Consider the following 113684-nt stretch of genomic DNA (forward strand, 5'->3'; position numbering starts at 1 on the left):
CACTGGCCGACCCCGGCCCGCGACCTCTACCTCGACACCTGGCGGGCCCTGGAGAAGCTGCTCGCCGACGGGCGCACGCGCGCCATCGGCGTCTCCAACTTCCAGCCCTCCCACCTGGAGCGGCTGCTCGAGAACGCCTCGGTGGTCCCGGCCGTCAACCAGATCGAACTGCACCCGGCGCTCCAGCAGCGGGAGTTGCGCGCCTTCCACGCCCGCCACGGCATCGTCACCGAAGCCTGGAGCCCGCTCGCCCAGGGCGCCGTCCTCGGCGACGACGCCGTCACAGCGATCGCCGCGCGGCACGGCAGGAGCCCGGCCCAGGTGGTGCTGCGCTGGCACCTCCAGCTCGGCAATGTGGTGATCCCCAAGTCGGTCACCGAGGCCCGCATCCGGGAGAACCTCGACGTCCTCGACTTCGAGCTCGACGCACAGGAGATGGACGCCCTGACCGCGGCCGACCGCGGCCTGCGCACGGGCCCGGACCCCGACACCCTCGACTGAGCGGGGCGCCGCACGGCCCTAACCGAGCGTGTGACCGCCGTTGACCCGTATGCGCTCCCCCGTCACGAAGGCCGCCTGCGGGGAGACGAGGTAGGCCACGGCGGCGGCGACGTCGTCCGGGTCGCCCATCCGTCGCAGCGGGACCTCGGCGGCGTAGGCGACGCGGTCCTCGGCGGGGACGTCGACGTGCCGCTCGACCGGGATCCAGCCAGGGGCGACGGTATTGACCGTGATCCCGTCGGGCCCGAGGGCGCGGGCCCAGCACTCCGTCAGGCTGTGCTGGGCGGCCTTGGCGGCCGTGTACGCCGACATCTCGGGCAGGACGCGTTCGATCACGTCCGAGCCGATCTGGACGATGCGACCGCCGCCTCGCTCCCGCATCCCCGGCAGGACCGCCCGCATCAACAGGGTGGGGCTCTTGACGAAGAAGGTGAGCTGGTCGAGGTGGTCCTGCCAGGTCACTGCCGTCGGATCGAGCAGGGGCTGGGGGCCGGTGGCGTTGACCACGAGCGTGGTGACGGGGCCGAGACCGGCGGCGACGTCCGCGACGAGGTTCGCGACCGCGTCCTCGTCGGTCACGTCGGCGGCGAACGCCTCCGCGGTCCCGCCCGCCGCCCGGATGTCCGCGACGACCGCGCCGGCCGCCTCGGCGCCCGAGCGGTACGCGACGGCCACCGGGTGCCCCTCGGCCGCGAGACGACGGGCGATCACGGCTCCGAGCCCCCGCGAGGCGCCGGTGACCAGGGCTGTACCAGGGGTGGCGGTAGAAAGTGTCATGGCGACAACATATGCGGGCGGTGCCCCGCCGAGGGCAGGGTCTCAGCCCAGAACGAGCGGGATCTTCGCCGCGAGGTCACCCAGCGCGGCCCGCTGCCCGGCGGTCGGCGCCCGGCGTCCGGTGCCGATCAGCAGGGCCTCCGCGTCCGTGAACGACGACGGGAACACGGCTGCGGCGATCGTCTCCAGCGACGCGCGCGCCGTGGCCAGGGTCTCGGCGGGCGGCTGCGGGGCCCCGGAGAGGTGGGCGACGAGGTCGAGATGGTGCAGGGTCCACTCCAGGACGTACGCCGCCAGGTAGTCGCCAACGGTCAGCACCTTGCCCTGCGTGGCGACACGTGCCGCGGGGTCGGCGAGTTGCGCGGCGCGGCCCGCGGCGGACCCCACGTCGTCGAGGTGGAACGTGAGCCACCGCGGTTCGCCGTAGGCGGCGGCCAGCCGGGGGATCAGCGCGTCGAGCGGGTCGTCGCCCGAGGGAGGCGCGGCCAGGAGGTCCCAGTAGGTGGCCGCGTCCGCGGTCGGCTCGGTGTCGGCGGGGGTGACGAGGGTGATGAGGACGTCCTGCGCGTCGATGACCAGATGGCACACGAGGTCGCGGACGAGCCAGCCGGTACAGCCGGACGGCCGCGCGAAGTCCTCGTCGGACAGAGCGGCGACCGCCGTGCGCAAGGCCGACCAGGAGCGCGAGAAGGAGTCCATCGCGGCACCGTAGGCCGGTGGTGACGGCGGAGCAAGCACCACCGAAAGCATGCCTATGGCCGCCCATAACCGCGGCTTATGGGCTCATAGACCGGACCCGCCTGCCAACTAAGGCATGCCTTACTTTAAGATCGGGGGGAGTACCACGCTTTCCTTCGAAGGGAATCTGAACATGCCTCGCCCTCTGCGGGTCGCCATTGTCGGAGCGGGCCCCGCCGGCATCTACGCCGCCGACGCTCTGCTGAAGTCCGCAGTGGCCACCGAACCCGGCGTCTCCATCGACCTGTTCGAGCGCATGCCCGCCCCCTTCGGCCTGATCCGCTACGGCGTGGCGCCCGACCACCCGCGGATCAAGGGCATCGTCACCGCCCTGCACCAGGTCCTCGACAAGCCGCAGATCCGCCTCTTCGGCAACGTCGACTACCCGCGCGACATCGACCTGGACGACCTGCGGAGCTTCTACGACGCGGTCGTCTTCTCGACCGGCGCCACCGCCGACCGCCACCTCGACATCCCGGGCATCGAGCTCGACGGCTCCTACGGCGCCGCGGACTTCGTGTCCTGGTACGACGGCCACCCGGACGTCCCGCGCACCTGGCCGCTGGAGGCGGAGAAGGTCGCCGTCCTCGGCGTCGGCAACGTCGCCCTCGATGTCGCCCGCATCCTCGCCAAGACCGCCGAGGAGCTGCTGCCGACCGAGATCCCGCCGAACGTGCACGAGGGCCTGAAGGCCAACAAGGCGCGCGAGATACACGTGTTCGGCCGCCGGGGTCCCGCGCAGGCGAAGTTCAGCCCCATGGAGCTGCGGGAGCTCGACCACTCCCCCACCATCGAGGTCATCGTCAACCCCGAGGACATCGACTACGACGAGGGCTCGATCGCGACGCGCCGCGCCAACAAGCAGGCCGACATGGTCGCCAAGACCCTGGAGAACTGGGCGATCCGCGACATCGGCGAGCGCCCGCACAAGCTGTTCCTGCACTTCTTCGAGTCGCCCACCGAGATCATCGGCGAGGACGGCAAGGTCACCGGTCTGCGCACCGAGCGCACCGAGCTCGACGGCACCGGCAACGTCAAGGGGACCGGCGCCTTCACCGACTGGGACGTCACCGCCGTCTACCGCGCGGTGGGCTACCTCTCGGACGAGCTGCCCAAGCTGCCCTGGGACGTCGCCACCGGCACCGTGCCCGACGAGGGCGGCCGGGTGATCCAGGAGAACGGTGAGCACCTTCGGTCCACGTACGTCACGGGGTGGATCAGGCGCGGACCGATCGGACTGATCGGCCACACCAAGGGCGACGCCAACGAGACGGTTGCCAACCTGCTGGACGACTTCGGCAACGACCGCCTGCACACCCCGACCAGCCCTGCTCCCGAGGCCGTCGACGCCTTCCTGGGCGAGCGCGGTGTCCGCTACACCACGTGGGACGGCTGGTACCGGCTCGACGCGGCCGAGAAGGCCCTCGGTGAGCCGCAGGCGCGCGAGCGCGTAAAGATCGTCGAGCGCGAGGCGATGCTCGACGCGAGCGGCGCCTGACCGCACGGCGGATGTACGGAAGGGCTCCCGACGCGATAAGCGCCGGGGCCCTTCCGTCTCGGGTCACGCGCGCTCAGCCCGCTTCCTCGAAGGGGGTCACGCGGTGGTACGCCGCACGCGCGTGCAGCAGCCGGCCCGCGGCCGTGCCCACCACCGCGGCGGCCAGCAGGCACGCCATCCAGCCGGGGTCGCGGTGACCTGCCCAGGACAGTTCACCGATCGGCTCGGTGCCGACGATGTTCAGGCACGCCCAGCACAGGAGCGCGGTGCCCGGGGCCGCGGTGAGGCGGCCCCGGGTGCCGAGCAGCCCGGCCAGCAGCGAGAGCAGCAGCAGCGCGAGGCCCGTACGGTCGAGGAAGCCCAGTACGTGCAGGACGCCCACGAGGGCGAACGCGCCCAGGTAGGCGGCGGTCCAGATGAGCGGCGTCGCCCACGGCTCGGGGACCTGCCGGACGCCCCGGCCGATCCGTCTCCACACCACCATCGCTCGCTGTCCTCAGTCGGCGGTCGACTCCGCGCGCTTGGGCAGCTTCCAGTTCGGCCGGGGGAAGTGGCAGGTGTAGCCGTTCGGGTAGCGCTCCAGGTAGTCCTGGTGCTCCGGTTCGGCCTCCCAGAAGTCGCCCAGCGGCGCCACCTCGGTGACGACCTTGCCCGGCCACAGCCCGCTGGCCTCGACGTCCGCGATGGTGTCCGCGGCGACGGCGCGCTGCTGCTCGTCGGCGTAGAAGATGGCCGAGCGGTAGCTGCGGCCGATGTCGTTGCCCTGGCGGTCGCGGGTGGTCGGGTCGTGGATCTGGAAGAAGAACTCCAACTGCTCCCGGTAGCTGGTGACCGCCGGGTCGTAGATGATCTCGATCGCCTCGGCGTGGTCGCCGTGCTGCCGGTACGTGGCGTTCGGTGTGTCGCCGCCGGTGTACCCCACCCGGGTGGAGAGGACGCCCGGCTGCTTGCGGATCAAGTCCTCCATGCCCCAGAAGCAGCCCCCGGCCAGCACAGCCTTCTCGGTTCCCACGGTCATGCGAAACTCCCTGCCCACGTCGTTACGGACGGTCCGTTCTGCTCCCGGGCCGCCGGAGGCTGTAACGCGCGGCGACGTCGGCCGATTCCCGGGCCCGCGCGGCTCACCGGCGGCTGCGGATCAGCAGATACAGGAAGTACGGCGTCCCGATGACGGCCGTCATCACTCCGGCGCCGAGCTGCGCCGGGGCAATCACCGTCCGGCCGAGCAGATCGGAGGCGCCTACCAGGGCCGCCCCGAGCAGCATGGCGACGGGGACGACCCGTACGTGCCGGCGGCCCACCAGGGCGCGGGCCGCGTGCGGCGCGACGAGGCCGACGAAGCCGATCGTGCCGGCGGCGGCCACGGCCGTGGCGCTGAGCAGGACGCTCAGCGCGAGGAAGCCGAGCCGGCCGCGCGCGAGGTCGAGGCCGAGCAGGCGCGGGGTGTCCTCGTCGAGGGAGACCAGGTCGAGTTCCCTGCGCCGGGCGACCGCCACGGCCGTGCCGAGCACCAGCACGGCGGCCACCGGCAGGACGTCGGGGAAGGTGCGCCCGTACGTCGAACCGGACAGCCAGATCAGGGCCTTGGTGGCGCTGAACCGGTCGGTGAGCACGATCAGGAGGCTGATGAGCGCGGTGGCGCCGGTGGCGACGCCGATGCCGACGAGGACGAGCCTGCTCTGCTGGAAACCGCCCTTCGCCGCAAGGCCGAAGACGAGCGCGGAGCTGAGCGCGGCGCCCGCGAGCGCCGCCCCGGCGATGCTCCACGCCCCGGCGCCCGGCGCGGTGGTGACGAGCAGGACGGCGCCGAGCGCGGCGCCGCCCGAGACACCGAGGACGCCGGGTTCCGCGAGCGGGTTGCGGGTCACGGACTGCACGAGCGTGCCGGACAGGGCGAGCGCGGCGCCCGCGCACAGGGCGGCGAGGACGCGGGGCACCCGGGTGTCGAGGACGAAGCTGACGGCCTGTCCTGCCTGTCCGCTCGCCCAGTTGGCGACGTCGCCGAGGAGCAGGGTGCTGTCGCCGACGAGGACCGCCGCGACGCTCACGCCGATCAGGACGGCGCCGAGGACGAGGACGGTGACGGTGAACGCGGCCCGGCTCGGGATGCGCAGGCGCTCCGGGGCCGCGGCGGCGTCGCCGTCGCGCATCCGTACCGCCATGACGACGAGGAAGACGGCGCCGACGACGCTGGTGACGACGCCGGTGGGCACGGTCACCGCGGTCTCGGCGGAGGTGACGGCGCGCAGCAGGACATCGGCGCCGAGCACGAGCGCCGCGCCGACGAGCCCGGCGACGGGGACGCGCAGCCGGTGCCGTACGAGGGGGCGGACGCGGCGCGCGAGGGGGCGGACGAGGGCGGGCGCGCACAGCCCCACGAAGCCGATGGGGCCGGCGAGCGTGACCGAGGCCGCGGACAGCAGCGAGGCGAGGACAACCGCGGTGACCCGGGTGGAGCGGACGGACACGCCCAGGCCGCGCGCCGCTTCGTCGCCGAGGGCGAGGGCGTCGACGCGGCGGGCGAGCAGGACGAGGCCGGTGAGTGCGGCGAGGACGACCGGGCCCATGCGGACGACGCCGTCGAAACCGTTCTGGCTGATGCTGCCCTGGGCCCATTGGTAGAGCCCGTCGGTCTGTTCGGGGAACAGGAGCAGCAGCGCCTCGGTGACGGCGTTGAGTCCGAGGGTCAGGGCGCTGCCCGCGAGGACGAGGCGGACGGTCCCGGCGCCGCGCCCGGCGAGGGTGAGGACGACGGCCGCCGCCGCGAGGCCGCCGAGGAAGGCGACCGAGGAGGAGGCGAGCAGCGGGAGGCTGACGCCGGTGACGGTGAGGACGCCGAGCGCCAGGTACGAGCCGGCGTTGACGGCGAGGGTGTCGGGCGCCGCGAGCACGTTGCGGCTGACGGCCTGGAGGGCGGCGCCGGCCGCGCCGAGCGCGACGCCGACGAGGATCCCGGCGGCCATGCGGGGCAGCCGGGAGGCGACGACCACGGAGGCGTCACCCTCCTCGGCGTGGCCGGTGAGGGCCTTCCACACCTGGCTCGCGCCGACGGACGCGGTCCCCTGGGTGATGTCGACGACGGCGAGGACGGCGACCAGGAGCACGAGCGCGGCCGTCACCGCGAGCGCGCCCGATGAGGACGCGGCCGTGCGGGCGGGCGTGGCGGCGGGGGTTGCGGTGACGGCCATGGCGCTACTTCGTGAGGGCGGTGACGACCGCGTCGACGTACTGCTCCATCGACTTCGGTCCGCCGAACATCCAGATGCCGTCGTGGAGGCGGTGCACCTCGCCGGCCTTGACGAACGGCAGGGACTTCCAGACGGAGTTCCCGGCGAGGTCCTTGGTGAAGACGTCGGTCTCGGACTTGTTGCCGATGTAGGCGAACCGCACGTCCTTGCCGAGGCCGGTGAGGCCTTCCACGTCGGTGGTGGCGAGGCCGTAGTCCTTGTCGCCCTTGAGCTTCCAGGCGTTCTTCAGGCCGAGGGCCTCGTTGACGGCGCCGACCTGGGAACCGGCGGTGTAGGCGCGGACCGAGACCTGGTTGGAGGCGGAGTAGCCGTCGGCGAAGGCGATCTTCGAACCGCCGGCCCCGGCGTCCTTCAACGCCTTGCGGCCCGCCTCGATCTTGGTCTCGTACGACGTCTTGGCGGCCTCGGCCTCGTCCTGCGTACCGGTCGCCTCGGCGATGACGTCGAGGGTCTTGTTCATCTGTCCGAGCTGGTCGGCTCCGTCGGCGGACCTGACCTGGAGGACGGGCGCTATCTTCTTCATCTGCTTGACCGCGGACGCCGACAGGTCGGTCGTGGTGACGATGAGGTCGGGCGTGAGTCCGGCGATGGTGTCCATGCTGGGCTCGCCACGGGTGCCGATGTCCTTGGGCGCGTTCTTCAGCGGGGCGGCGGTGTCCCAGGCCGTGTAGCCCTTGACGTCGGCGACGCCCACGGGGTCGACGCCCAGGGTGACCAGGGACTCGACGACGTTCCACTCGGTGCCGACGACCTTGGTGGCAGGGCGGTCGAGACGCACCGTGCCGCCGCTCGCGTCGGTGAGGGTGATGCGCTCGGAGGCGCTGCCGGCCTTGGGGTCGGCGGGCTCGGAGGTGCCGCAGGCGGACAGGGCGAGGGCTGCCGCGGTGGAGGCGGCCGCGGTGAGGAGGAGGCGTCTCATGACGTGCTGTGGAGCCTTTCGCTTCTGCTGTGGTGACGGCCCGTCGCGCGTGTGCGCGGTCGGCCGGTGAGGGGGTCCGTGTCGACGTCGATGCGGATGCCGTACGTCGCGGAGAGGAGCTCCGGGCGCAGGACGTCCTCGGGCGGTCCGTCGGCGACGATGCGCCCCGCGCACAGCAGGGCGATGCGGTCGGCGACGGACGCGGCCTGGTCGAGGTCGTGCAGGACGACGCCGACGGCGATGCCGTCGTCCGCGAGATCGCGCATGAGGTCGAGGAGTTCGACCTGGTAGCGCAGGTCGAGGTAGGTCGTGGGTTCGTCCAGCAGCAGTACACCGGTCTGCTGGGCGAGGCAGCTCGCGAGCCACACCCGCTGCAACTGGCCGCCGGAGAGCTGGTCGACGCCGCGGTCGGCGAGTTCGGCGACGCCGGTCAGGCCGAGGACGCGGTCCACCACGGCGGCGCCGTCGGGGTCGGTGCGCCCCCAGCGCCCGCGGTAGGGGTAGCGGCCGAACTCCACCACGTCGCGCACGGTCAGTCCGCCCGGTGTCGGGCGCCCTTGGGTCAACAGGGCGACGTGGCGCGCGAACTGACGGGCACTCAGGTCGAAGCCGTCGGCGGCGTCGGTCGTTCCGGGATCGAGCGTCAGGGTGCCCGCGCGGGCGCCCTGGAGTCGGGCGATCGTGCGCAACAGGGTCGATTTGCCGCTGCCGTTGGGGCCGACGAGAGCGGTCACTTCGCCGGGCCGCAGGAGGAGGGCCGCGTCGTGCACGACGTCGACACCGTCGTACGACACGGTCATGTGCGCGGCGGACAGCTCGTGACCGCGCGGACGTGGGGCGCTGCCTGCGCGTTCACCAGATCTCACGAGACGAAGGTTAGCCTAACCTTACCTATCCGGGAACCCGGGCGCTCCCTACCGTGCCGTTCACGCCAATCGACCGCACTTTTCACGCTTCCTCGCAGAGGAAACACTGTGTTAACCCGACGATCACCTTTGCACAGCTAATCTGCTGCTTGACCTATGGTTGACCAATCGTTGGTTCTGCCTTGACGTTCGGATATCCGGGAGGGGGTCGCGTGTTCCGAGGTGGGACAGCCCGCAGGTGGGTGACGCTCGTCGTCGCCGCCGTACTGGCGCTGTCCCTGTTCACCTCCGTGCGCGCGTTCGCTCCCGCACATGAGTACGACCGGACGCCGGTCTCCGCGTCCGGCGAGCACGTCCCGACGGCCGCACCCGCCGGCCACCCGTACCCGCAGGACCCGGCCGAGGCGCTTCGTACCCGGGACCGGCACCGCGCGGGTGCGGGTGGTCTCCACCTCCCCACCCCCGCCCCGCCCACGCCGGCCCTGCGGCCCCCGGCCTTCCCGCCGCCCGCGGTGACCGCGGACGTGTGCGGACGCCCGGGCAGAGCCGTCCCGGACCGCACCGCGGCCACGCTCCAGGTCTTCCGCTGCTGACAGGGACCGACACGTCCCCCACCTGTCCTGTCAGCCCGACGCGCCCCCACGGCGCGCCAGGAGGAATCACCACGTCATGCAGCCCCTCATCGACAACGCCCGCACGTTCGGACAACGCCCTGAGGAGTTCGCCCGGCTCGCCGAGGGCCAGTCCCCCCAGGTTCTGTTCATCACGTGCTCCGACTCCCGGGTCGTGCCGGCCCTGATCACCGGCGCCCGCCCCGGAGAACTCTTCGAACTGCGCACCGCGGGCAACATCGTGCCCGCCCACCCGACCGGTCTGCCCAGCGGGGAGAGCGCCACGATCGAGTACGCCGTCGAGGTGCTCGGTGTCCAGGACATCGTCGTCTGCGGACACTCGCACTGCGGGGCGGTCGGCGCGCTGGTGCGCGGCGACGATCTCGAGGCAGTGCCCGCCGTGCGCGACTGGCTCGCGCACGCCACCGAGCACCCTCCCACCGGGGACCCGGCGGACCCCGCGGTCGCGGCGGCCGTCCAGCACCACGTCCTCGCCCAGTTGTTGCGGCTGCGCTCGTACCCGTGCGTGGAGCGCCGCCTCGCGGACGGCCGGGTGCGCCTGCACGGCTGGTACTACGAGGTCCACACCGGATGTGTCCGTGAACACCGCCCGGACACCGACACGTTCGAGGTCCTGTGAGCACCCTGATGACCAAATACCCGCACCTGAAGGCGGATTTCACCGCCTCTCTTGTCGTCTTCCTCGTCGCGCTCCCGCTCTGCGTGGGCGTGGCCGTGGCCTCCGGCGTCCCGGCCGAGCTGGGTCTCGTCACCGGCATCGTCGGAGGCATCGTCACCGGCCTGATGCGCGGCAGCAGCCTCCAGGTCTCGGGGCCCGCGGCCGGGTTGACCGTGCTCGTGTACGAGGCCGTGGACGAGTTCGGCCTGCCCGTTCTCGGCGTCATCGTCCTCGCGACGGGGCTGCTCCAGATAGGCATGGGCGCCCTGAAGGTGGGCCGTTACTTCCGGGCCATCTCGGTCTCGGTGGTCGAGGGCATGCTGGCCGGTATCGGACTCGTGCTCATCGCGGGCCAGTTGTACTCGGTCCTCGCCGCGAAGGCACCGGAGTCGGGGCTCGACAAGATCGCCGGGCTGCCCGAGGCCGTGGTCGACGCCCTGGACAGCACGACATCGCTCGCCTCGCTGGCGCTGGGCGCCGGCACCGTCGCCGTCCTGGTGCTGTGGAAGCGGCTGCCCGCGCGGGTGCGGGTGGTCCCCGGGCCGCTCGCCGCGATCGGGCTCGCGACGGCCGCCGCGGTCCTTCTCGACGCGCCCGTGGCGACCGTCGAGGTCAACGGTCTGCTCGGCTCGATCCAGCCGCCGTCGATGAGCGCCTTCGGTGAGCTGGCGAGCATCGGCCTGATCGGCACCGTCGTGGCGTTCACGCTCATCGCCTCGGCGGAGTCGCTGTTCAGCGCCGCCGCCGTGGACCGGATGCACGACGGGCCCCGGACCGCGTACGACAAGGAACTGCTGGCGCAGGGCGCGGGCAACGCGGTGTGCGGTGTGCTCGGCGCGCTGCCCATGACGGCGGTGATCGTACGCAGCGCTGCCAACGTGCAGGCGGGCGCCCGCACCAAGGCGTCCCGCGTGCTGCACGGCGTCTGGCTCCTGCTGTTCGCCGCGCTGCTGCCGGGCGTCCTCGCCTACTTCCCGATCCCGGCGCTCGCGGGTGTGCTGGTGCACGCCGGGGCCAAGCTCATCCCGGTCCGCTCACTGCTGAAGCTGTGGCGCGAACACCGCGGCGAGGCCCTGATCCTGGTCGTCACCGCGGTGTCGATCGTCGCGGTCAGCATGTTCGAGGGCGTGCTCGTCGGCGTCGCCCTGTCCGTCGTCAAGACGGCCTGGGACGCCTCGCACGTGAAGCTGGAGGTCATAGACAAGGGCGCGGGTCCGGTCCAGGCGTACCTGTCGGGCAACGCGACGTTCCTGCGGCTGCCGAAGATCCTCGACAGCCTGGAGGCCCTGCCGCAGGACAGGCCCGTCGAACTGCACCTGTCGGGCCTGCACCATCTCGACCACGCGTGCAGGACGGCGCTGGAGAGCTGGGCGGAGCGGCACAGCACCGCCGAGACGGAGCCGGTGAAGGTCACCGCGCTCTGACACCGCCGGCCGGGTCCGACCGCCCTTCCGTGCGGGGCGGTCGGACCTGCGGGCAAGGCAGACCTGTCAGTCGTCGAGCACGGCCGCGACGGCCTCGATCTCGACGAGCTGGTCGGCGTAGCCCAGCACCGTGACGCCCAGCAAGGTGCTCGGCACGTCGTGCTCGCCGAAGGCGTCCCTGACCACTTCCCAGGCCGCCACCAGATCCGGTTGCCGTGTCGACGCGACGAGCACCCGGGTGCTGATGACGTCCCGCAGCTCGGCGCCGGCCGCGTCGAGGGCGGTCCGCAGGTTCTCCACGCACTTGGCCGCCTGGCCCGCGTAGTCACCGACCGCCGCCGTCGAACCGTCCTTCTCCAACGGGCAGGCCCCGGCGAGGAACACGAGCCGGGCGTCGGCCGGCGCCGTGGCCGCGTACGCGTACTCCGCGACATCGGACAGGGCGTCGGAGCGGATGAGGGTGACGGCGCGGACCATGGGCCGGGGCATCCCTTCTGGCGGCGGGTACGGAGCGACGGGGCTGAGCCCGCTCATGCTGTCACATCAGGGCTGTGTGGGCAGGGCCGCGCAGGTGGAGGTGGCGGGCTCACCGGCGAGGCGGTCGGTGAGCCAGGTGACGGCGGTGCCCTGGTCGGTGAGGAGCGGGGCGAAGTGGTTCAGCAGGGCGCGCCCCACGTCGGGCAGGCGCACCGGCTTGTACGTGACCTGCGCGCCGCGCCCGCACCAGTCGACGGCCAACTGGCGCGCCTGGCCGTGCGGGACGAGGTTGTCGCTGACGCCGGTGGCGACCCGGACCGGGCTCGCCGGCTTCATCGTGCCGATGCGCTGGTCGGCGAGGAACGCCTGGAGGCGGGGTTCGGCCTGGATGATCTCGGCGAGGCTCTTGCCGTCGGTGGTCCAGGACGAGCTGCGCGCCGAGTTGTAGGCGAGGATGGTGTCGCCGACGCACATCGTCGAGAGGTCCTTCAGGGCGGCGCGGCCCTTGTCGCTGAGGTGGGCCTCGGCGATCGGCCGCAGCTCGGGGTCGGACTGGAGGAATCCGTTGAGGGACCAGCCGAGCGCGCCCGCGAGATCGGTGCCGTCGATGCCCTTCGTCGTCTCGGTCAGGTCGGCGGGCGGCGCCCCCGCGTACGTACCGGAGAGGGTGATGTCGGGCGCGTACTCCGGTTGGAGCTCGGCGGCGGCAGCGGTGGCGCCGCCGCCCTGGCTGTAGCCGAAGAGGCCGACGCGCGAGTCGGCGGTCACCGTCGCCCCGTCGAGCGCGCGGGCGGCGCGGACGGCGTCGAGCACGGCGTGCGCCTCGTCGAGCCGGTTGACGTAGGTGTGCAGGCGGTCGGTCGCGCCCAGGCCGATGTAGTCGGTGACGACGACCGCGACGCCCTTGGCGAGGAGCCGGTAGATGGCCAGATCCTCGTAACCGACCGACACCGTCTGCCCGTTGAGGCGCAGCGGGTGCTCCAGGCCGAGCGAGGCGGCGCACTGGTCGCCCTGGCCCATGGTGCCGGGGGCGAGCGCCACCAGCGGGCGGGGACCCTCGCCGCGCCACTTCGCCGCGGGCTCGATGTAGGCGCCGGTGACCGCGGCGGGGCCACCGGTCGAGTCGGTCGTCCGGTACATGATGCGGGTGGCGGTGCCGGGCAGCGGCCCGTGCAGCGTGGGCAGGCTCAGCGCCAGCGGCAGCGGTTCGCTGCGGATCAAGGCGCCGTTGGCGGCGGGCAGTTCGGCGGGCGGGTTGTAGAAGGCGGGGATCGTGACGCCGCGCGAGACCTCGTTCTGCGTGCCGGACTGTGCGGCGGCGGGTACGGCTTGCGCGCCCAGGCAGGCGGCGGTGACGACGGCCGCGGCCAGCAGGCGGGTGGATGCGGGCATGGCAAACCTCCTGAGTTCAGGCGGAGCGGGGCTCCGGACCTGACGGCGGACGGCCCGAGGCGAGCAGGCCGACGAGGCGTGCGGCCGGTCGTCCCCACCGGCCCCACGCGTCGCCGGGACGCTATCGAGCAACTCGTTACCGCGGGTAGCACCCAGGAGGTTACGGTTCAGTAACTTACGGTCGGGGCAGCCCTGTCCGGCCGCTCACGCGTTGACGTCGAACGGCACGCCGGACGGCAGCGCGGCGGCGAGATGACTGGCGAAGCTCGCGTCCTTCAGGCCGAAGTTGGCGCTGCCGAAGTCGTAGGCGCTCAACTTCTCGCGCAGACCGGCCGGATAGCCGTTCCAGCCGACCAGGGCCGGGAACTGCCAGGTCCCGCGGTGGTTCTCCGGCGGTTCGTCGCCCGAGGTCGCCGGCCGGAAGCAGTGGGTGCTGATGCCGTCCTTGTGATAGACGACCTTGGGGTGGGTGCCGTCCCAGCGGATCTGCTCGCGCGGGTAGATGTGGAAGCCGCCGTGGGCGGAGGTGGCGACGTAGGCGGCCTGGCCGTCGTGGATCCAGACGACGACGTGCTCCCAGTCGTGGCGGTGTCCGCCGAGTCCGCTGCCGGCCACCGCCTGGTCCTTCTCGAAGTAGAGGCCGTACAGCACGGCGCACCAGCCGTTGTTGCACTTGGAGCGCGCGTAGCCGTTGGTGTTGGCGAGGTCGGAGGCGTCACGGCACTGCCCGTTGAGCGCGCCGCTCGGCTGAAGGCCGCCGTTGACGGTTCCGTCGGGGCCGATGGCGGGCGTCGGGTAGCAGCCGTCGGTGTCGTAGTCGTACGCGGGCTGGTACGTCTGCTCGGTCGCGTCGGCGGCAGCAGGCAGGGCGCCGGGGGGCGCGGCGAGCGCGCTGCCCGCGAAGCCGATGACGAGGGCGAGGGCGCCGCCGGTGGCGAGGGCGGCTCTGCGGAGGGCTCTGCTGGGATTCACTGGGGTCTCCTGCGTCACTGTGGGGGCATGACAGTGATGTCATGCCCCCGACAGCACCGGGCGACGCGTTCCCTCAACTCACCTGAACGGGCGGTGAACTGACGGTGCGACGGGCCGCTCGCGCCCGGCTCTCACTTCAGGCCGTGTGCAGGGTCAGGCCGTAGCGGCCCAGGATCTCGTTGATGGGCTGGTACCAGGTCTCGCCGCCGCTGGAGCAGTTGCCCCAGCCGCCCGAGGTGACGCCCTGGGCCTGGTCGCCGCTGATGAACGAGCCGCCCGAGTCGCCGGGTTCGGCGCACACGCTCGTCTTGGTCATCTGGTGGACGGCGCCCTGGCTGTAGTTGACGGTCTCGTTCTTGGCGAGGACGGTGCCGCAGTGCCAGTGCGAGGTGGAGCCCGACCGGCAGATGGAGGCGCCGACCGGGGCCTCGGCCGAACCGCGTACGAGCTGGTCGGAGATGGTGCCCCAGCCGAGCACGACCGGGACCGTCCACCAGCCGCTGCCGACGTTGACCCACGCGTAGTCGTTGTCGGGGAACGAGGAGCCCTGGAAGTTGCCGATGTAGGAGCCGTCCCAGCCGCTGACCCCCTGCCCGGCGCCGCCGCAGTGCCCGGCCGTGACGAAGCCGCCGTGGACGGAGAAGCCTATGGAGCAGCGGACGTTGCCGGTGTAGTAGGGGTCCCCGCCGACCGTGCCCGCGGCGAGGGTGGTGGGGGCGTGCTGCGTGGTGCGCACCGTCAGCGGGGCCGCTGCGCGGGCGCGGGCGAGGAAGCCCTTGACATCGTTGTCGGACTGTCGGTCGGCGAGCACCTCGACGACCACCCGGTTGGACTTCCAGTCGACGCGCCAACTGCTCACGCCGGCCGGTGCGTGGAGTGCGTCGACCCGCTTCTTGGCCGCGTCGAGCTGGGCGGCGCTGCGATCGGCGAGGCGGACCTTCGCGCCGGTGGCCCGTACGTCCGCGGCCTTGTCGCGGTCGGTCACGGCGACGGTCAGCGTCCGGCTCCGCGGGCTGTACCAGGATCCGGCGTAGGCGGATCCGGCCGCTCGCCGGGCCTTCTTCTCGGTGGCGGTCGCCTGCTTCTCGGCGGCGATCCGGGCCTCGGCCTGCGCGGCGGTGAGGCCGAAGTCACGCTGCATCGCGCTGAGGAGTCCCTCGGAGGCGGCGGCGCGTTCGGTCCGCGGGGTGTCCGCGCCGGCCGCCTGGGCCGGGAGGAATCCGGCGGTGGCGCAGGCGCCGGTGACCAGCAGCGCGGTCAGGACGGCACGGACAGGTCTGGTACGTCGCATGGATCAGCCCTTCGTCGTTCCCGTGTGGGGGTGGAACAGGATGGGACAGGCATGGGACAGCGGTGGATCGGCACAGCTGGGAGCGCTCCCCCGAGGTGCCGTGGAGGAGCCTAGCGAGGGATCATGAACAGGTCCATGCCAATGGAGGGGTGCAATCCGGCTGCGTGGCGCGGACGTTGCTGTCGGCGGCCGTGCTCACAGCCTGGCGCGCAGCGCGCGGGCCAGGTCGTCGGCCTGGTCGGCGGTCACCTGGTCCGCCTCGGGGCGGCTCCGCAACGCGAAGACGCCGGGCCCGCGCCAGGGCGCGGGCAGGTCGTCGGCGCGCGGCACGCTGTGGAAGTGGACGTGCGCGGACCCCTCGGCCTCCGCGAACGGGACGACGTACGTCCTGGCGCATCCGGTCACCTCGCGCAGCGCCCGGGAGAGGCGGACCTGCCACTCCACAGCGTGGCGGCCTCCTCGCCGGTGAGGTCGTGCACGGCGGTGACATGGCGTCGCGGCACCAGCACCAACACCAGCACCAGCCGGCCGGGCAGTGCGGTGCCCAAGGCGTGGGTGGTGCGCCAGTGCGGGTCGGCGGCGATGCGCTCGCGCGGCGGCAGCGTGTCGAAGCGGGCTTCGGCGCGGCAGGCGTAGCAGGCGGCGCGGCCGGGGCCGGGTGCGTGGATGGCCTCTGGTGTCATGGGCCCACGCTCCGGCACGCGCCCCCTCCACGAAACGCCCGAGTCACTCGGCGGGCAGCTCCAGGACCTCCCGGACGGTGCGCACGACCCCGTTCTCGGTGTGCGGCGGGGCCAGGTGGCGGGCGCGGCGGCGCACGTCCGGGTGGGCGTTTGCCATGGCGTAGGACCAGTCGGCGGCGTCCAGCATCTCCAGGTCGTTGAGGTAGTCGCCGAACACCATGGTCTGGGCGGCGGTGATGCCGAGGGCGGCCTGGAGGCGGCGGACCGCCGCGCCCTTGTCGGCGGTGCGGTTCATGACGTCGACCCAGTGCGCGCTGGAGACGACGACCTGGTGGGAGTCGGTGAGGGGGCCGAGGGCGGGGGCCGTGGTCTCCTCGGCGCGGCCGAAGTCGAACAGGGCCACCTTGAGCACGTCGTCCTCGACGGCGGTGGCGTCCTCGACGATCTCGTGGCGGTGGTAGTACTTGCGCACCTCCGCCAGGAACGCCTCGTCGGAGCGCTCCACGTACGCGGACCGCTTGCCGCAGACGACGGCGCCCGCGTCCACGCCCTCCTCCGTGAGGCGGCGGACCTCCTTGACGATCCAGGGGGCGACGGCGGGGTCCATCGGGTCGGAGCTGATCTCGGCTCCGCCGCGGACGACGTAGGTGCCGTTCTCCGCGATGTACACCATGCCGCCGTCGTCCACGGCGGCGAACTGGTCGGCGAGCGTCGCGTACTGCCGGCCGCTGGCGGGGCAGAAGACGATGCCGCGCCGGTTCAGCTCGGCCAGCAGCGGCCACAGGGAGTCCGGGATGCGTCCGTCGGCGTCCAGGAGGGTGCCGTCCATGTCGGTGACGACGAGGCGGATGTCGGGGCGGTGGTGCGTGATCAAAGGCGTTCCTCAGTACGGGTGTCCTCCAGTTTAGTGAGCGCTCCGGGCCGGTGATCGTGTGAGCCCCTTGATCGAACGGGACGGCGCGGCCTACGGTGCCGCCACCGGATCAGCGGCGGACGACCAGGTCAGGAGTGCTCGGTGGATCGACTCACGGTGGACGGCGCCGTACTGCGCCACGACGACTTCGGCCCGCCGCACGGGGTCGTGGTCGTCCTGGTGCACGGGCATCCGTTCGACCGCACGCTGTGGCGCCCTCAGGCCGAGGCGCTGGCCGCGGCCGGGTACCGGGTGCTGACGCCCGATCTCCGGGGCTACGGGGCGAGCGACGTCACCCCGGGCAGCGTCCCGCTGTCCCGCTTCGCCGACGACGTCGCCGCCCTCCTCGATCACCTGGACATCGGGCGCGCGGTGATCGGCGGCGTGTCCATGGGCGGGCAGATCGCCATGGAGTTCCATCTGCGCCACCCGGGGCGCACCCGTGCCCTGGTCCTGTCGGACACCTCGGCGCCGGCCGAGACCGCCGAGGGCAGGGCGGCGCGCAACCGGATGGCCGACCGGCTGCTCGCCGAGGGCATGGACGGGTACGCCGACGAGGTCATCGACAAGATGCTGGCCGCCTACAACGTGGCGGCGCTGCCCGAGGTAGCCGAGCGCGTCCTCGCCATGATGCGGGCGACCGATCCGCGGGGTGCGGCGGCCGCGCTGCGCGGGCGGGCCGAGCGGCCCGACTACCGGGACAGCCTCGCCGCGGCCCGGGTGCCCGCGCTCGTCGTGGTCGGCGCCGACGACGTGTACACGCCGGTCGCCGAGGCGGAGGCGATCGCCGGGCTCGTCCCGGACGCGACCCTCGCCGTGATCGAGAAGGCCGGGCACCTGCCGGGCGCCGAGCGGCCCGAGCGCTTCAACGCCGTGCTGCTCGACTTCCTCCGCGCCCACTGCCCGACGCCGAGCCCGTAGGCACGGCCGGTGAACCGCTCCGCGGCCGACCGGCTGCTCGACGTGCTCGGCGCGTTCGACCAGCACCACCCGGCCCTGACCCTCACCGAGATCGCCCACCGGGCCGACCTGCCGCTGCCCACCGCGCACCGGCTCGTCGGCGTGCTGTCCCGGTGGGGCGCCCTCGAACGCGACGACACCGGCCGCTACCACGTGGGGCTGCGGCTCTGGGAGCTCGCCGCGCTCGCCCCGCGCGGGCTCGGGCTGCGCCAGGCCGCGCTGCCGTTCCTGGAGGACCTGTACGAGGCGACCCACGAGAACGTGCATCTCGCCGTCCGCGACGGCCTCGAGGTCGTCTACATAGAGCGTCTGTCGGGCCGGTCGGCGGTCGGTGTGCACTCGCGGGTCGGCGCGCGCTGGCCGCTGCACGCCACGGGGGTGGGCCTGGTGCTGCTCGCCCACGGGGGCCCGGAGCTCCAGGAGCGGTACCACGCCGGGGAGTTGGCCGCGTTCACCCCGTACACCGTCACCGATCCGGACCGGCTGCGGCGGGTCCTGGCCGACGTGCGGCGGGGCGGCGTCGCGGTGAGCGACCGGCAGATCACCGAGGACGCGCTGTCCGTGGCGGCGCCGGTGCGCGGGCCACGCGGCGACGTCGTCGCGGCGGTCTCCGTCGTCGTCCCGGTCACCGGTCCGCGGACGCCCGCCCTGATCCCGGCCGTCCAGGTGGCCGGACGCGGCATCTCCCGGGCGCTCGGCTGGCACCCCGCCCCACCCCCGGCTTCCGCCTGACGGAAGGGACGTTGTGGGCTGTGACGCCGGTCACCACTCTGGTGGGCGACGCGCGGCGACGGTGCCGCGCGCGATGACAGGAGGGACGCCTGCCATGACCGGACACCCGAACCACTCGGCCTTCGCCCGCGAGCAGTGGTACGTGGCCGCGTGGAGCGCGGAGGTCGGCCGCGAACTGCTCGGCCGCACCGTGCTCGGCGAGCCGATCGCCCTGTACCGCACCGAGGCGGGCGAGCCGGTCGCCCTCGCCGACCGGTGCGTGCACCGCCGGTTCCCGCTCTCCGCCGGTGGCCTCGACGGTGACCGGGTGGTGTGCGGCTATCACGGCTTCACCTACGACACGACCGGTACGTGCGTGTACGTGCCCGGGCAGAAGCGGATCCCCCGGACGGCGAGGGTGAGTTCGTACCCCGTCGCGGAGGTCGACGCGATGGTGTGGGTGTGGCTCGGCGACCCGGCGGCGGCCGACGCCACCACGATCCCGCGCGCCCCGCATCTCGCCGAGGACGGCTGGGTCACCGTGCGCGGCATGGAACCGATCGACGCCGACTACATGCTGCTCGTCGACAATCTGATGGACCTCTCGCACGAGACGTATCTGCACGGCGGCTACATCGGGACGCCGGAGGTCGCCGAGACCCCGATCACCACGGAGGTCGACGAGGACGCCGGGATCGTCCGGGTCTCGCGGCACATGCGGGACGCCGAATGCCCGCCGTTCTACGCCCGGTCCACCGGGATCGAGGGGCGGATCCAGCGCCTCCAGGACATCGAGTACCACGCCCCGTGCCTGTACCTGCTGCACAGCCGCATCAGCCCGGCAGGCGCCGACACCCCGCAGTTCCGTACGGAGATCACGTACGCCATCACACCGTCCGCCCCCGGCAAGGTCTACGACTTCTGGGCCGTCTCCCGGGACTTCGCGGTGGACGACGACGAGGTCACCACGTTCCTGCGGGACTTCAACCACAAGGTCGTCATGCAGGACGTGGACGCCCTCAATCTGCTGCAACGCACCCTGGACACCGAGCCCGCCGGTTACCAGGAGCTGAGCATCAACATCGACACCGGCGGCCTCGCCGCGCGCCGCATCCTCGGGAAGCTGGCCGCCGGATGAGCGGCCAGGTCTTCCGCGTCGAGTGGCTGCCCGGCACCGACCTGCTCAGCGGCCGGTGCCACTGCGGCGCGCTCCACACCTGCCAGGACCCGGTCGCGATGTGGGAATGGATGCTCGCCCACCCCGACCACCCCACCACGGAAGAGGACCGCGCCTCGTGACCGATCCGCTCGACCCGCTCACCCTCGTCGTCGCCGACCGCCGCGAGGAGGCCGCCGACGTCGTCTCCCTCGTCCTGCGCCACCCGGACGGCGCACCCCTGCCCGGGTGGGAGCCGGGCGCCCACGTCGACCTGCTCCTGGCCGACGGCCTCGAACGGCAGTACTCGCTGTGCGGCGGCGATGCCCACGCGTGGCGCATCGCCGTGCTGCGCGAGCCCGGCGGCCGGGGCGGCTCGGCCCACGTGCACGACGTGCTGCGGCCCGGCGCGCGGGTGTCGGTACGCGGCCCGCGCAACCACTTCCGGCTCGAACCCGCGCCCGCCTACCGGTTCGTGGCGGGCGGCATCGGCATCACCCCGATCCTGCCGATGCTGACCGTGGAGGCGCCGTGGTCCCTCTTCTACGGGGGACGGTCCCGGCGCTCGAAGGCGTTCGCCGGGGAGCTGGCGGCCCGGTACCCGGCCGAGCGGCTCCACCTGTGCGAGGGGCCGCTCGATCTGGTCTCCCACCTCGCCGGTCTGCGCCCCGGTGAACTCGTCTACGCCTGCGGGCCCGAGTCGCTGCTGTCGGCGGTCGAGGCGCTGGTGCCGGCCGAGGCGCTGCGCACCGAGCGGTTCACGCCGACGGTCGCGGAGACGGCCGGGGACCGGCCGTTCGAGGTCGAACTGGCCAGGTCGGGGCGGACGGTGACGGTACCGGCGGACCGGACGATCCTCGCCGCGTTGCGGGACGCGGGCATCGAGGTCCTGTACTCCTGCGCCGAGGGGACCTGCGGCACCTGCGAGACCGATGTGCTGGGAGGCGAGATCGACCACCGCGACAGCGTGCTGAGCCCGCAGGAGAAGGCCGCAGGCGAGACGCTGATGGTGTGCGTGTCCCGCGCGAAGGGACCGCGTCTCACGCTGGACCTGTGACGGCGACCGGCACCGGCGCCTTCGCCCGCTCGGCCCGGCGCAGCAGCGTCGCCGCGGTCAGCCCACCGGCCAGCACGGCCGCCGCGCCCACGAGTTGGCCGGTCTCCAGGGCGGAGCCGAACGCCCGCGTCACCGTGTGGCGTTCGGCGGCCGAGTCCGTGGCGGCGAGCGCCGCGGGGAGCGAGGCCGCGGTCACCGGGACCAGCGCGGAGAAGCGGGCGCTGAGCACGGCGCCGAGCACGGCGACGCCCAGGCCGCTGCCGAACTCGGTGACGGTGCCCTCGATGCCCGCTCCCGCGCCCGCCTTCTCGCGGGGGATGGCGCCGAGGACGGCTACGGCCATCGCCGGGTTAGCGAACGCGCAGCCCACGCCCATCAGGACGAGGCCGACGAGCAGTCCCCCGTACCCGTCCACGACGCGTCCGGCGAGGGCGACCGCGGCCAGTCCGCAGGCCAGCAGCGTCATGCCGAGGGCGACGCTCCCCGGGATGCCGAGCCGGGCGCCGTACCGGGTGGAGACGCCGGTGAAGTTGAGCAGGACGACGGTCAGGGCGAACGGGGCGGTGCGCAGGCCCGCCTCCAACGGGCCGTAGCCGAGCACGAACTGGAGCTGCTGCGTCAGCAGGAACAGGGCGCCTCCGCTGCCGAACGTGATGAGCAGGGCCCCGAACACGGCGCCCGTGAAGGTGCGGTCGCGGAAGAAGCTCATGTCCAGCATGGGGTGCGGGAAGCGGCGCTCCCAGAGGACGAAGGCGGCCAGCGCGCAGGCTCCGAGGGCGGCGCCCAGCAGGACGTGGGAGGAGGTCCAGCCGTGGTCGGGGCCGGAGACGACGGCGTAGACGAGCGCGGTCATGGCGACCGTCGAGAGCAGGGAGCCGGGCAGGTCCGGCCGGTGCCCGTGTTCGGCCCGGCTCTCCGGCACGAGCCGGGCGACGGCGCACAGGCCGATGACGACCACGGGCAGGTTGACCAGGAAGAGGGCGCCCCACCAGAAGTGGTCGAGGAGGACGCCGCCGACGAGGGGGCCCGCGGCGAAGCCGAGGGCGTTGACCGCGGCCCAGATGCCGATGGCGCGGACGCGTTCGTCGTCGTCGAAGGTCTGGACGGCGACGGCGAGCGTGGTGGTCAGGAGCAGGGCGCCGCCGACGCCCATGCCGGCGCGAGCGGCGGTCAACTGGGCCGCGCTCTGGGCGAGTCCGGCCGCCAGTGATCCCGCGCCGAAGACGGCGAGGCCCGCCAGCAGCAGCCGCTTGCGGCCGTAGCGGTCGGCGGCGGCGCCCGCGGTGAGCAGGAGCCCGGCCTGTACGAGGACGTAGGCGTTGATGATCCACTGGATGTCGGCCGTGGTCGCGCCGAGGTCGTCGGTGAGGGTGGGGACGGCGACGTTCAGGATCGTGTTGTCGAGGATGACGACGAGTTGCGCGAGGCAGATCACGCCGAGGACGAGCCAGCGGCGCGGGTCCCGGGGCGCGGCGGACGCGAGGGCGGTCGGCGGCTCGGCGGCGGGCGTCGCCGTCATGCGGGCTCCTTCGGGGCAGGCGCGGACCACAACGGGGACACCCCGCCGGTTAGTTAGGTAAGCCTAACCCGATGGGGTGCCCCCGGCGCCACCGCCCTTCTACAGCGCGCGGTGCATGATGTGCAGTCCGACCCGGCCGTGGCGCGGGTGGTCGTAGGCGTCCGGCACGGTGCCGAGGATCGTGAAGCCCAGCGATCTCCACAGCCCGACCGCCGGGTTGGTCTCCACCACGGCGTTGAAGACCATCGCGCGGTAGCCGTCCGCCTTGGCCTCGGCCAGGACGTGTGCGGCCAGGGCGCGGCCGTGGCCGCGCCCGCCGTGGGCCGGGTCCACCATGAACCCGGCGTTGGCGACGGCCGCCGCCGGGCCGCCGTAGTTGGCCTTGACGTACGCGGTGGCGACGATCTCCCCCGCGTCGTCCTCGACGACGAACACCCGCTTCCCGGGGCCGGTCCACAGCGCGCGGGCGTCGGGTTCGCTGGTCTCCGGGTCCCAGGTGTACGTCTCGCCGGCGCGGACGATCCGCTGCCAGAACGGCCAGATCCGGGACCAGTCCTCGTCCCGGGCGTCTCTGATCCTCATGGGTCCGAGTCTGGCACGGGGGTGCGTCGGCATCGCCGGTGACCATGGCGGGGCCCCGGCTGATCGCGGCGGACCGGGGCCGCGTAGGGTCCCCCTTTGTCCCGAACCACCAGGTGGCACGAGGTCGCGCGGAGCGCGCGGGCCCCGGCGCCGCCGAAGAGCAGGAGCCTCGCACCGTGCCCGCACCGTCCACCGCCCCGGCGCCCATCTACGACCGTCTCGTCGACGAGCAGGGCGATGTCCTCGCCGACGTACGCGAAGCGGCGCAGCTCACCGAGCGCACCGCGGAGGACGTCCTCGACTTCGCCCTCCCGCAAGGCGCGCCGCCGGCCGGCTGAGCGCCGCGCGGCCCCGTGCCGCTCCGTGGTCCCGTCTTTCCCGGGTCATGACGTGCGTGCACGCCTATTGACGCAAATTCGAACTCGTCGGTAGCTTCAACTGTCAGCGCTGAAGTCCCCTGTCTCATACGGAACTTGGCCTTGCGCCGAGCGGGTTTCGAAGGAGCAACAGATGGAGTTCCGCGCGTTCAGGAAGCACCTCGCGGCCGTGGCCGTGACAGCCGCGGTGGCCGGTATCGGCCTCACCGCCCCGGCCCAGGCCGCACCGCAGCCCCTCCCCTACGTCGCCCTCGGCGACAGCTACAGCGCCGCGTCGGGTGTCCTCCCCCTGGACCCGTCCGCGAACCTGCTGTGCGCCCGCTCCACGGCGAACTACCCGCACGTCCTCGCGGCCCGCACCGGCGCGACCCTGAAGGACGTGACCTGCGGCGGAGCCCAGACGAAGGACTTCGCCTCGGCGCAGTACCCCGGCGTCCCGCCCCAGTTGGACGCGCTCGGCGCGGACACCCGCCTCGTGACCATGACGATCGGCGGCAACGACAACAACACGTTCATCAACACGGTCCTGGCCTGCGCGACGGCCGGGATCGCCACCGCGGGGCAGGGGCATCCGTGTTCGTCCCTGTACGGGTCCAAGTTCACCGACGAGATCGACGGCAAGACCTACCCGGCGGTGAAGGCCGCGCTCCAGGCTGCCAGGAACAAGGCGCCGCAGGCCCGCGTCGCGATCCTCGGCTACCCCTGGATCATGCCGGCCAAGGCGCAGGCCGGCTGCTTCGCGAAGATGCCGATCGCGTCCGGCGACGTACCGTACGTGCGCGACATCCAGACCCACCTCAACAGCGCGGTGCGGCGGGCCGCGGAGGAGACCGGGGCGACGTACGTCGATCTGTCCGCGGCGTCCGAGGGGCACGACGCGTGTCAGGCGAGCGGCGCGCGCTGGGTGGAGCCCGCGCTGTTCGGCACGAACTTCGTGCCGGTGCACCCGAACGCGCGCGGCGAGGCGGCGATGGCCGACCTCACGATCGGCGCGCTCGGCCTCGGCTGACCGCACCGCCAAACGGTCCGGGCACGACATCGGCCTCGGGGAAGCGCGCCGACGGCTCGTGGAGGAGACCGCTGTCCCTGCCGCGTAGATGACGGTCGAAGAAGGCGGTCGTGTACGCCCGCTGGGCCGCGACCGCCCGGGCCGTCGGCACGGTGCCGACCCAGCCGGTCAGCGTCTTCCGGTCCAGGCCGACGTGGCGGGCGATCTGCGGGAGCAGGCTCGCCGCGTCGGTGAACGTCGCGTGCCGGGAGCCGGTGAGGGTCACGTCGAGGCGGGGGCCTGTGCTGTGCCGCCACAGTTCCCGCCAGGAGGGCACGGTGGTGCGGTCGTTCCCGTCGCCGCCCATGAGGAGGACCGGGCGGTCCGTGCCCTCGGCGGCCACGGTGGAGAGGTTCCCCTCGTCGTGATCGTCCTGCACGTACGCGAGGACGCCGTCGAGGTCGGCGGCGGCGGCGAGGCGGCGGTCGTCGTGCAGCGCCTGGAGGGCGCCGAAGCCGCCGGCGGACTGGCCGAACGCGGCGATCGGCGCCGGGTCGAGACGGCCCTCGTCGAAGGCGCGCGTCACGGTGTCGACGACGAAGCGGAGGTCGGCGACCCGGACCGCCGCGGTCTTCTCCAGGAGCGCCGTCACCGCGGCGGGCCCGCCCTCCTGGGCCGCGGCGAACTCCTGCGGCAGCCGGCTCGTGACGACGCGGCCGTCGGGGAACTCGACGGCCGACACGTCGTAGGGATGGTCGACCGCGATCACCACGTAGCCCCGGGAGGCGAGTTCGTCGGTGAGGGTGGTGCCCAGGGTGCGCGGGTCCAGGACGCCCGGCGAGTACAGCACCACCGGGCGCGGCGCCCGGCGGTCCAGGGGCGCGCCGATGTGGGCGAAGGTGCGGGTGGCGGCCCAGTCGACGCGGCCCGCGGGCAGCCCCGCGAAGTTGTTGAGCCCGTCGAAAACCGCCGCCTCCCCCGCCGTCATCTGCGCGGCGCGGCGGTACCCGGCCACGGAACGCGCCGGATAGCGCACGTCCACCAGCAACTCCCGTACGGGGGCCGCCGTCCAGGGGTCGCGCCGGTCGTGGTCCACCAGGCGCAGCTTGGTGGTTCCGACGGGGTACGGGCCCGTCGGCGCGGGCAGCCGCAGCCGTGCGCGGCCGGCCGAGGGGGCCGTCCGCGTGGCGGCCGACGCGGAGGTCGCGCCGAGCGCCGACAGGGCGACGGCGACCGCGCCCATGGTGAGTACGGAGCGGCGGGCCGGGCCGGTGGTCGCGGTGAACTCGTGATCGTCCATGGCCCAAGGCTTGCCGGTGCCGGGTACGCGGCACCATACGGCAGACCCACCGGGCGGCCGGGGGGTGTCCCCAGTGACTTTCGGGGGTCCGGAGATATGGGCGCCGAACCGGCGCGCCCCTGAACGGCGCATTCCGACAGGGGGCGGGGCCGTCGCCCGCCCTACCGTGAGGCGTCGGGACAGGATCGATCAGCGGCAGGGTGGAGGCCTCGTGGGCGGCGAGCGCGGGAGACGGCACCGCTGGGTCGCGGGCGCGGTCGCGGTCGGCCTCCTCGGAGCGGGGGCGGGCGCCTGCGCCGTGTCCGACGGCGGCGGAGCCCCGCGGACCGGGCCCCTGTCGGCGTCGGAGGTTCGCTCGGCGGCGGACGGTTTCCTCGGCGCCTGGGCCGAGGGCGACAGCGGCGCGGCGGCGAGCCGCACGGACGACCCTCGGGCGGCAGGCGCCGCCCTGCGTGCGTACAAGGCACGCGCCCGGCTCACGGCGCGGCAGGTACGGCCCGGGGCACCGCACGGCGCGCGGGTGCCGTTCTCGGTGCGGGCCGAGTTCGCGTACGAGGGTGCCCGCGCGCCGCTGTCCTACCGGGGTGCGCTCACCGTGGTGCGCCGGGACGGGGACGGGAAGGCCGTCGTGCGCTGGGAGCCCCAGGTGCTGCACCCGGCGCTCGGGCAGGGGAAGCGGTTCGTGGTGCGGCGGGCGGGGGCCGCGCCGGTCCGCGCGGTCGACCGGCGGGGCCGGGCGCTGGACACGCGGGCGCTGCCCTCGCTCGGCCCGGTCGTGGACGGTCTGCGGCGGGCGTACGGGACGGCGGCGGGCGGCAGGCCGGGCGTCGAACTGCGCCTCGTGCCGCGCGCGGGGGCCGGGTCGCAGGCGGCGCCGCCGAGCGGCACAGCGGTGCTCTCCGTCCCCGAGGGCGCGCCCGGGCGGCTGCGGACCACGCTCGACGCACGCGTGCAGGAAGTGGCCGAGCGGGAGGCAGCGCGGCGCACGGACGCCTCGATCGTGGTGCTCAGGCCGTCGACCGGGGAGATCCTTGCGGTCGCCAACTCCCGCGGCGACGGCCCGGACACGGCGCTGGAGGGGCGGCTCGCGCCCGGTTCGACCATGAAGATGATCACGGCGTCGCTGCTCCTGGAGAAGAAGCTGGCCGACCCGGACAAGCCCCATCCGTGTCCGAGGACGGCCTCGTACGGCGGCTGGCGGTTCCACAACGTCGATGACTTCGCCATCGACGGCGGCACGTTCCGGGCGAGTTTCGCGGCGTCCTGCAACACCGCTTTCATCACGCAGGCGGGCAAGCTCGCCGACGACGACCTGTCCCGGCAGGCGCGGGACGTCTTCGGGATCGGCGCGGGCTGGTCGGTCGGTGTCGCGGCGTTCGACGGGGCGGTGCCGGTCGAGCACGCCGCGTCCAAAGCGGCGTCGCTGATCGGCCAGGGGGCGGTGCGGATGAACCCCCTGACCATGGCGTCGGTCGTCTCGACGGCCCGGACGGGGCGGTTCAGGCAGCCGTATCTCGTCGCGCCGTCCGTCGATCACCGCAGGCTCGCCACGGCGCGGCGGCCCCTGGACCCCGACGCGCACGAGAAGTTGCGGGATCTGCTGCGCACGACGGCGACGTCCGGTTCGGCGGCCGGTGCCATGGCGGGGCTGTCCGGGGACATCGGGGCGAAGACCGGTTCCGCCGAGGTCGCCGGGCAGGAGCGGAGCAACGGCTGGTTCGCGGCCTGGCACGGCGACCTCGCCGCGGCCGCCGTGATGCGGCGGGGCGGCCGGGGCGGGGAGTCGTCGGGCCCGCTGGTGGCGGCGGTGCTCGAAGCGGTCGGGGAGCGGTAGGGGCTTCAGGCCAGGGCGGCGAGTTCCGTTCCGGCGAGGAGAAAGCCGCCCACGCCGAAGTCGGCGGTGCTGTCGTAGGTGATGGGCTGGCTCGACTCGGGGCGGTCCCCGACCTTCTGCACATAGCCGAGGAAGCCGTCGGGGTGCACGGCCGTGGTGACGAGCCCGTTCCAGGCGCGGGCCGCGACGGGGAGCAGCGCGGCCCGGTCGACGAGTCCGGCGCGGATCGCGTACGCGGTGCCGTACAGGAAGAAGCTGGTGCCGCTCGTCTCGGGGCCCGGCAGATGGGCGGGGTCGGCGAGGTTCACGTTCCAGAACCCGTCGGGGCGCTGGACGGCGGCGACCGCCTTGACCAGGCGGGTCAGCGTGGCCCGGTACTCGGCGGTGTCGGGGTGCGTGGCCGGCAGCGCCTTCAGGGTCTTGACGTGGCCCCCCGCGACCCAGCCGTTGCCGCGCGACCACAGGACCGGCTTCCCGGAGGGCGCGACGATCCCGCCGGGCAGGAAGCGTTTGTCGCGGTACCACAGGCCGGTGGAGTCGTCGAGGAGCCCGGGCCCGCCCTCCGTGTGCTTGGTGTGGGTGTACAGGCGGTGCAGCTTGCGCGCGTACGCGGGATCGGCGCGCAGGACGCCGAGGCGGGCGAAGGGCGGCATGGCCATGTGCAGGGCGTCGTCCCACCACCAGTCGTCGTTCTTGTCGGGCTGGTCGGTGTAGGTCATGCGGCGCAGGTTCGCTTCGAGTGCGGTGAGCTTGGCCTCCTCGGGCTCGGCCGCGTACAGGTCGAGGTAGGCCTGGGCGGCGCACTGGTTGTCGGCGTGGCGGGTGGTGACGCCGCCGTTGAGCGCGTAGGCGTGGGCCTCGGCCCAGTTGCGCGCATAGGTGAGGTAGCGGGTGTCGCCGGTCAGGCGGCGCAGGGCGAGCAGGCCGCTGAAGAAGGTGGCGCGGGCCCAGAGGTTGTCGCCGGGGTCGGTGTGGGCGCCGATCCAGTGGTCGGCGACGCGGCGCAGCACCGCGATGATCTCGGCGCGGGGCGGCAGCGCGGTCGCGGGGCGGGGGGCGGCGTGGGCGAGGGGGGTGAGCGCGGTCGTCGCCGTGAGGGCGGCGCCGCAGGCGAGGAAGTGGCGTCTGCGCATGGGGGCCTTCTCTCGGGAGGCAGCGGGGAGATTCACGTCCATGAACGCTGCGTATCGATATGAACCACCGCAGGAGCAGTAAAGGACTAGGCCATGCTCACGTCAAGGGCCGCGTTCGCATCCTCGTATGCTCGGGGGCACGAACGACGGATCGATCTTGGAGCGACTCAGGTGACCCAGGTGGCACGACGGCCGGGCCCGACCCGGGCGTGGGACCGTTTCGTGGCGTCCGACCCGGGGCTGCTGCGGCTGATGGCCGGGCTGCGGACGGTCACCGCGATCGGCCTGGCGCTCGCCGTGCTCGGCCTCGCCGGAACCGACGTCACGCACATGGTCGCGGGCGCGATGGCGGCGATGGTCGCCACGTTCGCGATCCGCGAGAAGACGGTGCGCGGACAGGCGGTCACCCTCGCGCTCGGTCTCCCGGTGGCGCTCACCGCGATGGCGCTCGGCGCCCTGCTGCACAGCCGGGTCGTCGCCGGTGACCTGTTCTTCATCGCGCTGATCTTCGGCGCGGTTTACAGTCGCAGATTCGGCGACCGGGGCACCGCTCTCGGACTCATCGGGTTCCAGGTCTACTTCGTGTCCCTGTTCGTGAACGCGACGGTGGAGCAACTGCCGCGCCTCTTCGCCACGTTGGCGGTCGCCTTCGCGTGCAGCGCGGTGGCCCGCTTCCTGCTCGTGCCGGAGACACCGCAGCGGGTCCTCGGGCGGCTGCGCGAGGCGTTCCGGGCGCGGCTCGCCCAACTGGTCACCGCGCAGACCCGGCTCCTCGACGCCCCTCCCGAAGAACTCGACGACGTCCTGGACGACCTGCGCCGGCACACGGCGCGGCTGCACGAGTCGGCGCTGATGATCCAGGCCCGCCTGGAGGACGGCACCCGGGACGAGGCCACGGCCGCGCTGATCCAGCGCCGCGTCGCGGATGCCGAGGTCTCCGCCGAGCGCCTCGGCATGCTGCTCCTGAACGCCCGCAGCGCGGAGCGCGCCGACACGCTGACGCTGCATCTGCCGGGTGCGCCGGTACCGGCCGCGGGCGCGCTGCTGCCCCGCGAGGACGAGGCGACCGCCACGCTCCGCCGCGACCTGGGCGCCCTGCACCTGATGGTGGCGCGCCCCGCCGACGCCAACCGGGGCACCGCCGTCGCCCACGTCCGCAACCGGCTGCTCGGCTACCGCGACGAGGAGCGCATGCCGCCCGGCGCCACGCTCGCCGCGCAGGACGTGTTCCGCGGCATCGGTGAGGCGGCCCGCGCCGTGATGGGCCTGCGGCTCGCGCTCGACGGGCCGCAGGACGAGTCCGACGACTCCCCCGCCACGACCCGCTCGCGTGAGGAGTTCGACGCGGAGGACGTGTCGATAACGGCGGAGAAGGAGGCGCCCGCCGAGGAGGAGAGCGACGAGCCGCGCGGACTGCGGCGGCCCACCACCCGCGCCGCGTTCCAGGTCGCCGTCGGCTCGGCGCTCGCCATCGTCGGCGGCGAGTTCCTGTCCACCCAGCGCTGGTACTGGGCGGTGCTGACCTGCTGGGTCGTCTTCCTCAACACGGCGTCCACCGGCGAGATCGTCGTCAAGGGCTACCGCCGGCTCCTCGGGACGGTGCTCGGCGTCGTCGCGGGTGTGGTGCTGGCCGGGGCGGTGGGCCACCACACCTGGCTCGCGTTCGCCCTCGTCCTGCTCTGCGTCTTCGCGATGTTCTTCACCGCCCCGCTGTCGTACGCGCTCATGTCGTTCTTCGTGACGGCGATGCTGGGCCTGCTGTACACACTCCTGAACACCTACAGCCTCGACGTGCTCGTCCTGCGCATCGAGGAGACGGCCCTCGGCGCGGCATGCGGCATCATCGCGGCGATCCTGGTGCTGCCCGTGCGGACCGACAGCCGCACCGACGAACTGCTCGCCACCGTCCTGGAGCGGCTCGGCGAGGTCGTGGCGGACGCGGTGGCGCAGCTCAGCGGCGGCCCCGCGGCCGACCTCCTGGACAAGGCCAGGGACCTGGACACCGCCCTCGACGATCTGCGGGCCTCCACCCGGCCGCTGACGCATCCGATCACGCCGCTGCGCGAGCGGCGCCAGACCGTCCGCTACCTCGTGGCGCTCCTGGAGACGTCGGCCTACCACGCCCGCTCCCTGGCGGCGACGGCCGAACTGGTGCCGTACAGCAAGCGGGTGGGCGCCGACCCGCGCCTGGGGCGGGCGGCCCGGCGCATCGCCCACAACATCGACGTGCTCGTCGCGCACGTGACCGAGACGGACACGACGGGCAGCGTCGAGTCGGGGGCGAGCATCGCCGCGATGCTGGAGACGGACGGCCTCGGCGTCCCGGCCGCGCACACCGTCACGTTCCGCGTCCTGCGCCATCTGCAACGCCTCGACGAAGGCATCGCGGGTCTGGCCAGGCCGCTGGACGTGCCGGTGGGCCCGCGCACGTAGGAGCGGTTACTGCCCGGCCCACCGCTCGATGGTCGCGGTGGCCGCGGCCCGCTCGTCGGCGGGGAGCGCGGAGATACGGGCGCCGTGGTTGGAGTTCGGCACGACGTACTTGTAGGAGTCGCGCTTGCCGGGCGTGAACTGCTCGGCGCTCCACGGATCGTTCTGCCCGTACACGAACAGCATCCGTCGCGACTCGGTACGCACCCACTTGTCGACGCCCTTGACGACGGCACCGTCGTAGCCCGTGCGCATCTCGGCGGGCAGCACCGAGTTCGGCTGGTAGATGTCCGGGTAGTGCCGTACGCCCTTGAGATTCTTGAACGCGAGGTCGGCCCAGCCGAGCTGGGCGGCGGCCTGGCGATAGTAGGGGCCCGACCCGTTGGCGCCGAGCGTGGAGTCCTCGTAGACGGACAGGCCGTGGTCGAGCGACCACTGGTACAGGGCGTCGTCGGAGACGGTGCGGGCGTCGGGCACGGTGGGGCAGTCGGCGATCGTGCCGGACTGCCAGAAGTTCCAGACCTGGTCGAGGACGGCGAACTCGTACGCGCGGTCGGTGGTGCCGAGCGTATTGGTGAAGGTGTAGCCGGCGTCCTTCGCCGTCTTCTCGAACTTCGGCAGGAGCGTGTCGCGCCGTACGAGCATCTCGCGCTGGACGGCGGCGAGCGCGTCGCGGCACTCCTTCGTACCGACCGTCCGGAAGAAGCGGTCGTACGTGCTGTCGTCGTTGTTGTTCGCGTCGTTCGGGGCGACGTAGGCGACGACGCCGTCGTAGTCCCGCGGGTAGAAGCGGTAGTGGTACGTGGCGGTCATGCCGCCCTTGCTGCCGCCGGTGGCGAGCCACTTCGAGGTCTTCTCGTACAGCGGTCGCACGGCCCGGACGATGGCGTGCTCGTCGGCGGCCTCCTGCTGGACGGTCATCTTCCGCCACGGGGTGGCGCCGGCCGGGACGGACGGGCCGAAGAAGCGGTGCTCGACGCTGAGCTGGTTGGCGTCGAGCAGCGTGGTGGGCTCGCGGGTGGACGAGGACAGGCCGTAGCCGCCGGTGTAGAAGACGACCGGCTTGGCCGCCGACTTGTGCCAGAGCGTGAAGCGCTGCCGGAAGGTGCCCGCCCGGGGCCTGTCGTGGTCGATCGGCTGCGTGATCGACAGGGAGTAGAGGGGGAAGCCCTCCTTGTCGGTGACGCCGGTGACGGTGACGCCGGGTATCGCGCGCAGTCGGTCCTCGAAGTCCGCGGACGAGACGGAGGCGGTGGCCGGTGCCGCGGTGGCGGCGAGGGCCCCCGCCGTGAGGGCGGCGGACAACAGCAGTGTGGGCAGGGTGCGCAGACGCACGGGGTCTCCCGGTTCGGTCGATCGGTGAGGTGGATCACTGATGCGGTGACCGAGACCCTAACCCGGTCCGCCCGTCGGGGAGTTGGGCCGGTGCTCTGCTTTCGTGCCAAAAGCCGGGGCCCCCGCCTGTGCGGCGGGGGCCCCGGCTTCGGGTGGGCCGATCAGAGCTGGCCGGACTCGGCAATCGTGATCTTGGCCGAGGTGGCGCCGCTGCGGGAGCCGAGGGCCTCGATCTTCTTCACGAGCTCCATGCTCGACTCGTCCGCGACCTCGCCGAAGACGACGTGCTTGCCGTCGAGCCAGTCGGTGACGATGGTCGTGATGAAGAACTGCGAGCCGTTGGTGTTCGGCCCCGCGTTGGCCATGGAGAGCAGGCCCGGCTTGGTGTGCTTGAGCTGGAAGTTCTCGTCGGCGAACTTCTCGCCGTAGATGCTCTTGCCGCCCGTGCCGTTACCGGCGGTGAAGTCGCCGCCCTGGAGCATGAACTGCGGGATGACACGGTGGAAGGAGGAACCGGCGTAGCCGAAGCCCTTCTCGCCCGTGCACAGCGCGCGGAAGTTCTCCGCGGTCTTCGGGACGACGTCCTCGAAGAGGTTGAACGTGATCCGCCCGGCGGGCTCGTCGTTGATCGTGATGTCGAAGTAGGTCTTGATTGCCATGCCGCAATCCTTGCATCACGCCCCACGGATCGCCGACTCGGCCCGACGACACGGCCATGTCAGTACGTTCTGTGACGATACTCTTCCGGAACGCGACGGAACCGGCACGAGAAAGGCCCCGCCGCCTCACAGGGGGGGAGAGGAGGCGGCGGGGCCACAGGCTCGAGCGCCCGGGGGGGGTGGGCTGCTTGAGCTGCTCTGCCTTGCTGGTGCCCGGGATCGGCCGGAGCATGCACGGCTCATGCCGACTTTCTTTCCGTGACTTTCCGTGACGGCCGCCTACGGGAGGAAGCGCGGGCGGAAGACAGGGGCGGAAGCCGGACGACGATGGCTGAAACCTTTCGGCGACAGGCGTGCCGAGACGCCCCGGGACACGGGGCGACCGGCGCGCGCGGCCCGCCGGACGCCCGGACCGCACCCCCTCGGGGAAACGAGTCCCACGCGGCGGCTCAGGGCGCGCCACGGAGGCCAGCGCCCTTCCCTGCTGGTGAGCGGGGCCGGGTGGAGCGGACCGCTCGGCGGAGGCGGACGACACCCGGCGGCTTCGGCGACTCGTGACGGCCCCGCGGACGGGCGTGCGGCCCCCCGCGCCTGTGGCAAGATCCACCGATCAGCCACTAACATGCTCCGGCCGAACGACGGCGAGTTCGCGACGAAGTCGCCGGCCGGGCCAACTGCCCGGCTTGTCCGGTCTTCTCGGCGCGCGGCATGACTAGCATGAACGTTCATACCGTCCGGAAGATCGGCGTCCCCTTCGGCGTCCTCTGACCGGATCTGCCGCCGGCCCGGCCGGTCGGCTCGTCGCTTCCCGCACTCAAGGACCGAGGGACCCGCGGAATGTCAGTGCCTGCACCTCCCCGCCCGCACGCGACGGCCAGGACGGGGCGCTCCTCGCTCGGCGCGGCACTCGCCGTGCTCGTGGTGGCCGCCGCCGCCGCGGGCGCCGCGGCGGCCCTCGCCCCGTCGGCGGCCCGCACCTGGGCGGTGTGGACGGCCGCGACCGCCTGGGTCTGCCTGGCCGCGGCCGTCGTGACGGGCGCCGTCCTGCTCGGCCGCGCCCGGCGCGAGGCCGCCCGCGCCCGGCAGGAGCTGGCCCAGGCCCAGGGCCGGTTGACGCACCAGGCGGCGGAAGCAGCCCAGTTGGTGAACGTGACGCTGCCCGGCGTCGTGCGGCAGCTCCGGGAGACCGCGAGCACCGGCCCGACGACGGTGCCGTCCGACCCCCAACTGCGCCGTCTGCTGGACGAGTTCACCGCGGCCGTCGAGACGTCCGTACGGGAGGCCGTGCACGCCGCGGCCGAGCGCGACGCGGCCCGGGGCGAACTGGAGCGCGCGGGCGTCGAGTTGGAGCGCCTCACGGCGGAGACGTTCCCCGCCGCGGTGGCGCGGCTGCGGGAGGGTTCGTCCGCCGACACCGTCCTCGCCGAGCTGGACTGGCCGCAGAACCCGCTGCTGCGCGTTCCGGCCGAGGGGTTCCTGCGGGAACTCGCGCGCAGCGAGCGGCGCGCCGCCGCCGCCCAGGCCGCCTCGGCGAAGGCGCTCAGCCGGGTCCAGGCCAAGGCGGTGAGCATGCTGGCCGACCTGCGCGGCATGCAGGAGCGGCACGGCGAGGAGGTCTTCGGCGATCTGCTGCGCCTGGACCACTCGACCTCCCAGCTCGGCCTGATGACCGACCGTCTCGCCCTGCTCATGGGCGGCCGCTCCAGCCGCGCCTGGAACAAGCCGATCGTCATGGAGAGCGTCCTGCGCGGCGCCGTCGGCCGGATCGCCGCCTACCAGCGGGTGCGGCTGCACTGCGCCACGGACGCGGCGATCGCCGGGTTCGCGGCCGAGGGCGTGATGCACCTGCTGGCCGAACTGATGGACAACGCGGCGAACTTCTCGCCGCCCATCGACGAGGTGCACGTCTACGTCGAGGAACGCTCCGCGGGGCTCGTCGTGACCATCGAGGACAGCGGCCTGAAGATGGCCGCCGCGGCGATGCGCCGCGCGGAGCAGGCGGTGTCGGGGCAGGTCACCGACCTGGCGTCGCTCCAGGGCACCCGCCTCGGGCTCGCCGTCGTCGGCCGGCTCGCCGCGAAGTACCGCATCGACGTGAACTTCCGCCCCTCCTCGCGGGGCGGCACCGGCGTCGTGGTCCTGCTGCCGCCCCAGCTCCTCGCCCAGCAGCGGGACGTCGTGCAGCCCCTCGCCGTGCCGGCACCGCGCCCCGCCCCGGCGGAGACGCACGAGCGCGCCGATCACACCGGGCCCGCCGCGGCCGGCGTGGTCGGTGAGGCCGCAGGTGCGGGCGAACCCCGGCCCGCGCAGCCGGCCGCCGCCACCCCCGGCGGACTGCCGGTGCGCCCGCCCGGCCGCACCATGGCCGCCGCCGAGCAGGAGCGCGAGCGGCCGGCCCCTACGCCCGCACCCGAACGGGCCGTGCAGCCCGGCCGGGACGCGGGCTCCCGCTTCGGCGCTTTCCACCGCGGCCGCAAGGCCAAGGACGGCGACCGGCCCGCGTAGGCCGCGGCCCGCTTCGAGATCCCCCGACCCCCCGCTCGACACCGTGAGATTGGAGGCACGGGCGGTGCCCGGAAGAACCGGACGCAGCTCCGCCCGACCCCACCATGCAGACCACTGACACCAGCCTGACCTGGCTCCTGGAGAGCCTGCTGGAGCGCACCCCCGGCACGCGGCACGCCCTCGTCCTCTCCCGGGACGGGCTGAAGCTGTGCTGGAGCGAGCATCTGCCCCTCGACCAGGCCGACCAGCTCGCGGCGATCTGCTCCGGCATCCAGGCCCTCGCCCAGGGCGCGTCGGTGGAGTTCGGCGACGGGACCGGCGGCGTACGGCACTCGATGACCGAGTTCCACGGCGGCCTGCTGTTCATCGTGGACGCGGGCGAGGGCGCGCATCTGGCGGTCGTCGCCGACGAGGACGCCGACCCGGGGGTCGTCGGCCACCAGATGACGGAACTGGTGGAGCAGATCGGGGAGCACCTGCGGGCCGAACCGCGCCAGACCCCCGCGGGGGGCGGCGCCTCGTGACGCGCCGGCCGGTGGACACCGGTGACCCGGACCGGCTCTACACGGTCACGGGAGGTCGCAGCCGCGCCGACGACACCTCGTTCGACCTGGTGACGCTGGTGGTCAGCGAGTGCGAGCCGGTCGCGGGGATGCAGTCGGAGCACGTACGGATCCTCGAACTGTGCCGACAGCCCGCGGCCGTGGTCGAGATCGCCGCCGAGCTGCGGCTGCCGATCACCGTCGTGCGGATCCTGCTCGGTGACCTGCTGGCCGGCGGCAAGGTCACCGCCCGTCATCCGCGCGCGGCGGCCGCCGTCGCGGAACTCCCCGATTCCGCCCTTCTCAAGGAGGTGCTCCATGGGCTCCGCAACCTCTGAACTGCCCGCGCGCACGCCGCTCGGCGCCCTCGCGGACACCGGCCTGAAGATCGTCGTGGTCGGCGGGTTCGGAGTCGGCAAGACCACGCTGGTCCGCTCCGTCAGCGAGATCCGGCCGCTCAACACCGAAGAGGTGATGACGCAGGCCGGGGTCGGCGTCGACGAGACGACGGGCGTGGCGGCGAAGACCACCACCACCGTCGCCTTCGACTTCGGCCGCATCAGTCTCAACGACCGCATGGTGCTGTATCTGTTCGGCGCTCCGGGCCAGGAGCGGTTCTGGTACCTGTGGGACCGGTTGTTCTCCGGGACGCTGGGGGCGGTCGTCCTCGTCGACACGCGCCGCATGGACGACTCCTGGTACGCGATCGACCGCCTGGAGCACCACGGCACACCGTTCGTGGTGGCGGTCAACCGGTTCGACGACGAACCGGTGCGCCACTCCCTCGACGAGATCCGGCAGGCCCTCGCGCTGCCGGAACACGTGCCGATGGTCGACTGCGACGCCCGCGTCCGCTCGTCGGGCAAGGACGTGCTGATCACCCTCGTGGACCACCTCTACGCACTGGCCATGGCCCAGGAGACGACACCGTGACCGAGCAGAGCCCGCCCACCCCGGCCCCTTCGCCCGCGCCCGCCGGCTGCCCCGCGCACACGGGCGCGGTCCCGCTGAGCGGCCTGGAGTACCAGCAGACGCCCTCGCAGCTCTACCGCTCGCTGCGCCGGGAGCACGGTCCGGTCGCGCCGGTGCTGCTCGACGGGGACGTGCCCGCATGGCTGGTCCTCGGGTACTCCGAGGTGAGCTACGTGACCGCGCACGACGAGCTGTTCGCGCGGGACTCGCGGCGCTGGAACCAGTGGGAGAACATCCCCGCGGACTGGCCGCTGCTGCCGTTCGTCGGCTACCAGCCCTCGGTGCTGTTCACGGAGGGCGCGGAGCACCAGCGGCGCGCCGGGGTGATCACGCACGCCCTGGAGCAGGTCGACCAGTTCGAGTTGGCCCGGGACTGCGGGCTCATCGCCGACCGGCTGATCTCCGGGTTCGCGGGCAGCGGGCAGGCCGAGCTGATGGACGCGTTCACCCACCCGCTGGCGATGACGGCCGCGGTGCAGATGTGCGGGATGCCGCACGCGGGCACGGACACCCAGGACCTGGTCGACGACCTGAAGATCTCGCTGGACGCCGCCGAGGGCGACGACCCGGTGGCGGCGTACGTGCGGGTCGGCGAGCGGATCCAGCGGCTGGTCAAGGAGAAGCGGGAGCGGCCCGGCGCCGATGTCACCTCGCGGATGATCCAGGACCCGGCGGGGCTGAGCGACGAGGAGATCGTGCAGGACCTGATCTCGGTGATCGCGGCGGCGCAGCAGCCGACGGCGAACTGGATCTGCAACACGCTGCGGCTGCTGCTGACGGACGAGCGGTTCGCCCTGAACGTGTCGGGCGGGCGGCTCAGTGTCGGCGAGGCGCTGAACGAGGTGCTGTGGCTGGACACGCCGACGCAGAACTTCATCGGGCGCTGGGCGGTGCGTGACACGCAGTTGGGCGGGCGGCAGATCCGGGCGGGCGACTGCCTGGTGCTCGGGCTCGCGGCGGCCAACACGGACCCGCAGATCTGGCCGGAGTCCCATGTGGGCGCGGAGAACGCGGCGCACCTGTCGTTCAGCAACGGTGAGCACCGCTGCCCCTACCCCGCTCCCCTGCTGGCCGACGTGATCGCGCGGACGGCCGTGGAGACGCTGCTCGACCGGCTGCCCGACCTGGTCCTCGGGGTGGACCCGGCGGAGCTGACGTGGCGGCCGTCGATCTGGATGCGGGGTCTGACGTCGCTGCCGGTCAGCTTCACGCCCGTCGTGCAGTGAGGCGCTGTGCGCCCGCGCGGCGGGTGCACAGCGGCTGTCCTTCAGTGGTAGTCGGCGTTCATCGCGGCGCGCACCTCCTTCAGGGTCGCCTCGGCGATCGCCCTGGCCCGCTCGTTGCCCGCCTTGAGGACGTCCCTGACCAGGCCGCGGTCCTCGGCGTACGCCGCGCGGCGGGCGCGGATCGGGGCGAGGCGGGTGTTGACGGCCTCGGTGACGCGCCGCTTGAGGGCGGCGGCTCCCCCGTCGCCGATCTCCTCGGCCACCCGCCAGGGGTCGCCGCCTTCGCACAGCGCGGCGAGCAGGACGAGTGAGGATACCTCGGGGCGAAGCTCCGGTTCGTAGGTGATGCGGCGCCGGGAGTCGGTCTTGGCGCCGCGGACGAGCCGGGCGGTCTCGTCGGCGTCGGCGGCCAGGGCGACGGCGTTGCCGCGGCTCTTGCTCATCTTGGTGCCGTCGGTGCCGAGCAGCAGCGGCGCGGTGGACAGCAGCGCCTCCGGCACCGGGAACACCGGTCCGCCCGCGCCGTAGCGCTCGTTGAAGCGGCGGGCGACGGTGCGGGTGATCTCCAGGTGAGGGAGCTGGTCCTGGCCGACGGGGACGAGGTTGCCCTTGCAGAAGAGGATGTCGGCGGCCTGGTGCACGGGGTAGGTGAACATCAGGCCGCTGACGGCCGCCTGGCGGGAGTGGGCGATCTCGTCCTTGACAGTGGGGTTGCGGCCCAGCTCGGCCACGGAGACGAGGCTGAGGAACGGCAGCAGCAGTTGGTTGAGGGCGGGCACGGCGCTGTGCGCGAAGATCGTGGACCGCTCCGGGTCGATCCCGACGGCGAGGTGGTCGAGGACCAGTTCCTCGACGTGTCCCGTGAGGTCGTCGGCGATGTCACGGTCGGTCAGGACCTGGTAGTCGGCGATGAGCACGAACGTCTCGACGCCGAGGTCCTGGAGCCTTACGCGGTTGTGCAGGGTGCCGAAGTAGTGGCCGAGGTGGAGGCGGCCGGTGGGGCGGTCGCCGGTGAGCACCCGGAACCGGCCGGGTTCCTCATGGACGCGCTTCTCCAGCTCGTCGGTGCTGTGCATGGTCTCTCCCTGGGGTCATGGCCGCCCTCGGGACGGCATGGCTTCCGGGGAAAGAGAGAAGAAGGGCCGTCCGGGGACGGCCCTTTGGTTCGTGCATGGCTGTGGCCGCCTCTAAGCGAGGCGCCACCAGCCAAGACACGAGAAGCGATGCATACGGCGAGCCTAACACCCGCCGGCCCGCCGGTTCAGGGTGCCAGCGGCGTGAACCGCACGGGCAGCGACTGCGGTCCCCGGGTGAACACGCCCTGCTCGACCGGGTCGAAGCCGTCCGCGAAGCGGATGTCGGGCATGGCGTCGAGCAACTGGTTCACCCCGATCTCCACCTCGGCCTTGGCGAGCAGCGCGCCGACGCAGAAGTGCCGCCCCAGGGCGAAGGCGAGGTGGTCGGCGGCGGCCGAGAACGCGGTCGTGGCCGTCAGGTCCTCGCGGAAGAGGTCGAAGCGGTCGGGGTCCCGGTAGCGGTCCTCGTCGCGGTTGGCGGCGCCGATGAGGCAGGTGACGGTGGCCCCGGCGGGGATCGTGCCGCCGCTGACCTCGACGTCGACCGCCGACTGCCGCATGATCATCTGGACGGGCGGGGTGTAGCGCAGGGTCTCGGCGAAGGCCCGCGGGATCAGCGAGCGGTCCTCCTGGACGGCGGCCAACTGCTCGGGGTGGGCCAGGAGGTTGGCGAAGATGCTGGCGATGGCCTTGTCGGTGGTCTCGCCTCCGGCGGCGAGCAGCAGGCTGCAGAACGCCTTGATGTCCTCGTCGCTCATGCGGACGCCGTCCACCTCGGCGGCGCACAGCGTGGACAGCAGGTCGTCGCCGAGGTTCTCGCGGCGCGCCCGGATGATCGGGATCATGTACTCGGCGAACTCGGCGCGGGTCCGCTCCCCCGCCGCCGCGACCTCCGGGTCCCCCGCCAGGTTGCCGAGGAAGGCGATGACGGCGGTGTACCAGCCGTGGAAGCGGGCGTGGTCGGCCTTGTCCAGGCCGAGCATGTCGGCGATGACGTTGACCGGGAAGCGGGTGGCGTAGTCACCGACGATGTCGGCGGCGCCGGTGGTGCGGAACTGGTCTATGAGCGCGCGGGAGTTGGCCTCGATGACCGGCAGGAACTTCTCCTGGAGGTCGCTGCCGCGGAAGGCCGGCGCGACCAGCGCGCGGCGCACCGCGTGCTCCCGGCCGCTGAGCTGGAGGATCGTCTTGCCGTGGACGGGTTCGAGCTGCCAGTCGTAGTTGTCGGTGGTGAACTGGGCCTGCTTGTCCTTGAAGACGCGTTCCACGTCGGCGTAGCGCGAGATGATCCAGCTCTGGGTGGCCTCGTGCCAGAAGAGGGGCGCGGTCTCGCGCATCGCGCGGTACGCGGGGTAGGGGTTCTCGGCGAACTCCGGCGAGAGGATGTCGGGGACCTGCGCGGCGGTGGACATGGAACTCCCTGAGTGGGTGACGGACGATCCGCCGCCAAGGCTATGGATCACCCGTCACCCGTAACAGCCCCCTCCGCGCCGACAGTTGAGCGCTGCACCAATGACGTGGCTGAAAAGCATCGGTCGGCGCGGCTTGTGTCAGCCGTTGGGCAGGATCACCGCGCGGCCGTTGATCTTGCCGTCGTGCAGGCGCTCGTACGCGAGGGGTGCCTCGTCGAGCGAGTACGTCTCGGTGTGCACGGAGACGGCCCCGGCCCGGGCGAGGTCGAGGACCTCGATGAGTTCGCCGCGGCTGCCCCAGTACGGGGCGGTGACGCTGACCTCGAAGTTGGTCAGGCCGAAGCCGACCGGCAGCGCGCCGCCGCCGATGCCGACGAGGGTGACGTCGCCCTCGACGGCGGCGACGGCGCCCGCGGTCTCCACGGTGGGCTGCACGCCGACGAAGTCGAGGACGACCTCGGCTCCGCGCCCGCCGGTCAACTCGCGGACCTTCCCCGCGGCCTCGGCGTTCGACAGGATCGCCTCGTGCGCGCCGACGGTGCGGGCGAGGGCGAGCTTGTCCTCGGAGACGTCGAGGGCGATGACGCGGGCCGCGGTCATGGCGCGGAGCAGTTGGATGGCGACGTGGCCGAGGCCGCCGGTGCCGATGACGACGGCGGTCGAGCCGGGCACCAGCTTGGGCAGCGAGCGCTTGATGGCGTGGTACGGGGTGAGACCGGCGTCGGTGAGCGGTACGGTGGCCACCGGGTCGAGCCCGTTGATCGGCACGAGGTGGCGCGGGTCGTCGACGATCATGTACTCGGCCATGGAGCCGGGGGCGCCCAGGCCGGGCGGGCGGATGCCGAGTTCGTCGGCGCGCAGGCAGTAGTTCTCCTTGCCCTGCGCGCAGTTGGCACAGGCGCCGCAGCCCCAGGGCCCGTAGACGGCGACGGAGTCGCCCTCCTCCAGGCCGCTCACGCCCGCACCCAGGCCGGCGACGGTGCCGACCCCCTCATGGCCGAGGGTCAGCGGCAGCTCGTACGGGAAGTTCTCCGCGGGCCAGCTCATGACGGCGATGTCGGAGTGGCAGACACCGGCGGCGGTGACCTTGAGGAGGACCTGTCCCGGACCTGGCTCCGGGTCGGGGACGGTGACGACCTCGGGTGCTGCCCCGACGGTCCGGTACTGAAGTGCCTTCATGGCTCGACTCCTTTGTCGCTCTCGCGGACCCCCGCGACTCCACCGTAACGCGTGTGCGTCCCAATGGGACACATGTCCCTCTGGGAATCATGTCTCAGTGGGACATGAGAAACGACAAAAAAGGACCCCGACCGTACGGGGGAGAACGGTCGGGGCCTTGGTTAAAAGTTTAACAGCTATTCGGCCGTGCTCCGCACACCTCCCACCTCCGGCCACGTGAGGTCGGACACGACCGGCGATTCCGGCCGTCGACGCGGACCGGCGACGGCCACCGCACCCCACGGCCGCCGCCCCGAGCTGAGCGAACGCGACCCGGGATCGAACACGTGCGAAAGGCACCGGCCAGATCCTCCGCCCGCCGGAACTGGCCGGTTGTGCCGTCGACCCGATAGATGCCCAAGGCATCCAATGGTCGGGAGGAGCGCGGAACCACCGGCTCCGCGCGTACGGACAAGCACTGCGAGGCGATCCGATCCATGACGCGATCCACGACGGAACCGGCCCTCCAGGACCACACCCCCGACCCGGCCGGGGTCCCCTTCCCCCAGGACCGGGGCTGCCCCTACCGACCGCCCTCCGGCTACGCACCCCTGCGCGAACAGGGCCCGCTCGGCCGCGTCACGCTCTACGACGGCCGCACGGTCCGGGTCGTCACCGGGCACGCCCTCGCCCGTGAGCTGCTCGCCGACCCGCGGCTGTCCAGCGCCCGCGAGCGAGCCGGCTTCCCCGCGACGACCGAACGGCTCGCGAAGACACGCGTGCGGCGCGTGGCCCTGCTCGGCGTGGACGACCCCGCGCACAACACCCAGCGCCGCATGCTGATCCCCGGCTTCTCGCTGAAGCGGATCGCCGCGCTGCGCCCGGGGATCCAGCAGACCGTCGACCGGCTCCTCGACGCGATGGAGCGGCAGGGACCGCCGACCGAACTCGTCGGGGCGTTCGCCCTGCCGGTGCCGTCCATGGTGATCTGCGCCCTCCTCGGCGTGCCCTACGCCGACCACGAGTTCTTCGAGGAGCGCTCACGACGGCTACTGCGCGGGCCCACGGCGGCCGACGTCGAGCGGGCCAGGACCGAACTGGAGACGTACCTCGGCGAACTGATCGACCGCAAGCGGCGCGACCCGGGCGACGGCCTCCTGGACGAGCTGATCCACCGCGAGTCGGCGGACGGGCCGCCCGACCGCGCGCAGTTGATCGATTTCGCGGTGATCCTGCTGGTCGCCGGGCACGAGACGACGGCGAACATGATCTCGCTCGGTACGTTCACGCTGCTGCGCCACCCCGCACAGCTCGCGGCGCTGCGGTCCGGCAGGACGACGCCGGCCGTGGTCGTGGAGGAACTGCTGCGCTACCTGTCGATCGCGGACGGGCTGCTGCGCGTGGCGACCGAGGATCTGGAGGTGGCCGGGGAGACGATCCGGGCCGGTGAGGGCGTCGTGTTCGCGACGTCCGTGATCAACCGGGACGAGGCGGCGTTCGCGGCGCCGGACGCCCTGGACTGGGACCGCTCGGCCCGCCACCACCTCGCGTTCGGTTTCGGCATCCACCAGTGCCTGGGCCAGAACCTCGCCCGCGCCGAACTGGAGATCGCGCTGCGCACCCTCTTCGAACGGCTGCCGGGACTCCGGCTCGCCGCCCCCGCCGAGGAGATCCCCTTCAAGCCGGGCGACACGATCCAGGGCATGCTCGAACTGCCCGTGGCATGGTGAGCGCCATGGGGATCGAGGTCGACAAGGAGCGCTGCGTGGGCGCCGGGATGTGCGCGCTGACGGCGCCGGACGTGTTCACGCAGGACGACGACGGATTCAGCGAGGTGCTCCCCGGCGGGGCCGAGCGGGCCGGGGAGCATCCGATGGTGAAGGAGGCGGTCCGGGCCTGCCCGGTGGGGGCGGTGAAGCTCACCGGAGGGTGACGGCCCCGTCCGTCACACGTGCGGCACCACGGCGACCGGGCACGGGGCGTGGTGCAGCACCGCGTGCGCGACCGAGCCGATCCGGGCGCCGACGGCGGTGCGGCGGGCGCGCCGCCCGACGACGAGGAGCTGGGCCCCCGGCGCCACCGAGAGCAGCACCTGACCCGCGCTGCCGATCTCGACGTGCTCGGTGACGGGCACGTCGGGAAACCGCTCGCGCCAGGGGGCGAGGGCCTCGCCGAGCGCCTTCCTCTCGTACGGCTCCATGCCGCCGGACTCGTCGAGCAGCTCCAGGGAGGCGGGGCTGTAGGCGAACACCGGGGGCAGGCTCCAGGCGCGTACCGCGCGGACGGCCGCCCCGCGGGCCGCCGCGGTGCGGAAGGCGAATTCGAGGGCGACGGCGCTGTCCACCGGGTCGCCCTCCTGCCCGACGACGACCTCGCGCCCGGCGGCCTCCGCGGACGCCTGGTCGTCGGCGCGGACCAGCACCACGGGCCGTTCGGTACGGGCGATGACCTGCTGGCCGACCGAGCCGAGCAGGAAGCCGAGGAGCGGGCCGTGGCCGCGCGAGCCGAGCGCGAGGAGTTCGGCGTCCCGGGCCGCGGCGAGCAGCGCCTCGGCGGCGCCGTCCTCGTCGAGGACGTCGGTGGTGACGGGGAGCCCGGGGTGCCGGTCGGCGATCTCCTGCTCGGTCTCCTCCAGGAGGTCCCGGGCCCAGCGGGCCTGCGCGTCCTCGTCGGCGGCGAGGGCGAGTACCTCCGGCGCGGGGGTCCCCACGTGCACCAGGCGCAGCGGCACCTCGTGCCGCACCGCCTCGCGCGCCGCCCAGGCAGCCGCCGCCGCGCTCTCGGGTGATCCGTCCACTCCCACGGTGATCGGCCGGGTCATGGGCCCTCCTTAGGTCCGTCGCTGCGTCACGTCCGCCGTCGTCTCCTGACGATCTTGCCTTACTCCGCCCTTCGCCCGTCGCCGGCCTTCTCCCCCTTTGCGGGCTTCTCGGGCTTCTCGGGCCGCAGGAAGCGGGACCAGCCTCCCTTCGGACGCTCCCCCACGTCCAGGGTGCGCAGTCTGGCGAGGACGGCGGGGTCCTGGGCGTCGAGCCAGTCGACGAACTGCCGGAAGGAGACGAGCCGTACGTCCTTCTCGTCGGCGATCCGCTTGAGCGCGTCCTCCACGGCGTCCATGTAGATGCCGCCGTTCCACTCCTCGAAGTGGTTGCCGATGAAGAACGGGGCCCGGTTCGTCTCGTAGGCGCGGCGGAACCCGGCCAGGTAGGCGTCGGTCGCCTGTTCGCGCCAGGCCGGGTAGTTGTGGGCGGGTGCCTTCGTGGAGTTCTTCGACTGGTTGGCGAGGATGTTGTAGTCCATCGACAGGACCTCGAAGCCGTGGCCGGGGAAGGGGATGCCCTGGAGCGGCAGGTCCCACACGCCCTGCTTCTTCTCCGGCCAGCGCTGCGTGCCGCCGGGGGACGAGGCGTCGTAGCGCCAGCCGAGTTCGCGGGCGACGGGCAGCAGGTTGTCCTGGCCGAGCAGGCAGGGCGTACGGCCGCCGACGAGTTCCTTGTCGTAGTCGAAGGGCAGCGAGGGGTGCTCGTGCCAGCCGGTGTTGGTGCGCCAGGTCTTGATGAAGGCCTGAGCCTGTTCGATCTCGCTGCGCCAGTGCGCCGCGCTCCAGTGGGCGACGGATCCCGGGCCGCCGCAGAAGTGCCCGTTGAAGTGCGTGCCGATTTCGTGGCCGTCGAGCCAGGCCTCGTGGACGTGGGTCAGCGTCTCCTTGACGTGTCCGTCGGTGAGGTAGCCGATGTCGGAGGCGCCTACCGGGTTGTTCGGCGGGTTGTAGAGGCGCTTCTTCGACTCGGGCAGGAGGTAGAGGCCCGTCAGGAAGAAGGTCATGTGGGCGTCGTGCTGCCGGGCCAGTTCCAGGAAGCGGGGGAACAGGCCGTTGCCGACCTCTCCCGCGCCGTCCCAGGAGAAGACGACGAACTGCGGTGGTGTCTGGCCGGCTTCGAGCGGGGTGGGCGCGCCGGGCTGGCGGGGCTGCGCACCGGTGTACGCGGTCGAGCCGTCGCCGATGAGCACGGGCGCCGCCTTCTTCCGCCCCGCGGGCCGTTCCGGGCGGCGGCCGGGTCCTGCCGGGGGCAGCTCCCCGTCCGCGTCGCCGCCGCATCCCGCGAGGGTCGTGGTGGCGGCGCCCAGGCCGATGCCGAGTCCCAGGCGTGCCGCGCCTCTGCGGCTGATTCCACTCATGCGCATCCTCATCCGCGCCGCTCAGGGCGCGTTCGTGTGCCCCCCGCACGGACAACGACCCCCGCACCGTAAATCCGATAAACCGACAAAACGCATATTTGGTGCGGCGTGCCGCGCGAAAGGGCCGTCAGAGGGCCGGGGCTCCACCGGGCTTCACCAGGCGTTCACCGCGGATGTGCGCGACGGCGTTCCGCCCGGGGGTGGGGCGATCTACGCTCGGCGGCGCCTCGACGGCATCCGCTGCGACTGCGGGTGTCCTGCCCCACCGAAAGGTTCCGCGACGTGTTCGACGTCCTGCCCAGACCCGCGGCGCTGCGCCGCACGGGAGCGCTCGGCCTGGCGACCGCTCTCGCCCTGACGCTGCCGGGCCCCCTCGCCTCGGCCGCGGCTCCCGCCGCCCGGCCCACCGCCTCCGTCGACCCGCTGATCGGCTCGACGAACGGCGGCAACACCTACCCGGGCGCCACCCGCCCCTACGGCATGATCGCGTGGTCGCCGACCAGCAGCACGGGCGACCAGACCAGCACCGGCGCCGCCAACGGGTACGAGTACAACGCCCGGCGGATCCGCGGTCTGAGCCTCACCCACGTCAACGGCGCGGGCTGCAATCCCGGCGCCGCGGGCGACGTTCCGATCATGCCGTTCGTCGGGGACGTCACCTCCTCGCCGTCCGCCGACACCAAGGACGCGGTGTACGCGTCGGACTTCTCGCACGACAACGAGCGCGCGGTGCCCGGCCGCTACACCCTCGGCCTCGACTCGGGCGCCGAAGCCGACCTGGCGGTGAGCCGGCGGGCGGGCGTCGCCGACTTCGCGTTCCCGGCCGACAAGCCGGCCTCGCTCCTGTTCCGCGTCTCGAACTCGCTCAACGGCAGCGAGGACGCGCACATCGACATCGACCGCGCGCACCGCAAGGTCACCGGCTGGGTGCTGACCGGCGCGTTCTGCGGACGCCGGGCCAACGGCGGCGTCAACAACCGCAAGAGCTATTACAAGCTGTACTTCAGCGCCTCCTTCGACCGCGCCTTCTCCTCGTACGGCACCTGGCGGGACGCCACCCTCTCCCCCGGCTCGACCAGCGCGGACGGCGGCGAGGGGTACGCGACCGGCGCCGAGCGCGCGGGCCGCGGCTCCGGCGGCTGGGTCGGCTTCGACACCGCCTCTGACAACGATGTCCACGTGCGGCTCGGAATCTCGTACGTCTCCCTCGCGGGCGCCGAGACGAACCTGCGCGAGGAGATCGCGCCGCGGGCGAGCGTCGACGACGTCGCGGCTCGGGCGAGCCGCGCCTGGGACCGGGAGCTGAACTCGGTGCGGATCGAGGGCGGCAGCGAGGCGCGGCGCACCGCCTTCTACACGGCGCTCTACCACTCGCTGATGCAGCCCAACATCATCAGCGACACCGACGGCCGCTACCCCGGCATGGACGGCGAGCCGCACCGCCTCGCCCGCGGACAGAAGGCCCAGTACAGCAACTTCTCGGGCTGGGACCAGTACCGCGCCCAGATACAACTGCTCGCCCTGCTCAAGCCCGAGGTCGCCGGGGACTTCGCCCAGTCCCTCCTCAACTTCGCGCGGCAGAACGACGGGGTCTGGGACCGCTGGGTGCACATCAACGGCGCGACCCATGTGATGACCGGCGACCCGACGGCGGCGACGCTCGCGACGTTCTCCGCGATGGGCGTACGCAACTTCGACGACGAAGCCGCCTTCGACTCCCTGGCCCGCCAGGCCACCGAGCCGCGCGACGAAGGGCTCTCCGACGCGGGCTGCCCCGGCCAGTGCGTCGGCCAGCGCCCCAACCTGGCCCAGTACCTGAGCTCCCACTACGCGGCGCAGGACGCCTGCCACTGCTGGGGCGGCGCCGCCGAGACGCTGGAGGACTCGGTCGCCGACGCCGCGCTCGGCTCCTGGGCGAAACTGCTCGGCCGCGACCGGCAGGCCGCCTACTTCACCGAGCGCGGCACCTGGTGGCGCAACGTCTTCAACCCGGCCACCGGCTACGTCCAGGCCCGCAACCTGGACGGGTCGTGGGTGACCCCGTTCGACCCGGGCAGCGACCGCGGCTTCGCGCAGGGCACGAGCGCCACGTACACCTGGATGGTGCCGCAGGACGTGCAGGGCCTCGCCGCCGCGATGGGCGGCCGCGAGGCCGCGGCGACCCGGCTCGACGGGTTCTTCCACAAGGCGGACGGCTCGTGGTCGGTGAAGGGCGGCGACGCCCTGCGCTACGACCCGACCAACGAGCCCGGTATCCACGCCCCGTGGCTCTACAACGCGCTCGGGCAACCGTGGAAGACGCAGGCCACCGTGCGCCGGATCGTCGACTCCGTGTACGGGACCGGTCCCACGGGCCTGCCCGGCAACGACGACCTCGGCACCATGTCGGCCTGGTACGTCTTCTCCGCGCTCGGCCTGTACCCGAAGGCACCGGGCAGCGCCGATCTGCTGCTCGGTGCCCCGCTGTTCCCGCACGCCGTCGTGGACCGGCCGGGCCGCGACATCGTCATCGACGCGCCCGCCGCCGACGCCTCGCACCTGTACGTGGCGGGGGTGCGGCTCGACGGCCGTGACCACCCGCGCTCGTGGACGGACGCGGGCCTGCTGCGCCGCGGCGGCACGCTCACGTACCGGCTCGTCGAGCAGCCCGACACGCGCTGGGCCACCGCCCCGGCGGGTTTGCCGCGCTGACGTGACGCCCGGGGAGGTCCCGGTGCGGGAGGTCCTCGCTCAGTCCTCGCCGACGACCTTCCCCGGGTTGAACAGGTCCAGCGGATCGAGGGTCCGCTTCACCGCGCGCTGCACGGCGCAGACGGCGGGCCCCAGTTCGCTGCGCATGCCGCCGCGCTTGAGCAGGCCGACACCGTGCTCGCCGGTGACGGTGCCGCCCGCGGCGATCGCGGCCCCGAGCAGCTCCTCGAAGGCGGCCTGCGCGGCGACGCGGGCCGCCTCGTCGCCGGGCTCGGTGATCAGCAAAGGGTGCAGGTTGCCGTCCCCGGCGTGCGCGATGGTGGCGATGCGCACTCCGTGGCGGCGGCCGATCTCCTCGATGGTGGCGAGCATCCCCGGCACGGCGGAGCGGGGGACGCACAGGTCCTCGGTGAGGACGGGGCCGAGCCGCTCCAGCGCGGGGTAGGCGAGGCGGCGTACGTCGAAGAGGGCTTCGGCCTCGACGGCGTCGGTGGACTGCTCGGCCCACAGCGCCCCGGCCTCCTGGAAGGCGGCGGCGATGGCGGCGGCCTCGGTGGCGCCCGCGTCGCCCGCGGCATCGACACGGGCGAGCAGCATCGCCTCGGCGCCCGGTTCGATGCCCAGGTGTTTCCAGTCCTCGACGGCCTCCATGCAGGCGCGGTCGAGGAGTTCGAGGGCGGCGGGTTCGAGGCCGCGGCGAGTGACGAGGGCGACCGCGGCGCCCGCGGCGACGAGGCTGTCGAAGGCACCGACGACCGTGCGCGGTTCGGCGACGGGCGCGGGCCGCAGCCGCAGCGTGATCTCGGTGATGACGCCGAAGGTGCCCTCGGAGCCGACGAAGAGGCTGGTCAGGTCGTATCCGCTGACGCCCTTGGTGGTGCGTCGGCCGAGCCGGACCCGGCTGCCGTACTCGCCCGCGGGGCCGCCCATGACGACTTCGAGGCCGAGGACGTAGTCGCGGGTGACGCCGTACTTGAGGCAGCACAGTCCGCCCGCGTTCGTCGAGACGTTGCCGCCGATCGTGGACCAGGGGGCGCTGGCCGGGTCCGGCGGGTACCAGAGGCCGTGCTCGGCGACGGCGGCCTTCAGGTCGTTGTTGACGACGCCGGGCTGGACGACGGCGAGCAGGTTCTCGGTGTCGATCTCCAGGATGCGGTTCATCCGGGAGACGTCGAGGACGACGCAGCCGTCGACCGCGTTGGCACCGCCCGACAGGCCGGTGCCCGCGCCGCGCGTGACGACGGGTATGCGGCGCGCCGCGCACGCCCGGACCACGGCCGCCACCTCCTCGGCGGAACCGGCCCTGACCGCGGCGAGCGGACGGCCCGCGGGCGCCCACTCGGCGTCGTCGCGGCCGAGCGAGGCGAGCACGTCGGGGTCGGTGACGAGGGTGCTGTCCGGCAACGCGCCGACCAGTTCGCGCACCGCGTCCGCTGTGCCTGCCGTATGTGCCGAATCTGCCGTATGTGCCGTGTCTGCTGTGCCTGCCGTGTTGATGTCGTGCCTCCAGAGCATGTCCGTGTGACCGGCGAGTCCGCGGGGATGACTGCCGGACACCATGATGGAACGACCACGACGGGCCTCGGGGGGCGGCCCTGTTGCCCGAGGCTGCTCAGGTGGGGAGGGTGAGGACGGCCTTCACGCGCTTGCCGACCGGCACCCGTTCGACGGTGACCTCGGCGAGCATGTCCACGATCTCCAGGCCGTGACCGCCGATCCGTCCCGGGTCCCGGGGGTAGCGCCGTGGGACGGCGGCGCTGCTGTCGTAGACGGTGACCGCGATCTGCCGAGCGGTCCCCTCCAGCTCCAGGACGTACGGACCCGAGCTGTGCCGGTCCGCGTTGGTGACCAGCTCGCTGACGACGAGGAGCACGTCACCGGCTGCCTTGCGGTCCACCTCGACGCACCACTCCTGGGTGAGCTGCGCCAAGAACGTCTCCGCGAAGGTCCGGGCCCGCGCTATGCAGCCCGCCTCGCCGGAGTAGTGCGTCATCCGCCGCAGCGGCTCGACAGGCGTGTCGAAGCCAATTGGGATCACTGCCCCGTCCACATGCTCGATCATCCGCGTCTCTTTCGACCGGGCCTGTCTGGGTCAGGCCCCCGCAGGCATGCTGATACCCCGAGTCGGCCGGGGCAGTCCTACGGGATCGTGGTGTGACTGTCACACGGCACGGTCGTTTGAAGGGCGAAGCACTCCATGCCCCTCGACGCGGGAGATCCGCCCATGCCGACCCTTCGCCGCGGCCGACCGGTCCCGCGCACCCGAATGGCCACCGACCGGGCCGAGGCGGCCCTCGTCGAGCAGTACACCGCGCTCGTCCGCCTCGCCTATCTGACCCTCCCCGCCGCCCTCTCCCGCCACCGCAGGGTGCTCATGGCGCACGCGGCGGCGCAGCGTGCCCTGCCCGGCGCGCGGCCGGTCCGCGTACCGGGCCCCCGGACGGAAGCGGCCCCCGCCCGCACGGAGGACGCCCTGCGGGTACGGGTGCTGCGCGCCGCCCTCGCCGGGGCGCACCGCCCGACGGGCTGGCCCGCGGTGCTGCCGCCGCCCCGGGCGCTGATGCCCCGGCTGCCCCTGGTGTGGGGTCTGCGGTTGTTCCCGCGGGCCGGGGGCGCCGAGGAGATCGCCCTCGGGCAGGCGCTCGCCGGGGCGTCGGCGCCGGCCAGGGCCGCGTTCGTGCTCCGCCGGGTCGACGGCTTCCCGGCCGGGCGCACGGCCGCCCTGCTGGGAGCGGCCGGGGTCACGGACCCGGAGGCCGTCGTACGGGAGGCCGCCGCTCTGGACGCCGGGGCCGGTGCCCCCGCCGAGGCGCTGCTGCGCTCCCAGGAGTTCGACGCCTGCTCCGTGCAGACGCGGCCCACGGATCTGATCCGGCGGGGGCGCCGCAAGCGGGCGGCCTGGGCGGTGGGGGCGCTCGCGGTGATCACGGCGGTGGTGCTCACCGCGCCGGGCGGCGGGCACGACGAGCGGCCGGAGGTCAGGGCGGGCGCTGCGCGTGCGAGCGCCCTGGACGCCGGGCGGCTGTCGCGCGCGGCGGCGGACGAGTGGGCCGACACCTCCCGGGTCGACTTCACGGTCTGGCCCGCGCGGGGCGGCCGGGCCGACGACGAGGCGTTGCTGGCCCGTGCCCTGGACACCTGGGCGGCGCCCGCGGACACCGTCGCCGTGACGACGACCCCCGGCACCCCGGCGGACGCGCCGCCCCGCACGCCGCGGTTGCTGTTCGCCGGGAACGTCGACGGGCGCGCGGTGGTGCTGCTGACCGACGGCGACCGGCTGGCCCGCTACGGCGAGCCCGCCGACGGCGGCCGGGCCACGCTGGCCCTGGCCCGTGTGGACGACGCCGACGTGACCACCGCGGCGGCGGTGGTGCTGTCCCGCGAGGACGGCGCCGCCCGCTATCTCACCGCCCCGTGGATCTCGGAGGCGAACCGGCGCGATCTGTTGCGGCCCGACACTCCCGCGAAGCCGCTGCACGTGTCCCGGGACGGCGTGACCGACGCCGTGCCGGTCACCGGGGCGGGCGGCTGCTCCCGGCGCCCGGTGCTGCAACTGCGGTCGTCCGCGCGGATCGTGGAGCACCACGCGTTCCTCGTCGCGGATCTCGGCGGGCTCTCGCCCGTGCATCTCACATACACCCCGCTGCCCGGGCACGGCACGCCCCCGCCGCGCCAGCCGCGTGAGGCGACGAGCGGTACGGCCCTGCTGGCGTGGGCGCGCACCGCCTGCGGACTCGGGCCGTGGCGCGGGGGCGCGGTGCGTGCCGTGAACGCGTGGGACTTCGCCGAGCAGGAGCTCCCGGAGCGCGGCGGCCACGCGGTGTGGTCGTGCGCCCGCGCCTCGACCTGGCGCGGTCCGGGCGACGTGGCCCTGCTGCTGCGCACGCCCGCCTCGACCGCCGCCGCCCCCGCCCGGGTCGTCGCGCGGGCGCGGGACACGGCCGCCTGCAGCCGGTTCGGTCAGCATGTGGTGGCCTCCGCCCGGTGGACGTCGCCGAAGGGGCACGCGTACGTCGTGGCGGCGGGGAGCCGCGCGGTGACCCGGATCTCCGTGAGCGGCGCGGTGGAGGCGACGCGTCCCGGGCGCACGCTGGCCGTACGGGCGCCCGAGCGGGGCGCGGTACGAGTGACGGCCCGCCTGGACAACGGGGATCGGCTGCCTCAGGTCGGTTCCTGAGGCGACCGCGCCCGGGCCGGCGGAAAGCATCGAGCCCCCGTCCGGGCCGGACGGGGGCTCGACGGGGGCTGCTCGGCTCACCGCGCTGACCGGGCACGGGCCGACGCCCGGTCAGCCAGGTACGTCATTATCCCCGGCGACCACCAGGAACGCGTCCGAATCCAGGTCCATCACTACCCTCGCGGACCGCCCCTGAGCACGCAGCCGCGCGGCATACTCCTCCGCCGGCCAGGATCCACGGGGCGCCCCCGCGGGAAAACGTCGCAACACCTTCGTCCGCATATCGCCGACACCTCCACACCGTCCACACCGCACGGACGGTTCGCACCCGGTGACCGTCCGTTGTCCCTTGTGGTGCACATGCCCTCTCCTTGGGAGACCATGCACAGGAGCCCCCGGATGCCAGGGAAACCATGCATCCGTGCACGTCCCGGGGCAGGAAAGGTGGAAGGGGCCACGGGGTGCGATCCACCGGACACCCCTCCTTCGTCTCAGCCGGGAGTACTTCTGTGCGTGTCCGAGTCGTTCTGTTCACCGCCGACCTGCGCGTCCACGATCACCCACCGCTACGGGCGGCCCTGAACGCCTCCGACGCCGTGGTCCCGCTGTTCGTCCGCGACACAGGAATCCCCGCGACCGGCTACCTCGCGCCGAACCGGGAGGCGTTCCTCGCCGACTGCCTGCGCGACCTCGACGCGGGTCTTCGCCGGCGCGGCGGACGGCTCGTGGTCCGCTACGGGGACGTGGCGGAGGAGGTCGCGAAGGTCGTCACCGAGACGGACGCGTGTGCGGTGCATCTGGCGGGCGACGTCAGCGCCTACGCCCGGCGGCGCGAGGACCGGCTGCGGACCGCACTGCACGGCATCGGCTGCGAGGTGATCGTCCACGACGCGGTGGTCACCTGTGTGCCGCCCGGCGCGGTCACCCCGGCCGCCAAGGACCATTTCGCCGTGTTCACGCCCTACCACCGGCAGTGGGACCGGCAGCCCGTCCGCGCGGTGCACCGGGCGCCGCGCGCCGTCACCGTGCCCGACGGTGTCGGCTCGGAGCCGCTGCCCGGGCGGGACACGGTGCCCGGTGTGTCACCGGCTCTCGCCGAGGGCGGCGAGCGGGCGGGCCGGGCGCGTCTCGCCGCCTGGCTGCGCTCGGGGATCGCCGGGTACGGGGACCGGCACGACGACATGGCGGGCGACGCGACCTCCCGGCTCTCCCCCGATCTGCACTTCGGGACGGTCAGCCCGGTCGAGGCGGTCCACCGGGCGCGGGCGGCGGGCGGCCCCGGCGCGGAGGCGTTCGTACGGCAACTGGCCTGGCGGGACTTCCACCACCAGGTACTGGCCGCCCGCCCGGCCGCCGCGCACGAGGACTACCGCACCCGGCACGACCGGTGGCGCGAGGAGGGGTCGGCGCACCGGGAGATCGAGGCGTGGCGGCAGGGGCACACCGGATACCCGGTGGTCGACGCGGCGATGCGGCAACTGCGCCACGAGGGGTGGATGCACAATCGCGCCCGCCTGCTGACGGCGAGTTTCCTCACCAAGACGCTGTACGTCGACTGGCGCATCGGCGCCCGGCACTTCCTGGACCTCCTCGTCGACGGGGACATCGCCAACAACCAGATGAACTGGCAGTGGATGGCGGGCACCGGTACCGACAGCCGCCCCAACCGGGTACTGAATCCGGTGACGCAGGGCAAGCGGTACGACCCGGACGGGGCGTACGTGCGCCGGTGGGTGCCGGAGCTGGCGGGGCTGTCCGGTCCCGCGGCGCACGAGCCCTGGAAGCTGCCCGGCCGGGACCGGGCCGCCTACGACTATCCGGAACCGCTGCTCGAACTCGCCGACGGGCTCGACCGGTTCAGGCGTGCGCGGGAGCTGCGGTGAGTTCGGGGTAGAGCCGTGCGATGCCGGTCAGCGCCTCCGGCAGGGTCGACGGGCGCAGCGCGCCGCGTACCGTGCGCCCCGCCCAGCCCGGCCCGCCGAGCAGTACGGCGGGCTTGCCGCGGGCGCCGCGCACCCCCCATCTGGTCTCGGTGAGGTGGCGGGCCAGCGGCATGCTGGCGGTCGAGCGGGCCTGCGCCCACAGCACGACGACGCGCGGGCCGGTCCTGCGTACGGCGGCCGAGACCGCCTCGACCGGTACGGCCGCCCCGAACATCCTTTGCGGCAGGCCGAGTTCGCCGAGCGCGGCGCTGAGCGCCTCCAGGGGCAGACAGTGCTGTTCGGCCGGTACGCAGGCCAGGACGAGCGGCGGCACGCCTGCGGCGGAGGGCGCGAGGGCGCTGCGGTGCAGGACGCGCGAGACCTGGCAGGACAGCAGGTGTTCGACCTCGACGTAGCGGTCCCCGGCCTCCTCCCACTTGCGGCCGATCGCGTGCAGCACCGGCACCATCACGTCCTGCCAGGCGGCGACCAGGCCGTGCTTCGCCACCGCCTGGTCCAGCAGTTCGGCGACGGCTGCCATGTCGAGACGGGTGGCGGCCCGCGCCAGTCCCCTGCGCTCCCGTTCCAGCGTGGCCTCGGACGGCCTGGCCGTCGGCCTCCGCGGTCCCGGGACGGTGGCGGTACGACCGCTGTCCTGGCGTTTCCCGGCCAGCCGCGCGGCCTCGGCGGGCGGCAGCCCCGTCGCCGTGAGGCGGCACATCTCCTCGACCACCGCGACGTCCTGGGGGGACCAGCGGCGGTGGTGGCCCTCGGCCCGCTGGGCGGGCCCGAGCCCGTACCGCCGGTCCCAGGTGCGCAGGGTCGTCGGTGACACCCCGAGTCGCCGGGCGAGGGCGCCGGTGGTGACTCCGGGTTCCGTCGTCGGCATGCCGTTCCCGTCCCGTTTGTCGTCCATCGGCTCACGATACGACGCACAAACGACGCGAGTTGCGGGTCGACCGAGGCTGTTCCGAGGATGTCCGATCCATGGACGGAGAGGCGTCCCGGCCGTCCGGTTCCGTTCGGTAAAGGTCATGTCCGAGGGCGCGTCGAGGAGTTGACGAACTACTGATGAGCGCAGCGGCGCGACTGGACCCGCGGTCCGCGCACGAGTCGTCGAGGCCGGACGCGGCACAACTGGCCGATCTGTACCTGCGGTGGGGGCCCCTGGTGTTCCGGCTCGCCCGGCGGGCGCTGGGCAACAACCGGGACGCGGAGGACGTCACGCAGCAGGTGTTCCTCGCCGCGTGGCGCGGGCGGGCCGGGTATCGGCCCGAACGCGGCCCCGTGGGAGCCTGGTTGACCGGGATCGCCCGGCATCACATCGCGGACGCGCTGGCCTCGCGCACCCGCAGGACCGTCCTGCTCGACGGGCTGGCCACCGGACGCGCGGCGGTGGTGGAGGAGACCGACGCGGTGCTCGACCGGGTGCTGATCTCCCAGGAACTGGCCCGGTTGCCGGAGCCGCAGCGCACGGTCCTGTGGCTCGCCTTCTACGAGGACCTGACGCAGCCGCAGATCGCGGACCGCACGGGGTGGCCGCTGGGCACGGTCAAGAGTCACGCCCGGCGCGGCATGGGGCGGCTGCGGACGCGCCTTCGGGAACACGGAAGAAATCATGGACCGGGTGCATCCGACCGGGGCCGCGCACCGGAAGTGATGGACAGCCTCGTATGACCCGGCTCCCACGACGGCAAGGCGACCCGGACCCTGCCGCCCCACGTCCTCGACGGAGTCGGCGCCGCCGAGGCGCACCCCCGTGGGCGGCACCCTTTCGGACGCCGCCCACGGGGATACTCACCGGCACGGGCGACACGCCCTAAAGTCGTGATCATGACTGTCCGATCCGTGCAGATCCGTGAGCTTCCCGCATCCGACATCGAGCGCGCCCTCGCTCTCGCCTATCTGGTCTTCCACGAGTCGCCGGGGGACGAGCGGCGCAGGCACCACCGCGAGACGCTGGTCGACTGCCCGCGCATCGGTGCCTACGACGGCGAGGATCTGGTCGGATTCGCCGCCGCGCATCCCTTCTCGGTCTCCGTGCCCGGCGGCGGTGAACTCCCCTGTCCCGGCCTGACGTTCGTGTCGGTGGCCCCGACGCACCGGCGGCGCGGGGTGTTCGCCGGGATGATGGACGAGCTGTTCGCCCGTTGTGCGCGCGAGGGCGCCCCGCTGGTCGCGCTGTGGGCGTCGGAGTCCTCGATCTACGGCCGGTTCGGCTTCGGTCCCGGCGCGTACGGCACGAGCGTGCGGATCGACTCGCGGCAGCCGCTGGCGCTGCGCGCGACGCCCGACCCCCGCCCCCTGCGTCTGGTCGACCCGGACTCCGCGCCCGCGCTGCTGGGCCCCTACTTCGAACGGACGCGTGCGCGGCGGGCGGGCCGCCAGGCGCGTACGGAGGCGTGGTGGCGAAAGGAGCTGCTGGTCGAGAAGGACGAGGGCGACGACGCTCTGTCGCCGCCCCGGGTCGTCGCCCTGGGTGATCCCCTCGCCGGGTACGCGGTCTACCGCACCAAGCCGGGCGACGAGGACACCCGCACGCCGGGTCTGGTCCAGGTCGACGAGGTGGAGGCCGACGGTCCCGGGGAGGCCGCCGCGTTGTGGAGCTACTTGAGCGCGATCGACCTGACCGGCACCGTGCGGGCCTGGGGCCGGCCGGTGGACGACGTGCTGCTGTTGATCGCCGCGGACCGGGACCAGGTGCGGGTCACGGAGTCGTTCCCGTCGCTGTGGGTGCGCCTGGTCGATGTGCGGGCGGCGTTGGCGGCCCGTTCGTGGGCGGCGCCCGTGGACCTGGTGCTGGCGGTCCGGGACGAGCGGGTGCCCGCGAACGCGGGCCGGTTCCGGCTGATCGCGTCGCCGGACGGGTTCTCGTACGCGCCGACCGGGGACGACCCGGATCTGTCGTTCGACGCGCGCGATCTGGCGACGGCCTACATGGGGGCGACGCCGGTGCGGTCCCTGGTGCGGGCGGGGCTGGTAGGCGAGCACAAGCCGGACGCGGCGTCGATGCTCGACGCCGCGCTGTACACGGATCTGCTGCCCCACACGCTCGACGAGTTCTGAGAGCCCGCCCTGGGACCCCTGCCGTGCGGCGGGGCGTTCAGCAGTCCATCTTCCAGGTGTGGGAGTCGCCGCTGTCGTTGCCCCACGAGTTGGACGGGATCTCCTGGCCGGGGGCGAGGCAGACGGTGCCGAACCCGATCCAGCCCTTGTTCTCGTAGACCTGGACGTGGTCCTTCACGCCGGGTCCCGAGATGCCGTGGTTGGCCCAGGAGGAGTCCTCGTCCTGGATGCCGGGCTCCCAGTCGCCGTCGTCGCCCGACCAGTTGAAGCGCTGGCCCGAGTAGTTGGCGTCGGTCCAGGCGCAGAAGCTGCCGCTGGGGCACTGGGCGGCGTACGCGGTGGTGGTGGCCGCGGCCCCGCCGAGGGCGAGGGCGACGGCGGTCAGCAGGGCGAGAGAATGCTTCACGGTGCGGTGTCTCCTTGGTGGTGGGCGGTGCGCAGCACGCGCGTCGAGGTGTCGAGCGCGTGGGCCCGCAGGCGGCGCCATTCGGCGACTTCGGTGCGGTGTCTCTCGCGTACGGAGGCGAGGCTGCGGTGTTCGTGGGCGGCTTCGGGCCGCAGGTTGTTGACGACGGTCGACACGGTGAACCAGCGCTTCTCGTCGCCGTAGAGGCGGCGCTGCGCCGCGGCGAGACAGCCGTCGGTGTGGGCGCGGACGGGCACACCGTTCGCGAGGGTCAGGGACAGTTCGGCGGGTGGTCTGCCGAACAGGGCGGCGGCCACGCGTTGTTGTTCGGCTGCGCTCACGCCGCGCTGCCCGGGCCGCGGAGGGGTGAGGCCCTGGCGGGTGAGGCAGCGGTCGGTGAGCAGTTGCTGGGCGGCTTTGACGGTGTCGTCGGGTGAGAGGGCGGGGCGGGCGGGGCGTGGGGCGCAGCCGCTGAGGAGGAGCAGGCCCGTGAGGAGGGCGAGCAGCGTCAGCGGGGCGGGGCCCCGGGGTCGGGGTCGTGAACGCACGGTCGTCGGATCAGCCCGGCTCGCAGCCCATCTTGTTGTCGCTGACCCCGTCGATCTTCTGGGCCCATTCCCAGTTCTCGGAGTAGTCGTCGCGCCGGATCTCGCGGTACAGGCAGTTGGAGGGGGTGTAGCTGATGGCGTAGACGCTGTCGCTCACGCGGGACTCGAAGGAGTAGGCGTGCCGCTGCGTGCCGTTCTCCGCCTCGGCGTAGCCGGGAGGGCCGTAGCACCAGGCGTGGCCGTGCTGTCCGGTCTCGGTCCAGAAGCAGACCTGGCCGGGTCCCGCGGCTGCTTGGGCGCCGCTCGCGCTCGGTACGAGAGCGGCCGCGGCGGCGGCGAGGGCCAGGGCGAGTGCGGACGTGCGTTTCATCGTGGGGTCCCCCGATATGGTCGTCATCACTGTGCGTGACGACACTCCCCATGCGCCCGTCGGATCAAGCGCGGGTTCACCCGTGTCGGTTACTAGTCGGACTGTCAGACCGAGGCGTGGGCCCGTAGGCGTACGGCGGTGCGGGCCATGCGCAGGGCGTCCACCGACTCGGCGAGGAGTTCGTACTCGGTGGTCTCGTCCCGGGTGGCGACGCGGACGAGCCGGCCGCCCGCCAGTTCCTCGGCGACGCGCTCCTGCTGGGCGGTGTCCGCGCACCAGGCGCGGAGCAGGGCGGGCACGTCCGGGGCGTCGTCGCCCAGCGGCATCAGAGCGCCCTCGGGCACGTGCGGCAGGCCGGGGCGCGGATCGAGCCGGTCGGCGATCCAGGTGGCGCGGTCGCGCAGCCACCACAGGGCGAGCGGCAGGGTGGGGGCGCGATAGGTACCGAGCGGAACTCCGACGCGCCGTCCGCCGCAGATTCCGTACGCGGTGACGTGGCACAGGAATTCGTCGTGCACGATCTCCCCCATTGCCCGGCGCCATTGATCATCAACTGTTCGGTGATTGATCAGCGTTCGACCCGGCGGCGGAGGCGATCACGATCGTCGATCCGCCGCACGCCGCCCAGGAACGGAATTCAACCGTCCCACCTGTCGAGTATCGGCACTTCGCACGCACTGTCACCACGTTTTTCTGGCCAGTCTCCTGGCATATTCCGGCGCCGCGTTGGCCGAAATCAGCGCGGTCGGCGAAACTGCACTCCATGCACTCCCATGACGTATTCATCGAGGCCTACGGCCGCATCAAGGAAGAAGTACATGCAGCCGTCGACGGTCTTTCCGTCGACGATCTCCACGCGCGCCCCGGTGACGGCGCGAATTCCATCGCCTGGCTGATCTGGCATCTCACGCGCGTGCAGGACGACCATGTCGCCGACGCGTCGGGCGGCGAGCAGATCTGGCTCACGCAGGGCTGGGCGGACCGTTTCGCCCTGCCACTGCCCGCGTCCGACACCGGCTACGGCCACACGCCCGAACAGGTCGGCCGGGTACGGGTCGCATCCGGCGAGCTGCTGCTCGGCTACTACGACGCGGTGCACGAACGGACGCTGGACTTCCTCGGCGGCCTGGAGGACGCCGCGCTCGACCGCATCGTGGACGAGAACTGGGACCCACCCGTGACGCTGGGGGCGCGGCTCGTCAGCGTCCTGTCGGACGATCTCCAGCACGTGGGCCAGGCCGCCTACGTCCGCGGGCTGCTCTGACCCCCATCCACGGTTCCATCCCTGCCGAACGGCGCTGAACTTCCTGTTCAGCGCCGTTCCGCTGTGTGGGCACCCTTCCCCGGCGGCCTTCTCCGCGGCTTCGCGCGCCGTAGGTCTTGACAACTCGATTGGTCTGGACCAGCTTTGGCGCACAGCGGTGGCCACCGTTCACCACCGCTTCTCCCCCTCTCCCCCCCGGAGGCACCCCCGTGGACCGTGTACGTCATGGCAGACCCGGATCCCGTCGACGGCTCGGCGGCGCTCTCGCCGTCGTCTCGGCCGCGGCGATCGGCGTCACCGCGCTCGCCGCTCCCGCGCAGGCCGCGGACGTCAACGTGGCCAAGAACGCCGGCTTCGAGTCGGACCTGTCCAACTGGACCTGTTCGGCGGGCAGTGGCGCCGTCGTCTCCTCGCCCGTGCACGGCGGCGCCAAGGCGCTGAAGGGCACCCCGGCGGGGCAGGACAACGCCAAGTGCACCCAGACCGTCGCGGTCAAGCCCAACTCGACGTACACGCTGAGCAGTTGGGCGCAGGGCGGTTACGCCTACCTCGGCGCGAGCGGAACCGGCACCACCGACGTCTCCACCTGGACGCCGGGCAGCTCCTCCTGGCAGCAGCTCAGCACCAGTTTCAAGACCGGCGCGAACACGACCTCGGTCACGGTCTACACGCACGGCTGGTACGGGCAGAGCGCCTACTACGTCGACGACGTCAGCGTCTTCGGCCCCGACGGGGGCGGCGGCAGCGACCCGGTCGTGATACCCGCCGTGCCCGCGGGCCTCACCGCGGGCACGGCCACCTCGTCCTCCGTCGCCCTGTCCTGGACCCCGGTCTCCACGGCGACCGGCTACAACGTCTACCGGGACGGCACGAAGGTCGCCTCGGTCACCGGCGCCTCGACGACCGTCACCGGCCTCGCCGCCGACACCTCGTACAGCTTCCAGGTCAGTGCGACGAACGCGGCCGGCGAGTCGGCGAAGTCGGCGGCGGTCAGCGCGAGAACCGCCACCTCGGGCGGTGGCGGTGGAGGCGGCGGCACCGTGCCCAAGCACGCGCTGACCGGCTACTGGCAGAACTTCGACAACGGCGCCACCGTGCAGAAGCTGCGGGACGTCTCCTCCCAGTACGACATCATCGCGGTCTCGTTCGCGGACGCCACGACGACGCCGGGGCAGATCGCCTTCCACCTCGACCCGGCCGTCGGCTACGCCTCCGCCGCCGACTTCAAGGCCGACATCGCCGCCAAGCACGCGGCGGGCAAGTCCGTGATCCTCTCGGTCGGCGGCGAGAAGGGCAGCGTCGCGGTCAACAGCGACGCCTCGGCGACGGCCTTCGCCGACAGCGCGTACGCGCTCATGCAGGAGTACGGCTTCGACGGGATCGACATCGACCTGGAGAACGGCCTCAACTCGACCTACATGACGAAGGCGCTGCGCCAACTGTCCACCAAGGCGGGGTCGAAGCTGGTGCTCACCATGGCGCCGCAGACCATCGACATGCAGTCCACGTCGGGCGAGTACTTCAAGACCGCGCTGAACGTGAAGGACATCCTCACCGTCGTCAACATGCAGTACTACAACAGCGGTTCGATGCTGGGCTGTGACGGCAAGGTGTACAGCCAGGGCTCGGTGGACTTCCTCACCGCGCTCGCCTGCATCCAGTTGGAGGGCGGTCTCGACGCCTCGCAGGTCGGGCTCGGCGTCCCGGCGTCGACGCGCGGGGCGGGCAGCGGCTACGTGGCCCCCTCGGTCGTGAACAACGCGCTCGACTGCCTGGCGCGGGGCACGAACTGCGGTTCCTTCAAGCCCGCGAAGACCTATCCGGGGCTGCGCGGCGCGATGACCTGGTCGACGAACTGGGACGCGACGGCCGGCGGTGCCTGGTCGAGCGCGGTCGGCCCGAAGGTGCACAGCCTGCCGTAGCTCAGCGGGCCGGGTCTGTGACGAGCAGGCTCAGCAGATGGGCGCAGGCCTCCTGTTCCGAGGGGTGTGCGGAGATCGGACGGTGCGCGCCGCGCTCGTACGCACCGGTCTCCCACGCCCCGTCGGACGTCCTGCGCAGATACAGGAAGTCCGGGGGCGTGGGGGCGGGTTCGTGGACGCCCTCGACCCAGTAGTAGGCGGCGGGGACGCCCGCCCGGCGCAGCGCTTCGCCCAGTGTGTGCACGTCCACGGTGCCGGCTCCTTACGCGGCGGGTTCGAGGTAGTCGTGCTCGGTCAGCCACTTGACGTTGAGGCGCCGGCCCGCGCCGGGGTCGAGGAAGACGGCGTCCAGTTTGATCTGCTGTCCACCGCCCGGCTGCGCGAACCAGGGGGCGATGGGGCCCTGCCACACGGAGAACGGCTTCTCCACCACGTACACGTGGTAGTCGCAGGCGAAGGCCGCGTCGCGGGTGTTGAGGTTCTGCGGGGGCAGCGCCCGCTTGCCGTACGGGTCGCCGGCGGGGGCGAGATAGCCGCCGTACTCGGAGCCGAACCGGTCCAGTCGCTCGCCGGGTGCCAGCTCGGTGGCCGTGCGGTCGACGTGGCCGTTGGTCTCGGTGAACCCGTCGTTGGGCGGGTACTTCCAGGAGCCGGTGTCCGCGGGGCCCTCCCAGTACTTCTTCAGGAAGGCCGCCGGGCTCAGGGTGCCGGTCCGGTGGTAGCCCTTGAGCAGCGGGCCCACCGGCGTCTGCTTCTTGCCGGGCAGGTACTTCGGGCCGAGGCGGGCGTCGCCGTGGTACTCGCCGGTGCACGGTGCGTGCGCGGCGGCCGGGGCGGACGCGTCGGCGGTGGCCACGGACGGCGCGGCGGCGACCGCGAGGGCGGCGACCGCGGCGGCCAGGATCGTGCGCATGGGCTTCACTCGGAAGTCTCCCGGATCTGCAGGGGCCGATGACTCGGCGGATGACTCGGTGTCAGAAGGTGCGCACGCACGGTGATCGCGCGGCGCGGTGCGAGAGTACCGGCGACCGCGCGGGACCCTGACGACATCCGGCCATCGCGTCCGCCCCGTGCCGCACGGCGGTCAGCCGCCCAGGAAGAGCATGGTGCCGTCGGGGCCGTGTGCCTCGACGCGGGCGCCGTGCTCGACGGTGCGGCTGACCGTGCAGTACTTCTCGTGGGTGAGGCGGATGCCGTTCTCCAGGATCTCGGCGGTGCGGGTGTCGCCCTCGGGCAGCGCGATCTCGTAGGAGACGCGGACGGTGCCGACGCGGCCGTCGTCCTCGGGCCCGGAGACCGACGCGACGACGATGCGCAGGTCGTCGTGGTCGGCGGTGCGGGCCGTGCGGTCCACGACGAGGCCGCCGCAGCCGCCGAGCGCGGCGAGGAGGAGTTCGACGGGGGTGAACGACGGGGTGTCGGTCCTGGCGTCGGCGGGGGCGATGCGGACCTCGGCGCCCCGGTCGTTGCGAGCGGTCCAGTCGCGCTCGCCGTTGCGGACGGTCTCGATGCGGTAGTCGGCCATGGCCGAACCGTAACGAGGTCCCGCGTCCGTGCCCCGCAGGCACGGCACCCGGCGTGTGTCAGAGCCTGTCTTTACGCACCCACCCTTTCGGCGGTCCGGAGACTGGTCCGAGCTCAGAGTCCCAGTGGCCCGAAGGCGCCGTGCCGCCCCTCATGTCGTCGAGCCACAGGTTGCGGCTGGACGGTCCCCAGGTGTGGAGTCCACCACCGGGTGTGACCCCTCGGGACTGGCGTCGCGGGGGCACGACATCGCCTCCTGGCAGGCGACTGTCCGGATCAGGGGCGAGCAGTGGATACGCGGGTTCCTCCGCGTCGAGCTCAGGGGCGGTTTCCAGCGCCGCCACGACCGTGCTTCGTGGCCTCGCTCGCGCCTCCGACACCGGTGCATGGCCTTCAGGCCGGAGGCGCTACTGCCCGCGTCGAGGCGGGCTCAGGGCGCCTGCTGGACGTCGCCGCGGGTGGAGGAGGCGACCGTGTCGCGATGGGCGAAGTCGCCGGGCGGGATCCCCGGGTGGTGCCCGGCCGACGGCGCGGCGGGGGTCGCGGCGGGGCCCAGCGTGAGGCGGGAGACGATCCGGTAGCGGTCCCCGCGGTACAGCGAGTGGACGTACTCGACGGGCCGCCCGGAGGCGTCCGAGGTGAGCCGCTCGAAGAGCAGCGCCGGGGACAGCTCGGGAACGTCCAGGAGGTCGGCCTCCGCGCGGGTGACGACGGTCGGCTCGATGGCCTGGACGGCTTCGCGGACGTGTACGTCGTGGTGTTCGCGCAGATGGGCGTAGAGGTCGCCGCTCTCCAGTTCCTGGGCGCTCAGTCCTGGGACCAGATCGGCGCGGATGTGCAGGTGCTCGATGGCCATCGGGGCCCCGTCGACCAGGCGCAGCCGGGCCACGTAGACGATCCTCGCGGCGGGCGAGAGGCGCAGCTTGCGGCCGACGCGGGCGCCCGCCTGGATGGTGGTGAACTCCAGGAGGCGGCTCGACCAGGCGCCCGCGGCCTGCGGCACCGCGAGCGTCTGTTCCCCGGCGACGAGCTCCTGGGTGATCTTCGCGGGGGCGACGAACATGCCGCGGCCGTGTTCGCGGACGAGAAGACCGGCGGCCACGAGTTCGTCGACCGCCGCGCGCAGTGTGGGCCGGGAGACGCCGAGGCGGGCGCAGAGGGTGCGCTCGGAGGGGATGGCGTCACCGGGGCGCTGGGATTCGATGAGTTCCAGGATGTGGTCGCGCACCCGCTCGCGCTTGAGCACCGCCCCCGGCGCGGCCGGGTTCTCGGTGGTCCCGTCGGCGTTCACGTCCGCCCCCTCGTGCCGTACGACCAGTTGCCTGACCAGTTGACCACGACGCCACCTTGATCGACAACTCCCCTTTATTCACTAGGGGGTTGACGGGCTCAATGGTCTATGCCAGCTTTCTCCACCACCAGAGGTCACCTGACCAGTTGGAGAACTGGTCAGGTCCGGCGCCCAGAGGTGAACCGTGAAGCTCCGTATGCTCGCCGGTCTGTCCGCGCTCGTCGCGGTCGCCGGGCTCAGTGCCTGCAGTTCGTCCGGCTCCGGTGACGGGGAGGCCGGGGACGGCGGGCGGACCGGGATCGACGTGTGGCTGATGCGCGACAGCGTCTCGGCCGCCTTCCAGCAGCAGTTCGAGAAGGGGTTCGAGGCCGCGCATCCGGACATCGACGTGCGGGTGCAGATCCAGGAATGGGACGGCATCGGCGAGAAGGTCACCGCCGCGCTCGCCAGCAACGACGCGCCCGACGTCATCGAGACCGGCAACACCCAGGTCGCCCAGTTCGCGCGGAGCGGCGGCCTGCTGGACCTGAGCGACAAGGTCGACGCGCTCGGCGGCAAGGACTGGCTCAAGGGCCTGGCCGAACCGGGCGCGTACGAGGGCAAGCAGTACGGCATCCCGTACTACGCGGCCAACCGGGTCGTCATCTACCGCAAGGACCTGTTCGCGAAGGCGGGTGTCGACGCGGCGTCGATCAGGACACGTGAGCAGTGGATCGCCGCGACGAAGAAGCTGGACAAGGGCGCGCGGCAGGGCATCTACCTGCCCGGCCAGAACTGGTACACCCTCTCCGGCTTCGTCTGGGACGAGGGCGGGGACCTGGCCACCGAGTCCGGCGAGAAGTGGAAGGGCGCACTGGACACGCCGGAGGCGCTGCGCGCGATGGCGTTCTACAAGAAGCTCCAGGCCCTCGGCAAAGGCCCCGCGGACTCCGACGAGGCGCAGCCGCCGCAGGCCGAGGTCATGGCCGAGGGGCAGGTCGCCCAGATCATCAACACGCCCGGCGGCGCCGACGTCGTCGTGCAGAACAACCCGGCGCTGAAGGGCAGGTTGGGGTTCTTCCCCATCCCGGGCAAGACAGCCGGCACCCCCGGCGCGGTGTTCACCGGCGGCTCCGACCTGGTGATCCCGACCGTGTCCCGGCACCACGACGCCGCGTACACCTTCGTCGAGGAGCTGACCGGCGACGCGTGGCAGAAGAAGCTCGCCGTCGCGATGAGCTACGTACCGAACAAGACGACGCTCGCCGACGCGGTCGCCAAGGACCCGGGGGCCTCCGCGATGGCGGCCGGCGCGGCGGTGGGGCACGCGACGCCGAACACACCGGGCTGGGCCGCCGTCGAGGCGAAGAATCCGATCAAGGACTACATGACGGCGGTCCTCACGGGCGGTGATCCGGCGCGGGAGGCGAGGAAGGCGTCCGAGGCGATCACCTCGGCCATGAACTCCGGCTCCTGACCGGCCTCCCTCCCACCACGAGAACCGACGACAAGGAGTGTGCGCCGTGTCGATCGTCCGCGAGCGGACCGCGCCCCGCCCCCTCACCCCGCCGCCCCGGCGCCCCCGCGGCCCGGCCCGCCGCGCCACGACGTCCGGCGCGTGGCCCTACCTGCTGGTGGCGCCCGCCGTCCTCGGCATGCTGTACCTGCTCGTCTATCCACTGGGCCGGGCGGTCCTGATCTCCTTCCAGGACTTCGGCCTGCGCCAGCTCATCCTGGGCGACGCGCACTTCACCGGGTTCGACAACTACACGACGCTGCTCTTCGATCCCCGGTTCTGGACCGTCGTGCGCCGCACGTTCCTGTTCATGGCGGTCAGCGTCGCCCTGATCATGGTGCTGTCGACGCTCGTGGCGCTCATGGTGGAGCGGCTCGGCCGGACCTGGCGTACGGCGGTGCTCTGCGCGCTCGTGCTCACATGGGCGATGCCGGTGGTCGCGGCGACGACCGTGTTCCAGTGGCTGTTCCACTCGGAGTTCGGGATCGTCAACCACACGCTGACCGGCCTCGGGTTCTCCTCGTTCGACGGATACCCGTGGCTGGCGCACGGCCCGGCGGCCTTCACCATCCTGGTCACGCTCGTCGTGTGGCAGTCGGTGCCGTTCGCGGCGATCACCCTGTACTCGGCGCTGACCACCGTGCCGTCCGACCTGTACGAGGCCGCGCGCATCGACGGCGCGTCCGGCGCGCGCGTCTTCCGGTCGATCACGCTGCCCATCGTCCGGCCGATCTTCATGCTGGTGCTGTCCCTCGAGGTGATCTGGACGTTCAAGGCGTTCGTGCAGATCTGGGTGATGACGCGCGGCGGGCCGGGTGACGCGACCACCATCCTGCCCGTCTACGCGGTGCAGACCGCCCTGTCCGGGCAGCGCTACGACCTGGGGTCGGCGGCGTCGATGGTGACGGTGCTGCTCATGTCCGGGGTGCTCGTCGCCTACTTCCGGCAGATGTTCCGGCAGGAGGGCGAGCTGTGACGTCCTCGCGCGCGCTGCGCCGCCTCCCGCTCCATGTCGCCGCGACCGTCACGGTGGTGGTCTGCCTCTTCCCCGTGTACTGGATGGTCACGACGGCCTTCAAACCGAACCGCGACATCCAGTCCGACCGCCCCGCTCCGCTCCCGCGGACGTGGACGCTCGACCACTTCCGGCGGGCGGTCGACGCCGACGGGTTCGGCCTGTTCTGGCGCAACAGTGTGCTCGTGACGCTGGGCGCGGTACTGCTGGCGCTGGTGGTGGCGCTCGCGGCGTCGTTCGCGGTGGCGCGGATGCGGTGGCGGGGGCGGCGGCAGTTCATGCTGATGGTGTTCGTCGCGCAGATGGCACCGTGGGAGTCGCTGATCATCCCCGTCTACATCATCTCCCGCGACACCGGGATGCTGGACCGGCTGCCGACCCTGACGCTCGTCTACTTCATGATGACGCTGCCGTTCACGATCGTCGTGCTGCGCGGTTTCCTCGCCACGATCCCGGCCGAGCTGGAGGAGTCGGCGCAGGTCGACGGCTGTACCCGGGCCGGAGCCTTCCGGCACATCGCGTTCCCGCTGCTGGCGCCGGGCCTGATGGCGACCTCGCTGTTCGGCTACATCACGGCGTGGAACGAGTTCGCGTACGCCAACTTCCTCATCATCAAGCAGCAGGACCACCGGACGCTGCCGGTGTGGCTGTCCTCGTTCCACAACACGTTCGGCACCGACTGGGGCGCCACCATGGCGGCCTCCACCCTGTTCGCGCTGCCCGCCCTGGTGATCTTCCTGGTGTTGCAGCGGCATGTCACGTCCGGTTTCGCGGCCGGCGCCGTCAAGGGCTGACCCGCCCGGACGATCCGGTCCGCCCCCCGTTCGGAGGTCCGCAGTGCCCGCACACCGCCCCTCTCTGCTCCCTCTGCCCACCCAACTCACCTTCCGCCCGGGGCACTTCACGCTCCGGGCCGGGACGACGGTCCGGATCTCCCCCGGCGCGGGCCCCGCCGCCGTGCTGCTCCGCACGCTCCTCGCGCCGGCCACCGGGCTGCCCCTGCGCGCCGCGTCCGACGGGCCGTTCGTGCTCGCGCTCGACCCGCGGCTGGGCGGGCTCGGGGAGGAGGGCTACGGCCTGACGGTCGCGCCGGACGCGGTCCTGCTGCGGGCCGCGCGCCTGCCCGGCCTGCTGCGCGGCGTGCAGACCGTGCGCCAACTCCTGCCGCCCGAGGCCCTGGCGGGCACCGCCCGGGGCGACGTCGACTGGCGCCTGCCGTGCGCGGAGATCACCGACGTGCCCCGGCACCCCTGGCGCGGCTTCATGCTCGATGTGGCCCGGCACTTCCAGCCGGTGTCACTGCTGCGCCGCTACGTCGATCTGCTCGCCCTGCACAAGCTGAACGTGCTGCATCTGCATCTGACCGACGACCAGGGATGGCGGATGCCGGTCGCCGCGTACCCGCGCCTCACGGAGGTCGGCGGGCGGCGCGCCGAGTCGATGGTCGGGCCCGCGGGCAGCCACCTCTTCGATGGCGTCCCGCACGAAGGGGCTTACAGTCGGCGGGAGTTGACGGGCCTTGTCACGTACGCCGCCGCGCGTGGGGTCACCGTCGTGCCGGAGATAGAGATGCCCGGGCACACCCGGGCCGCCCTCGCCGCCCATCCTGAGCTGGGCACCGTGCCGGGGCGGCGCCTCGACGTGTGGACCCGGTGGGGCGTGTGCGAGAACGTCCTCGGCGTGCACGAACCGGTGCTCGACTTCTGCCGCACCGTCCTCGACGAGGTCCTCTCCGTGTTCCCGTCGCCGCATGTGCACATCGGCGGCGACGAGTGCCCCGGCACGGAGTGGGCGGCGAGTCCGGCGGCCCGCGCGCGGGCCGCCGCCGAGGGCCTGGCGGACCCGGCCGCGCTGCACGGCTGGTTCCTGGGCCGCATCGGGGAGTTCCTCCTGGAACGCGGGCGCACTCCGACGGCGTGGGTGGAGACCGGTGCGGGGCTGCCGCCGCAGTTCACCGTCATGACCTGGCGCGACCCCGAGCACACCCGCATCGCGCTCAAGCGCGGCCACGCGGTGATCAGCGCCCAGCACCGGGCGAGCTACCTGGACTACGCGCAGTCCTGCGCCCCGGACGAACCGCGGGGGCAGCCGGGCCCCGTGGTCGGTCTGCGGGCGGTCCACGACCACGAGCCACCGGACGACACCGACACGGCCGGCCGCGTCCTCGGCATGCAGGCGCAGTTGTGGACGGAGTTCGCCCCGACCGCCGCACACGTCGACCGTCTGTCCTTCCCCCGGCTGTGCGCCCTCGCCGACCGCGCCTGGCACGGCTCCCCGTCCTGGGCCGGTTTCCGTGAGCGGCTGGCCGCGCACACGGTGCGGCTCGCCGCGCTCGGAGTGCGGCACGGGCCGCTCGACCCGCACCTCCCCGTCCCCCACCGTTCCGGAAAGGAACCGTCATGAGGAAGAGCGTCGCGAGAAGAACGACCGTCACCAGGGCCGCGGGCTGCGCCGTGGCCGCCGCCCTCGGCTGCGCGGGCCTGTTCGCCCCGCCGTCGAGCGCCGCCGCGACCGCGGGCGAGCTGACCGTGCAGTACCACACGGGCAGCACCGGCAGCGATCAGGCCGAGCCGTGGCTGAAGGTCCGCAACTCCGGCGGCGCGAGCGTGCCGCTCGGCGGGGTGAAGGTCCGCTATTACTTCAAGGCCGATACGGCGGGCGCGAGTTACCGCTTCGCCTGCTCCTGGGCCGTCAAGGGCTGCGCCAACGTCACGGGCACCTTCGGCACGCTCGCCCACCCCACGGCGACCGCCGACCGGTATCTGGAGATCGGCTTCACGTCCGGCGCCGGATCCCTCGCCGTCGGCGCCGACACGGGCGATCTGCAACTGCGCTTCCACCGCTCCGACTGGCAGCCCCTGAACCAGGCCGACGACTACTCGTTCGGCGCGGCGCAGTCGGCGTACGGGAACTGGTCGAAGGTCACCGCCCAGCTCGGCGGGGCCCTCGTGTGGGGCTCGGCGCCCGCGGGCAACGATCCGACCGATCCCACGGACCCGACCGACCCGACGGACCCCACCGACCCGCCCGGTGCCGGGGCCACCCTCTTCGACGACTTCGACTACAGCGGTCACAACGATCCGAGGATCGCGGCGAACGGCTGGAGCGTGCGCGCCAACTCCGGTGGTCCCGGCGTGCCCGGCGCGACGTGGGCGCCCGAGAACGTGACGTTCCCGACCTCGGGCGGGAACGCGGTGATGAATTTGGAGACGTCGACCACGGGGACCGGCGCGGGCACGAAGCAGACCGAAGTCCTCACCAAGGCGCTGAAGTTCAGGAACGGGACGTACGCGGCGCGGGTCAGGTTCAGTGACGCGCCCAGGAGCGGGCCGGACGGGGACCACCTGGTGCAGACGTTCTTCACCATCAACGACCTCAAGGCGCCGATGGCGGACGACTACGCCGAGTACGACTTCGAGTACCTGCCGAACGGAGGCTGGGGCGAACCGTCGAACATCCTGTACACGACGTCCTGGGAGACGTACAACCCGGATCCGTGGCAGGCGGTGAACCAGCACACGGAGAGCCGGCAGAGCTACGCCGGGTGGCACGACCTGGTGGTCACCATCGACAACAGCGCCATCACGTACTACATCGACGGTCGGTCGTTCGGCACGCACGACGCCGCGTACCTGCCGGAGCGGCCGATGTCGATCAACTTCAACCAGTGGCTGATCGACCTGGCGGGCCAGACGAGCACCAGCCCGCGCGCCTACGACCAGCAGGTCGACTACGTGCTGCACGTCAAGGACCAGGTGCTCACCCCGGCCCAGGTGGCGGCGAAGGTGGCGGCGTACCGCGCGGCGGGCACGACGTTCGAGGACACGGTCCCGGCGTCCTGACGGGGCGGGGAGTCCGCGCGCCCCACACGCCCGGACTCCCCCAGTGGTGCTTCCCCTCCCCAGGTCGGCCGCCTCGTGAGCCGGCGACCGCCTGGGGCAGAGTCTGCCGTGGGGAGACCGGGAACTCACCCCGGACCCCCACCTTTCAGTAACATTGTGTGTTGAATCAGTGGCGAGAAGTGACGGAAGCGACGCGCCGGATCCCTTGCACCAGGCCGGGACCGGGAGCGCGGACCGGCCGCGTGGCTTGATCTCTCCCGCTCAATGAAGGCCGGAAGTCCCTCCTGGCAAGCGCTTGCCGCAGCGGCCGCAGAAGTTGGCGCCGGCGTCCTCGGCGGCCCGGCCGCACTCGGCGCAGACGCGCGGCAGCAGACAAGGCGCCTCTCCGCCCTCCGCGCGCACCGCGGTGGCGGCCCGGCCGATCGTCATGCCGGGGCGCCTGCGATGGACCGTGAGGTAGACGAGGCCGTCGTCGCCCGCACTGACGCCGCGCCGCTCGCCGCGCGGCACGAACACGACCGTGCCCGGCTTCAGTTCCTCGTCGCGTTCCGCCCGGCGCAGGGTGCCGTGGCCCTCGGCGACGACGAGGAGGACGTCGAGGTCGTTCTCGACGTACGCCTCTCCCCGCGCCCCGGGCCGCACCCGAACGACATTGGCGTCGAGCTGCCGCGCCGCGCCTTCGAGGCGCCACAACGCTCCCGTGGCGGCCGGGTCGGCCCCCTCCAGCAGTTCGGCGAGCAGGACATGGACAGCGGGCATCTCGATCGTTCCTCCGTCGTGGGCCGAGCGGACGGCAGTGGCCTCCCCCGATTCTCTCGCATCGCAACTACCCCTGCGCAAACGGTGGACTCATCAACATCACTCTGCAATTCTCCAACAACTGAACGCAAGAAACAGATCACTCGGTGGGAGTCTTCGCTTCACCGCACCTCGGTGCGGGGACAGGGGCAGCATGATCGGACAGTCATCGCTCAGATCCGGGCGGCGCGGCGGAAGGCGGGGCCTCGCGGTCGCCCTCCTCGCGCTCGCCCTGGCGTTCCTCGGCCTGCCGGTGCTCCCGGCGCAGGCAGGGGGTGGCCCGAACCTCGCGGCGGGCGCCCCGACGAGGGCGAGCAGCGCGAACGGGGAGTACGGCGCGGCGAAGGTCACCGACGGCAACGCCGCCACGTACTGGGAGAGTTCCGGCTCCGACCTGCCCCAGTGGGTGCAGGCCGACCTGGGCGCGGCGGCCCGCGTCGACGAGGTGGTGCTGCGGCTGCCGGGCGCGTGGGAGAGCCGTAGCCAGACGCTGTCGGTGCAGGGCAGTGCGGACGGCACCTCGTTCGACACCTTGAAGGCGTCGGCGTCGTACACCTTCGCGCCGGGCTCGGGGAACACGGTGACGGTGTCGTTCGCCGCGACGCAGACCCGTTACCTGCGCATCGTGGTGAGCGCCAACACGGGTTGGCGGGCCGCCCAGTTGTCGGAGCTGGAGGTGCACGGCGCGGGTGAGTCCTCGGTCAACCTGGCCCGCGGCAAGACCTTCACAGCGAGTTCCACGACGCAGACGTACGCGGCGGCGAACGCCGGGGACGGTGATGTCGCCAGCTACTGGGAGTCCAGGAACGACGCGCTGCCGCAGTGGGTCCAGGTGGACCTGGGCGCTTCGGTGCGCGTGAACCGCGTGGTGCTGCGGCTGCCGTCCGGGTGGGAGACCAGGGCGCAGACGCTGACGCTGCGGGGCAGCACGAACGGCACGGACTTCCAGGATCTGGTCGCGTCCAAGGCGTACGAGTTCACCTCGGCGGGCGGTCAGGCGCAGACCCTGTCCTTCGACACCGTTACGACGCGCTACGTGCGGGTGCTCGTCACCGCCAACTCGCGCCAGCCGGCCGGGCAGTTCTCCGAGGTGGAGGTGTACGGCCCGGCGTCCGGTGACACCGAGGCGCCCGGAGCTCCCGCCGATCTCGCCTACACCGAGCCCGCGACCGGTCAGATCAAGCTGACCTGGAAGGCCGCCACGGACAACGTGAAGGTGACGGGCTACGACATCTATGCCGACGGGACGCTGCGCGCGTCGGTCGACGGTGCCACGCTCACCTACACCGACACCCAGCCGACGTCGGCGACGCTCACCTACTTCGTGCGGGCCAAGGACGCCGCGGGCAACCAGTCGGCCAACTCCAACTCGGTGACGCGCAAGGGCGCTTCGGGCGACACGCAGGCACCGACCGCGCCCGGGAACCTGGCCTTCACCGAGGCGGTCAAGGGCCAGGTCAAGCTCGCCTGGCAGGCGTCGGCCGACAACGTGAAGGTCACCGCGTACGACATCTACGCGAACGGGACGCTCCTCAAGTCCGTCGCCGGGGACGTCACGTCGTACACCGACACGCAGCCCGCGTCGGCGACGGTGACGTACTTCGTGCGGGCCAAGGACGCGGCGGGCAACCAGTCGGCGAACTCCGACTCGGTGACCCGCGACGGCGCCACGACCGTCGGGGCGAATCTGGCCGTCGGCAAGCCGATCACGGCGTCCTCCTCGACGTTCACGTACGTCGCGCAGAACGCGGTCGACGACGACACCGGCACGTACTGGGAGGGCGGCGGGGGCAGCTACCCGAACACCCTGACCGTGAAGCTCGGCGCGAACGCGGACGTGTCCTCCGTCGTCCTGAAGCTGAACCCGGACGCCGCCTGGTCCACCCGCACCCAGAAGATCGAGGTGCTGGGCCGGGAGCAGAAGGCGTCGGACTTCACGACGCTGGCCGCGGCGAAGGAGTACACGTTCAACCCGGCGAGCGGGAACACGGTGACGGTTCCGGTCACCGCGCGCGTGGCGGACGTCCGTCTCACCTTCACCGCCAACTCCGGGGCTCCGGCGGGTCAGTTGGCGGAGTTCCAGGTCATCGGCGAGCCCGCGCCCAACCCCGATCTCCAGGTCACGGGCGTCACGGCGCAGCCCGCCTCTCCGGTGGAGTCCGACAGGATCACCCTGTCGGCGACGGTCCGCAACGCGGGCAGTGAGGCGAGCACCGCGACCGACGTGGACCTGAAGCTCGGCTCCGACAAGGTCGGCTCCGCCTCCGTGGGCGCGCTCGCGGCCGGGGCGACGGCCACCGTCAGCGCGGACATCGGTACCCGCGGCGCGGGAACCTACCAGGTCGGCGCGGTCGTCGACCCGGGCAACAAGGTCGTGGAGCGCGACGAGGGCAACAACGCCTACACGAGCCCGACGAGTCTCGTCGTCAAACCGGTGTCCAGTGTCGACCTGGTGGCCTCGCCCGTGTCCTGGGCGCCGAGCGCGCCGGGCGAGGGCGACACGGTCACCTTCTCGGTCGCCCTCAAGAACCAGGGGAACAGAGCGAGTTCGGCCGGTGGCCACGCCGTCACCCTCACGGTCGCCGACTCCGCCGGCACGGTCGTGAAGACGCTCACCGGATCCTACGACGGGTCGATCGCGGCCGGTGCCACCACCGCGCCGGTCAAGCTCGGCACGTGGACGGCCGGCAAGGGCAGATTCACGGTGAAGACCGTGATCGCCGCCGACGCCGACGAACTGCCGGTCAAGCGGGACAACAACACGTCGTCGCAACCGTTGTTCGTGGGGCGCGGCGCGAGCATGCCGTACGACACCTACGAGGCGGAGGACGGCACGGTCGGCGGCGGCGCGAAGGTCCTCGGCCCCAACCGCACGGTCGGCGACCTGGCGGGCGAGGCCTCGGGGCGCAGGGCGGTGACCCTGGACAGCACCGGCAGCTATGTCGAGTTCACCACCAAGGCGCCGACGAACACCCTCGTCACCCGCTTCTCGATCCCGGACGCGGCGGGCGGCGGCGGGCGCGGCTCGACGCTGAACGTCTATGTCGACGGGCAGTTCCTCAAGGCCATCGACCTGACGTCGAAGTACGCGTGGCTGTACGGCGCGGAGACCGGGCCCGGCAACGCGCCGAGCGCGGGCGCGCCCCGGCACATCTACGACGAGGCGAACCTGCTGCTCGGGCGCACGGTGCCGCAGGGCAGCAAGATACGGCTCCAGAAGGACGCCGCGAACGACACCACGTACGCGGTCGACTTCGTGAGTCTGGAGCAGGCGACGCAACTGCCGAACCCGGACCCCGCGGCGTACGCCGTACCGACCGGGTTCACGCAGCAGGCCGTGCAGGACGCGCTGGACAAGGTGCGGATGGACACGACGGGCAAGCTCGTCGGGGTCTACCTGCCGGCCGGTGACTACGAGACGTCGAACAAGTTCCAGGTGTACGGCAAGGCGGTGAAGGTCGTCGGCGCCGGGCCGTGGTTCACGCGGTTCCGCACGCCGTCGTCGCAGGAGAACACGGACGCCGGGTTCCGCGCGGAGGCAAGTGCGAACGGGTCGACGTTCGCGCACTTCTCGTTCTTCGGCAACTACACGTCGCGCATCGACGGTCCCGGCAAGGTCTTCGACTTCTCGAACGTCGCGGACATCACCATCGACGACGTCTGGAACGAGCACACGGTGTGCCTGTACTGGGGCGCGAACACCGACCGGGTCACCGTCAAGAACTCCCGGATCCGGGACACGTTCGCCGACGGCGTCAACATGACGAACGGCTCCACGGACAACCACGTCGTGAACAACGAGTCCCGGGCGACCGGCGACGACAGTTTCGCCCTGTTCTCGGCGATCGACGCGGGCGGCGCGGACGAGAAGAACAACGTGTTCGAGAACCTGACGTCCCTGCTGACGTGGCGGGCGGCGGGCATCGCCGTGTACGGCGGGTACGACAACACGTTCCGCAACATCCTCGTCGCGGACACGCTCGTCTACTCCGGGGTCACCATCAGCTCACTGGACTTCGGGTATCCGATGAACGGGTTCGGCACCGGCCCGACCACCCTGGAGAACACCTCGGTCGTCCGCTCCGGCGGCCACTTCTGGAACGGGCAGACGTTCCCGGGGATCTGGATGTTCTCCGCGTCGAAGGTGTTCCAGGGCATCCGCGTCACCGACGTCGACATCGTCGATCCGACGTACAGCGGAATCATGTTCCAGACCAACTACGTGGGAGGACAGCCCCAGTTCCCGATCAAGGACACGATCCTGACGGACGTGACCATCTCGGGCGCGCGCAAGAGCGGTGACGCCTACGACGCCAAGTCCGGCTTCGGGGTGTGGGCGAACGAGATGCCGGAGTCGGGCCAGGGCCCGGCGGTCGGTGAAGTCACCTTCCGCAACCTGAAGTTGAGCGACAACGCGGTGGACATCCGCAACACGACGTCCACGTTCAAGATCAACCTCCAGCCGTAGCACGCGGCTGTCCAGGGGTGGCCGGGTCCGTCGCCCGGCCACCCCTGACCTCTTTAAAGGAACCACAGTTCCCTTATGGCGCGATCCCCTGCTACGGTTGCGGCACGCACTAACGAAACCGTAGACCCGTTAACCGAGGGGATCATCATGGAGTACCGGCAGTTGGGGACATCAGGGCTCAAGGTCCCCGCACTGAGCTTCGGGGCAGGGACCTTCGGCGGCCGGGGCCCCCTCTTCTCGGCCTGGGGCACCGCCGGTGTCGACCAGGCCCGGCGCATGGTCGACCTGAGCCTCGACGCGGGCGTCACCCTGTTCGACACGGCCGACGTCTACTCGGACGGCGCCTCCGAGGAAGTACTGGGCGCCGCGCTCAAGGGCCGCCGCGACCGGGCGCTCATCTCCACGAAGGCCGCACTGCCGACGGGCGAGGGACCCTACGACGCCGGAGTCTCCCGCTCGCGGCTGATGGGTGCCGTCGAGGCGGCCCTGCGCCGCCTCGGCACCGACCACATCGACCTGTTCCAGTTGCACGCCTACGACGCGAGCACACCGGTCGAAGAAGTCCTGTCGACGCTCGACGACCTGGTCAGGGCGGGCAAGATCCGCTACACCGGCGTCTCCAACTACGCGGGCTGGCAGCTCATGAAGGGGCTCACGGAGGCGGAGAAGCACGGGCGACCGCGGTTCGCGGCGCACCAGGTGTACTACTCACTGGTCGGCCGCGACTACGAGTGGGAGCTGATGCCGCTCGGCGCGGACCAGGGCGTGGGTGCCGTGGTGTGGAGCCCGCTCGGCTGGGGGCGGCTCACGGGCAGGATCCGGCGCGGGCGGCCCCTGCCGGCCGACAGCCGACTGCACCGGACCGCGCGGTTCGGGCCGCCGATCGAGGACGAGCACCTGTACCGGGTCGTCGACGCGCTCGACGAGATCGCCGGGGAGACCGGCAGGACGATCCCGCAGATCGCCCTCAACTGGCTGCTGCGCAGGCCCACCGTCTCCACGGTCCTCATCGGGGCCCGCGACGAGGAGCAGTTGAGACAGAACCTGGGCGCCGTCGGCTGGGAGCTGACGCCGGATCAGGTCGCCAGGCTCGACGCGGCGAGCGAGGTCAAAGTGCCGTATCCGTACTACCCGTACCGCGACCAGGAAGGCTTCCGGCGGCTGAACCCGCCGACCGTGTGAGCGAGCACCGCAAAGAAGTGTCAACCCGAGGTTGACACCTTCTGACTGTCAACCTAGGGTTGCCTCATGACGAATCCCGTAGGCGCCAACGTCCGCCTCGACGATCTGATCGAGGCCATCAAGAAGGTCCACACCGACGCGCTCGAACAGCTCCAGGACGCCGTGCTCGCGGCGGACCACCTCGGCGATGTCGCCGACCACCTGATCGGCCACTTCGTCGACCAGGCCCGCCGCTCCGGCGCCTCCTGGACGGACATCGGCAAGAGCATGGGGGTCACCCGGCAGGCGGCGCAGAAGCGGTTCGTGCCGAAGGGCTCCGAGAACGACCTCGACCCGAGCCAGGGCTTCAGCCGCTACACCGAACGCGCCAGGAACGTGGTGGTCGCCGCGCAGAACGAGGCGCGGGCCGCGCAGAGTGCCACCATCGGCACCGCGCACCTCGTCCTCGGCCTGCTGCACGAGCCGGACAGCCTCGGCACCAAGGCGATCGTCGCGCAGGACGTGCCGCTCGACAGCGTGCGGCAGGCGGCGACGGCGCGGCTCCCGGCACCGAGCGACGACATGCCGGCCCTGGTGCCGTTCGACCTCGGGGCGAAGAAGGCGCTGGAGCTGACCTTCCGCGAGGCGCTGCGCCTCGGGCACAACTACATCGGCACCGAGCACCTCCTGCTCGCGCTGTTGGAGGAGGAGAACGGTGCGGGCGTCCTCGCCGGTCTCGGCGTCACCAAGGACCAGGCCGAGCGCCGGATCCTCGCCGCTCTCGCCGCGATCGCCGAGGCACGCGAGAGGGGGGCGGGCCAGGGCTGAACCCCCCGCCGCGAGGCGATCGTGGGCCGGGCGGGAGCGGTGGCTCCGGACATACCATCGACGCAGGTGGGACACTGTTCGCATGACTGACCGCTCAGGAACCCCCGCCCGGCCGGACGATCTCGTCGACCTCGACGAACTGGTCGACGCCTACTACACGAGGGAGCCCGACGTCGCGCGCCCCGAGCAGCGCGTCGTCTTCGGCACGAGTGGCCATCGCGGCTCCAGCCTCGACGGCGCCTTCAACGAGAAGCACATCGCCGCGATCACCCAGGCCATCGTCGAACACCGGGCCACCGAGGGCATCACGGGCCCGCTGTTCATCGGCCCGGACACGCACGCCCTCTCCCGGCCCGCCCTCAAGACGGCGCTCGGTGTGCTCGCGGCACACGGCGTACGCGTCATGGCCGACGCGCACGACGGCTTCGTGCCCACCCCCGCCCTCAGCCACGCGATCCTGCGCTGGAACCGCGAGGAACCGGCCGACCGCGCCGACGGCATCGTCATCACGCCGAGCCACAACCCGCCGCGCGACGGCGGCTTCAAGTACAACCCGCCGCACGGCGGCCCCGCCGACTCGACGACCACCTCGTGGATCGCCCAGCGCGCCAACGAGCTGCTGGAGGACCCGGGTTGGACGCCGCGCACGGCCGAGTCCCCGGCTCCGGAGCCCTACGACTTCCGTGAGCGCTACGTCGAGGACCTGAGGAACATCATCGACGTGGACGCCGTCCGGGAGGCGGGCGTGCGGATCGGCGCCGACCCGCTGGGCGGGGCGAGCGTCGACTACTGGTCGCGGATCGCCGAGATGTACGACCTCGACCTCACGGTGGTGAACCCGGCCGTCGACCCGACCTGGCGCTTCATGACGCTGGACTGGGACGGCAAGATCCGGATGGATCCGTCGTCGGCGCCCGCGATGGCGTCGGTGCTCGCGCGCCGCCACGACTACGACCTGCTGACCGGCAACGACGCCGACGCGGACCGGCACGGCATCGTCACCCCGGACGCCGGCCTGATGAACCCGAACCACTATCTGGCCGTCGCCATCCACTACCTGTTCTCGCACCGGCCGCAGTGGTCGGCGTCGGCCGCGGTCGGCAAGACGCTCGTGTCGAGCGCCGTCATCGACCGGGTCGCCGCCTCCCTCGGCCGCGAGCTGGTGGAGGTCCCCGTCGGGTTCAAGTGGTTCGTGCCGGGCCTGGTCGACGGCTCGGTCGCGTTCGGCGGCGAGGAGAGCGCGGGGGCGAGCTTCGTCCGCAAGGACGGCACCGTCTGGACGACCGACAAGGACGGCATCCTGCTCGCCCTGCTGGCCGCCGAGATCACGGCCGTGACGGGGAAGACACCGTCCGTGTACTACGCCGAACTCGCCGAGCGGTACGGGGCGTCGGGCGCCGCGTACGCGCGGATCGACGCGAAGGCGACGAAGGAGCAGAAGGCCCGCCTGTCGAAGCTGACGGGTGACGCCATCACCGCGGACACCCTCGCGGGCGAGCCGATCACCGCCCGGCTCAGCGAGGCCCCCGGCAACGGGGCGGCGATCGGCGGCCTCAAGGTGACCACGGAGAACGCCTGGTTCGCGGCGCGGCCCAGCGGGACCGAGGACGTCTACAAGATCTACGCCGAGTCGTTCCGCGGGGCCGAACACCTGGCGCAGGTGCAGAGCGAGGCACAGGCGATCGTGGACGCGGCGCTCGCCTGAGCCGTCGCCGTCCAGCCCTCCAAGACAGGCTCTCAGTCGCGGGCGGACTCCGGGAGGCCGGGGACGTCCGCGACCGAGGCCAGCACATGGGTGTGCGGGTGGACTGCGAGCTGCTCCCGGGTCAACTGGCCCGTGAGCACGCCCACGACCACCCCCGCCCCGGCGTTCGTCCCCGCCTCCAGGTCGACGGCCGTGTCCCCCGCGACGAGCACCGCGCGCACGTCGACGACGCCGGTCTTCTCCATCGCGCGATGGATCATGTACGGCGCGGGCCGCCCGCGGCGCACCTCGTCGGCGGTGACCACGGCGTCCAGGTTGCCGCCCTCGCCGGTCGACCAGCCGAGCGAGGCGAGCAGCGGCAGGGCCACGTCGTCGCTGAACCCGGTCGTCAGGGCGACCTTGACGCCGCGGGCACGCAGCTCCACGAGTACCTTGTCGGCGTGGGCGACGGGCCGGGGCGGCACCTGCTCGTAACGCTGCTTCAGGAACGTACGGAAGACGCCGTACTGCCGCTCGACCAGTTCGGCGCCGGGGGTGCCGCCACCGATGCGGACGAGGGCGGCGATCGCTTCGCGCTTGTCGGTGCCCATCCAGGCCTGGAGGTCGGCGGAGGCCACGGGGACCCCGGTCGACTCGACGGCGTGGCGCAACGCCTCGTACACGGCGCCGTGCTCCTCGATCGTCGTGCCTGCCATGTCGAAGACGGCGAGTTCGATCACTGGGGTTCCTTCCCGGTGGGGTCGAAAGCGGCGCCGTCGGAGCGGTCCCGCCCCGCGACGGTGCGGCCCTCAAGGGTGTTCTCGATGGTGAACGTGGCCATGGACGGCAGGTAGCGATCGTCCGCGTACTCCACCGGCGTACCGTCGCTCGTGAACGCCAACCGCCTTACCCGCAACAGAGGTTGACCCGCCGTCACGTCCAGGAGGTCGGCGTCGGCGCGGTCCGCCGCGATGGCGTCGATGGTGTGGCGCGCGTGGTGCAGGTCGACGCCGCGGGAGGTGAGCGCCTCGTAGACGGAGCCCGCGTCGGGGTCGACCGCGAAGAGGTGCGCGCCCGCGTCGAGGACGAAGGTGGAGCGCTCGACCATGGCGGGCACCCCGTCCAGGTGCCGCAGCCGTACGAGGTCGACGACCGGGGCGCCCTCGTCGAGGCCGAGGCGCGCCGCGGCCTCGGGGCTGGCGCGGCGGCGGGCGACCTCGACGGTGAACTGTCCCGGAGTGCGTCCGATGGAACGCGCCCACTGCGTGAACGACATCAGCGAGGCGAACGGCTGGGAGGGCGTGACGCGGTGGGCGACCGGCGGCCTGCCGCGCCCGCCGACGAGGTGCCCTTCGGCGCGGAGCTGCGCGAGGGCCTGGCGGACCGGGCCGCGCGAGGTGCCGAACTCCTCGCAGAGCTGGGCCTCGCTCGGCACGGGTACGCCCTCGGGCCACTCACCCGCCTCGATCCGCCGCCGGAACTCCGCTCCGAGCCGCTGATGCAGCGGCCCGCCCTCACTTGTATGCACAAGCAGAGTCTTTCAGTCCGAGACCGAAGGAGGCAAGACCGTTCTTGCTGCCTCTCCGGTAAACATCCGGGAAACTTGTATAGACAGCTCTTGCCGGAATGGATCACCCTCCGCACGCTGGAGCACATGACCCCTGCCACCACCCCCCTGCCCCCTGCCGTCCTGCCGCGCGACCGCAGCGACCTCGTCGTCGTCGGCGCGGGCATCATCGGTCTCGCGCACGCCGTCGAAGCGGTGCGGCGCGGGCTGCGCGTGACGGTGGTCGAGCGGGACCGGCGGCCCGTGGGGGCGTCCGTGCGGAACTTCGGGCACTGCTGCGTCACCGCCCAGCGCGGCGAACTGCTCGACCTCGCGACCCGTTCGCGCGCGGGCTGGCTGGACGCCGCGGCGCGGGCCGGGCTGTGGGCGCCGGAGGCGGGCGCGCTGGTGGTGGCCCGGTCGGTGACCGAGTTGGCCGTCCTCGAGGAGCTGCGCGAGGAGCGCGGGGCGGACGCCGTACGCCTGCGCACACGGGACGAGGTGGGCGACGCGCTGGGCAGGCCCGCGCACCAGCGGGGCGACCTGGCCGGGGGCGCGCTGCTCCCGGCCGATCTGCGGGTCGACCCGCGGGAGGCGGCGCCCCGGCTCGCCGCGTGGCTCGCGGAGCAGCCCGGCGTGCGCATCGTGTGGGGGACGAACGTGACCGGCGTCGAGACCGGGTCCGTGCACACGAGCCGCGGCCCGGTCCGCGGTGAGCGGATCCTGCTCTGCGTGGGGCACGATCTCGACCGTCTGTACCCGGTGGAGGCGGAGGCGCACGGCATCGAGCGCTGTCGTCTGTCGATGGCCAGGATCGAGGCGCCCGCGGCGCTGCGGACCGACGCCGCGGTGCTGACCGCCACCTCGATGCTGCGCTACGACGCGTTCACGGCGACACCGTCGGCGACCGCGCTGCGGGCCGAGGTCGAGCGCCACGGCGCGGAGTTGCTCGGCATCGGCGCCAACGTGATGTTCACGCGGCTGCCCGACGGGTCGGTGCTGGTCGGCGACTCGCACGCGTACGACCTCACGGAGATCCCGTTCCAGGACGAGGCGGTGTCGGTGCTGCTGCTCCGCGAGGTCGCGCGCGTCCTCGGGGTGCGCGAGGTCCGGGTGACCGAGCGCTGGCAGGGCGTGTACGCGAGCAGCTCGCGCGGGCCGCTGTTCGTACGGGACCTGGCGCCGGGCGTGCGGGCGCTGTCGGTGACGTCCGGGGTCGGGATGACGCTGTCGTTCGGGCTCGCCGCCGCGACGTTCGACGGGACGCTGCGCGCGACGGCGTGAGCGAGGCCTCTCCCCCGGCGTGTCCGGGCAGGATTGATCAAACCTTTGCCGTTGGCCGGATCGTACGGGTCGCCCCGGGCGGCCGGGGTCAACGTGTGGCGCACACCGGGGATTTGCGAAGGGGATCATCGCGCGCGGCCGGTCGGCACGCGGCCGAAACCCCCCGGGTCAGCCGTCCCCTCAGGTTACGGACACGTTGACCGGACCCCCCGTCATGTCACACGCTCGTCATATAGATGCCGTGTACAACGGACTTCGTACGACGGTGACCGCACCTGCGTCCCCACAGGTCGGAGCGGTCGTGTCCGGCTGTCCACGGTGGAACGGGAAGCAGGAGGAAGCATATGTGTGGCATCACCGGCTGGGTCTCCTTCGACCGTGACCTGCGGGCCTCGGCCGACGCGTTGGACGCGATGACGCAGACGATGGAGTGCCGCGGTCCCGACGACCGCGGCACCTGGATCGAGGGCCCCGCGGCGCTCGGCCACCGCAGGCTCGCCATCATCGACCTGCCGGGCGGCCGGCAGCCCATGACCGTGACGACCCCGGGCGGCACCGTCGCCCTCGTCTATTCGGGCGAGACCTACAACTACACCGAGCTGCGCGCCGAACTCGCCTCCCTCGGCCATGAGTTCAGGACCGACTCGGACACCGAGGTGGTGCTGCGCGGCTACCTCGAATGGGGCGAGGCACTGCCCGAGCGGCTGAACGGCATGTACGCGTTCGCCGTCTGGGACGGCCGGGTGGACAAGCTGCTCATGATCCGCGACCGCATGGGCATCAAGCCGTTCTACTTCTACCGGACCGCCGACGGCGTGCTGTTCGGCTCCGAACCCAAGGCGATCCTCGCGAACCCGCTCGCCAGGTCGCGCGTCACCCTCGACGGGCTCCGCGAGTTGTTCACGTTCGTGAAGACCCCGGGGCATGCCGTGTGGGACGGGATGCACGAGGTCGAGCCGGGCACGGTCGTCACCGTGGACCGCTCCGGGTTGCGCAGCCGCGCGTACTGGTCGCTGGAGACCCGGCCGCACACCGACGACCGGGACACGACCATCGCCACCGTGCGGGAGCTGCTCGACGACATCGTGCGCCGCCAACTCGTCTCGGACGTACCCCGTTGCACCCTCCTGTCGGGCGGCCTCGACTCCTCCGCGATGACCGCGATCGCGGCACGGCAGCTCGCGCGGCAGGGCGAGACCGTGCGCAGCTTCGCGGTCGACTTCGTCGGCCAGGCGGAGAACTTCGTCGCGGACGAGCTGCGTGGCACCCCGGACACCCCGTTCGTGCACGACGTGGCGCGCTCGGCCGGGACCGAGCACCGCGACATCGTGCTCGACTCGCACGCGCTCGCCGACCCCGAGGTACGCGCCCGGGTGATCCGGGCCCGCGACATCCCCGCGGGCTTCGGCGACATGGACGCCTCGCTGTACCTCCTCTTCCGCGCCATCCGCGAGCACTCCACGGTCGCCCTGTCCGGCGAGTCGGCGGACGAGGTGTTCGGCGGCTACCTCCAGTTCTTCGACGAGGAGGCCCGCAACGCCGACACGTTCCCCTGGCTGGTGCGGATGGGTCGGCACTTCGGCGACGACGCGGACGTGCTCCGCCCCGACCTCGGCAAGCGTCTCGACCTGACGGGTTATGTCGCCGACAGCTACGCGGGCGCGGTCCGCGGCATCCGGCGCCTCGACGGGGAGAGCGACTTCGAGTACCGGATGCGGCGCATCTGCCACCTGCACCTGACCCGGTTCGTCCGGGTCCTGCTCGACCGCAAGGACCGGGCGAGCATGGCGGTGGGCCTGGAGGTGCGGGTGCCGTTCTGCGACCACCGGCTCGTGGAGTACGTGTACAACACGCCCTGGGCGCTGAAGTCGTTCGACGGCCGCGAGAAGAGTCTGCTGCGCGAGGCGACCGCGGACGTGCTGCCCACGTCGGTGTACGACCGGGTCAAGAGCCCCTACCCGTCGACGCAGGACCCGAAGTACGCGCTCGCTCTCCAGGACCACGCGAAGGACCTGCTCTCCCGGCCCTCGCACCGCGTCTTCGACCTGGTCGACCGCGAGCGTGTGGCCGGGGCCGCGCACCGCGAGGCGCCCCAGATCACCCAGGCCTCCCGCCGCGGCCTGGAACGCACCCTGGACCTGGCCCTGTGGCTGGACATGTACAACCCGGAACTCGTCCTGGACTGACCCCCTCGCGGCGGCGCGTACTGGCGGGCCACCCCGTGTTCTGCCTATGATCCGCCCCGGCATCGCGTGTCGGTCACCGTCCGGGTGAGGCATGGAGGTGCCCGAGTTGCCTTGCGGAGGCAATCCATCATGTCGGTCCAGCTCAACCACACCATCGTGCACGCCCGGGACAACCGGGAATCCGCCGAGTTCCTGGCGCACATCCTGGGGCTCGATGTCGGCGCCACCTGGGGCCCGTTCGTCGCTCTCGACCTCAGCAACGGCGTGACCTTGGACTTCGCGTCCGTCCCGGCCGGATCCATCGTCCCGCAGCACTACGCCTTCCTCGTCAGCGAGGAGGAGTTCGACGGCGTCTTCCGGCGTATCGAGGACGCCGGTATCACGTACTACGCGGATCCGCACGGCAAGCGGCCGGGCGAGATCAATCATCACGACGGCGGTCGTGGCGTGTACTTCATGGATCCGTCACGGCACGGCATGGAAGTCATCACCCGCCCCTACGGGAGCGGCGAGGAGTGAGGCACCCGGCGGGGCCGCGTCCACGACGCGGCCCCGCCCGTGCGTCCCGCCACGCGTCGGACAGGCTCTCTCAGCGGAAATCCGTGACGTGCAGGACCACGCAGACCGTTCCGACGATCAACGCCGCGACACCCAGCGCTCCGAACCCCAGGGCCGTCCGCCGCGCCGGGCGGCAGGCCGGTTCGGCGTCCTCGGGGCGGACGCCGCCCGAGCAGGGCAGCGTGGCGAGGCCATACGTCACAAGCCCGGCCGCACTGAGTGTCAGGCCGAGTCCGAGCCACGTCACACCCGCGGACATAAAGGACATACGACTGATTCTGCGTCCACTTCGGTGATCCCGCTAGCCCGACGGGAAGGGGCCGAACGGGTGAGGCCCTGCCCCGCGAGTCCCACCCGCGCCCGGACACCGCCCGGACTCCGCTCGGGTCAGCCGCCGTACACGTCCTCCACATAGCGCTCCTCGGCGACGAGCGCGGCGAGCCACCGCTCGGCCTCGCCCGCGTCGGCGCCCGGGGTGTGCGCGCGGTACAGGTCGCGGAAAGCGGCCCGCACGCCGGGGGCCATCCTGGCACCGTCCCCGCACACGTACACCCGGGCGCCGGCGCCGAGCAGTTCCCACAGTTCGGCGCCCTCGGCGGCGATCCGGTGCTGGACGAAGGCGTGCCCGTCGACGGGGGCCTCGCTGAAGACCGGGCGCAGACAGATCGCCGCCTCGGCGTCGGCGGCGCGCAGTTCGTCGGCGTGCAGCAGGTCCCGGTCCGGGTGATCGCAGCCGAAGTAGACCAGCGCGGGCGGGAGGTGGCCGCCCGCGCGGCGACGCTCCAGGCGTTCGGCGATCGCGCCGCGGAAGGGGGCGAGGCCCGTGCCCGCCGCGACCATGACGACCGGCTCGGCCGCGTCGGGGCGGATCCGGAAGGCGTCGCGACACGGCTGGACGCGGCCGAGGACGGTGTCGCCCGGCCGCAGCGCCGCCAGATGGGTGGAGCCGGTGCCCCGGTGGCGGCCGGTGCCGGACGCGGCGGGCGCGTCGAGGACCGACACCATCAGGTCCACGTGGCCGGGGCGGACGACGGAACTCGACGAGATCGAGTAGTGGCGCGGCCGCAACGGCGGCAGCACGTCCAGGAGTTGGGTCCAGGTGAGGGCGGAGCGCAGGGCCGGGTGGGCCTCGACCAGTTCGACGAAGGTCCGGGGATCGTCGCCGGGCAGCGACCCGAGCGCGGCGGCCTCCGGCGGGCAGGGGTTGGCCTCGGCGAGTACGGCGACCTGCTCGGGCGTGGGACGGTGCTGCAACTCGACGTGCCGGGAGAGCAGTTCGCGGACCGTCACCGGGCGGTCCACCGCGAGGGCGTCGCGGCGCGGCCGGTCGGAGCGGATGTCGAGCACGGCGTCCGGGTCGACGCCGAGCGCGCGCACCGCACGGTCGACGAGGGCGGGTTCGTGCGCGGGCAGCACGGTGAGGTGGTCGCCGGTCCGGTAGCTGACACCGTCCGGCAGGGTGAGCCGCAAAAACCGCTTGGTGCGCGGATGGGCCGCGGCGGTCAGGTCGTACGCCTCGGTCACGGTCAGCGGGGCGAGCCCGTGCCGGGCGGCGGCGAGGTCCAGCGGGCCGCCGGTGATCTCGCGGACCTCGTACGCCTCGGTGGGCGCGGGCCGCGCGGTGGTGGCGTCGGGGTCGCCGTACCGTTCGAGGAGTGCGGCGCGCAGGCCCGTGGTGAAGGTGCGCACCGCCCCGTTCAGGTCGCCGGAGGCGTCGGCCGCGGCGCGTTCGCAGAGGCGTTCGGAGCCGAGTGCGGTGAGACGGTCGTCGATGCCGGTGGGGACGTGCTGGTAGGTGGCGGCCCAGTTGCGGTCGCCGACGCCGAGCACGGCGTGCAGCACCCCGTCGAGGGAGCCGTCGGCGGCCCGGTCGAGGGCGGCGACGAACTCGCGGGCGTCGTCGGTGGGTCGCCCGTTGTAGGAGGCGGCGACGACGATCACCGGGCGGTCGGTGGGCAGCTTCACCGCGTAGGTGTCGAGCGGGGCGACCTCGGTCTCGCAGCCGAGGGCGGCGGCCTCGTCGGCGAGCTGGGCGGCGAGGCTCCGGCAGGTGCCGTAGTTGCTGCCGTGGAGGAAGAGGGCGCGGGTGCCGGGCCTGACCCGTACCGGCAGCTCGGCCGCTTCGAGGTCCGGTCGGGGTGTCGCGGCGGCGCCGGGCAGCGGGGCGTGGCGCCGGTCGGCCGGGGTGCGCCGGGCGAGGCCAAGGGTGAAGCCGTCCGGCTTCAGGGTCAGGGTCTCCTTGACGGTGAGCCGGTAGTCGGCGTGGTCGTGCAGCCGGTAGCGGTGCACCAGCATCGCGAGCAGCATGGTGGCCTCGTGGAGCGCGAACTGCCGTCCGATGCAGGCGCGTTCGCCGGTCCCGAAGGGCTTGAAGGCGTGCGGGGAGCGGGCCGCCTCGGCCTCGGGCGTGAACCGGTTCGGGTCGAAGCGCTCCGGGTTGTCGCCCCACACGGGCTGCCGGTGCAGCATCGGGGCGAGCACGGTGACGCCCTGCCCGGCGCGGACCGGGACGCGCCCGCCGAGGAGGGTGTCCTCGCGGGCCTCCCGGCTGAACGCGGCCGCCGTGGGCCACAGGCGCAGCGCCTCGTTGAGCACCTGCCGGGTGTAGGTGAGGCGGCCGACCTCGTCGAAGTCGGGCTCGGGGTCGGCGGCGTCGCCCCACAGGTCGTCGACCTCGCGGCGGACGAGGTCGAGGACGGCGGGGTTCTTGGCGAGGTAGTACAGGGCGAAGGACATCGCGCCGGACGTCGTCTCGTGCCCGGCGATCAGGAACGTGATGACCTGGTTGCGGATGTTGGCGGTGGACAACGTCGATCCGTCGCGCGGGTGTTCGGCGCTCAGCATCAGTCCGAGCAGGTCGTCGGTGTGCCGCTCGCCGCTTCGGACCCGGGCCGCGATGACGTCGTCGACGACCTGTGCGAGATGGGCGGCGTCGGCGCGGAACGCGGCGTCGGCCGCCGCGTGGTCGGCGCCCGGGGTGCGGGCGAGGCGCTTCATGCTCCACTCCAGGCAGCGCACCATCGACTCGACGAACGGGTGCGGCGCGGTGCCGGCGAACGAGCCGAAGTCGTAGCCGAATCCGGCCAGTCCGATGGTGTCGAGCGTCATCCGGGTCATGTCGCCCGGCACGTCCACGGGGCGGCCCTCGTGGGCGGCGCGGTCCCAGGTGTCGACGAGGCGGCGGGCCACGCGGTACATGACCGGGTGGTAGGCGCGCATCGAGCCGAGGGCGAAGGCGGGCATGAGGATGTCGTGGGCGCGGGCCCAGTTCGGTTCGTCGTTGTACGCGGTGAACAGGCCGTCGGCGGCGAAGGCGCGGACGTTCTCCAGGGCGGGCCCGATGTGCTTGGTGAAGCGGGACTCGTCGGCGAGTTCGGTGACGAGGTCGAGGTCGGCGACGAAGAGGGCGTCGCGGCCGTGCAGGCGGCGCACCAGGGCCGGGCCGTGCTCCCGCATGAGATCCATGACCTGTTGCAGCGGGGCCGCTCCCGGCCCGGTCGCGGAGATGTCGATGAGCGGAACGCCGTCGGTGGGGGCCGGCGGGGACAGCGTGGGGTGGGGCATGGTGCGGCAACCGCCTTTCGCGGGTGGGGGGATCAGCGCTTCCAGCTTGATCCCGCTCCCCCGCCGGTCGGCACCGGCGCACTACATGATTGTGTAGGGGACGACGGCGTGACGCTCTTGCGTCCGGCGCGCGTTCGTGGCAGGCGCGAGACAGGGGGCGCGTCGGTGGACGCGGTGGTGTGGCGCAATCGCGCGATGGTCCTCTTCGACCGCATCCCGCTGCCGGTCGCCGTGTGCGACGCGTACGGGGTGCTGCGCCTGGCGAACGCCGCGCTGGCCGCCGAGTGGGGTACGACGCCGGGCCGCCTCAAGGGACGGGACCTCCTCGACCTGTTCGTGCCCCGGGACGGCACGCAGGTCGAGCGGATCGTCGAGGCGCTCAGGCTGCGGCGCCGCTCGCGCTACACGGTGGCGGTGACCTGGCAGGGCCCCGGCGGTGCGGGCCGCTGCGGGGAGTTGACGGTCGACCCGGTGAGCGAGACCCCGAGCGCGCTGCCCGACCTGCTGGTGATGGTGCGGGTGACGGGTGAGTGCGCGCCGCGCCCGGCGCCCGCCCCGGCGACGTCGCACCCGAACGAGGGACGGATCCTCGCCCTGCTCGCGGCGGGGGCGTCGACGGCGCGGGCGGCCCGCGAGACGGGTCTGACGACCGACGGCGTCACCTACCACCTGCGGCGTCTGTCGCGGCGCTGGGGCGCGGCCAACCGCACCGAACTGGTCGCCCGCGCCTACGCGGCGGGCGTCCTGGAGCCGGGGGTGTGGCCGCCGCGGCCCAGGTCGGCCGGGGCGGGCGCGGGCGCGCCGGAGGAGAGACCGGGCCCGTGAACGCGGGAGGCGGTGCGTGCGGCCGGTCGCGGCACGGGTGGTGTACGGCGCGTTTCCCGGGCAGGCTCGACACCGTAGCCCGTACAGGGACCCGGCACTGGAAGGAGACCCCGTGGGCGGCAACGACTCGTACGGCAAGAAGGGCTTCAAGCGGTCCCGCAGCCACTTCGCCGACCGGATCACGGCCGACGGCAGGGACGGCTGGCCGGTGGAGGCGGGCCGCTACCGGCTCGTCGTCAGCCGGGCCTGTCCGTGGGCGAGCCGCGCCCTGGTGGTGCGGCGGCTGCTCGGTCTGGAGGACGCGCTGTCCCTGGCGGTCGCCGACCCGATCCAGGACGACCGGAGCTGGCGCTTCACGCTCGACCCGGACGGCCGGGACCCGGTCCTAGGCATCCGCTACCTCAGCGAGGCGTACGACGCCCGCGAGAAGGACTACCCGGGCGGTGTCAGCGTGCCCGCGATCGTCGACGTACCGTCGGGCAAGCTCGTCACCAACGACTACCAGCAGCTCACCCTGGACCTTGAGACGGAATGGACGGCGCTGCACCGGGAGGGGGCGCCCGACCTCTACCCGGAGCCGCTCCGCGAGGAGATCGACGCGGTGATGGAGGGTGTGTACCGGGACGTGAACAACGGCGTGTACCGGGCCGGGTTCGCGACGAGCCAGGGCGAGTACGAGGACGCGTACCGGGACGTGTTCCGGCGCCTGGACGCGGTGTCCGAGCGGCTGGCCGGGCAGCGCTACCTCGTCGGTGACACGATCACGGAAGCGGACGTGCGGCTGTTCACGACGCTGGTCCGCTTCGACGCCGTCTACCACGGCCACTTCAAGTGCAACCGGAACAAGCTGACCGAGGACCCGGTCCTGTGGGCGTACGCGCGGGACCTGTTCCAGACGCCCGGCTTCGGCGACACCGTCGACTTCGACCACATCAAGCGGCACTACTACCAGGTGCACACGGGCATCAACCCGACCGGCATCGTGCCACTGGGACCCGACCTCTCGGGCTGGCACACCCCGCACGGCCGGGAACGGCTCGGCGGGCGGCCCTTCGGTGACGGGACGCCGCCCGCGCCTCGGTAGGGTCGGTGCGTACGTCCCGCCCGCTCCCGGAGTCGCCATGTCCCGCCCTTACGTGCTGCTGTCCGCCGCCGTCTCGCTCGACGGCTGCCTCGACGACACCGGGCCCGAGCGGCTGCTGCTGTCGGGGCCCGAGGACTTCGACCGGGTCGACGCGGAGCGCGCGGCGAGCGACGCCGTCCTGGTCGGGGCGGGGACGCTGCGCGCCGACCGGCCCCGGCTGCTGGTCAACTCCCCCGCGCGGCGCGCCGAGCGGGTCGCGGCGGGGCGGTCCGCGTATCCCCTGAAGGTGGCGGTCAGCGGGTCGGGAGAAGTCGATCCCGGCGACCCGTTCTGGACGACCGGCGGGGACCGGCTGCTCTGCACGACGGACCAGGGCTCGAAGCTCGCCCACGCGCGCGTGGGCGGCGCCGCCGAGGTGGTGCCGTTCGGTCCGACGCTGGACTGGGCGGCGCTCCTCGATCATCTCGGGTCGCGGGGCGTGCGGCGGCTGATGGTCGAGGGCGGGGCGCGGGTGCACACGCAGCTTCTGCAACTCGGGTTCGCGGACGAACTGCGGCTCGCGGTCGCCCCGTTGGTGGTGGGCGAGCCCGACGCGCCCCGCCTGTTCGGGCCCGGCTCGTACCCGGGCGGGCCGCGCGGGCGGATGCGGGTGCTGGACACGGAGCGGGTCGGCGACGTGATCGTGACGCGGTACGCGCCGACCGTGCCCGGCGCCGGGTCCACGGCCACGGCGGCGGACCGGCACTGGTTGCGGACCGCCTGCGAACTGGCCGAGCAGTGTCCGCCGTCCACGACCGCGTTCAGTGTCGGCGCGGTGATCGTCGCGGCCGACGGCACGGAGCTGGCCCGGGGCCATTCGCGGGAGGCGGGCGACCCGGTCGTGCACGCCGAGGAGGCGGCGCTCGGCAAGCTCGCCGCCGGTGATCCGCGGCTGGCCACCGCCACGGTCTACAGCAGTCTGGAGCCGTGCGCGCGCCGGGCGTCGCGGCCGAAGCCGTGTGCGCGGCTGATCGCCGACGCGGGGGTGCGGCGGGTGGTGACGGCGTGGCGGGAGCCCGACACGTTCGTGCCGGGCGCCGACGGGATCGGGGTCCTCGCCGAGGCGGGCGTCACCGTGGCGGAGGTGCCGGAGCTGGCCGGTGCGGCCATGCGCCCCAACCGGCATCTGGTCGCCGCCGGGGCGGGGCAGGACTCTCGCGACTCGCTCTAGCGGCTCGCGCGCTCGCCCGGCCGTGCCGATGAGCCGCCGCGCACGCGCGCGGGACGCCACCGGCGCGTGTCGCCCCACCGCACGACCACGACGGCGGTGAGCCCGAGCGCGAGGCCGAGTGCGGTGCGCACGCCGAAGGGCTCGCCGAACATGAGCGCGCCCCACACCGCGGTCACCGGTGCCATCAGGAACATCAGGGTGTTGACCTGGGTCAGTCCGCGTCGGCGCAGCACGAGCCAGTACAGGCCGTAGCCGCCGAACGTCGACAGACCGACCAGCCAGGCGATCGCGAGCCAGAACGAGGGGGCGGCGGGCGGCGCGGCGCCCCCGGCCGCGACGGCGAGGGCCGTGAAGACGACGGCGCTCGTGGCGCAGTGCACGGTCAGGGCCGCCATCGGCTCCACGCGCGTGGGCGAACGGCTCTCCACGAACGTGGCGGCCACCAGTGCCAGCATGCCGAGGAAGGGGATCGCGTACGCCCACGGGGCGACGCCGGTGACGGCCGCCGCGTCGGCGGTGGTGACGACGGCGACCCCGGCCGCGCCCAGGCACAGGCCGAGCCACTGCCGCGCGGTGACGTACTGCCGCAGCAGCGGTCCGGCGAGGGCGCCCGCGACGAGGGGCTGGATGCCGTCGATGAGGGCGGTGGTGCCGCTGGAGACGCCGAGCTGGATGGCGTAGTAGACGGTCAGCAGATAGCCGCTCTGCGACAGGGCGCCGACGACGGTCTGGCGTCCGATGTCGCGCGGCGTCAGACCGCGCCACCAGTGCCGCCCCGCCGTCGCGGCGACTGCGCCGAGGACGAGCGCGAGGGGCAGGAAGCGCCACATCAGTGTGGTCACGGCGCTCGCGTCACCGGCGCCGAGCTTGGCGCCGATGAAGCCGGAGCTCCAGGTCAGGACGAAACCGACGGACAGCAGGACGTTCATGGCGTGGACCGCCTCACGTATCGGAGCCAGGTATACAGATCGGTCTACTGGCTCCACTATACAGATCGGTCTACTGTGGGGGTATGCGTACCACCGCGCCCTCAGCCCCGCCGCCCGTCGACCCGGAGCGCCCCGACCTCACCCCGGCCGCGCGGCGCGTCCTGGAGACCGCCTCACGGCTGTTCTACGAACGGGGCATCCACGCCGTCGGCGTCGACCTGATCGCGGCGGAGGCGGGCGTCACGAAGAAGACGCTCTATGACCGCTTCGGCTCCAAGGAGCAGATCGTGGTCGACTACCTGGCCACGCGGGACGCCCGGTGGCGGGCCCATCTCGCCGCGCACCACGACCCGGCCGCGCTCTCCCCCGTCGAGCGGGTGCTGGCCGTCTTCGACGCGTCCGCGGAGTGGATGGCCGAGCACAGCGGCAAGGGCTGCGGCATGGTGAACGCCCACGCCGAGATCAGCGACCCGGCCCACCCCGCGTACGCCGTGATCATCGGGCAGAAGCAGTGGACGCTGGAGCTGTTCACCCGGCTCGCCGCGGACGTGTCGCCGGACGCCGCGCGGGAGTTGGGGCGCTCCCTGACGCTGCTGCACGAGGGGGCCCTGGTCTCGGACGGGCTCGACGTGTTCCCGGACGCCTTCGGGCGGGCCCGGCGTCTCGCGGCGTTCCTCCTCTCCGCGGCGCAGGAGGCGCGATGAGCTGGGAGCCGGACGCCCCCGGTGTGCTGCGCCTCCCCTCGGGCCGGGCGGTGCGCGGCCGGGGGCTGCGCGATCCGCTGCCGCCGGGGGCCACGGCGACGTACGGCGTCTATCTCCTGGGCCGCGAACCGGCTCCCGTGGACTGGGAGTCGACCTGGCTGCGCTGGCCGGACTTCCGGCTGCCGGCCGACGACGGGCGCGCCCGCGCCGTGCTGTTAGACGCCTGGGTCAGGGCGGCCGACGAGCGGGTGGAGGTGGCCTGCGGCGGCGGACGGGGGCGAACGGGCACGGCGCTCGCCTGCCTGGCCGTCCTCGACGGGGTACCGGCGGCCGACGCCGTCACGTACGTACGCCGTCACTACCACCGCCGCGCGGTGGAGACACCGTGGCAGAAGCGGTACGTACGCCGGTTCGCCGCGCCCGGGAAATGAGTTGCGCGCGGCGGTGAGCCGCTGCGCATCATGGGCGGGACACGTCCTCGCCGGTTCAGGAGACCCGCATGCGCCGATTCCTCGAAGCAGTTCAGCGACCCCGCCGGACCCCAGCTCTCGAGGACTCGACCTTCCATGCGGATCCCGCAGGTACGCACGACCCTGAACATCGGCATTCTCGCCCACGTCGACGCCGGTAGGACCAGCCTCACCGAGCGGCTCCTGTTCGACGCGGGCGCCATCGACCGGCTCGGCAGCGTCGACGGCGGGACCACCCGCACCGACACCGGCGCGATCGAGCGGCAGCGCGGCATCACCATCCGCTCGGCCGTCGCCGCGTTCACCGTCGGCGACACACAGATCAACCTCATCGACACCCCGGGCCACTGCGACTTCGTCGCCGAGGTCGAGCGGGCCCTCGACGTGCTCGACGGGGCCGTCCTGCTGATCTCCGCCGTGGAGGGCGTGCAGGCGCAGACGCGCGTGCTCCTCAAGACGCTGCGGCGGCTCGGGCTGCCCACGCTCGTCTTCGTCAACAAGATCGACCGGGCGGGCGCGCGGACCGCGTCGCTGCTCGACGACGTCCGGCGCCGTCTCACCCCGCACGTGGTGCCGCTCGCGGACGTGCGGCACGCGGGGACGCCGCGCGCCACCGTCACGGGCCGCCGCCTCGACGACCCGGTGGTGCGCGACGAGGCGGCCCGCGCCCTGGCGGAGGTCGACGAGACGATCCTGGCCGCGCTGGTCGACGGGCCGCCGCCGGACACGGACGCCGTACGGTCCGCGCTCGCCGCCCGCACCGGTGACGGACGCCTCCACCCCGTGCTGTTCGGCTCCGCCCTCGGCGGCCAAGGGGTACGTCAACTGATGGACGCCATCCGGGAGTTCATCCCCACGGCCACGAAGCCCGGGGCGGGGTCGGCGAGCCCGGTCGGCACCGTGTTCGCGGTGCGTCGGGGCCCCGTCGGCGAGCGCATCGGTTGCCTGCGCCTGTACGAGGGCGAGGTGAGGGCACGGCAGAAGGTGGTGCTCCTGCGGCATGACGCCGAGGGCGGCACCGAGCGGATCGCGGGGCGGCTCACCGCGGTGCGGGTCGTCGGCGGCGAGGGGGACACCGCGGGCCCCGGTCAGATCGCCGAGGTGCGCGGTACGGCCGGGGTCCGGGTGGGCGACCGCCTCGGCGAACTGCCCGGCGCGCAGGCCCGGTTCGCCCCGCCGACCCTGGAGACGCTGGTCCGGGCCGTCCGGCCGGGACAGGGCGGCGCCCTGCGCGCGGCCCTGCTCGAACTCACCGACCAGGACCCACTGATCCACGCCCGCCCGCGACCCGACGGCAGCACCGCGCTCCTGCTGTACGGGGAGGTGCAGAAGGAGGTCATCGGCGCCACGCTGGCCCAGGAGTTCGGGATCGAGGCGCAGTTCGAGCCCAGCCGGATCCGCTGCGTGGAACGCCCCGCGGGCACGGGCGAGGCGGTCGAGGAGATGGGGCGGCGCAGCACCACAGGACTGCCCGCGACCGTGGGCCTGCGCATCGAGCCGGGAGCGCACGGCTCCGGTCGCGTCTTCGCGTACGAGACCGAACTGGGCGCGTTGCCACGGGCGTTCCACCAGGCCGTCGAGGACACCGTGCACGCCACCCTGGTGCGGGGTGGGCCGCGCGGGTGGCCCGTGACGGACTGCCGGGTGACGCTGATCCGCTCGGGGTTCTCCTCGCCGGTGAGCGTCGCGGCCGACTTCAGGACCGTGACCGCGCTCGTGACCCGCGAGGCGCTGGAGCGGGCCGGGACACGGGTCCACGAGCCGGTGCACACCTTCGAGGTGGAGGTCCCGCTGGACACGCTCGCCCCGGTCACCGCGCAACTGGGCGCGCTGGGAGCCGAGTTCGGGACGACGACCGGCGGCCTGGACACCTGGCTCGTCACCGGGGAGCTGACGGCGCGCCGGGTGCGGGAGATGGAGGTGGCGCTGCCGGGGCTGACGCGGGGCGAGGGAGTGTGGTGGTCACGGGTGTCGGGCGACCGCCCGATCCGGACACCGGGGGCACCGCCCGAGGCGTGATCACTCGAAACGGTGGAACACGACCTCCTACGGAAGGAGGTTTCCGTCATGACGTCGAGGTCTGTGCCACTGCCCCGTTGGGCGAAACTCGTGGGTGTACTCGTCGTGGTGCTGCTGCTCGTCCTGACCGGGCTGCGGCTGCTGCACCGGCTGGACGACGTGTTCGGCACCGAGACGCACGACCGGTCGGGACCCGCGCTGCTCAAGTCGGTGCGGGATCTGAGCCGTTACGACGCCGCGTCCGGGAACTTCCAGGTCGTGGTCGACCTGGAGAAGGACACCAAGTACCTCCCGGACGCGGTCCGGGGGACCCGCACCCTGTACATCGGGGCCGGGAGCGTCGACGCGTACGTGGATCTCGGGAAGGTCGGCCCCGGGGACGTCCGGGTGAACGACGAGCGGACGTCGGCGACGCTGAAGCTGCCGCACGCACGCCTCGGCAGCCCCGCCCTCGACACGGACCGCTCCTACGCCGTGTCGAAGCAGCGGGGCCTCCTCGACCGCCTCGGTGACCTGTTCTCCGACAACCCCAACGACGAGCGCGCCGTCCGCAAACTCGCCGCCCGGCACATCGGCGAGGCGGCCCGGGACAGCGGCCTCACGAGCCGTGCCGAGCGCAACACGACCGACATGCTGAAGGGGCTGCTGAACTCCCTGGGCTTCAAGGACGTCCGGGTCTCCTACGGCACCTGAACGCGGGGCCGCGTCGCGACGATCACCGTGGCGTAAAGGTCCTCGTCCCGCATCACCCGGGGCCGCAGACCGGCGGAGCGCACCGCCGACTCCGCGGCCTCGGCCTGGTGTTCACCGGTCTCCACGAACAGGTGGCCGCCGGGCGCCAGCCAGCGCGGCGCCCCGGCGGCCACACGGCGCAGCACGTCGAGTCCGTCGGCGCCGCCGTCCAGGGCCATGAGCCGTTCGTGCTCGCGGGCCTCGGGCGGCAGCAGGGGTACGTCGCCGGTGGGGACGTAGGGCCCGTTCGCCACGAGGATGTCGACCCGGCCCGTCAGCTCGGCGGGCAGCGGATCGTAGAGGTCGCCCTCGTGGACCTCTCCGCCGAGCGGCGCGACATTGCGCCGGGCGCAGCGCACCGCGGCCGGGTCGAGGTCCGCCGCGTGCAGGCGGGCGGGGCGCCGGTCCGCGAGCACGGCGGCGACGGCCCCGCTGCCGCAGCACAGGTCGACGACGACGGCCCCGGGCGGGCAGAGGGCCAGCGCCTGGCGGACCAGGAACTCGGTGCGGCGGCGCGGCACGAAGACGCCGGGGTCGACCGCGACCCGCAGGCCGCAGAACTCGGCCCAGCCGACGACGTGTTCGAGGGGAAGTCCGGTGGCGCGGCGCTCGACCATCCCGGCCAGTTCGGCCGCGTCCCGGGCGCTGGAGAGCAGGACGCGCGCCTCGTCCTCGGCGAAGACGCAACCGGCTCGGCGCAGGGTCGCGACGACCGGAGAGGGGTCGAGAGACAGAAGCCCGGGCGGCGAGGAAGGGAAGGATGGGGAGGAGGGGGACGACGGGGGGGACGGCAACGACGGGGGAAGCGACATGGCTGATGTATGACCTCTCGGGAAGCCGATGGGGCTCCCCGGCGTCGAACGGCCGCCGTCTCGCTCAGGGCGCGGGGACGGTGCGTACGACAGGAGAAGGGAGCTCCCGACCTGACACAGCGGTGATCGGACTCACCTCCTCGATCCCTCGTTGCTCTGTGGTGCTCTGACGGGAGCGGTCACATTACCGCACCGGGCCGGCGCAGCGCCCGGTCCGTCAGGGTGACGATCACGAGCAGGACGCCGAGGACGACCGAGACGCCCGCCATCAGGTGCAGGCCGCCGTCGTCCGCGCGCTGCCCGTAGGCGAGGGCGATGAGGCCGGAGGCGGTGATGGCGCCGATGTACTGGGCGGTGCGCTGGAGTCCGGCGGCGGCGCCGATGTCGGCGGCGGGCGCGTACTCCTGGACGGCTGCCTGGTTGCTGGTGCCGATGAGCCCCTGCGGGATGCCGAAGCAGGCGCCCGCGAGCAGCAGGACGACCAGCGGGGTGTGCCCGGAGACGACGGTGAGCAGCCCGGCGCCCGCGGTGAGCAGGAGGCAGGCCAGGGTGAGCGGGGCGCGGATGCCCTTCGTCCGGGCGGCGAGCAGGGAGCACACCAGGGCGGCGAGGGACATCGGCAGCATGAGCAGCCCCGTGTGCCCGGACGAGTAGCCGCGTCCCTCTTCGAGCCATTGGGTGTAGCCGTACATGACGCAGTAGATGAGCAGGTAGCTGAGGCCGTGGCGGAGGTAGGTGCGGGCGAGCGCGCCGTTCCCGGCGAGCATGCGTACGTCGATGAACGGGGTGCGGCAGCGCGTCTGCCACCACAGCAGCGCGGCCGTGAGGACGGCGAAGGGGGCGAGCAGCCACCACAGGGGGTGGGCGAGGCCGAGGAGGAAGAAGACCAGCACGGTCAGGGCCGTGGAGAACAGGCCGATGCCGAGGGGGTCGAGGGCGAGCCCGGGCGCCGCCCGCCCGTCCCGGGCGCGTGAGAGGTCGGTGGGGACCCACCGGAGCGCGCAGCCGAGGGCGACGGCGGCTACGGGCACGTTCACCGCGAAGATGCCGCGCCAGCCGACGAGCGTGACGAGCAGTCCGCCGAGGGTCGGGCCGACGGCGGCGCTGCCGAGCGCGGCGAAGGAGAGCCGGGCCATGACGGGTCGCGGCGGGCGGCGCCCCACGCGGCGCCCCTCGTCCCGCAGGACGGCCATCGCGGCGGGGTAGGCGGCGGAGGTGCCGATGCCGAGCAGCAGCCGGGAGGCGACGAGCCAGCCGAAGCCGGGGGCGAGCGCACCGACGACGCCCGAGGCGCACACGACGACGAGTCCCGCGAGGAAGACGCGGCGCGGGCCGAGGACGTCGGCCAGTTTGCCGAGGACGGGCTGGGCGACGGCGCTGGCGAGGTAGAGGACGGAGATCAGCCAGGCCGTGGAGGCGGCGCCGATCCCGAAGTCGTGCCCGATCGCCACCAGGGCGGTGGAGATCATCGTCGTGTTGAGCGGGTTGAGGAGCGAGCCGAGCAGCAGGGGCGCGGTGAGACGGGCCCCGAACCCGTTCCGCTCGGGGGCCTTCTTCCGCGTGGCGGCGGCGGTCTCCTCGCTCGCCGCGCCGCTCACTTCCGCACCAATCGCTCCAGGAGCAGGGTCGCTTCGGCGAGGGTGCGCCGCTCGTCGGCGTCGAGTTCGGCGGCGAGGGCCTCGGTGAGCCAGCCGTGCTTGGCGGCGCGCACGGAGGCGAGGGTGGCGCGGCCGTGGTCGGTGATCGACATGACGGACTGGCGCCCGTCGTCGGGGTCGGGCGAGCGCGCCACGAAGCCCTGTTCCTCGAGCGCGCCGATCGTCAGCCGCATGGACTGCGGCCGGACGTACTCCGAGCGGGCGAGCGCCGCGGTGGTGGCGGGCCCCTCCGTGTCGAGGCGGGCCAGGACCGTGCGCTGGGTGGGCGTGAGGAGGCTGTCCGGCGAGGCGCTGCGCAGCCGGCGCGAGAGCCTGCCGACGACGGTGGCGAGATCGGCGGCGACCTGCTCGGTGGACGGCTCCCCGGCGGCGGGGTCTTGCGTTCCTGACATGGCTCCACCGTAAGAGGTCGACAGGCAGCCTTGCAAGTTTGCCTTACGGCTCTTCCCCGGGTGCCGCGGATGCGGGGAGGAGCGCCCCGAGCAGGGTCCGGGCGCACAGGTCGCGCACCTCCGCGCGGGTCAGCTCCGGCTCGTCGAGCCAGTCCAGGCAGGCGGCGACGAGGAAGGCGAGCCAGCCGCGTACGGCGAGGCGTAGCGCGGCCGGTCCCGGCAGCCGTCCCACGAGCTGGGGGTCGGCGGCGAGGGCGGCCATGATCTGCGCTTCGTGGGCGGCCAGGCCCTCGCGGTACACGGCGCGCACGGCGGGATCGCCCGCCGCCTCGGCGCGGTGGAAGGCCCGGAAGCCCTGCGCGTGCGTGGCCACGTAGTCGAGGAAGGTGTCCAGACCGGCGGCGAGCTGGTCATGGACCGGGATGCCGGGGACGGCGGCGGTCAGCCGGAGCATGCGTGTGCTCTCGCGGCGGACGACGGCGGCGAAGAAATCCCGCTTGGTCGGGAAGTAGTGGTACAGCAGACCGCGCGAGACCCCTGCCAGCTCGGCGACCTGCTCGATCCAGACGTCGTCGTAGGGGTCGCGGGCGAACAACTTGGCACCCACGGACAGCAGTTGCTCCCGCCGCTCCTCGGTGCTCAGCCTGCGCCGGGTCCGCTCCCCCGGTGTCCGCGCTCCCCCTCGCTCCGCGCTCATGCGGGCACCCTACTGGACGTCGTCCCGCTTACTTGACGTCGGTTCAACAGCGGGACCACACTGTGACCGCATTATTGAATCCACGTCTAACAAGGCGCGGGCGCGGGCCCGATCCGCGGTCCTCGCAAGGGAGATGGGCACGATGGCGCAGGTGACGCAGGCGGCGGAGGACGTAGTGCCGCGGGGTTTTCGCAGTGCCGAACTGGGCTGGCCGCGCCTGGACCTGATCCCGCACCCGCCCCGCCGCATACCGCTGCTGGGCGACGTGCTCGGCTCCGACGTCCGCGCCCCGTTGCAGGACTCGATGCGGGTGGCGGCCGAACTCGGGCCGATCTTCCGGCGCAAGGCGTTCGGCAAGGAGATCGTGTTCGTGGCGGGCGCGGCGCTGGCGGCGGAGCTCTCGGACGAGTCACGGTTCGCCAAGCACGTCGGGCTCGGGGTCGCCAATCTGCGTCCGGTGGCGGGCGACGGGCTGTTCACCGCGTACAACCACGAACCCAACTGGCAGTTGGCGCACGACATCCTGGCCCCCGGTTTCAGCCGTGAGGCGATGGCGGGCTACCACCCGCTGATGCTGGACGTGGCGAGCCGGTTGACGGCCGCGTGGGACGCGAGCGAGGCGGCCGGGCGGAGCGTGGACGTGTCCGGGGACATGACGAAACTGACGCTCGAGACGATCGCGCGGACCGGTTTCGGGCACGACTTCGGGTCGTTCGAGCGCGATGTCGACAAGGAGGGGCCGCATCCGTTCGTGACGGCCATGGTGGGCGCGCTGTCGTTCGCCCAGCGCCGCAATGTGGTGCCACCGCTGCTCTCGACGCTGCTGCGCGGCGCGGAGAGGCGCAACGCCGCGGACCGCGCCTACCTGAACAGCGTGGTCGACGAGGTGATCGCCGCGCGCCGCGCCTCGGGCGGGGGCCGGGGCGACCTGCTCGACCGGATGCTGGAGGTGGCGCACCCCGTGACGGGTGAGCGCCTCGCGCCGGAGAACATCCGCCGCCAGGTGATCACGTTCCTGGTCGCCGGGCACGAGACGACCTCGGGCGCGCTCTCGTTCGCGCTGCACTACCTCGCGCAGGACCGCGCGGTCCTCGCGAAGGCGCAGGAGGAGGTCGACCGGGTCTGGGGCGACACGGCCGTGCCCGCGTACGAGCAGGTCGCCAAATTGCGGTATCTGCGGCGGGTGCTCGACGAGTCGTTGCGGCTGTGGCCGACGGCTCCCGCGTACGCCCGGGAGGCGGTCGCCGACACGACGCTGGGCGGCAGGCACCCGATGCGGCGGGGCGCCTGGGCGCTGGTCCTGACGACGATGCTGCACCGGGACCCGGCGGCGTGGGGCGAGGACCCCGAGTCGTTCGACCCTGAGCGGTTCGCGCCGCAGGCGGTGCGGGGGCGCCCCGCGCACGTGTACAAGCCGTTCGGCACGGGGGCCCGGGCCTGTATCGGCCGTCAGTTCGCCCTGCACGAGTCCCTGTTGGTGCTCGGTCTGCTGCTGCGCCGCTACGACCTGCACGCGGAGCCTGGGTACCGGCTGCGGATCGCGGAGCGGCTGACGCTGATGCCGTCCGGTCTGCGGCTGCGGCTGACGCGCCGCTGAACGGTCCCGTCGGCTCCCGGGGCCGGGCTCGACCATCCTGTCGGCGGGCCCGCGCTACTCATCCGCCGCCGACTCGATGGACGCCACGTCGAGGACCCCGTCGAGTTCGGCCAGCACGGCGACCAGGTCGGGGACGCCGGTGGGGCCCTCGATCTCCATGCGGACGGCCATCCTGCCGGGCCGCTCGGGGGCCTGCTCCCATTCGGTGCGGTCGGTGCGCAGCTCCACCACGCGGAACCCGCGGCTCGTGCACTCCTCCAGGACGCGGGTCAGGACGCTGCTGCCGACCCGGTAGGCGAGGTGCAGGCCGGTGCGCCGTTCCGTGGCCAGGGCCGGTACGCGCCGGGTCAGATACGGGTATCCCCGTACGACGAGGAAGTGACAGGCGGTCGCGGCGAAGGCGAGCAGGGGCAGGCCGCCGCCGCAGGCCATCCCTATGGCGCAGGTCAACCAGACCGTCGCGGCGGTGGTCAGACCCCGAACGGCGTCCCGTCGTACGAAGATGAGGCCGCCGCCGATGAATCCGATGCCGGAGACGATCTGCGCGGCGACCCGCGACGGGTCGAGCGACACGCCGTCCAGGCCGGCCACCGAGTTGAATCCGTGCTGCGACACCTCCATGAACAGGGCGCTTCCGACGCCGACCAGGGTGTGGGTGCGCAGCCCGGCACTCTTCTGCCGCACGGCGCGCTCCGCGCCGATCAGCGTGGACAGGACGAGCGCGAGCCCCAACTCGGCCATCTGCCGCAGACCCTGGCCTGCCGCGGGATCGAACAGGGGAACTGCGAGTGACGACAAAAGCGGATCCCTCCTGGTGCGTTCTCGACCCCGCTGGGCGAACCGGGGTAGCGACGAGGCTAGCGCTGCCCCATTGGAGACGGATTGTCAGACCCGTGCGCAAGAGTAGGAACATGAACGGGACCAGGAACAGTGACCAGCAGGGCCGACAGACGAAGAACCCCGAGGTGGCGGCGGCGCAAGCCTGTCTGCGGCTGCTGCACACGGCGCGTGCCGCGCTCTCCGGCACCGAGCCACCCGCGACCGCGTCGGTCCTCGCCGTGCCCATCGCGGAGGCCGACGAGGCGCTGCACCGGGCGGGCCTCGCGGGCAATGAGGCGTGGCTCCTTGACCGGATCTACGACCTGGGTCTCGGATCGCAGGCGCCGTAGGATCCGATGGCCGTCCTCGTCGTCCGACCCGTGAGGAGCCCCGGTTGACCGCCTCCGCCGATGCCACGGACCCCGACGGCGCACGCTCTCTCCCGCACCGTCTCGATCCGTCGGGCGGCTGCCCGCACGCGCGCAACGCACGGTTGAGGCGGCGCGGCGCGGTCGCCCCGGTGGTGCTGCCCGGTGAGGTGCCCGGGATGCTCGTTCTCGGCCACGACGCGCTCAAGGAGTTCCTCGCGCACCCCGATGTCGCCAAGGACGCCCGGCATTTCACGGCATTGGCCGAGGGGCGGATACCTGCGGGCTGGCCGCTGCGCACCTTCGCGACGGTGCGGGGCATGACGACGGCCGACGGTCAGGACCACCGGCGGCTGCGGTCGCTGGTGAGCCGCGCCTTCACGGCGAAGCGGGTGGAGGAGCTGCGCCCGCGCGTGGAGCGGCTCGTCGACGAGCTGCTCGACGGGGTCGCCCGGCAGGCGGCCGTCGAGGAGGTGGTGGAGCTGCGCTCCCGGTTCGCGCTGCCGTTGCCGATGCGGGTCATCTGTGAACTGTTCGGCGTGGACGCGGAGTTCAGGGCCGGGCTGCATCATCTGTCGAGTCAGATCGTCTCCACGGGCACGACGCCGCAGGAGGCCTTCGACGCCAACAGGGAGATGGTCGCGGTGTTGGCGCGGGTCGTCGCGGCCCGGGCGCGGGAGCCGGGGGACGATCTCACCAGCGCGCTCATAGCGGCGCGCGAGGAGGGCGGGGACCGGCTGAGCGAGGAGGAGCTGATCGGCACCCTCATGCTGTTCGTCGTCGCCGGGCACGAGACGACGCTGAACCTGATCACGAACGCGGTGCGGGCGCTGTGCGGGCACCGCGACCAGCTCGCCCTCGTGCGGGCCGGTGCCGCTTCGTGGTCGGACGTCGTGGAGGAGACGCTGCGCTGGGACAGCCCGGTCAGCTACTTCCCGTTCCGCTATCCGACGCGGGATCTCGTCCTCGACGGCACGGTGATCCCCCGGGGCACCCCCGTGCTCGCCGGGTACTCGGGCGCGGGCCGCGACCCGGCGGCGCACGGCCCGGACGCCGACCGCTTCGACCTCACCCGCCGAGCAGGTGGCCGGCACCTCTCCCTCGGGCACGGCGCCCACTACTGCCTGGGCGCGCCGCTGGCCCGGCTGGAGGCGACCGTCGCCCTGGAGCGGCTGTTCGCCCGGTTCCCCGCGCTGGAGCCGGCCGTGGCGGACGCCGAACTGCCCGCGCACACCGGTTTCGTCGGCAACAGTGTGCGACGGCTGCCGGTCCGGCCGGGTCCCGACGCCCGGCAGCGGTGACACCCTCCGCGCGGGTGAGCGCGAGCGGGGCACCCTCGGTCTCATCCGCTCACCGCGCCGGGGGCTGACCCCGCGCCCGCGCCGCTGGTTATGCTGCGGCCGAAGCGTTCAGTGAAGCGCTCAAACGAACATCGGTCATGAGGGGGCCCTCAGCATGCGCGAACCGGTCGATCTCAGGCGGCAGCGGATCCTCGCCGTCGTACAGTCGCGCGGTGCCACCCGGGTCAGCGATCTCGCCGCGGAGCTCGCGGTGTCGGTGGTGACCCTGCGCCGTGACGTGGAGGAGCTGGCCCGCGAGGGCAAACTGCGTCGCGGTCACGGGGTGGCCCGTCCGGTGCTGCCCGAGACCGAGCGGGCCGCGGCACCGGTGCCGCCCCCGGTGGACGGCGGCCCGGTCGCCGTCGTCGTACCGGAGCGGCACGCCTACCTGTACGAGGCGCTGCACGGCGCCCGCACGGCCTTCGAGGAGGCCGGTATCCGTATCGCGCTGCATATCGCGCCGACCGCTCCGGGCGCCGAACAGCCCTTGGTGGAGCGGGCGTTGGCGGAGGGCGCGCGCGGTCTGCTGATCGCGCCGCGCTGGCGCAGCAGTGCTACGGAGGAGGCGGACTACGCCTGGCTGGCGCGGTTGGAGGTGCCTGCCGTCGTGATGGAGCGCCGACCGCGGCGCGGCAGCGCGCTGCACGCCCTCGACACCGTCTGCACCGACCACTGGTACGGCATCCATCTCGCCGTCGAGCATCTGACGGGCCTCGGCCACCGTCGCATCGTGCTCGCCGCGCGGGACGACAGTCCGACGGCGCGCGCCGTCCGGGCGGCGTTCACCGACATCGCGGCGGCGCACCCGGACGTCGACGCGTGGGCCGTCGCCCTCAGCTCACCGGGCGCGGCCCCCGATCCGCGGGCGGAGAGCGCGGAGAAGGCGATCGAACTCCCCGCGTTGTTGCGGGAGTTGGGGGCGACGGCCGCCGTGCTGCACGGTGACGTGGACGCGCTGATGCTGGTGCAGTCGCTGCGCGACAGCGGGGTGCGGGTCCCGGAGGACTGCTCGGCGATCGCCTACGACGACGTGGTCGCGGCGCTCGGCAGCACCCCGCTGACCGCCGTGTCCCCGCCGAAGGCGGAGGTCGGCCGGGCCGCCGCGGAGCTGCTGCTGCGCAGGCTCGGGGACCGGGTGTCCGGCGGTACCGGGGGGCCGGTGCGGCGCATGGAGTTGTTGCCCGAGCTGAAGGTGCGCGGGTCGACGCAGGCCCCGGGTGTGCCCGGCGTCCCGGAAGCAATTCCCACCCCCGAATGAGCGTTTGACCGTTTCATTTTCCTCTGATCGATCTATTGACCAGGTCCGCTCAGCCGATCAGTATTCCCGTGACTCGAACACGCAGGAGCCGCGGGAGGCGCCCATGCCTGGTCGACAGAGCCGTCGATCCGTGCTCGCCGCGATCACCGCGCTGCCACTGACGGGCGCCTTGAGCGCCTGTAGCGGAACCGACAGCGCGTCATCCGGGAGCAGCAGCAAGTCCGGTACCAAGAGCACCAAAGGCACCACCACCATCACGTTCTGGTCCGCCCTGCGCGGCAGCCAGGAGGTCGTGGACGCGTTCAACAGGACGCACGACCACATCAAGGTCGACTTCGAGCAGATCCCCTCCGGCACGCAGGGTGGGTATCTGAAGCTCAGCAACGCGGCACGGGCGGGCAACGCCCCGGATGTCGCCACCATCGAGTACCCCCAGCTCCCGGGCTTCGCCGTCGACGGCGTCGTCCGGGACATCAGCTCGATGATCAGCGACCGGCTGCGGGCGAAGCTGCTGCCCCAGTCGCTGGGACAGACGACGTTCGAGAAGCACACGTACAGCGTGCCGCTCGACATCGAGCCGATGGTGATGCACTACCGCAAGGACCTCTTCGACCGGTACGGGTTCGAGCCCCCCACCACCTGGGACGAGTACGCCGAGCTGGCGCGCGAGGTGCGGCGCACGGGCGGGGGCCGCAGGATCGGCACGTTCCCCACGGACGGCATGACGCAGTTCGCCGCCTGGTCGGCGCAGGCCGGCGCCAAGTGGTTCGACACCGCGCACGGCGCGTGGAACGTGTCGCTGGCGGACGCGCCGACCCGGAAGGTGGCCGCGTACTGGCAGCGGTTCATCGACGAGGACCTGGTCTACGTCAACTCCTCCACCGCCCGGCTCTACGACGCGCAGATCGGCAACGGCCTGGTCCTGACCCGCCTCAGCGGTGCCTGGGACGCGGGCGCGCAGATGAACGCACGCCCCGAGCAGAAGGGGATGTGGCGGATCGCCCCGCTGCCGCAGTGGACCCCGGACAGGCCCGCCCTCGGCACGCACGGCGGCTCGACGTTCGCCGTGACGAAGGACAGCGCGCACCCGGAGGCGGCCCTGGAGTTCATCGAGTGGCAGGTCTCCCACCCGGACGCCCTGCGGGCACGGCTGTCCAGCGGCGCGAGCAGCCAGTACCCGGCCGCGACCGAGCTGATCGAGGTGGGCCGCGCCGCGTTCGACCGCTCGTACTACGGCGGCCAGGACATCTACGCCCTGTTCGAGGAGGAGGCGCACAAGATCAGCGACGGCTGGGTGTGGGGGCCGCGCATGACCGCCACCGCCTCCGTCATGCAGGACGCCTTCGCCCGCGCGGGCGCCGGTTCCGGCACGTTGCTGTCCTCGGTGCGCGCCGCGCAGGACGGCACGATGCCCGATCTCAAGGCGCTCGGCCTCGCGACGACCCAGCACTCGACATGACCGCCCGCATCCCGGAAGGCAGGTGACCCCATGACCGCGACGACCCACGTCCCCTCGGCGGCGACCGCGCCGCAGCAGTCGGCCGGCGTCTCGCAGCGCAAGGCGCACCAGGCGGCCAGGCGCCGCCGCAACGGCGCGGCGGGTGTCCTGATGACGCCGTTCTTCGTCCTTCTGATCCTGGTCTTCCTGATCCCGGTCGGGACGGCGGTGTGGCTGAGCTTCTTCAGTGACGACCAGCCGGGCCTCGGCTTCGGCGCGGAGCGGACCGTCTTCGTCGGCCTGCGCTCGTACGCCGCCGTGCTCACCGACCCGACGTTCCTGTCCGGGCTCGCCACGGTCGCGCTGTACTGCGTCCTCTACATCCCGCTCATGGTGATCGGCTCGCTCGCGCTCGCGCTGCTGCTCGACTCGGGGGTGGTACGGCTGCGCGCCTCGGCCCAGCTCGGTCTGTTCCTGCCGCACGCCGTGCCCGGCATCATCGCCTCGCTGATCTGGCTGTACCTGTACACGCCCGGCATCAGCCCGATCATCGACGTCCTCGGCAAGGCCGACATCACGGTCGACTTCCTCGGCCTGCACACCACGCTGCCGTCGATCGTGAACATCGCCCTGTGGAGCAACCTCGGCTACAACATGGTCGTCTTCTACGCGGCCCTCCAGGCCGTCCCCCGCGAGGTCCTGGAGGCGTCCGTGGTGGACGGCGCCGGTCCGGTGCGCACGGCGCTCCAGGTGAAGGCGCCGCTCGTGCGCTCCTCGATCGTGATGGTCGCGATGTTCACGCTGATCTGGGCGCTGCAACTGTTCACCGAACCGATGCTGCTCCATCAGTCCTCACAGATGATCAACTCGCGGTTCTCGCCGAGCATGTACATCTACGACGCGGCCTTCAGCCGCAACAACTACTCGCTCGCCGCAGCGGCTTCGGTGATCCTCCTCATCATCACCGTCGCCCTCTCGTACGGCGTCACCCGCTGGACCAACCGCGTCGACTCGGCCGAGGAGAACGCCCGATGAGCACTGCCGCGCCGGGGAACACCGGCCTCCTGCGCCCACGCCTGCTCGGCCGGGCCACCGTCAACGTCGTCGTCACGATCTCCGTGCTCTACACCCTGCTGCCGGTGCTGTGGCTGGTGCTCGCCTCCACCAAGTCGCGGGACGCCCTGTTCAGCAGCAACATCCTGTCCTTCAGCGACTTCTCCCTCGTCCAGAACCTCAAGGACCTGTTCGCGATGGACGGAGGTCTCTACGGCCGCTGGTACGGCAACAGCCTCCTGTACGCCGTGCTCGGCGCCGCGCTCGGCGCGCTGATCAGCGTCGCCTGCGGGTACGCCTTCGACAAGTACCACTTCCGGCACAAGGAGAAGCTGTTCGGCCTGGTCCTGGCCGCGGTCATGGTGCCGCAGACGGTGCTCGCGCTGCCGCTGTACCTGATCGCCTCCGCGACCGGTGTCGTCAACACCTTCTGGTCGGTGTTCATCCCGGTCCTGTTCAACCCGTTCGGCGTCTATCTGGGCCGCATCTTCGCGCAGGGCTATGTCCCGAACGAGGTCCTGGAGGCGGCGCGGGTCGACGGCGCCGGCGAGCTGACGACGTACGTCAGGGTCGCGCTGCGCATGCTCGGCCCCGGCCTGATCACGGTGTTCCTCTTCCAGCTCACCGCGATCTGGAACAACTTCTTCCTGCCGATGGTGATGCTCTCGAACCAGGACCTGTATCCGGTCAGTCTGGGCCTGTACCAGTGGAACAGCCAGGCGTCCGTCTCTCCCGAGTACTACCCGGTGGTGATCATGGGTTCGCTTCTCGCGGTCCTCCCCCTCATTCTCGCCTTCGTCCTCCTCCAGCGCTTCTGGCGCTCCGGCCTGACGGCGGGGGCGGTCAAGTGACCGAGCCCCGCGTGGCGCTCGCCATGTCCCCCCAGGCCGCGGCGGCCGTCTTCACGCCGCGGTCCATGGCCGCGCTGCGAAGCGTCTGCGACCTGGCGCCGGGACCCGTCCTCGACGACCTGACGACCACCCGGGCCGAGCAGGTCCTCGCCGACGTCGAGGTCCTCGTCACCGGCTGGGGATGCCCGCGGCTCGACGCGGACGTCCTCGCCGCGGCGCCCCGGCTCGAAGCCGTGGTGCACGCGGCCGGTTCGGTGCGCGGACATGTCACCGACGCCTGCTGGGAGCGGGGCATCGAGGTCACCTCGGCGGCGGCGGCCAACGCGCTGCCCGTCGCCGAGTACACCCTCGCCATGCTCCTGCTGCACGGCAAGCACGTCCTGGAACGGGCTCGCGACTTCCGGCGGGACCGCGCCCGCGGCGAGTGGCTGCTCACCTCGCACGAGGTGGGCAACTACCGCCGCACGGTGGGCCTGCTGTCGGCCTCGCTGATCGGCCGCCGCGTCATCGAGCTGCTGCGGCCCTTCGACTTCGAGGTCCTGCTGCACGACCCGTACGTCACGGCCGCCGAGGCCGCCGAACTGGGCGTGGAGTGGGTGGAGCTGCCCGAACTCTTCACCGGCAGCGACCTGTTGAGCATCCATACGCCGCTGCTTCCGGCCACGCGCGGCCTCGTCAGCCGGGACCTTCTCACCTCGATGCGGCCCGGCGCCACACTCATCAACACCTCGCGCGGCGCCGTCGTCGACCAGGACGCGCTCACCGACGTGGTGCGCGCGGGCCGCATCCGGGCGGTGCTCGACGTCACCGACCCCGAGGTGCTGCCCGCGGACCACCCGTTGTGGGACTGCCCGAACGCGCTGATCACCCCCCACCTCGCCGGTTCCCAGGGCAGCGAATGGGAACGGCTCGCCGACACGGCCGTCGGCGAGGTGGCCCGGTGGGCCGCGGGCGACGGTTTCGCCCACCCCGTACGACGCGAAAGGCTGGCGTTCCTCGCATGAGCATCCCCTTCGAACTCCCCGCCGAGGACCGGGCCCTGAGCCCGTACACCGGCTACACCCGCGCCCACTGGGAGGCCGTCGCCGACGGACTGCTCGGCGCCGCCTGGCGCTGGGCCACCCCGCAGGGCGCCCTGCTCGACCTGCCCGGCCGCCCCTCCGCGTCGGGGGTCCGCTCGGACGGCCTCGAAGGGTTCGCCCGTACGTTCCTGGCGGCCGGGTTCCGGGTCGCGGGCGCCGACGGGAAGGACCCGCGCAACTGGCTGGAGCGGTACGCGAGCGGCCTCGCCGCGGGTACCCGCACACCCGGCGCGGACGACGCCGAGTCATGGCCGCTGATCCTCGACCACCATGTGCAGGGCCAGCCGATGGTCGAGTCGGCGTCGGTGGCGCTCGGGCTGATGCTGACGCGGCCGTGGCTGTGGGACCGGCTCGACGGCGACGTACAGGACCGGGCGGAGACCTGGCTGCGCGGCGCGATCGACCACACGCCCGCCCCCAACAACTGGTACCTCTTCCCCTTCATGGTGGCGTCGTTCCTGGAGTCGGTGGGCCGCGGCGACCCGGCCACGACCCGCGCCACCGAGCGAGCGCTCGACCTGATGGAGAGCTGGTACCGGGGCGACGGCTGGTACGCGGACGGCGACGGACGGGCCTTCGACCACTACAACGGCTGGGCGCTGCACCTCTACCCGATGCTGCACGCCCATCTGTCCGGCGACGCGCGGCTCGCGGCGCACTTCGGCCCCCGGCTGCGCCGGCACCTGGAGGGCTTCTCCCTCCTGTTCGGCGGGGACGGCGCGCCGATCCACTTCGGGCGCTCGCTCACGTACCGCTTCGCGGCGTCCGCGGCCATCGGTGCCGGCGCGGTCACCGGGCACACCCCGCTGACGCCCGGCACGTCGCGCCGCCTGATCAGCGGCAACCTGCGCTACTTCCTGGACCGGGGCGGCGTCACGGACGAGGGGCTGCTGAGCCTCGGCTGGCACGGGCCGCACGCCGCCACGCTCCAGTCGTACTCCGGGCCCGCGTCCCCGTACTGGGCGTCGAAGGGTTTCGTGGCGCTGCTCGCCCCGCAGGACGACCCGCTGTGGACCGCGACGGAGGAGGCGGCCCCGAGCGAGGCCGCCGACCGGGTGCTCGCCCTGCCGGCGCCGGGGCTGCTGGTGCAGTCGACGCGGGCCGACGGGATCGTGCGCCTGCACAACCACGGCAGCGACCATGTCCGGCCGCACGAGGGCGAGTCCGCCGAGCACGACGACGTGCTCTACGGGCGGCAGGCGTACTCCACGCACACCGGCCCGACGTCCCGGACCAACGTCGCCGACAACCATCTGTCCGTCGAGGTCGGCGGGATCGCGAGCGTGCGGCGCCGCATCCATCCGCTGGGCGCCGGTCAGGGCGACGGATGGGGCTGGGCCGCGTCCTGGCACCGCCCGGTGTTCGTGTCCGGGCCGCCGATGGTGCCGGGGCTGCGCGTGGAGAGCGTGACCGTGGCGCGGGGCCGCCACGAACTGCGGGTCCACCGGATCGTGGGCGCCCCGCACGGAGCACGGGCGACGCTCACCGGGTGGGCCACGGAGGCGCTGCGCTCGGAGCTGGTGGCGCTGCGGGGCTGGGACGGACCGGACTCCGTGCGGGCGCCGGAGGGTACGGCGTACGAGCCCTGGGTGCGGGTGCCGAGGCTCTCGGCGGATGTCGAGGGGACCGGTCTCCTCGTGGCGCTGGCCGCCCTCGGCGGAGAGGCGGGCACACCGCTCGCCGAGGCCGTGGCCGATGTGGTGGTCGAGGCGGAGGAGGCGACGGTGAGCTGGTCCGACGGGTTCGAGACCGTGATCGGGTTCGGACCGCTGAGCGTCCGGTGCCGGTGAGAAGGAGATGAAGGGCTGAGGGGCCGGGGGGGGCTGAGGGGCTGATCGCGCCTTCGGGACGCTCGACCCCTGTGCACCCCGGTCGTCACCTCGCGGCCTTCTTCGCCCTGGCCGTCCGGTCCGGGACGTCCGCGTCGGTGTCCTCGCGCGTCCTGTCGGACGGGACGGCCAGGGCGACGGCCGTGGCCACCAGCGCCACCGCGCCGGCCAGGGTGAAAGCGACCTGGTAGCCGAAGAGGGTCGGCACCTCCGCGCCGCCCACGCGCGTCGTGTGGTGGACGAGGACGGCGGCGACGGCGGCGCTGGAGACGGCCTGGCCGATGGTGCGCATCAGGACGTTGACGCCGTTGGCCGAGGCGGTGGCGCCGGGCGGGACGGCCCGCAGGATCAGCGTGGGCAGCGCCGAGTAGGCGAGGGTGGTACCGGTGGAGACGACAGCGGCGCCGACGAGGACGACCCACAGGTCGGTGCTGTCGGCGACGCGCACCGCGTAGCCGAGCGCGAGGACGACCCCGCCGACGGCGAGCGTGACGCGGGGCCCGCGCGCGGCGGATACCCGCGCCGAGACCGGGGAGAACAGCAGCATGATCACGCCGCTGGGCAGCATGCACATGCCGGTCGCGACGATGGACAGGCCGAGCCCGTAGCCGGTGGCGACGGGGGCCTGGACGAGCTGCGCCGTGACGAGGGAGTTGGCGTAGAACGCGAATCCGGTGAACAGCGCGGCCACGTGCGGCAGGCCGACGCGGCGCCCGACGGCGAGGCGCAGGTCCACCAGGGGCCGTGCGGTGCGCAGTTGGTGCCACGCCCACAGGCCCAGGATCACGATGGCGCCCGCGAACAGGC

At 72.7% G+C, this 113684-nt stretch carries 104 protein-coding genes (2 of these 104 only partly in view); 56 read left to right on the plus strand and 48 right to left on the minus strand.

Translation table 11 applies throughout. The features are described from left to right. Positions 1-501 carry the 3' portion of an aldo/keto reductase gene (locus ACIRF8_RS10725; RefSeq protein ID WP_404213148.1) on the plus strand. 324 nt of this gene lie to the left of the window's left edge, so only the last 501 of its 825 coding nucleotides appear in the window; its start codon lies off the left edge, out of view; it ends in the stop codon at positions 499-501. Positions 502-519: 18 nt separating this feature from the next. Here ACIRF8_RS10725 and ACIRF8_RS10730 read toward each other — a convergent pair whose 3' ends face one another. Continuing rightward, a complete protein-coding gene (locus ACIRF8_RS10730; RefSeq protein ID WP_404213150.1) occupies positions 520-1278 on the minus strand; it encodes an SDR family NAD(P)-dependent oxidoreductase in 759 nt (252 codons plus the stop codon). A gap of 42 nt (positions 1279-1320) precedes the next feature. Then, complete coding sequence (locus ACIRF8_RS10735) at positions 1321-1977, minus strand: maleylpyruvate isomerase N-terminal domain-containing protein (RefSeq protein ID WP_404213152.1); 657 nt, start codon at positions 1975-1977, stop codon at positions 1321-1323. A 172-nt stretch (positions 1978-2149) separates the two neighbouring features. On the opposite strand from ACIRF8_RS10735, the gene ACIRF8_RS10740 reads away from it, so the two are divergent. Further along, positions 2150-3514: an FAD-dependent oxidoreductase gene (locus ACIRF8_RS10740; protein WP_404213154.1), complete on the plus strand. Its 1365-nt coding sequence runs from the start codon at positions 2150-2152 to the stop codon at positions 3512-3514. Between the two features lie 73 nt (positions 3515-3587). Here ACIRF8_RS10740 and ACIRF8_RS10745 read toward each other — a convergent pair whose 3' ends face one another. The 5 genes from ACIRF8_RS10745 to ACIRF8_RS10765 all read right to left on the minus strand — a co-directional run bounded on the left by ACIRF8_RS10745 (position 3588) and on the right by ACIRF8_RS10765 (position 8481). Next, positions 3588-3998, minus strand: coding sequence for a hypothetical protein (locus tag ACIRF8_RS10745; protein ID WP_404213156.1), 411 nt, complete (start codon positions 3996-3998; stop codon positions 3588-3590). A gap of 12 nt (positions 3999-4010) precedes the next feature. Then, on the minus strand, positions 4011-4532 hold the full coding sequence (gene msrA / locus ACIRF8_RS10750; protein WP_404213158.1) for a peptide-methionine (S)-S-oxide reductase MsrA: 522 nt from the start codon (positions 4530-4532) through the stop codon (positions 4011-4013). Between the two features lie 103 nt (positions 4533-4635). Next, complete coding sequence (locus tag ACIRF8_RS10755) at positions 4636-6702, minus strand: iron ABC transporter permease (protein WP_404213160.1); 2067 nt, start codon at positions 6700-6702, stop codon at positions 4636-4638. A 4-nt stretch (positions 6703-6706) separates the two neighbouring features. Beyond that, entirely contained in the window at positions 6707-7681 is a 975-nt protein-coding gene (locus ACIRF8_RS10760; protein WP_404213162.1) for an ABC transporter substrate-binding protein, read from the minus strand. Further along, positions 7678-8481 (minus strand): ABC transporter ATP-binding protein, encoded by an 804-nt coding sequence (locus ACIRF8_RS10765; RefSeq protein ID WP_404214248.1) that lies wholly within the window; start codon positions 8479-8481, stop codon positions 7678-7680. Before ACIRF8_RS10765 ends, ACIRF8_RS10760 begins: the two co-directional genes overlap by 4 nt. A 308-nt stretch (positions 8482-8789) precedes the next feature. Here ACIRF8_RS10765 and ACIRF8_RS10770 point away from each other — a divergent pair, with 308 nt between their 5' ends. The 3 genes from ACIRF8_RS10770 (at position 8790) to ACIRF8_RS10780 (ending at position 11261) form a co-directional block, all read left to right on the plus strand. Next, complete coding sequence (locus tag ACIRF8_RS10770; RefSeq protein WP_404213163.1) at positions 8790-9140, plus strand: hypothetical protein; 351 nt, start codon at positions 8790-8792, stop codon at positions 9138-9140. Between the two features lie 76 nt (positions 9141-9216). Beyond that, entirely contained in the window at positions 9217-9798 is a 582-nt protein-coding gene (locus ACIRF8_RS10775; protein ID WP_404213165.1) for a carbonic anhydrase, read from the plus strand. A gap of 8 nt (positions 9799-9806) precedes the next feature. Then, entirely contained in the window at positions 9807-11261 is a 1455-nt protein-coding gene (locus tag ACIRF8_RS10780; RefSeq protein ID WP_404213167.1) for a SulP family inorganic anion transporter, read from the plus strand. Positions 11262-11327: 66 nt separating this feature from the next. Here ACIRF8_RS10780 and ACIRF8_RS10785 read toward each other — a convergent pair whose 3' ends face one another. The 7 genes from ACIRF8_RS10785 to ACIRF8_RS10815 form a co-directional block, all read right to left on the minus strand. Then, the gene (locus ACIRF8_RS10785) at positions 11328-11738 is read right to left on the minus strand and encodes a RidA family protein (RefSeq protein WP_404214250.1); all 411 of its coding nucleotides are present in this window, start codon (positions 11736-11738) and stop codon (positions 11328-11330) included. Between the two features lie 66 nt (positions 11739-11804). Further along, positions 11805-13130 carry an alpha/beta fold hydrolase gene (locus ACIRF8_RS10790; RefSeq protein ID WP_404213168.1) on the minus strand — a complete coding sequence of 442 codons (1326 nt, stop codon included), beginning with the start codon at positions 13128-13130 and terminating at the stop codon, positions 11805-11807. Between the two features lie 204 nt (positions 13131-13334). Further along, positions 13335-14102 carry an NPP1 family protein gene (locus ACIRF8_RS10795; RefSeq protein WP_404213170.1) on the minus strand — a complete coding sequence of 256 codons (768 nt, stop codon included), beginning with the start codon at positions 14100-14102 and terminating at the stop codon, positions 13335-13337. A gap of 136 nt (positions 14103-14238) precedes the next feature. Beyond that, positions 14239-15393, minus strand: coding sequence for a S1 family peptidase (locus ACIRF8_RS10800; protein ID WP_404213172.1), 1155 nt, complete (start codon positions 15391-15393; stop codon positions 14239-14241). Between the two features lie 195 nt (positions 15394-15588). Continuing rightward, positions 15589-15837 carry a hypothetical protein gene (locus ACIRF8_RS10805; protein WP_404213174.1) on the minus strand — a complete coding sequence of 83 codons (249 nt, stop codon included), beginning with the start codon at positions 15835-15837 and terminating at the stop codon, positions 15589-15591. Next, complete coding sequence (locus ACIRF8_RS10810; RefSeq protein WP_404213176.1) at positions 15795-16076, minus strand: hypothetical protein; 282 nt, start codon at positions 16074-16076, stop codon at positions 15795-15797. The genes ACIRF8_RS10805 and ACIRF8_RS10810 overlap by 43 nt, the downstream gene beginning before the upstream one ends. 43 nt (positions 16077-16119) lie before the next feature. Beyond that, positions 16120-16950: a Cof-type HAD-IIB family hydrolase gene (locus ACIRF8_RS10815; RefSeq protein ID WP_404213177.1), complete on the minus strand. Its 831-nt coding sequence runs from the start codon at positions 16948-16950 to the stop codon at positions 16120-16122. Between the two features lie 141 nt (positions 16951-17091). Here ACIRF8_RS10815 and ACIRF8_RS10820 point away from each other — a divergent pair, with 141 nt between their 5' ends. The 5 genes from ACIRF8_RS10820 to ACIRF8_RS10840 all read left to right on the plus strand — a co-directional run bounded on the left by ACIRF8_RS10820 (position 17092) and on the right by ACIRF8_RS10840 (position 20873). Further along, positions 17092-17910 (plus strand): alpha/beta fold hydrolase, encoded by an 819-nt coding sequence (locus ACIRF8_RS10820; RefSeq protein WP_404213179.1) that lies wholly within the window; start codon positions 17092-17094, stop codon positions 17908-17910. Between the two features lie 9 nt (positions 17911-17919). Beyond that, complete coding sequence (locus ACIRF8_RS10825) at positions 17920-18681, plus strand: IclR family transcriptional regulator (protein ID WP_404213181.1); 762 nt, start codon at positions 17920-17922, stop codon at positions 18679-18681. Between the two features lie 94 nt (positions 18682-18775). Then, a complete protein-coding gene (locus tag ACIRF8_RS10830) occupies positions 18776-19798 on the plus strand; it encodes a Rieske 2Fe-2S domain-containing protein (RefSeq protein WP_404213183.1) in 1023 nt (340 codons plus the stop codon). Continuing rightward, entirely contained in the window at positions 19795-19959 is a 165-nt protein-coding gene (locus ACIRF8_RS10835) for a hypothetical protein (RefSeq protein WP_404213185.1), read from the plus strand. Before ACIRF8_RS10830 ends, ACIRF8_RS10835 begins: the two co-directional genes overlap by 4 nt. Beyond that, positions 19956-20873, plus strand: a complete 918-nt coding sequence (locus tag ACIRF8_RS10840; RefSeq protein WP_404213186.1) for a PDR/VanB family oxidoreductase — start codon at positions 19956-19958, stop codon at positions 20871-20873. Before ACIRF8_RS10835 ends, ACIRF8_RS10840 begins: the two co-directional genes overlap by 4 nt. Here ACIRF8_RS10840 and ACIRF8_RS10845 read toward each other — a convergent pair. Continuing rightward, positions 20857-22392, minus strand: a complete 1536-nt coding sequence (locus tag ACIRF8_RS10845) for an MFS transporter (protein WP_404213188.1) — start codon at positions 22390-22392, stop codon at positions 20857-20859. The two genes, ACIRF8_RS10840 and ACIRF8_RS10845, sit on opposite strands and share 17 nt — an antisense overlap. 99 nt (positions 22393-22491) lie before the next feature. After that, positions 22492-22974, minus strand: a complete 483-nt coding sequence (locus ACIRF8_RS10850; RefSeq protein WP_404213190.1) for a GNAT family N-acetyltransferase — start codon at positions 22972-22974, stop codon at positions 22492-22494. 176 nt (positions 22975-23150) lie between these two features. Here ACIRF8_RS10850 and ACIRF8_RS10855 point away from each other — a divergent pair, with 176 nt between their 5' ends. Both ACIRF8_RS10855 and ACIRF8_RS10860 read left to right on the plus strand, forming a co-directional pair. Next, positions 23151-23312, plus strand: a complete 162-nt coding sequence (locus ACIRF8_RS10855) for a hypothetical protein (protein WP_404213192.1) — start codon at positions 23151-23153, stop codon at positions 23310-23312. Positions 23313-23484: 172 nt separating this feature from the next. After that, entirely contained in the window at positions 23485-24360 is an 876-nt protein-coding gene (locus tag ACIRF8_RS10860) for an SGNH/GDSL hydrolase family protein (protein ID WP_404213194.1), read from the plus strand. Here ACIRF8_RS10860 and ACIRF8_RS10865 read toward each other — a convergent pair. Continuing rightward, positions 24332-25639, minus strand: a complete 1308-nt coding sequence (locus ACIRF8_RS10865) for an alpha/beta hydrolase family protein (RefSeq protein ID WP_404213195.1) — start codon at positions 25637-25639, stop codon at positions 24332-24334. The genes ACIRF8_RS10860 and ACIRF8_RS10865 overlap by 29 nt on opposite strands. A gap of 211 nt (positions 25640-25850) precedes the next feature. Between ACIRF8_RS10865 and ACIRF8_RS10870 the strand changes: the two genes are divergently transcribed. After that, complete coding sequence (locus ACIRF8_RS10870; RefSeq protein WP_404213197.1) at positions 25851-27473, plus strand: penicillin-binding transpeptidase domain-containing protein; 1623 nt, start codon at positions 25851-25853, stop codon at positions 27471-27473. Between the two features lie 5 nt (positions 27474-27478). On the opposite strand, the gene ACIRF8_RS10875 is transcribed toward ACIRF8_RS10870, so the two are convergent. Continuing rightward, on the minus strand, positions 27479-28606 hold the full coding sequence (locus ACIRF8_RS10875; RefSeq protein WP_404213199.1) for a glycoside hydrolase family 88 protein: 1128 nt from the start codon (positions 28604-28606) through the stop codon (positions 27479-27481). A 252-nt stretch (positions 28607-28858) separates the two neighbouring features. Here ACIRF8_RS10875 and ACIRF8_RS10880 point away from each other — a divergent pair, with 252 nt between their 5' ends. Further along, complete coding sequence (locus ACIRF8_RS10880) at positions 28859-31039, plus strand: FUSC family protein (RefSeq protein WP_404214251.1); 2181 nt, start codon at positions 28859-28861, stop codon at positions 31037-31039. A gap of 6 nt (positions 31040-31045) precedes the next feature. Here ACIRF8_RS10880 and ACIRF8_RS10885 read toward each other — a convergent pair whose 3' ends face one another. Together ACIRF8_RS10885 and ACIRF8_RS10890 are read right to left on the minus strand one after the other, a co-directional pair. Then, positions 31046-32371, minus strand: coding sequence for a S28 family serine protease (locus tag ACIRF8_RS10885; RefSeq protein WP_404213201.1), 1326 nt, complete (start codon positions 32369-32371; stop codon positions 31046-31048). A gap of 161 nt (positions 32372-32532) precedes the next feature. Continuing rightward, complete coding sequence (locus ACIRF8_RS10890; RefSeq protein WP_404213203.1) at positions 32533-33030, minus strand: peptidylprolyl isomerase; 498 nt, start codon at positions 33028-33030, stop codon at positions 32533-32535. A gap of 837 nt (positions 33031-33867) precedes the next feature. Between ACIRF8_RS10890 and ACIRF8_RS10895 the strand changes: the two genes are divergently transcribed. From ACIRF8_RS10895 to ACIRF8_RS10915, 5 genes are all read left to right on the plus strand, one after another. Then, the gene (locus ACIRF8_RS10895) at positions 33868-35535 is read left to right on the plus strand and encodes an ATP-binding protein (RefSeq protein WP_404213205.1); all 1668 of its coding nucleotides are present in this window, start codon (positions 33868-33870) and stop codon (positions 35533-35535) included. Between the two features lie 104 nt (positions 35536-35639). Further along, positions 35640-36059 carry a roadblock/LC7 domain-containing protein gene (locus tag ACIRF8_RS10900; protein ID WP_404213207.1) on the plus strand — a complete coding sequence of 140 codons (420 nt, stop codon included), beginning with the start codon at positions 35640-35642 and terminating at the stop codon, positions 36057-36059. Continuing rightward, positions 36056-36415, plus strand: coding sequence for a DUF742 domain-containing protein (locus ACIRF8_RS10905; RefSeq protein WP_404213209.1), 360 nt, complete (start codon positions 36056-36058; stop codon positions 36413-36415). Before ACIRF8_RS10900 ends, ACIRF8_RS10905 begins: the two co-directional genes overlap by 4 nt. Continuing rightward, on the plus strand, positions 36396-37010 hold the full coding sequence (locus ACIRF8_RS10910; RefSeq protein ID WP_404213211.1) for a GTP-binding protein: 615 nt from the start codon (positions 36396-36398) through the stop codon (positions 37008-37010). Before ACIRF8_RS10905 ends, ACIRF8_RS10910 begins: the two co-directional genes overlap by 20 nt. Then, the gene (locus tag ACIRF8_RS10915) at positions 37007-38275 is read left to right on the plus strand and encodes a cytochrome P450 (protein ID WP_404213213.1); all 1269 of its coding nucleotides are present in this window, start codon (positions 37007-37009) and stop codon (positions 38273-38275) included. The genes ACIRF8_RS10910 and ACIRF8_RS10915 overlap by 4 nt, the downstream gene beginning before the upstream one ends. 41 nt (positions 38276-38316) lie before the next feature. Here ACIRF8_RS10915 and trpS read toward each other — a convergent pair whose 3' ends face one another. The 3 genes from trpS to ACIRF8_RS10930 all read right to left on the minus strand — a co-directional run bounded on the left by trpS (position 38317) and on the right by ACIRF8_RS10930 (position 41942). Then, positions 38317-39351 carry a tryptophan--tRNA ligase gene (gene trpS, locus ACIRF8_RS10920; protein WP_404213215.1) on the minus strand — a complete coding sequence of 345 codons (1035 nt, stop codon included), beginning with the start codon at positions 39349-39351 and terminating at the stop codon, positions 38317-38319. Between the two features lie 185 nt (positions 39352-39536). After that, a complete protein-coding gene (locus tag ACIRF8_RS10925) occupies positions 39537-40763 on the minus strand; it encodes a cytochrome P450 (protein WP_404213217.1) in 1227 nt (408 codons plus the stop codon). Positions 40764-40901: 138 nt separating this feature from the next. Then, positions 40902-41942, minus strand: coding sequence for an NAD(P)-dependent alcohol dehydrogenase (locus tag ACIRF8_RS10930; protein WP_404213219.1), 1041 nt, complete (start codon positions 41940-41942; stop codon positions 40902-40904). A gap of 476 nt (positions 41943-42418) precedes the next feature. Between ACIRF8_RS10930 and ACIRF8_RS10935 the strand changes: the two genes are divergently transcribed. Next, positions 42419-43651: a cytochrome P450 gene (locus ACIRF8_RS10935; RefSeq protein ID WP_404213221.1), complete on the plus strand. Its 1233-nt coding sequence runs from the start codon at positions 42419-42421 to the stop codon at positions 43649-43651. Positions 43652-43656: 5 nt separating this feature from the next. Continuing rightward, entirely contained in the window at positions 43657-43854 is a 198-nt protein-coding gene (locus tag ACIRF8_RS10940) for a ferredoxin (protein ID WP_404213223.1), read from the plus strand. A 12-nt stretch (positions 43855-43866) separates the two neighbouring features. On the opposite strand, the gene ACIRF8_RS10945 is transcribed toward ACIRF8_RS10940, so the two are convergent. Together ACIRF8_RS10945 and ACIRF8_RS10950 are read right to left on the minus strand one after the other, a co-directional pair. Beyond that, complete coding sequence (locus ACIRF8_RS10945) at positions 43867-44742, minus strand: universal stress protein (RefSeq protein WP_404213225.1); 876 nt, start codon at positions 44740-44742, stop codon at positions 43867-43869. A gap of 59 nt (positions 44743-44801) precedes the next feature. Continuing rightward, complete coding sequence (locus ACIRF8_RS10950) at positions 44802-46100, minus strand: hypothetical protein (RefSeq protein WP_404213228.1); 1299 nt, start codon at positions 46098-46100, stop codon at positions 44802-44804. 282 nt (positions 46101-46382) lie between these two features. Between ACIRF8_RS10950 and ACIRF8_RS10955 the strand changes: the two genes are divergently transcribed. Further along, complete coding sequence (locus tag ACIRF8_RS10955; RefSeq protein ID WP_404213230.1) at positions 46383-48791, plus strand: GH92 family glycosyl hydrolase; 2409 nt, start codon at positions 46383-46385, stop codon at positions 48789-48791. 39 nt (positions 48792-48830) lie between these two features. Here the strand turns inward: ACIRF8_RS10955 and ACIRF8_RS10960 are convergent, their stop codons facing one another. Both ACIRF8_RS10960 and ACIRF8_RS10965 read right to left on the minus strand, forming a co-directional pair. Then, on the minus strand, positions 48831-50306 hold the full coding sequence (locus ACIRF8_RS10960) for an FAD-binding oxidoreductase (protein ID WP_404213232.1): 1476 nt from the start codon (positions 50304-50306) through the stop codon (positions 48831-48833). Between the two features lie 97 nt (positions 50307-50403). Continuing rightward, positions 50404-50853, minus strand: a complete 450-nt coding sequence (locus ACIRF8_RS10965; protein ID WP_404213234.1) for an ATP-binding protein — start codon at positions 50851-50853, stop codon at positions 50404-50406. Positions 50854-51015: 162 nt separating this feature from the next. On the opposite strand from ACIRF8_RS10965, the gene ACIRF8_RS10970 reads away from it, so the two are divergent. After that, positions 51016-52968: a hypothetical protein gene (locus tag ACIRF8_RS10970; RefSeq protein WP_404213236.1), complete on the plus strand. Its 1953-nt coding sequence runs from the start codon at positions 51016-51018 to the stop codon at positions 52966-52968. A 509-nt stretch (positions 52969-53477) separates the two neighbouring features. Further along, positions 53478-54851, plus strand: coding sequence for a cryptochrome/photolyase family protein (locus tag ACIRF8_RS10975; RefSeq protein ID WP_404213238.1), 1374 nt, complete (start codon positions 53478-53480; stop codon positions 54849-54851). Here ACIRF8_RS10975 and ACIRF8_RS10980 read toward each other — a convergent pair. Beyond that, entirely contained in the window at positions 54826-55806 is a 981-nt protein-coding gene (locus ACIRF8_RS10980; protein ID WP_404213240.1) for a MerR family transcriptional regulator, read from the minus strand. The genes ACIRF8_RS10975 and ACIRF8_RS10980 overlap by 26 nt on opposite strands. A gap of 155 nt (positions 55807-55961) precedes the next feature. On the opposite strand from ACIRF8_RS10980, the gene ACIRF8_RS10985 reads away from it, so the two are divergent. Continuing rightward, positions 55962-56567, plus strand: coding sequence for an RNA polymerase sigma factor (locus tag ACIRF8_RS10985; protein WP_404213242.1), 606 nt, complete (start codon positions 55962-55964; stop codon positions 56565-56567). A gap of 156 nt (positions 56568-56723) precedes the next feature. Beyond that, positions 56724-57956, plus strand: a complete 1233-nt coding sequence (locus ACIRF8_RS10990; protein ID WP_404213244.1) for a GNAT family N-acetyltransferase — start codon at positions 56724-56726, stop codon at positions 57954-57956. A gap of 37 nt (positions 57957-57993) precedes the next feature. Here ACIRF8_RS10990 and ACIRF8_RS10995 read toward each other — a convergent pair whose 3' ends face one another. The 4 genes from ACIRF8_RS10995 to ACIRF8_RS11010 form a co-directional block, all read right to left on the minus strand. Continuing rightward, the gene (locus ACIRF8_RS10995; RefSeq protein ID WP_404213245.1) at positions 57994-58362 is read right to left on the minus strand and encodes a peptidase inhibitor family I36 protein; all 369 of its coding nucleotides are present in this window, start codon (positions 58360-58362) and stop codon (positions 57994-57996) included. Continuing rightward, a complete protein-coding gene (locus ACIRF8_RS11000; RefSeq protein WP_404213247.1) occupies positions 58359-58910 on the minus strand; it encodes a hypothetical protein in 552 nt (183 codons plus the stop codon). The genes ACIRF8_RS10995 and ACIRF8_RS11000 overlap by 4 nt, the downstream gene beginning before the upstream one ends. Positions 58911-58920: 10 nt before the next feature. Beyond that, positions 58921-59280, minus strand: coding sequence for a hypothetical protein (locus ACIRF8_RS11005; RefSeq protein WP_404213249.1), 360 nt, complete (start codon positions 59278-59280; stop codon positions 58921-58923). A gap of 104 nt (positions 59281-59384) precedes the next feature. Beyond that, complete coding sequence (locus tag ACIRF8_RS11010; RefSeq protein WP_404213250.1) at positions 59385-59798, minus strand: hypothetical protein; 414 nt, start codon at positions 59796-59798, stop codon at positions 59385-59387. 245 nt (positions 59799-60043) lie between these two features. Between ACIRF8_RS11010 and ACIRF8_RS11015 the strand changes: the two genes are divergently transcribed. Together ACIRF8_RS11015 and ACIRF8_RS11020 are read left to right on the plus strand one after the other, a co-directional pair. Next, entirely contained in the window at positions 60044-60544 is a 501-nt protein-coding gene (locus tag ACIRF8_RS11015; RefSeq protein ID WP_404213252.1) for a DinB family protein, read from the plus strand. Between the two features lie 209 nt (positions 60545-60753). After that, complete coding sequence (locus ACIRF8_RS11020; protein ID WP_404213254.1) at positions 60754-62466, plus strand: chitinase; 1713 nt, start codon at positions 60754-60756, stop codon at positions 62464-62466. Position 62467: 1 nt separating this feature from the next. Here ACIRF8_RS11020 and ACIRF8_RS11025 read toward each other — a convergent pair whose 3' ends face one another. The 4 genes from ACIRF8_RS11025 to ACIRF8_RS11040 all read right to left on the minus strand — a co-directional run bounded on the left by ACIRF8_RS11025 (position 62468) and on the right by ACIRF8_RS11040 (position 65281). After that, a complete protein-coding gene (locus ACIRF8_RS11025; protein ID WP_404213256.1) occupies positions 62468-62716 on the minus strand; it encodes a hypothetical protein in 249 nt (82 codons plus the stop codon). Positions 62717-62728: 12 nt separating this feature from the next. Then, on the minus strand, positions 62729-63379 hold the full coding sequence (locus tag ACIRF8_RS11030) for a TNT domain-containing protein (protein ID WP_404213258.1): 651 nt from the start codon (positions 63377-63379) through the stop codon (positions 62729-62731). Positions 63380-63550: 171 nt separating this feature from the next. Next, a complete protein-coding gene (locus tag ACIRF8_RS11035; protein ID WP_404213260.1) occupies positions 63551-63991 on the minus strand; it encodes an OsmC family protein in 441 nt (146 codons plus the stop codon). A 429-nt stretch (positions 63992-64420) separates the two neighbouring features. Continuing rightward, positions 64421-65281 carry a GntR family transcriptional regulator gene (locus tag ACIRF8_RS11040; protein WP_404213262.1) on the minus strand — a complete coding sequence of 287 codons (861 nt, stop codon included), beginning with the start codon at positions 65279-65281 and terminating at the stop codon, positions 64421-64423. Between the two features lie 184 nt (positions 65282-65465). Between ACIRF8_RS11040 and ACIRF8_RS11045 the strand changes: the two genes are divergently transcribed. The 5 genes from ACIRF8_RS11045 to ACIRF8_RS11065 are packed head-to-tail and all read left to right on the plus strand — an operon-like array spanning position 65466 to position 71633. Then, positions 65466-66737 carry an extracellular solute-binding protein gene (locus ACIRF8_RS11045; protein ID WP_404213264.1) on the plus strand — a complete coding sequence of 424 codons (1272 nt, stop codon included), beginning with the start codon at positions 65466-65468 and terminating at the stop codon, positions 66735-66737. Between the two features lie 46 nt (positions 66738-66783). Continuing rightward, positions 66784-67752 (plus strand): carbohydrate ABC transporter permease, encoded by a 969-nt coding sequence (locus ACIRF8_RS11050; RefSeq protein ID WP_404213266.1) that lies wholly within the window; start codon positions 66784-66786, stop codon positions 67750-67752. Further along, positions 67749-68585: a carbohydrate ABC transporter permease gene (locus tag ACIRF8_RS11055; protein ID WP_404213268.1), complete on the plus strand. Its 837-nt coding sequence runs from the start codon at positions 67749-67751 to the stop codon at positions 68583-68585. Before ACIRF8_RS11050 ends, ACIRF8_RS11055 begins: the two co-directional genes overlap by 4 nt. A 43-nt stretch (positions 68586-68628) precedes the next feature. Then, positions 68629-70194, plus strand: coding sequence for a beta-N-acetylhexosaminidase (locus ACIRF8_RS11060; protein WP_404213270.1), 1566 nt, complete (start codon positions 68629-68631; stop codon positions 70192-70194). Next, a complete protein-coding gene (locus ACIRF8_RS11065; protein ID WP_404213272.1) occupies positions 70191-71633 on the plus strand; it encodes a cellulose binding domain-containing protein in 1443 nt (480 codons plus the stop codon). Before ACIRF8_RS11060 ends, ACIRF8_RS11065 begins: the two co-directional genes overlap by 4 nt. Positions 71634-71894: 261 nt before the next feature. Here the strand turns inward: ACIRF8_RS11065 and ACIRF8_RS11070 are convergent, their stop codons facing one another. Next, a complete protein-coding gene (locus ACIRF8_RS11070; protein WP_404213273.1) occupies positions 71895-72392 on the minus strand; it encodes a hypothetical protein in 498 nt (165 codons plus the stop codon). Between the two features lie 193 nt (positions 72393-72585). Between ACIRF8_RS11070 and ACIRF8_RS11075 the strand changes: the two genes are divergently transcribed. The 4 genes from ACIRF8_RS11075 (at position 72586) to pgm (ending at position 80593) form a co-directional block, all read left to right on the plus strand. Next, a complete protein-coding gene (locus tag ACIRF8_RS11075; protein WP_404213275.1) occupies positions 72586-76899 on the plus strand; it encodes a discoidin domain-containing protein in 4314 nt (1437 codons plus the stop codon). Between the two features lie 147 nt (positions 76900-77046). Then, entirely contained in the window at positions 77047-78081 is a 1035-nt protein-coding gene (locus ACIRF8_RS11080; RefSeq protein ID WP_404213277.1) for an aldo/keto reductase, read from the plus strand. Positions 78082-78147: 66 nt separating this feature from the next. Further along, entirely contained in the window at positions 78148-78888 is a 741-nt protein-coding gene (locus ACIRF8_RS11085; protein ID WP_404213279.1) for a Clp protease N-terminal domain-containing protein, read from the plus strand. Between the two features lie 82 nt (positions 78889-78970). Next, on the plus strand, positions 78971-80593 hold the full coding sequence (gene pgm / locus ACIRF8_RS11090) for a phosphoglucomutase (alpha-D-glucose-1,6-bisphosphate-dependent) (RefSeq protein WP_404213281.1): 1623 nt from the start codon (positions 78971-78973) through the stop codon (positions 80591-80593). A gap of 32 nt (positions 80594-80625) precedes the next feature. Here pgm and ACIRF8_RS11095 read toward each other — a convergent pair whose 3' ends face one another. Beyond that, positions 80626-81312: a phosphonatase-like hydrolase gene (locus ACIRF8_RS11095; protein ID WP_404213283.1), complete on the minus strand. Its 687-nt coding sequence runs from the start codon at positions 81310-81312 to the stop codon at positions 80626-80628. Then, positions 81309-82100: a GntR family transcriptional regulator gene (locus tag ACIRF8_RS11100; protein ID WP_404213285.1), complete on the minus strand. Its 792-nt coding sequence runs from the start codon at positions 82098-82100 to the stop codon at positions 81309-81311. The genes ACIRF8_RS11095 and ACIRF8_RS11100 overlap by 4 nt, the downstream gene beginning before the upstream one ends. Before the next feature lie 126 nt (positions 82101-82226). Here ACIRF8_RS11100 and ACIRF8_RS11105 point away from each other — a divergent pair, with 126 nt between their 5' ends. From ACIRF8_RS11105 to ACIRF8_RS11115, 3 genes are all read left to right on the plus strand, one after another. Continuing rightward, the gene (locus ACIRF8_RS11105; RefSeq protein ID WP_404213287.1) at positions 82227-83402 is read left to right on the plus strand and encodes a TIGR03364 family FAD-dependent oxidoreductase; all 1176 of its coding nucleotides are present in this window, start codon (positions 82227-82229) and stop codon (positions 83400-83402) included. Positions 83403-83746: 344 nt separating this feature from the next. After that, a complete protein-coding gene (gene asnB, locus ACIRF8_RS11110) occupies positions 83747-85588 on the plus strand; it encodes an asparagine synthase (glutamine-hydrolyzing) (RefSeq protein WP_404213289.1) in 1842 nt (613 codons plus the stop codon). 129 nt (positions 85589-85717) lie between these two features. Beyond that, complete coding sequence (locus tag ACIRF8_RS11115) at positions 85718-86107, plus strand: VOC family protein (protein ID WP_404213291.1); 390 nt, start codon at positions 85718-85720, stop codon at positions 86105-86107. Between the two features lie 70 nt (positions 86108-86177). On the opposite strand, the gene ACIRF8_RS11120 is transcribed toward ACIRF8_RS11115, so the two are convergent. Both ACIRF8_RS11120 and ACIRF8_RS11125 read right to left on the minus strand, forming a co-directional pair. Continuing rightward, positions 86178-86414: a hypothetical protein gene (locus ACIRF8_RS11120; protein WP_404213293.1), complete on the minus strand. Its 237-nt coding sequence runs from the start codon at positions 86412-86414 to the stop codon at positions 86178-86180. 119 nt (positions 86415-86533) lie between these two features. Further along, positions 86534-89710 (minus strand): cytochrome P450, encoded by a 3177-nt coding sequence (locus ACIRF8_RS11125; protein WP_404213294.1) that lies wholly within the window; start codon positions 89708-89710, stop codon positions 86534-86536. 195 nt (positions 89711-89905) lie between these two features. On the opposite strand from ACIRF8_RS11125, the gene ACIRF8_RS11130 reads away from it, so the two are divergent. From ACIRF8_RS11130 to ACIRF8_RS11140, 3 genes are all read left to right on the plus strand, one after another. Then, positions 89906-90535: a helix-turn-helix transcriptional regulator gene (locus tag ACIRF8_RS11130; RefSeq protein WP_404214253.1), complete on the plus strand. Its 630-nt coding sequence runs from the start codon at positions 89906-89908 to the stop codon at positions 90533-90535. 112 nt (positions 90536-90647) lie between these two features. Beyond that, entirely contained in the window at positions 90648-91619 is a 972-nt protein-coding gene (locus ACIRF8_RS11135; protein ID WP_404213296.1) for a glutathione S-transferase family protein, read from the plus strand. A 37-nt stretch (positions 91620-91656) separates the two neighbouring features. Next, positions 91657-92829, plus strand: a complete 1173-nt coding sequence (locus ACIRF8_RS11140) for a dihydrofolate reductase family protein (RefSeq protein WP_404213298.1) — start codon at positions 91657-91659, stop codon at positions 92827-92829. Here the strand turns inward: ACIRF8_RS11140 and ACIRF8_RS11145 are convergent. Further along, on the minus strand, positions 92826-93758 hold the full coding sequence (locus tag ACIRF8_RS11145; RefSeq protein ID WP_404213300.1) for a DMT family transporter: 933 nt from the start codon (positions 93756-93758) through the stop codon (positions 92826-92828). The two genes, ACIRF8_RS11140 and ACIRF8_RS11145, sit on opposite strands and share 4 nt — an antisense overlap. An 83-nt stretch (positions 93759-93841) precedes the next feature. Here ACIRF8_RS11145 and ACIRF8_RS11150 point away from each other — a divergent pair, with 83 nt between their 5' ends. From ACIRF8_RS11150 to ACIRF8_RS11165, 4 genes are all read left to right on the plus strand, one after another. After that, positions 93842-94462, plus strand: coding sequence for a TetR/AcrR family transcriptional regulator (locus ACIRF8_RS11150; protein WP_404213302.1), 621 nt, complete (start codon positions 93842-93844; stop codon positions 94460-94462). Continuing rightward, the gene (locus ACIRF8_RS11155) at positions 94459-94893 is read left to right on the plus strand and encodes a protein phosphatase (protein ID WP_404213304.1); all 435 of its coding nucleotides are present in this window, start codon (positions 94459-94461) and stop codon (positions 94891-94893) included. The genes ACIRF8_RS11150 and ACIRF8_RS11155 overlap by 4 nt, the downstream gene beginning before the upstream one ends. Positions 94894-95028: 135 nt before the next feature. Further along, a complete protein-coding gene (gene otr(A) / locus ACIRF8_RS11160) occupies positions 95029-96951 on the plus strand; it encodes a tetracycline resistance ribosomal protection protein Otr(A) (protein ID WP_404213306.1) in 1923 nt (640 codons plus the stop codon). 48 nt (positions 96952-96999) lie between these two features. Further along, complete coding sequence (locus tag ACIRF8_RS11165; RefSeq protein WP_404213308.1) at positions 97000-97644, plus strand: DUF4230 domain-containing protein; 645 nt, start codon at positions 97000-97002, stop codon at positions 97642-97644. Here the strand turns inward: ACIRF8_RS11165 and ACIRF8_RS11170 are convergent. From ACIRF8_RS11170 to ACIRF8_RS11185, 4 genes are all read right to left on the minus strand, one after another. Then, positions 97632-98495 carry a putative protein N(5)-glutamine methyltransferase gene (locus tag ACIRF8_RS11170; protein ID WP_404213310.1) on the minus strand — a complete coding sequence of 288 codons (864 nt, stop codon included), beginning with the start codon at positions 98493-98495 and terminating at the stop codon, positions 97632-97634. The genes ACIRF8_RS11165 and ACIRF8_RS11170 overlap by 13 nt on opposite strands. A 179-nt stretch (positions 98496-98674) precedes the next feature. Beyond that, positions 98675-99964 (minus strand): MFS transporter, encoded by a 1290-nt coding sequence (locus ACIRF8_RS11175; RefSeq protein ID WP_404214255.1) that lies wholly within the window; start codon positions 99962-99964, stop codon positions 98675-98677. A 125-nt stretch (positions 99965-100089) separates the two neighbouring features. After that, positions 100090-100545: a MarR family winged helix-turn-helix transcriptional regulator gene (locus ACIRF8_RS11180; RefSeq protein ID WP_404213312.1), complete on the minus strand. Its 456-nt coding sequence runs from the start codon at positions 100543-100545 to the stop codon at positions 100090-100092. Between the two features lie 43 nt (positions 100546-100588). Further along, positions 100589-101242: a TetR/AcrR family transcriptional regulator gene (locus ACIRF8_RS11185; protein ID WP_404213314.1), complete on the minus strand. Its 654-nt coding sequence runs from the start codon at positions 101240-101242 to the stop codon at positions 100589-100591. A gap of 142 nt (positions 101243-101384) precedes the next feature. Between ACIRF8_RS11185 and ACIRF8_RS11190 the strand changes: the two genes are divergently transcribed. Continuing rightward, the gene (locus ACIRF8_RS11190) at positions 101385-102839 is read left to right on the plus strand and encodes a cytochrome P450 (RefSeq protein ID WP_404213316.1); all 1455 of its coding nucleotides are present in this window, start codon (positions 101385-101387) and stop codon (positions 102837-102839) included. Between the two features lie 54 nt (positions 102840-102893). Here the strand turns inward: ACIRF8_RS11190 and ACIRF8_RS11195 are convergent, their stop codons facing one another. Next, positions 102894-103637 (minus strand): MgtC/SapB family protein, encoded by a 744-nt coding sequence (locus ACIRF8_RS11195; RefSeq protein WP_404213318.1) that lies wholly within the window; start codon positions 103635-103637, stop codon positions 102894-102896. A gap of 113 nt (positions 103638-103750) precedes the next feature. Here ACIRF8_RS11195 and ACIRF8_RS11200 point away from each other — a divergent pair, with 113 nt between their 5' ends. From ACIRF8_RS11200 to ACIRF8_RS11235, 8 genes are all read left to right on the plus strand, one after another. Next, a complete protein-coding gene (locus ACIRF8_RS11200; RefSeq protein ID WP_404213320.1) occupies positions 103751-104008 on the plus strand; it encodes a hypothetical protein in 258 nt (85 codons plus the stop codon). Between the two features lie 44 nt (positions 104009-104052). Next, complete coding sequence (locus ACIRF8_RS11205; RefSeq protein ID WP_404213322.1) at positions 104053-105327, plus strand: cytochrome P450; 1275 nt, start codon at positions 104053-104055, stop codon at positions 105325-105327. A 154-nt stretch (positions 105328-105481) separates the two neighbouring features. Beyond that, a complete protein-coding gene (locus tag ACIRF8_RS11210; protein WP_404213324.1) occupies positions 105482-106624 on the plus strand; it encodes a substrate-binding domain-containing protein in 1143 nt (380 codons plus the stop codon). Between the two features lie 103 nt (positions 106625-106727). Beyond that, positions 106728-108083 carry an ABC transporter substrate-binding protein gene (locus ACIRF8_RS11215; protein ID WP_404213326.1) on the plus strand — a complete coding sequence of 452 codons (1356 nt, stop codon included), beginning with the start codon at positions 106728-106730 and terminating at the stop codon, positions 108081-108083. 30 nt (positions 108084-108113) lie between these two features. Further along, positions 108114-109097: a carbohydrate ABC transporter permease gene (locus tag ACIRF8_RS11220; RefSeq protein ID WP_404213328.1), complete on the plus strand. Its 984-nt coding sequence runs from the start codon at positions 108114-108116 to the stop codon at positions 109095-109097. Then, positions 109094-109966, plus strand: a complete 873-nt coding sequence (locus ACIRF8_RS11225; RefSeq protein ID WP_404213330.1) for a carbohydrate ABC transporter permease — start codon at positions 109094-109096, stop codon at positions 109964-109966. Before ACIRF8_RS11220 ends, ACIRF8_RS11225 begins: the two co-directional genes overlap by 4 nt. 23 nt (positions 109967-109989) lie before the next feature. After that, entirely contained in the window at positions 109990-110970 is a 981-nt protein-coding gene (locus ACIRF8_RS11230) for a hydroxyacid dehydrogenase (protein ID WP_404214257.1), read from the plus strand. Continuing rightward, positions 110967-112838: a DUF2264 domain-containing protein gene (locus ACIRF8_RS11235; RefSeq protein ID WP_404213332.1), complete on the plus strand. Its 1872-nt coding sequence runs from the start codon at positions 110967-110969 to the stop codon at positions 112836-112838. Before ACIRF8_RS11230 ends, ACIRF8_RS11235 begins: the two co-directional genes overlap by 4 nt. Positions 112839-112923: 85 nt before the next feature. On the opposite strand, the gene ACIRF8_RS11240 is transcribed toward ACIRF8_RS11235, so the two are convergent. Continuing rightward, on the minus strand, positions 112924-113684 hold the 3' portion of the coding sequence (locus ACIRF8_RS11240) for an MFS transporter (protein WP_404213334.1). It continues 709 nt past the right edge of the window; the window shows 761 of its 1470 coding nt (coding positions 710-1470); its start codon lies beyond the right edge, outside the window — the gene reads right to left on this strand; it ends in the stop codon at positions 112924-112926.

Source organism: Streptomyces sp. NPDC102406, from assembly GCF_044765725.1.
In the GTDB taxonomy this organism is placed as follows: Bacteria; Actinomycetota; Actinomycetes; order Streptomycetales; family Streptomycetaceae; genus Streptomyces.

Bases quoted from the DNA above. Each gene is read 5' to 3' on its own strand.
- ACIRF8_RS10730 (WP_404213150.1), bottom strand. From the start codon at position 1,278: ATGACACTTTCTACCGCCACCCCTGGTACAGCCCTGGTCACCGGCGCC.
- ACIRF8_RS10735 (WP_404213152.1), bottom strand. From the start codon at position 1,977: ATGGACTCCTTCTCGCGCTCCTGGTCGGCCTTGCGCACGGCGGTCGCC.
- ACIRF8_RS10740 (WP_404213154.1), top strand. From the start codon at position 2,150: ATGCCTCGCCCTCTGCGGGTCGCCATTGTCGGAGCGGGCCCCGCCGGC.
- ACIRF8_RS10745 (WP_404213156.1), bottom strand. From the start codon at position 3,998: ATGGTGGTGTGGAGACGGATCGGCCGGGGCGTCCGGCAGGTCCCCGAG.
- msrA (WP_404213158.1), bottom strand. From the start codon at position 4,532: ATGACCGTGGGAACCGAGAAGGCTGTGCTGGCCGGGGGCTGCTTCTGG.
- ACIRF8_RS10755 (WP_404213160.1), bottom strand. From the start codon at position 6,702: ATGGCCGTCACCGCAACCCCCGCCGCCACGCCCGCCCGCACGGCCGCG.
- ACIRF8_RS10760 (WP_404213162.1), bottom strand. From the start codon at position 7,681: ATGAGACGCCTCCTCCTCACCGCGGCCGCCTCCACCGCGGCAGCCCTC.
- ACIRF8_RS10765 (WP_404214248.1), bottom strand. From the start codon at position 8,481: ATGACCGTGTCGTACGACGGTGTCGACGTCGTGCACGACGCGGCCCTC.
- ACIRF8_RS10775 (WP_404213165.1), top strand. From the start codon at position 9,217: ATGCAGCCCCTCATCGACAACGCCCGCACGTTCGGACAACGCCCTGAG.
- ACIRF8_RS10780 (WP_404213167.1), top strand. From the start codon at position 9,807: ATGACCAAATACCCGCACCTGAAGGCGGATTTCACCGCCTCTCTTGTC.
- ACIRF8_RS10785 (WP_404214250.1), bottom strand. From the start codon at position 11,738: ATGGTCCGCGCCGTCACCCTCATCCGCTCCGACGCCCTGTCCGATGTC.
- ACIRF8_RS10790 (WP_404213168.1), bottom strand. From the start codon at position 13,130: ATGCCCGCATCCACCCGCCTGCTGGCCGCGGCCGTCGTCACCGCCGCC.
- ACIRF8_RS10800 (WP_404213172.1), bottom strand. From the start codon at position 15,393: ATGCGACGTACCAGACCTGTCCGTGCCGTCCTGACCGCGCTGCTGGTC.
- ACIRF8_RS10810 (WP_404213176.1), bottom strand. From the start codon at position 16,076: ATGACACCAGAGGCCATCCACGCACCCGGCCCCGGCCGCGCCGCCTGC.
- ACIRF8_RS10830 (WP_404213183.1), top strand. From the start codon at position 18,776: ATGACCGGACACCCGAACCACTCGGCCTTCGCCCGCGAGCAGTGGTAC.
- ACIRF8_RS10835 (WP_404213185.1), top strand. From the start codon at position 19,795: ATGAGCGGCCAGGTCTTCCGCGTCGAGTGGCTGCCCGGCACCGACCTG.
- ACIRF8_RS10845 (WP_404213188.1), bottom strand. From the start codon at position 22,392: ATGACGGCGACGCCCGCCGCCGAGCCGCCGACCGCCCTCGCGTCCGCC.
- ACIRF8_RS10850 (WP_404213190.1), bottom strand. From the start codon at position 22,974: ATGAGGATCAGAGACGCCCGGGACGAGGACTGGTCCCGGATCTGGCCG.
- ACIRF8_RS10860 (WP_404213194.1), top strand. From the start codon at position 23,485: ATGGAGTTCCGCGCGTTCAGGAAGCACCTCGCGGCCGTGGCCGTGACA.
- ACIRF8_RS10865 (WP_404213195.1), bottom strand. From the start codon at position 25,639: ATGGACGATCACGAGTTCACCGCGACCACCGGCCCGGCCCGCCGCTCC.
- ACIRF8_RS10875 (WP_404213199.1), bottom strand. From the start codon at position 28,606: ATGCGCAGACGCCACTTCCTCGCCTGCGGCGCCGCCCTCACGGCGACG.
- ACIRF8_RS10880 (WP_404214251.1), top strand. From the start codon at position 28,859: ATGGCCGGGCTGCGGACGGTCACCGCGATCGGCCTGGCGCTCGCCGTG.
- ACIRF8_RS10890 (WP_404213203.1), bottom strand. From the start codon at position 33,030: ATGGCAATCAAGACCTACTTCGACATCACGATCAACGACGAGCCCGCC.
- ACIRF8_RS10895 (WP_404213205.1), top strand. From the start codon at position 33,868: ATGTCAGTGCCTGCACCTCCCCGCCCGCACGCGACGGCCAGGACGGGG.
- ACIRF8_RS10900 (WP_404213207.1), top strand. From the start codon at position 35,640: ATGCAGACCACTGACACCAGCCTGACCTGGCTCCTGGAGAGCCTGCTG.
- ACIRF8_RS10910 (WP_404213211.1), top strand. From the start codon at position 36,396: ATGGGCTCCGCAACCTCTGAACTGCCCGCGCGCACGCCGCTCGGCGCC.
- trpS (WP_404213215.1), bottom strand. From the start codon at position 39,351: ATGCACAGCACCGACGAGCTGGAGAAGCGCGTCCATGAGGAACCCGGC.
- ACIRF8_RS10925 (WP_404213217.1), bottom strand. From the start codon at position 40,763: ATGTCCACCGCCGCGCAGGTCCCCGACATCCTCTCGCCGGAGTTCGCC.
- ACIRF8_RS10930 (WP_404213219.1), bottom strand. From the start codon at position 41,942: ATGAAGGCACTTCAGTACCGGACCGTCGGGGCAGCACCCGAGGTCGTC.
- ACIRF8_RS10935 (WP_404213221.1), top strand. From the start codon at position 42,419: ATGACGCGATCCACGACGGAACCGGCCCTCCAGGACCACACCCCCGAC.
- ACIRF8_RS10940 (WP_404213223.1), top strand. From the start codon at position 43,657: ATGGGGATCGAGGTCGACAAGGAGCGCTGCGTGGGCGCCGGGATGTGC.
- ACIRF8_RS10945 (WP_404213225.1), bottom strand. From the start codon at position 44,742: ATGACCCGGCCGATCACCGTGGGAGTGGACGGATCACCCGAGAGCGCG.
- ACIRF8_RS10950 (WP_404213228.1), bottom strand. From the start codon at position 46,100: ATGAGTGGAATCAGCCGCAGAGGCGCGGCACGCCTGGGACTCGGCATC.
- ACIRF8_RS10960 (WP_404213232.1), bottom strand. From the start codon at position 50,306: ATGCTCTGGAGGCACGACATCAACACGGCAGGCACAGCAGACACGGCA.
- ACIRF8_RS10965 (WP_404213234.1), bottom strand. From the start codon at position 50,853: ATGATCGAGCATGTGGACGGGGCAGTGATCCCAATTGGCTTCGACACG.
- ACIRF8_RS10970 (WP_404213236.1), top strand. From the start codon at position 51,016: ATGCCGACCCTTCGCCGCGGCCGACCGGTCCCGCGCACCCGAATGGCC.
- ACIRF8_RS10980 (WP_404213240.1), bottom strand. From the start codon at position 55,806: ATGGACGACAAACGGGACGGGAACGGCATGCCGACGACGGAACCCGGA.
- ACIRF8_RS10985 (WP_404213242.1), top strand. From the start codon at position 55,962: ATGAGCGCAGCGGCGCGACTGGACCCGCGGTCCGCGCACGAGTCGTCG.
- ACIRF8_RS10990 (WP_404213244.1), top strand. From the start codon at position 56,724: ATGACTGTCCGATCCGTGCAGATCCGTGAGCTTCCCGCATCCGACATC.
- ACIRF8_RS11005 (WP_404213249.1), bottom strand. From the start codon at position 59,280: ATGAAACGCACGTCCGCACTCGCCCTGGCCCTCGCCGCCGCCGCGGCC.
- ACIRF8_RS11015 (WP_404213252.1), top strand. From the start codon at position 60,044: ATGCACTCCCATGACGTATTCATCGAGGCCTACGGCCGCATCAAGGAA.
- ACIRF8_RS11030 (WP_404213258.1), bottom strand. From the start codon at position 63,379: ATGCGCACGATCCTGGCCGCCGCGGTCGCCGCCCTCGCGGTCGCCGCC.
- ACIRF8_RS11035 (WP_404213260.1), bottom strand. From the start codon at position 63,991: ATGGCCGACTACCGCATCGAGACCGTCCGCAACGGCGAGCGCGACTGG.
- ACIRF8_RS11065 (WP_404213272.1), top strand. From the start codon at position 70,191: ATGAGGAAGAGCGTCGCGAGAAGAACGACCGTCACCAGGGCCGCGGGC.
- ACIRF8_RS11070 (WP_404213273.1), bottom strand. From the start codon at position 72,392: ATGCCCGCTGTCCATGTCCTGCTCGCCGAACTGCTGGAGGGGGCCGAC.
- ACIRF8_RS11075 (WP_404213275.1), top strand. From the start codon at position 72,586: ATGATCGGACAGTCATCGCTCAGATCCGGGCGGCGCGGCGGAAGGCGG.
- ACIRF8_RS11080 (WP_404213277.1), top strand. From the start codon at position 77,047: ATGGAGTACCGGCAGTTGGGGACATCAGGGCTCAAGGTCCCCGCACTG.
- ACIRF8_RS11085 (WP_404213279.1), top strand. From the start codon at position 78,148: ATGACGAATCCCGTAGGCGCCAACGTCCGCCTCGACGATCTGATCGAG.
- pgm (WP_404213281.1), top strand. From the start codon at position 78,971: ATGACTGACCGCTCAGGAACCCCCGCCCGGCCGGACGATCTCGTCGAC.
- ACIRF8_RS11105 (WP_404213287.1), top strand. From the start codon at position 82,227: ATGACCCCTGCCACCACCCCCCTGCCCCCTGCCGTCCTGCCGCGCGAC.
- asnB (WP_404213289.1), top strand. From the start codon at position 83,747: ATGTGTGGCATCACCGGCTGGGTCTCCTTCGACCGTGACCTGCGGGCC.
- ACIRF8_RS11115 (WP_404213291.1), top strand. From the start codon at position 85,718: ATGTCGGTCCAGCTCAACCACACCATCGTGCACGCCCGGGACAACCGG.
- ACIRF8_RS11120 (WP_404213293.1), bottom strand. From the start codon at position 86,414: ATGTCCTTTATGTCCGCGGGTGTGACGTGGCTCGGACTCGGCCTGACA.
- ACIRF8_RS11125 (WP_404213294.1), bottom strand. From the start codon at position 89,710: ATGCCCCACCCCACGCTGTCCCCGCCGGCCCCCACCGACGGCGTTCCG.
- ACIRF8_RS11130 (WP_404214253.1), top strand. From the start codon at position 89,906: ATGGTCCTCTTCGACCGCATCCCGCTGCCGGTCGCCGTGTGCGACGCG.
- ACIRF8_RS11140 (WP_404213298.1), top strand. From the start codon at position 91,657: ATGTCCCGCCCTTACGTGCTGCTGTCCGCCGCCGTCTCGCTCGACGGC.
- ACIRF8_RS11145 (WP_404213300.1), bottom strand. From the start codon at position 93,758: ATGAACGTCCTGCTGTCCGTCGGTTTCGTCCTGACCTGGAGCTCCGGC.
- ACIRF8_RS11150 (WP_404213302.1), top strand. From the start codon at position 93,842: ATGCGTACCACCGCGCCCTCAGCCCCGCCGCCCGTCGACCCGGAGCGC.
- ACIRF8_RS11155 (WP_404213304.1), top strand. From the start codon at position 94,459: ATGAGCTGGGAGCCGGACGCCCCCGGTGTGCTGCGCCTCCCCTCGGGC.
- ACIRF8_RS11165 (WP_404213308.1), top strand. From the start codon at position 97,000: ATGACGTCGAGGTCTGTGCCACTGCCCCGTTGGGCGAAACTCGTGGGT.
- ACIRF8_RS11170 (WP_404213310.1), bottom strand. From the start codon at position 98,495: ATGTCGCTTCCCCCGTCGTTGCCGTCCCCCCCGTCGTCCCCCTCCTCC.
- ACIRF8_RS11175 (WP_404214255.1), bottom strand. From the start codon at position 99,964: ATGATCTCCACCGCCCTGGTGGCGATCGGGCACGACTTCGGGATCGGC.
- ACIRF8_RS11180 (WP_404213312.1), bottom strand. From the start codon at position 100,545: ATGTCAGGAACGCAAGACCCCGCCGCCGGGGAGCCGTCCACCGAGCAG.
- ACIRF8_RS11185 (WP_404213314.1), bottom strand. From the start codon at position 101,242: ATGAGCGCGGAGCGAGGGGGAGCGCGGACACCGGGGGAGCGGACCCGG.
- ACIRF8_RS11190 (WP_404213316.1), top strand. From the start codon at position 101,385: ATGGCGCAGGTGACGCAGGCGGCGGAGGACGTAGTGCCGCGGGGTTTT.
- ACIRF8_RS11200 (WP_404213320.1), top strand. From the start codon at position 103,751: ATGAACGGGACCAGGAACAGTGACCAGCAGGGCCGACAGACGAAGAAC.
- ACIRF8_RS11210 (WP_404213324.1), top strand. From the start codon at position 105,482: ATGCGCGAACCGGTCGATCTCAGGCGGCAGCGGATCCTCGCCGTCGTA.
- ACIRF8_RS11215 (WP_404213326.1), top strand. From the start codon at position 106,728: ATGCCTGGTCGACAGAGCCGTCGATCCGTGCTCGCCGCGATCACCGCG.
- ACIRF8_RS11220 (WP_404213328.1), top strand. From the start codon at position 108,114: ATGACCGCGACGACCCACGTCCCCTCGGCGGCGACCGCGCCGCAGCAG.
- ACIRF8_RS11225 (WP_404213330.1), top strand. From the start codon at position 109,094: ATGAGCACTGCCGCGCCGGGGAACACCGGCCTCCTGCGCCCACGCCTG.
- ACIRF8_RS11230 (WP_404214257.1), top strand. From the start codon at position 109,990: ATGTCCCCCCAGGCCGCGGCGGCCGTCTTCACGCCGCGGTCCATGGCC.
- ACIRF8_RS11235 (WP_404213332.1), top strand. From the start codon at position 110,967: ATGAGCATCCCCTTCGAACTCCCCGCCGAGGACCGGGCCCTGAGCCCG.